77 protein-coding genes, 1 pseudogene and 1 riboswitch are annotated in these 99,109 nt (G+C 30.8%); of the genes and pseudogenes, 13 read left to right on the plus strand and 65 right to left on the minus strand.

Annotated elements, in window-relative coordinates; genetic code table 11:
• Window positions 1–165: 165 nt before the first annotated feature.
• The 19 genes from QMG30_RS20465 to QMG30_RS20555 form a co-directional block, all read right to left on the minus strand.
• On the minus strand, window positions 166–585 hold the full coding sequence (locus tag QMG30_RS20465; RefSeq protein WP_281818722.1) for a hypothetical protein: 420 nt from the start codon (window positions 583–585) through the stop codon (window positions 166–168).
• A 287-nt stretch (window positions 586–872) separates the two neighbouring features.
• Window positions 873–1,505, minus strand: a complete 633-nt coding sequence (locus QMG30_RS20470) for a carbohydrate-binding family 9-like protein (RefSeq protein WP_281818723.1) — start codon at window positions 1,503–1,505, stop codon at window positions 873–875.
• A gap of 15 nt (window positions 1,506–1,520) precedes the next feature.
• Window positions 1,521–2,258 carry a glucosamine-6-phosphate deaminase gene (gene nagB / locus QMG30_RS20475; RefSeq protein WP_281818865.1) on the minus strand — a complete coding sequence of 246 codons (738 nt, stop codon included), beginning with the start codon at window positions 2,256–2,258 and terminating at the stop codon, window positions 1,521–1,523.
• Window positions 2,259–2,262: 4 nt separating this feature from the next.
• Window positions 2,263–3,411, minus strand: a complete 1,149-nt coding sequence (nagA, locus tag QMG30_RS20480) for an N-acetylglucosamine-6-phosphate deacetylase (protein ID WP_281818724.1) — start codon at window positions 3,409–3,411, stop codon at window positions 2,263–2,265.
• Between the two features lie 111 nt (window positions 3,412–3,522).
• Window positions 3,523–4,695: an ROK family transcriptional regulator gene (locus QMG30_RS20485; RefSeq protein WP_281818726.1), complete on the minus strand. Its 1,173-nt coding sequence runs from the start codon at window positions 4,693–4,695 to the stop codon at window positions 3,523–3,525.
• A 283-nt stretch (window positions 4,696–4,978) separates the two neighbouring features.
• Window positions 4,979–7,105 carry a neutral/alkaline ceramidase gene (locus QMG30_RS20490; RefSeq protein ID WP_281818727.1) on the minus strand — a complete coding sequence of 709 codons (2,127 nt, stop codon included), beginning with the start codon at window positions 7,103–7,105 and terminating at the stop codon, window positions 4,979–4,981.
• Window positions 7,106–7,381: 276 nt separating this feature from the next.
• Window positions 7,382–8,773 (minus strand): sensor histidine kinase, encoded by a 1,392-nt coding sequence (locus QMG30_RS20495; protein ID WP_281818728.1) that lies wholly within the window; start codon window positions 8,771–8,773, stop codon window positions 7,382–7,384.
• The gene (locus tag QMG30_RS20500; protein WP_281818729.1) at window positions 8,764–9,423 is read right to left on the minus strand and encodes a response regulator transcription factor; all 660 of its coding nucleotides are present in this window, start codon (window positions 9,421–9,423) and stop codon (window positions 8,764–8,766) included. The genes QMG30_RS20495 and QMG30_RS20500 overlap by 10 nt, the downstream gene beginning before the upstream one ends.
• A gap of 73 nt (window positions 9,424–9,496) precedes the next feature.
• Window positions 9,497–10,243, minus strand: coding sequence for a lantibiotic immunity ABC transporter MutG family permease subunit (locus QMG30_RS20505; protein WP_281818730.1), 747 nt, complete (start codon window positions 10,241–10,243; stop codon window positions 9,497–9,499).
• Entirely contained in the window at window positions 10,244–10,972 is a 729-nt protein-coding gene (locus QMG30_RS20510) for a lantibiotic immunity ABC transporter MutE/EpiE family permease subunit (protein ID WP_281818732.1), read from the minus strand.
• Window position 10,973: 1 nt separating this feature from the next.
• A complete protein-coding gene (locus QMG30_RS20515; RefSeq protein WP_281818734.1) occupies window positions 10,974–11,681 on the minus strand; it encodes a lantibiotic protection ABC transporter ATP-binding protein in 708 nt (235 codons plus the stop codon).
• A 318-nt stretch (window positions 11,682–11,999) separates the two neighbouring features.
• On the minus strand, window positions 12,000–13,529 hold the full coding sequence (locus QMG30_RS20520; RefSeq protein WP_281818735.1) for a xanthine/uracil/vitamin C permease: 1,530 nt from the start codon (window positions 13,527–13,529) through the stop codon (window positions 12,000–12,002).
• 67 nt (window positions 13,530–13,596) lie between these two features.
• The gene (locus tag QMG30_RS20525; RefSeq protein WP_281818737.1) at window positions 13,597–14,964 is read right to left on the minus strand and encodes a monomethylamine:corrinoid methyltransferase; all 1,368 of its coding nucleotides are present in this window, start codon (window positions 14,962–14,964) and stop codon (window positions 13,597–13,599) included.
• A gap of 34 nt (window positions 14,965–14,998) precedes the next feature.
• Window positions 14,999–16,738: an adenine deaminase gene (gene ade, locus QMG30_RS20530; protein WP_281818738.1), complete on the minus strand. Its 1,740-nt coding sequence runs from the start codon at window positions 16,736–16,738 to the stop codon at window positions 14,999–15,001.
• Between the two features lie 217 nt (window positions 16,739–16,955).
• Window positions 16,956–17,057, minus strand: a riboswitch (purine riboswitch).
• A 246-nt stretch (window positions 17,058–17,303) separates the two neighbouring features.
• Window positions 17,304–17,840, minus strand: coding sequence for a 2-oxoacid:ferredoxin oxidoreductase subunit gamma family protein (locus QMG30_RS20535; protein ID WP_330680808.1), 537 nt, complete (start codon window positions 17,838–17,840; stop codon window positions 17,304–17,306).
• 2 nt (window positions 17,841–17,842) lie between these two features.
• A complete protein-coding gene (locus tag QMG30_RS20540; protein ID WP_281818739.1) occupies window positions 17,843–18,580 on the minus strand; it encodes a thiamine pyrophosphate-dependent enzyme in 738 nt (245 codons plus the stop codon).
• A complete protein-coding gene (locus tag QMG30_RS20545; RefSeq protein ID WP_330680809.1) occupies window positions 18,581–19,648 on the minus strand; it encodes a 3-methyl-2-oxobutanoate dehydrogenase subunit VorB in 1,068 nt (355 codons plus the stop codon).
• Window positions 19,649–19,709: 61 nt separating this feature from the next.
• Window positions 19,710–19,916 carry a 4Fe-4S dicluster domain-containing protein gene (locus QMG30_RS20550; RefSeq protein ID WP_281818741.1) on the minus strand — a complete coding sequence of 69 codons (207 nt, stop codon included), beginning with the start codon at window positions 19,914–19,916 and terminating at the stop codon, window positions 19,710–19,712.
• Window positions 19,917–20,104: 188 nt separating this feature from the next.
• Window positions 20,105–20,773: a hypothetical protein gene (locus QMG30_RS20555; RefSeq protein WP_281818742.1), complete on the minus strand. Its 669-nt coding sequence runs from the start codon at window positions 20,771–20,773 to the stop codon at window positions 20,105–20,107.
• Between the two features lie 770 nt (window positions 20,774–21,543).
• On the opposite strand from QMG30_RS20555, the gene QMG30_RS20560 reads away from it, so the two are divergent.
• Window positions 21,544–25,236, plus strand: a complete 3,693-nt coding sequence (locus tag QMG30_RS20560; RefSeq protein ID WP_281818743.1) for a discoidin domain-containing protein — start codon at window positions 21,544–21,546, stop codon at window positions 25,234–25,236.
• A gap of 409 nt (window positions 25,237–25,645) precedes the next feature.
• On the opposite strand, the gene QMG30_RS20565 is transcribed toward QMG30_RS20560, so the two are convergent.
• From QMG30_RS20565 to QMG30_RS20590, 6 genes are all read right to left on the minus strand, one after another.
• Window positions 25,646–26,488 carry a carbohydrate ABC transporter permease gene (locus QMG30_RS20565; protein WP_281818744.1) on the minus strand — a complete coding sequence of 281 codons (843 nt, stop codon included), beginning with the start codon at window positions 26,486–26,488 and terminating at the stop codon, window positions 25,646–25,648.
• On the minus strand, window positions 26,485–27,390 hold the full coding sequence (locus tag QMG30_RS20570) for a carbohydrate ABC transporter permease (protein WP_281818745.1): 906 nt from the start codon (window positions 27,388–27,390) through the stop codon (window positions 26,485–26,487). Before QMG30_RS20570 ends, QMG30_RS20565 begins: the two co-directional genes overlap by 4 nt.
• 87 nt (window positions 27,391–27,477) lie before the next feature.
• Complete coding sequence (locus tag QMG30_RS20575; RefSeq protein ID WP_281818747.1) at window positions 27,478–28,791, minus strand: ABC transporter substrate-binding protein; 1,314 nt, start codon at window positions 28,789–28,791, stop codon at window positions 27,478–27,480.
• Window positions 28,792–28,914: 123 nt separating this feature from the next.
• A complete protein-coding gene (locus QMG30_RS20580) occupies window positions 28,915–30,516 on the minus strand; it encodes a response regulator transcription factor (RefSeq protein ID WP_281818748.1) in 1,602 nt (533 codons plus the stop codon).
• Between the two features lie 14 nt (window positions 30,517–30,530).
• On the minus strand, window positions 30,531–32,306 hold the full coding sequence (locus QMG30_RS20585; RefSeq protein ID WP_281818749.1) for a cache domain-containing sensor histidine kinase: 1,776 nt from the start codon (window positions 32,304–32,306) through the stop codon (window positions 30,531–30,533).
• Window positions 32,307–32,643: 337 nt separating this feature from the next.
• Window positions 32,644–33,711, minus strand: coding sequence for a branched-chain amino acid aminotransferase (locus QMG30_RS20590; RefSeq protein ID WP_281818751.1), 1,068 nt, complete (start codon window positions 33,709–33,711; stop codon window positions 32,644–32,646).
• 424 nt (window positions 33,712–34,135) lie between these two features.
• Between QMG30_RS20590 and QMG30_RS20595 the strand changes: the two genes are divergently transcribed.
• Complete coding sequence (locus QMG30_RS20595) at window positions 34,136–35,332, plus strand: DNA polymerase IV (protein ID WP_281818752.1); 1,197 nt, start codon at window positions 34,136–34,138, stop codon at window positions 35,330–35,332.
• 508 nt (window positions 35,333–35,840) lie between these two features.
• Here QMG30_RS20595 and QMG30_RS20600 read toward each other — a convergent pair.
• The 5 genes from QMG30_RS20600 to QMG30_RS20620 all read right to left on the minus strand — a co-directional run bounded on the left by QMG30_RS20600 (window position 35,841) and on the right by QMG30_RS20620 (window position 41,646).
• Window positions 35,841–36,485, minus strand: coding sequence for a hypothetical protein (locus QMG30_RS20600; protein WP_281818753.1), 645 nt, complete (start codon window positions 36,483–36,485; stop codon window positions 35,841–35,843).
• A gap of 279 nt (window positions 36,486–36,764) precedes the next feature.
• The gene (locus tag QMG30_RS20605) at window positions 36,765–38,471 is read right to left on the minus strand and encodes a glycoside hydrolase family 66 protein (protein ID WP_281818754.1); all 1,707 of its coding nucleotides are present in this window, start codon (window positions 38,469–38,471) and stop codon (window positions 36,765–36,767) included.
• An 18-nt stretch (window positions 38,472–38,489) separates the two neighbouring features.
• Window positions 38,490–39,320 carry a carbohydrate ABC transporter permease gene (locus QMG30_RS20610; protein ID WP_281818756.1) on the minus strand — a complete coding sequence of 277 codons (831 nt, stop codon included), beginning with the start codon at window positions 39,318–39,320 and terminating at the stop codon, window positions 38,490–38,492.
• Between the two features lie 15 nt (window positions 39,321–39,335).
• Window positions 39,336–40,262 (minus strand): carbohydrate ABC transporter permease, encoded by a 927-nt coding sequence (locus QMG30_RS20615; RefSeq protein WP_281818758.1) that lies wholly within the window; start codon window positions 40,260–40,262, stop codon window positions 39,336–39,338.
• Window positions 40,263–40,344: 82 nt separating this feature from the next.
• Window positions 40,345–41,646, minus strand: coding sequence for an extracellular solute-binding protein (locus tag QMG30_RS20620; RefSeq protein WP_281818759.1), 1,302 nt, complete (start codon window positions 41,644–41,646; stop codon window positions 40,345–40,347).
• Window positions 41,647–41,878: 232 nt separating this feature from the next.
• Here QMG30_RS20620 and QMG30_RS20625 point away from each other — a divergent pair, with 232 nt between their 5' ends.
• Complete coding sequence (locus tag QMG30_RS20625) at window positions 41,879–42,787, plus strand: AraC family transcriptional regulator (RefSeq protein ID WP_281818761.1); 909 nt, start codon at window positions 41,879–41,881, stop codon at window positions 42,785–42,787.
• Here the strand turns inward: QMG30_RS20625 and QMG30_RS20630 are convergent.
• On the minus strand, window positions 42,771–43,487 hold the full coding sequence (locus QMG30_RS20630) for a DUF2161 domain-containing phosphodiesterase (protein WP_281818764.1): 717 nt from the start codon (window positions 43,485–43,487) through the stop codon (window positions 42,771–42,773). The genes QMG30_RS20625 and QMG30_RS20630 overlap by 17 nt on opposite strands.
• 388 nt (window positions 43,488–43,875) lie before the next feature.
• Here QMG30_RS20630 and QMG30_RS20635 point away from each other — a divergent pair, with 388 nt between their 5' ends.
• Window positions 43,876–44,091 (plus strand): hypothetical protein, encoded by a 216-nt coding sequence (locus QMG30_RS20635; RefSeq protein ID WP_281818765.1) that lies wholly within the window; start codon window positions 43,876–43,878, stop codon window positions 44,089–44,091.
• A gap of 56 nt (window positions 44,092–44,147) precedes the next feature.
• On the opposite strand, the gene QMG30_RS20640 is transcribed toward QMG30_RS20635, so the two are convergent.
• The 4 genes from QMG30_RS20640 to QMG30_RS20655 form a co-directional block, all read right to left on the minus strand.
• Window positions 44,148–45,281: a TMEM165/GDT1 family protein gene (locus QMG30_RS20640; protein ID WP_281818766.1), complete on the minus strand. Its 1,134-nt coding sequence runs from the start codon at window positions 45,279–45,281 to the stop codon at window positions 44,148–44,150.
• A gap of 560 nt (window positions 45,282–45,841) precedes the next feature.
• Complete coding sequence (locus QMG30_RS20645) at window positions 45,842–47,440, minus strand: MutS-related protein (RefSeq protein WP_281818767.1); 1,599 nt, start codon at window positions 47,438–47,440, stop codon at window positions 45,842–45,844.
• A complete protein-coding gene (locus QMG30_RS20650) occupies window positions 47,434–49,026 on the minus strand; it encodes a MutS-related protein (RefSeq protein WP_281818770.1) in 1,593 nt (530 codons plus the stop codon). The genes QMG30_RS20645 and QMG30_RS20650 overlap by 7 nt, the downstream gene beginning before the upstream one ends.
• Before the next feature lie 192 nt (window positions 49,027–49,218).
• Window positions 49,219–50,571 carry an FAD-dependent oxidoreductase gene (locus QMG30_RS20655; protein ID WP_281818772.1) on the minus strand — a complete coding sequence of 451 codons (1,353 nt, stop codon included), beginning with the start codon at window positions 50,569–50,571 and terminating at the stop codon, window positions 49,219–49,221.
• Window positions 50,572–50,923: 352 nt separating this feature from the next.
• On the opposite strand from QMG30_RS20655, the gene QMG30_RS20660 reads away from it, so the two are divergent.
• The gene (locus QMG30_RS20660; protein WP_281818774.1) at window positions 50,924–51,343 is read left to right on the plus strand and encodes a DivIVA domain-containing protein; all 420 of its coding nucleotides are present in this window, start codon (window positions 50,924–50,926) and stop codon (window positions 51,341–51,343) included.
• Window positions 51,344–51,465: 122 nt separating this feature from the next.
• Here the strand turns inward: QMG30_RS20660 and QMG30_RS20665 are convergent, their stop codons facing one another.
• Both QMG30_RS20665 and QMG30_RS20670 read right to left on the minus strand, forming a co-directional pair.
• Entirely contained in the window at window positions 51,466–52,557 is a 1,092-nt protein-coding gene (locus QMG30_RS20665; protein WP_281818775.1) for a GntR family transcriptional regulator, read from the minus strand.
• A 9-nt stretch (window positions 52,558–52,566) separates the two neighbouring features.
• A complete protein-coding gene (locus tag QMG30_RS20670; RefSeq protein WP_281818778.1) occupies window positions 52,567–54,024 on the minus strand; it encodes a rhamnulokinase in 1,458 nt (485 codons plus the stop codon).
• Window positions 54,025–54,503: 479 nt separating this feature from the next.
• Here QMG30_RS20670 and QMG30_RS20675 point away from each other — a divergent pair, with 479 nt between their 5' ends.
• From QMG30_RS20675 to QMG30_RS20690, 4 genes are read left to right on the plus strand one after another with little or no spacing between them, the layout of a single operon-like run.
• A complete protein-coding gene (locus tag QMG30_RS20675; protein WP_281818779.1) occupies window positions 54,504–54,989 on the plus strand; it encodes an NADH-quinone oxidoreductase subunit NuoE family protein in 486 nt (161 codons plus the stop codon).
• A gap of 13 nt (window positions 54,990–55,002) precedes the next feature.
• A complete protein-coding gene (locus tag QMG30_RS20680) occupies window positions 55,003–56,721 on the plus strand; it encodes a NuoF family protein (RefSeq protein ID WP_281818780.1) in 1,719 nt (572 codons plus the stop codon).
• Between the two features lie 27 nt (window positions 56,722–56,748).
• Complete coding sequence (locus tag QMG30_RS20685; protein ID WP_281818781.1) at window positions 56,749–57,246, plus strand: hypothetical protein; 498 nt, start codon at window positions 56,749–56,751, stop codon at window positions 57,244–57,246.
• Between the two features lie 20 nt (window positions 57,247–57,266).
• Window positions 57,267–58,484, plus strand: coding sequence for a 2Fe-2S iron-sulfur cluster-binding protein (locus QMG30_RS20690; RefSeq protein WP_281818782.1), 1,218 nt, complete (start codon window positions 57,267–57,269; stop codon window positions 58,482–58,484).
• A 150-nt stretch (window positions 58,485–58,634) separates the two neighbouring features.
• Here QMG30_RS20690 and QMG30_RS20695 read toward each other — a convergent pair whose 3' ends face one another.
• The 10 genes from QMG30_RS20695 to QMG30_RS20740 form a co-directional block, all read right to left on the minus strand.
• Window positions 58,635–59,396 carry an amino acid ABC transporter ATP-binding protein gene (locus QMG30_RS20695; protein WP_281818784.1) on the minus strand — a complete coding sequence of 254 codons (762 nt, stop codon included), beginning with the start codon at window positions 59,394–59,396 and terminating at the stop codon, window positions 58,635–58,637.
• Between the two features lie 13 nt (window positions 59,397–59,409).
• On the minus strand, window positions 59,410–60,060 hold the full coding sequence (locus tag QMG30_RS20700) for an amino acid ABC transporter permease (protein WP_281818786.1): 651 nt from the start codon (window positions 60,058–60,060) through the stop codon (window positions 59,410–59,412).
• A 39-nt stretch (window positions 60,061–60,099) separates the two neighbouring features.
• Window positions 60,100–60,900, minus strand: coding sequence for an amino acid ABC transporter substrate-binding protein (locus QMG30_RS20705; protein WP_281818789.1), 801 nt, complete (start codon window positions 60,898–60,900; stop codon window positions 60,100–60,102).
• A gap of 208 nt (window positions 60,901–61,108) precedes the next feature.
• Complete coding sequence (locus QMG30_RS20710) at window positions 61,109–61,300, minus strand: ferredoxin (protein ID WP_281818790.1); 192 nt, start codon at window positions 61,298–61,300, stop codon at window positions 61,109–61,111.
• A gap of 235 nt (window positions 61,301–61,535) precedes the next feature.
• Window positions 61,536–62,450, minus strand: coding sequence for an aldo/keto reductase (locus QMG30_RS20715; RefSeq protein WP_281818792.1), 915 nt, complete (start codon window positions 62,448–62,450; stop codon window positions 61,536–61,538).
• 81 nt (window positions 62,451–62,531) lie between these two features.
• Window positions 62,532–62,918: a hypothetical protein gene (locus tag QMG30_RS20720; RefSeq protein WP_281818794.1), complete on the minus strand. Its 387-nt coding sequence runs from the start codon at window positions 62,916–62,918 to the stop codon at window positions 62,532–62,534.
• 166 nt (window positions 62,919–63,084) lie between these two features.
• Window positions 63,085–64,863, minus strand: a complete 1,779-nt coding sequence (locus tag QMG30_RS20725) for an ABC transporter ATP-binding protein (RefSeq protein ID WP_281818796.1) — start codon at window positions 64,861–64,863, stop codon at window positions 63,085–63,087.
• 350 nt (window positions 64,864–65,213) lie between these two features.
• On the minus strand, window positions 65,214–65,912 hold the full coding sequence (locus QMG30_RS20730) for a L,D-transpeptidase family protein (RefSeq protein ID WP_281818797.1): 699 nt from the start codon (window positions 65,910–65,912) through the stop codon (window positions 65,214–65,216).
• 139 nt (window positions 65,913–66,051) lie between these two features.
• The gene (locus QMG30_RS20735; RefSeq protein WP_281818798.1) at window positions 66,052–66,891 is read right to left on the minus strand and encodes an AraC family transcriptional regulator; all 840 of its coding nucleotides are present in this window, start codon (window positions 66,889–66,891) and stop codon (window positions 66,052–66,054) included.
• 131 nt (window positions 66,892–67,022) lie between these two features.
• The gene (locus tag QMG30_RS20740; RefSeq protein ID WP_281818801.1) at window positions 67,023–67,685 is read right to left on the minus strand and encodes a class I SAM-dependent methyltransferase; all 663 of its coding nucleotides are present in this window, start codon (window positions 67,683–67,685) and stop codon (window positions 67,023–67,025) included.
• Window positions 67,686–67,881: 196 nt separating this feature from the next.
• On the opposite strand from QMG30_RS20740, the gene QMG30_RS20745 reads away from it, so the two are divergent.
• Window positions 67,882–69,060: an MFS transporter gene (locus QMG30_RS20745; RefSeq protein WP_281818802.1), complete on the plus strand. Its 1,179-nt coding sequence runs from the start codon at window positions 67,882–67,884 to the stop codon at window positions 69,058–69,060.
• A gap of 28 nt (window positions 69,061–69,088) precedes the next feature.
• Here QMG30_RS20745 and QMG30_RS20750 read toward each other — a convergent pair.
• Window positions 69,089–69,330, minus strand: a pseudogene (locus QMG30_RS20750) (L-serine ammonia-lyase, iron-sulfur-dependent, subunit alpha); the annotation flags it as partial.
• Window positions 69,331–69,445: 115 nt separating this feature from the next.
• On the opposite strand from QMG30_RS20750, the gene QMG30_RS20755 reads away from it, so the two are divergent.
• Window positions 69,446–69,973 (plus strand): hypothetical protein, encoded by a 528-nt coding sequence (locus QMG30_RS20755; RefSeq protein WP_281818804.1) that lies wholly within the window; start codon window positions 69,446–69,448, stop codon window positions 69,971–69,973.
• An 84-nt stretch (window positions 69,974–70,057) separates the two neighbouring features.
• Here the strand turns inward: QMG30_RS20755 and QMG30_RS20760 are convergent, their stop codons facing one another.
• Window positions 70,058–72,244 (minus strand): alpha-galactosidase, encoded by a 2,187-nt coding sequence (locus tag QMG30_RS20760; protein WP_281818805.1) that lies wholly within the window; start codon window positions 72,242–72,244, stop codon window positions 70,058–70,060.
• A gap of 142 nt (window positions 72,245–72,386) precedes the next feature.
• On the opposite strand from QMG30_RS20760, the gene QMG30_RS20765 reads away from it, so the two are divergent.
• Window positions 72,387–74,360: an elongation factor G gene (locus QMG30_RS20765; protein WP_281818807.1), complete on the plus strand. Its 1,974-nt coding sequence runs from the start codon at window positions 72,387–72,389 to the stop codon at window positions 74,358–74,360.
• A 109-nt stretch (window positions 74,361–74,469) separates the two neighbouring features.
• On the opposite strand, the gene QMG30_RS20770 is transcribed toward QMG30_RS20765, so the two are convergent.
• On the minus strand, window positions 74,470–75,570 hold the full coding sequence (locus QMG30_RS20770; RefSeq protein ID WP_281818809.1) for a DUF3810 domain-containing protein: 1,101 nt from the start codon (window positions 75,568–75,570) through the stop codon (window positions 74,470–74,472).
• A gap of 817 nt (window positions 75,571–76,387) precedes the next feature.
• Between QMG30_RS20770 and QMG30_RS20775 the strand changes: the two genes are divergently transcribed.
• Window positions 76,388–77,359 carry an alpha/beta hydrolase gene (locus tag QMG30_RS20775; RefSeq protein WP_281818810.1) on the plus strand — a complete coding sequence of 324 codons (972 nt, stop codon included), beginning with the start codon at window positions 76,388–76,390 and terminating at the stop codon, window positions 77,357–77,359.
• Between the two features lie 788 nt (window positions 77,360–78,147).
• Here the strand turns inward: QMG30_RS20775 and QMG30_RS20780 are convergent.
• The 15 genes from QMG30_RS20780 to QMG30_RS20850 form a co-directional block, all read right to left on the minus strand.
• Window positions 78,148–79,485, minus strand: coding sequence for a lanthionine synthetase C family protein (locus tag QMG30_RS20780; protein ID WP_281818812.1), 1,338 nt, complete (start codon window positions 79,483–79,485; stop codon window positions 78,148–78,150).
• Window positions 79,460–81,313, minus strand: a complete 1,854-nt coding sequence (locus QMG30_RS20785) for an ABC transporter ATP-binding protein (protein ID WP_281818870.1) — start codon at window positions 81,311–81,313, stop codon at window positions 79,460–79,462. Before QMG30_RS20785 ends, QMG30_RS20780 begins: the two co-directional genes overlap by 26 nt.
• An 11-nt stretch (window positions 81,314–81,324) precedes the next feature.
• Entirely contained in the window at window positions 81,325–84,474 is a 3,150-nt protein-coding gene (locus tag QMG30_RS20790) for a lantibiotic dehydratase (RefSeq protein WP_281818814.1), read from the minus strand.
• A gap of 152 nt (window positions 84,475–84,626) precedes the next feature.
• A complete protein-coding gene (locus QMG30_RS20795; protein ID WP_281818817.1) occupies window positions 84,627–84,818 on the minus strand; it encodes an elgicin/penisin family lantibiotic in 192 nt (63 codons plus the stop codon).
• Between the two features lie 427 nt (window positions 84,819–85,245).
• Window positions 85,246–85,971, minus strand: coding sequence for an MgtC/SapB family protein (locus tag QMG30_RS20800; protein ID WP_281818820.1), 726 nt, complete (start codon window positions 85,969–85,971; stop codon window positions 85,246–85,248).
• 168 nt (window positions 85,972–86,139) lie between these two features.
• The gene (locus QMG30_RS20805; protein ID WP_281818821.1) at window positions 86,140–87,537 is read right to left on the minus strand and encodes a HAMP domain-containing sensor histidine kinase; all 1,398 of its coding nucleotides are present in this window, start codon (window positions 87,535–87,537) and stop codon (window positions 86,140–86,142) included.
• Window positions 87,527–88,198, minus strand: a complete 672-nt coding sequence (locus QMG30_RS20810; protein ID WP_281818823.1) for a response regulator transcription factor — start codon at window positions 88,196–88,198, stop codon at window positions 87,527–87,529. The genes QMG30_RS20805 and QMG30_RS20810 overlap by 11 nt, the downstream gene beginning before the upstream one ends.
• Window positions 88,199–88,418: 220 nt before the next feature.
• Window positions 88,419–89,168, minus strand: coding sequence for a hypothetical protein (locus QMG30_RS20815; RefSeq protein ID WP_281818846.1), 750 nt, complete (start codon window positions 89,166–89,168; stop codon window positions 88,419–88,421).
• Between the two features lie 148 nt (window positions 89,169–89,316).
• Complete coding sequence (locus QMG30_RS20820; protein ID WP_281818848.1) at window positions 89,317–90,423, minus strand: class II fructose-bisphosphate aldolase; 1,107 nt, start codon at window positions 90,421–90,423, stop codon at window positions 89,317–89,319.
• Between the two features lie 18 nt (window positions 90,424–90,441).
• Window positions 90,442–91,866: a hypothetical protein gene (locus QMG30_RS20825; protein ID WP_281818850.1), complete on the minus strand. Its 1,425-nt coding sequence runs from the start codon at window positions 91,864–91,866 to the stop codon at window positions 90,442–90,444.
• A 170-nt stretch (window positions 91,867–92,036) separates the two neighbouring features.
• Window positions 92,037–93,245: an ROK family transcriptional regulator gene (locus QMG30_RS20830; protein ID WP_281818852.1), complete on the minus strand. Its 1,209-nt coding sequence runs from the start codon at window positions 93,243–93,245 to the stop codon at window positions 92,037–92,039.
• 232 nt (window positions 93,246–93,477) lie between these two features.
• On the minus strand, window positions 93,478–95,337 hold the full coding sequence (locus QMG30_RS20835; protein ID WP_281818855.1) for an ABC transporter ATP-binding protein: 1,860 nt from the start codon (window positions 95,335–95,337) through the stop codon (window positions 93,478–93,480).
• Window positions 95,334–97,061 carry an ABC transporter ATP-binding protein gene (locus tag QMG30_RS20840; protein WP_281818858.1) on the minus strand — a complete coding sequence of 576 codons (1,728 nt, stop codon included), beginning with the start codon at window positions 97,059–97,061 and terminating at the stop codon, window positions 95,334–95,336. Before QMG30_RS20840 ends, QMG30_RS20835 begins: the two co-directional genes overlap by 4 nt.
• A gap of 23 nt (window positions 97,062–97,084) precedes the next feature.
• Entirely contained in the window at window positions 97,085–97,504 is a 420-nt protein-coding gene (locus QMG30_RS20845) for a MarR family winged helix-turn-helix transcriptional regulator (RefSeq protein WP_281818860.1), read from the minus strand.
• A gap of 264 nt (window positions 97,505–97,768) precedes the next feature.
• Window positions 97,769–99,109: ATP-dependent DNA helicase RecQ (locus tag QMG30_RS20850; protein WP_281818863.1), on the minus strand; the 1,341-nt coding region annotated here is incomplete at its 5' end.

The following is a 99,109-nucleotide window of genomic DNA, read 5'->3' on the forward strand; positions in this document are numbered from 1 at the left end:
TAGAAGTTATTGCATTTTAACAACTGGAGAAGCAACAATAGAAATGATTGAGAAATATATTCGCTCTCAAGCAGGAGTTAAAGATTAAAAACCGTTCCGATTCATCTCCCTCCTAGTTAGAGGAGGGGGTTTTCTCGAAACATCTAGATAAAATATCTAAATTAATTAATAAGAGTAAATAATTGTAGCATGGCCATGAGTACTAGGAATACTTGAATGAATATCAACTGTTACTTTGGTTTTATGCCAAAAGCTTGTTGAAATATTACAAATAACTGCTTGTCCAATGGTTATATTATCCCAATGGCCGCCACCACCATCACTGGAGTTAACAGTGGCACTAAATATTGCATCAGGACTGTTTATAGTACAAGAGATGTTAATAGTAACACCAGCCCCATATTGCTCAATCTCATAATGATAATTACCATTTGCATCTAAATCAAAATCAATTTCCTGAGTTCCAGAACTTTTTAATGAAACTGGTTTCGTAGAATCATTGATTGTATTTGATTTATAAGCCTGTAGAGTTGATTGTAAATCATTGCGAACGCCTTCAAAAATAGACTTAAAGACTTTATCCATATGTACACCTCCAAAATGACATTTAATGCGCAAGTACTTAAAATCATAATAACACAACGTTCATTAATGTGCAAGTATTTAAAAAATAACATTAAAAAACAAATTCATCATAATAGAATGAAAATATAGCAAATTGCTTCACAGTAATACAAAAAAACAACCTTGAGATAAATATATAGACCTCAAGGTTGTTTTCTCATTAATTTTGACTTGACTCTTCGGTTCACAAACTGTCTTTATGGCTGGTTATTTAGTCTTTTAGAAAAACATGTTAATCGGGTTTGGTATTAACTGGTTACTAATTTCCCAAATTGTTTAGGCAAATGAAAATTAGGATACTCGAATTCTATATTGTTCCAAGTAGCATATTGTGGTTCTGTTTTACCACCACATCTATAGAAATTACCGTACCAAGTCTCATTCTCATACTGAATTCGTTTACCACTCATCTCTTCTAGTACCTCTATAGGTATCGCTATTAACAATTCCCAGTACCTATCATCTTCTGCTTCATTTTTTGTTTCTGTTTGTATGGAGGAAGTTATGTTTATCCTATTTGCTTGCTTTTCATTACAAAATACTCTATTACCTTCTTCATCTTTATAACTCATATGTAATACTCCACAGCAGTTTATTTCAATATTGAAATATCCTCCACCTAGATTATCTTCAGGTGTAACAAAAAATTCGAAACAACTATCTAAATAAACATCACCATTTAATTTGGTTTCCTTACTATAACTATGAATATCTTCACAATACGCTTTTATTTTAATATAATTTTCATGTATTAAAGTTTTCACGTGGGTAGTCTGTTTCAGTCCTTTTTCATACCAAGGATAGTTATCAATAGTCAATCCTTCAATGTTGTCCCAATTAATGTTCTTTTCTTTAACCATCTTAACATTGTATTGATTCATAGCTTCTCCTTTTTATCATATTTTATCTTGTATATACTCAGCTGCTTCTTTATCAAGTATCAGTATGACATGTGGATGTAATTGTAAAATAGAAGCAGGTACATTAGGTGAAATTTCTCCAAATAACATTTTGTCTATTATCTTGGCTTTAGCTTCTCCATTGGCTAAAAGTACTATTTTCTTTGACTGCATTATTGTTTTCATTCCCATACTTATTGCTTCTTTTGGTACTTCATCTATTGAATCAAAGAATCTTGAATTAGCTTTTATGGTTTCTTCATCAAGCTTTACTTTATGAGTTCCTGATTCAAATGTTAAATCAGGTTCATTAAAACCAATATGTCCATTTGTACCAATACCTAACACCTGTAGATCTATGCCTCCAGAATTATATATTTTATGGTCATACTCATAACACTCTTTTTCTATATCTTCAGCTCTTCCGTTAGGTATATTGATATTATCCTCACTAATATTAATATGATTGAATAGATTATTCTTCATATAATAATAATAACTTTGATCATTAGTTCTATCTATAGGATAATATTCATCTAGATTGAAAGATTTCACTTCACTGAAATCCACTTCATCATCTTCATACATTTTTACTAACTCTTGGTACATTCCTACTGGAGTTCCACCAGTAGCTAATCCCAAAATGCTATTGGGCTTTAGATTCACTTGTGAAGCTACAATCGTTGCTGCTTTCTTACTCATCTCTTCATATGTGTTTGCTACAATTATCCTCATACCTCTAATTTGATTTTTCATATAATGTCTTTCCTTTCCCAATAGTATAATATATGTTTAATTCATCATCGATAACTGCAATATCTGCATCTTTACCAATTTCTAAAGAACCTTTTCTATCATCTACACCTATATATTTAGCTTGATTGATAGTAACTAAATCAATAACTTTTTCTAATTCGTATTCAGTGTATTTTGTAAAATTATATACTGCTCGGTTCAATTTCAATGAACTACCTGCTATAGTTCCATTAGATAACATGCACTTACCATTTTTTAATGTTACATCTTGTCCTCCAAGCTGATATTCTCCATCACTGAGTCCAGCTCCCATAATAGCATCTGTAATCAATAATATTTTATCAACACCTTTTATTCTTGCTATCAAACTAAATAAAACAGGATCAACATGAATAGTATCTGCTATTAATTCACATCTTATATCAGAATTCATTACAGCCCCAACTACACCAGGTTTTCTGTGATGAAGTCCTGTCATAGCATTAAATAAATGTGTTGATGAACAAATTCCTTTTTCGATTCCTTTAATTGCTTCATCATATGTAGCTGCTGAATGCCCCATAGAAAATTTTATATCATATTCTTTTGTATATTTATCTATGAATTCAAGAGCTCCTTTTACCTCAGGTGCGATAGTAATAATTTTTATTATATCTTCATAACCTTCTATTACACTTGAATGTGGTTCAATAATAAATTCTTCTGACTGTGCTCCTTTGAATTTCTCACTTATGAAAGGTCCTTCTAAGTGAGTACCTAACACTTCTGCTCCATAACTTTTGTCTTCTATAATTTCTTTAATTGTCTGGAGTGATTTCCTTATAATTGGTACATCCATTGTCATGGTTGTTGGTAAAAATGATGTTACTCCATTTTCTGCAATCAATCTACTTATGGTCCTTAATCCATTGATATCTCCTTCCATAGTATCATGCCCTTTATATCCATGGATATGTACATCAATAAAACCAGGCACCACATAATTGCCTTTTGCATCAATTATTTCTAGTTCAGTATAATCATCTATCTGATTGCTATCAATAATTTCGCTGATTGTCTCATTGAAAATAATTGCTTTGTTTTCTATGAACCTACCATCAATTAAAATTTTTCCGTTTTTAATACATTTCATGTAATCACCCTTTCAAAGTATTATTTAATGCATATATAATTAATGATTATCATTTTAATATATATTTATTATTGTTTCTTCTTTCGTTACCTTCATTTACGATAGATATAATCAGTCGAGTATATCATTGATTGTTATTTCTATAGCAATATTGACAGCTCCTATCAAACTAGATTCTTTCCCTCTGGCAATATTGACAGATGTGTGAAATGGAACTAATTGAGATACTACTTCATTAATTTTATTAATTACTGATTCATGTAGATTAGGTATATCTCCGCTAATGATAACATTTTCAATATCTAGTAAAGACGTTATATTAGCAATAGTTATGCCTAAGTACATGGATACTTTCTCTATCAGTTGTTGACAATAAGTATCACCTTGTTTTAATGCTATTGCAAAATTACGCATTGATATGTTATCAATATTGCCATTACACAATTTGTACAATATACTTTGATTTATTTTGTTGAAATCTTTTTTTATGATTTTGATTATACCTGTCTTAGATGCTACTTCTTCAATATTTACATAATTACCATCAGCTTGAATATTGGGTATAGTGAAACCTATTTCCCCTGCACCCTTTCTATCACCTTCATATAATTTACCGTTAATTATCAATCCTGCTCCAATACCTACATCTACACTTATATATAAAAGATTATCTATGTCCAACAATCCTGTAATTATTCGTTCCCCGATTACAGCTAAATTTATATCATTCTTAATTATGGTCTTAGCATCAAATGCTTTCTCTATAGCATTAGTCAGTTTCTTTAATTTTATCTGGTTAACTTTCTCTGAAAGAATATTGGGAAACGTTCCATTACTTATAATTCCTGGATAAGATATGCCTATACAATAAATATCTGATTTCACGATATTGTTGTTGTGTAAAAAATCTTCTATGAAAGCTAAACAATCTATGTCATCTGGATGATTATATTCAATATCCAATGTATATTTCACATTACACAATAAGTCGCCAAGAGTTATTTTAAATCGTCTCTTGGAAATATCTATTCCCAACACGTATTTGAAATCTTTATTAAAGTTGACCAGAATGGATTTCTTACCTAATTCGTTATCACCTTTACCCTCTTCAATCAAAATATTCTCTTCTATTAATTCGTTAGTGTTTTTTGATATGGTTGGCTTACTAACTTCAAGTATCTTAGCTAAATCAGCTCTTGACGTTGCACCATTATGCATCAGATATTTTACTATAGCTTTTTGATTATTCTTTTTTACCATTGATTGGTTTCCAGCATGAGTCATAAAAAATACTCCTTGATATATAGTTAGTAAAGTTTATTTACTTATTATTATAATACTAACTTTTCATACCATTGTCAACATTATAAGTCAAAAATATACCAATTTTTAATTACCACTATTAATTTTTTTATAAATAAATAGAAAAAGGTTATTCCTAATAATTTCAATAATAAAAGAAGACGATTCAATCCTCTTGGATAACAATCGTCTTTTATAATATTATTTATTTAATTATAATAAACTCAATCTCTATATATTCACTAGATTAACAACCATACCTATATCAATTAACTTGAAATTCATTGGATACTCCATCAAAATCACAAATTTTTCCTGTCCATCCATTTTTATATGCCCCATGATGAACTATTCTATAAATTCCATCAAGTGTATCTTCTGGAATTGTCCATTTGATTTTTGCAAGAGAACTTCCCCATACTGGATCTTTTCTTATCCATTTGTATTTCGTTTCAAAATCCCAATCGTTAGCGATAGTTATCCATTCACCATCAACCTTATGTTGAACTTCCAAGTAAGTTGATTGTATCTTCAAATCATTCTTAGGATGTCCAGTCCAAAAACTAACAGTAACAGTTTCACCAGTATTGTAAGAAGAGTCTACTTGTTGTTCAACATCACCGAATTCTTTTCCTATTGGAACATTGTCTAGTACTACTCCTGTTTGGAAACACATCTGCTCATCAATCAGATTACGAGGTGTAGGACCAGAATCTGTTACTGCACCACTTTTCATATCATTAGCTAACCCATGAAACTCTTGAATATATGCTGGTAATGTCCACTTTCCAAAATGGGTTGATGCCCCTTCATAATGCTGTACATCATATTCTTCAGGTGTCGCTACATAACCACTATATGCATTAGATAACCCTGCTATAACAACCGTATGATCTATATCTGAACCACTATCCATTGTTTTTTTAATAATCGACTTAAGTCTTCTTCCAGACATTGATGTGAATTCAGCTGGAACAGCTACTAATACTAATTGTCCAATCTGTACAATCTGTACTGGTAGTATCTCTGGCGTCCATGGATATGGTTCTCCTTTACCAGTAGCGAAAAGTATTGGTTTTGGATAATGTTCATCCCAGAGTTCAGGGTATTTCAAACCATTTACAGTATTGATTTCAGGTATTATATTGAGGAATTGTTGAGCGGTCTTTACTAAGTTGCACCCCTCCTCTATAGGATATTCATCTGCTTTCATTCCTTCATGAAACATGTCTATATTACTTGGTCCATCTTCTGCACCGCATGCAAAAGAATATCCAATAGCCGCATCATAAGTTGCCATCATATCATCTTCTGATATTTCTGTAGGTACTTCACTATATGATTTATAGTTGATATATTCAGGTGCAATATCTATATCAGAAAAATCTATATATTTATGCCTATAATCAATACTTCCATCTATAAGTGTATAAGCTCCATCACTAAGTTCACAACATTTCTCATATTGTTGTTCTCCTGCATACTTGGTGCTTTCAAAGTCATTGTCTCCATATCCTTGTTCACCACCATAAATATTAGGTGAAGAATCTCCACAATCACTTTGCGCAAAAGCTGCTATAAAAGTTTTCTCCGCCATATATTCTGTACCCATATCATTTTCAAATAAATAAGAAGCATAACCTTTATTATCGCTGGATATCAAGTGGTTATCATTACCCATTGATGTTGGATGAATAGGGAACCAATTAATTATACCTAATAATTCATCATCACTATTCTTCAAATTAAGCATCACCATATCTCTATCAACATCATCTTCAAACATATCTCTCTCAGCCTCTTCATTATTATTGTAAGCTTCTATAGACCTGTTGATACTTGTCCCTTGAAGTGTTGAAGAATTAATCTCAATATAGCCTGGTTCCAAGTTATTATGAGCTCTTACTATAGATTGGTATATACCATCTACTATGCACTCATAATTTTGTTCAATATACCCATAAGCCGATATATTGTATAACGCATAATGCGAATGACCAGCTGGTCCACTATGTGTATGAGTAGCGCTTAATAATACGTTCTCATCTCTATATAAGTCACCATAAGTTTTGTGTAATTTCCTCATTACTCCTTGTTTTACACCTTGAAATATTTGTCCCAGATCTGCGCTGACAAATACAACTCTTTTATCTTCATTCGTTATTACAAATGCTCTTGAACGAAGCCTCATATGTATTCCACCAGTCGTTTGATCACTACTGGCATACCCCATCATAACAACTTCTGCCGCAGGTCCTGTTATGTCATATATTCCTGTACCTATATTGAAATTACTTGTGTTTTCATTAGCATATGAAGCATGAGATGTAGATATAACTAGTAACATTATGGAGCATAAAATTACAACAGATTTCTTAATAAACATTAACATACATAACCCCTCCTTGTCCTAATGATATAATATATTCTTGTATACTACTATTTATGAATGTACTAAATGGGACAGGGTATAGATAGTAATTGATTCTTTTGTTTTAGATTATAAAAGATATTTATGGTGAGTACTTACTTAATATTAGTTTGTTTTGGAGGGGAATGTTTTTGTTTTTTTAGGGAGCGAGAATTTAGGTAGTATAAATATAAAATTATAATTAGTTTTTATTAGGGGGCTAACGGATATGTACGTAAATCCTATCCCCATAAACACTTACGACCAATTAACAGGCAATTCAATCATCACCTTCCCCCCACCAGTTTTTGCTGAATTATCTATAGAAAGAATCCCCCCATGCTGCTCAGCAATAGATTTTGCTATAAACAACCCCATACCATAATGATTTTTTGCGGTTCTACTCTTATCAGCCATATAAAACTGCTGAGTAGCATTTTTAAGTGCATCAGAAGAAAACCCTTGTCCATAATCAACAACGCAAAACCGAATACTATCTCCCATGCCTTCAACCTTAAAAATAACCTCCCCATTTTCAGGTGAAAAATCCACAGAATTGGAAACAATATTCATAATAGCCCTTTGAAGCAAATCATAATCTACATTTATATACTTCAGAAGATTATGCACTTGAAAATCCAAAGTCAACTTTTTAAAGGTAACTAAAGCATTAATTTGACTATGCATACTATCAATAAAACATTTGCTGTCAACAGGTGTCTTTCTGAGAGAATACCCCACTTCCGCTTTTGAAATCTCTATAAGCGTTTTTATATATTGTTCCATTTGGTTGGTGCTATCTTTAATAAAGGCAGTATATTCCTCTTGCTCTTGTGTTTGTTCGGTTTTCAATAATAAATCCACATTTCCACGTACAACCGTAAGAGGAGTTTTTATATCATGTGCGAGAGCTGATATCTGTTTTCTGCGTTCTTTTTCCATTCTCCATTGTTTTTTTAGTGAGGTTTTCAGCGTTTCTTTCATCTTATCCAAAGACCAGAGCACATTGTCAATTTCTACTATCCCACTGGATTCAACGGTAAATTCTAAGTCTTGATTCTGTATTTTCTCCGTTGCATTTTGCATACCGCTCATTTTTCGAACCAATTTTTTCCCAAATAGCGAAGCGAAGAAAAAAGATTCTAGTAAAAATCCTATTCCGAATAGAATAAAAAAGAGAATTTCAGGATAAGGTAGTAAACGTCTAAGCAATGAGGAGCTAAATTGTGCCCTGTAAGTATATCGCACTATACAGATCTCATCTTTTCTTGGAATTGATAAATAATGATAATTTAAATATATCTTACTACCTTTTACTTGCGTAAAATTCCATACCTGAGTCGCTTCATTTCCAGGAAAATTACCTGAAATATATTTACCCTCTAGTGTAAAAACGGCATATCTACAATTTTCTGGAATCAAATCTACTGTAACCGCTTCACTGCTTGCAATTCTATCTTTCATCTCAAAAAGCTGTCTTTCACTAAAATAACCGGGCAGAATTGTACCATTTGATGACAATATTTGGAAAGCAACAACTAAAAATGTCGCCAGTAAGAATGTAGTCATACAAAATATAAGTAAATATTCAATAAAAATAGTACGAAATTTTTTTGATTTTCTCCCATGCAAAAGTTTTTTTAACACCATTTATACCCAATCCCCCAAATAGTTTCTATAGGTAAAACCTGAAATTTACTAAATTTTGCTCGAATATTTTTTATATGTACAACAATTGTACAGCTATCACTTTCACCATCATATCCAAAAACTGATTCGTAGATTTCTTCTTTTGAAAAAATCTGTCCTCGATTTTTTGCTAGTAATTCACAGATTTCATATTCTGCTTTTGTAAATGGAATCGTTTCATTATGAATTGAAATTTCTTTACCAGATAGATTGAAATGAATGTTCCCTACGCAAAGTACATTACGATGTTGTCGCTTCTCCCTACGAAGATGTGCATTAATACGTGCTTGCAATTCACCGGCACCAAATGGTTTTAAGATGTAATCGTCAGCGCCTTCGGATAGCCCAACCATAATGTCATTCTCCATCGTTTTTGCCGTAAGGAAGATAATAGGACAATCTACTTTATCGCGTATCTGACCACAAAGGGTAAAACCATCTACATTGGGCATCATTACATCTAGAAGAATCAAATCAAAATTTCCCAACTGCAAATCAAATATTTTCTCAGGATCACTGAGGGCAGTGACAATATGATGATCCATTTGCAGGATATTTTTTATCAGTGTTAGAACTGCTTTTTCGTCGTCAATTGCTAATATACTTGCCATGACCCAGTATTCCTCCTTGTTATCAATAACTTTTTTCTGATCTATATTCTACAAAGCATTAAATTTTTTTATTTTACTCCTCGGTTTTCTTCCCTTCCCAACGTGTAAACCATATAATTACAAAAGCGAATATAAGAACCGTTTCAATACAACATAAAGTAATTGCTGCGTTTATTTCTGGGTTTATGGGTATTACTCCACCTAATTGAAAAAATGGCTTAAGTAGGCGCAATGCCCAACTACAGGGAATAAAAATCCACCATTCATCTCCTAGTCCTGTTAACAACAAAAGAGATATCAAGCTTTCTACAATTCCAACTCCAATAGAAACATTTTTATTAAATCTAAGGCTCAAAAAAAGATGAAAGAAGTATATAAAAAGGTTACCTGCATATATCAGTATAGCACTATGAAGATAAAAATTCACCCCAAATGGTACTTCATGTAAAAATATCGCTAATCCTGCCTTAAAACCAAATGAGGCAAGCAGTGAAGAACCAAAGCCAAGTAGCAAAAGCATAACAGTCATACTGAAAAATGGAAGCAACTTGGACGGACCGGTAAGCAATCCTTGAAAATTTCCTGCATCAGATTCCTGTTCAGCAGTCATAGAACAGACCAAACCGATAGCTATTGGGAATGCAGAAGCCATTGCTCCCAGAAAAGATTCAACCATGGAACCAGCTGCTTGCTCTTTAATGACATAAGAAAAAAGAAACAGTACAATACCTGCAATTGGAACAAGGATATGCACCCACAAAACAGAACTCCTCTTTATTTTCATAAAATCAGATTGCAAATAACGTAAAAATGTCTTCATTTATTTCGCCTCCAATTTTCTGTATGGCAATTCTGTAAGCAATGATAAAACAACAAACATGATCAAAGTTATCAAAATACCAGGCAAAATTACACTAGTAGAAAGCAACGGATCATTTGGAGGAACCGAAAGACCATTGGGCATAACTTTGATAATAGGACACATCAAACGTGACGGAATTGCATAAGGTATCCACCAACTGGATTCTGTTGAAATAAATATTGTACTAATCATATTGGCTGCGATATTTATGCCAACAGTCAGAAATAGTCCCAATCTTTCCGAAAGAAACATACACAAGGGAATTTGCCATAAAAAAGTAATAAAAAGCACCATGCTTCCTGCGGCGCTTCTAAGGAGAGAAATAGAACTGCCAAACACCACTCCTCCTATTGTTACGCCTAAGAAAAAAATACTGCAAGTGATGAAATGCAAAAAAACACCTGTGCCTATTTTCCCTAACCAAACTGTTTCAGGACTAATTGGAAGACTAAGGATACTACGATAATTCAGTTTCCTCTTATCCTTTTTGGCGATACTTACACAAATTAGAGTAATCGTACCTGGTAATATCATTAAACACCACCAGTTATAGCTGCCTTGCTGACTCAATCTTCCTAATCCCAGCAAAATAGAAATCAACAAAGTAAAAGTTGGTGCAAGCCAAATTAACTTTTTGGTAAACGTACGCTTGTACTTCTGATATTCCGCAAAAACTAATTCTTTCACACTATTCACCCCCTCTTCTATTCATAGAAACTACCTGCATAAACAATTTTTCAAGATCCTGTTCACATGAAGTAGCGTCCTGATAACCCAGTATACCATTAGAGATGATTCCGATATGATCTACAATCTGCTCCACCTCAGATAAAATATGACTTGAAAGAATAACCGTAATTCCTTGCTCCGGAAAAGACTTGATGAGTTCACGCAGCTCTTGAATTCCAATAGGATCCAAACCATTAGTAGGTTCATCCAGAATTAATATCTTCGGATGGTTAAGAAGTGCTATGGCAATACCAAGTCGCTGTTTCATCCCCATGGAAAATTGTCCTGCACGCTTACTTCCCGTATCTGTCAAGTCTACAGTCTTAAGTACTTCATCAATACGCGAAGAAGAAAGCCCAAGCACAGTTGTTCTCACCTTCAAATTTTCTCTAGCCGTCAAATTCTCATATAAAGGAGGAGACTCAATCAATGCCCCAATATCCCTAAGATCTTTCCTCTGCCACGGATGCCCATCAAACAAAATCTCTCCTGATGTTGGACGAAGCATTCCAGTAAGCATCTTAAGAATAGTTGACTTACCTGCACCATTTGGACCAAGAAGTCCATACAACGAATTTTCCTCAATAACAAGCGAAACGTTGTTTACCGCTTTTTGCTTCTTAAATGTTTTGCATAAATCTCTAGTCTGTAAAATAATATTTCCCATATTTTTTCATCCTCTCATTTGTTTAAAGTAATAATAAATGAAAAATATAAAGAATCTCTAAAGATTTGAATTTCTTAATAATCAACTTGCCATTTTCCCAAACACTAACAAACTAATTACTCTACACTGCAACTTAACATGATAAATAATTAGTTTTACGCAGTCCGATCCTTCATGGAGTAAGGCGCAGTAAAACTAATTATTTATCACCTACGTACACTCCCGTTAGTCCACACCCCCAAAACTAAACAAAAAAAAGACCCAGGATATCCCTAAGCCTTTTATATAAAAATATTTAATTCCTATGTACATCAATTTTTATACATAATCATAATCATCCGGCACCGTAAAACTCTTCTTAAACACACCAAGTATAATACAAATACCACCCATTATCAAATACCCATAAAAATACTGATTAAAACCTATTCCTAAAGAAGGAGAATGAATGAATCCAAAAATCGCCAAGACCGCAGCTACTAAACTGATATAACCAGCTTTATCTAACCTCTTATCAATAATGAAAGCCGTCATAGAAGCCCATATCATACCCGTCAATATTGCTCCATACTTCAGTTCCGTTACCCCAGCCCACATAACTCCTTCATTAGTCAATGCCGATGCTATGTCAGGTGTAACTTCATATATTCCTTGTGAAGATAATGCCAACGTTACTTCATTATACACATAATCAGCAATATGAGGTATAAAAGCTATTACCACTGCCGCTCCATGTCTGAAAGGTCTTGCTTCTCTGAATGCTTGAACAATTATAGTTATTGAACACCATATAAATGTAATAGCCGCAATTACTGGAGGCATCAATGAATTAATGAATGCATATGCACCGAAAATTCCAGCTGCACCTAATATGAGTCCAGAAATCCATGAATAACCTGAACCCGCTTTACCTTTTTTCAGACTTGCATGTCCAAGCCAAACTGTGTTAGGTATAACACCACCGAATAAAGCTGATAACATAGTCATTGAACCATCTGCAATCTGAGCTTCACGTACATTATACTTATCACCTGCAGCAATAGCAGATTCTACATTATCCATTGTTTCTATGAAATTATATATCTGAATAGGTATAATAACAGCAAGATATGGACCTATAAGTTTCAACCCTTCTACGATTGCATTAACTCCATCAACAGGATTAGTTAATTTGAACCCGAATCCGCTCATATCTGGTTTAACTCTGCCTAGACAGATGGCATATAATATACCTCCCAATACAGCTACTAATAATGCCGGCACTTTCTTAGGAAATACATATCCTCCTATTAATCCGATAATAGCAATAATCAACACAGGCATACCTAATATTGGATCTGCATATACATCATAGAATCCTTTGTTAATCATCCAAACCAAAGCGATTCCACCAACTGTACCAAGTAAAGCTGCACGTGGCAAGAATTTTCTTAAGAATGGTCCAACAAAACTTCCAAGTGCTTCTATTACACCACCTAAAAATGTAGCTGCAACTGCTACCATCCACACTTTTTCAGGATCTCCTATAGCAGCATTCAATGGTGCAATTACTCCCCATAGATAAACGAACATTGCTGGAGTACTAACACCAGATGGAAGAGCTGTTACATCTGAACGTCCTTCTTTTTTAGCAAGTCTATTTGCCATCCATGCATAATATATCCCTGAACCCATGAGTCCAACTGACATACCAGGAATAACTCGTCCAAAAACTAAATACTCAGGCCATTCAAATACGTAAAGCAAAACTCCGATAATGATAATATAGTTTACTATATTACCTGCTAAAGCATAGGCTATACCACCTATATCACCACTTCTGAATAAAGGCAATTTTTTCTCTTTCACTTTTCAGTCTCCTTTTTAGTTTTTGTGTCATTTTACTGTCTTGAATCAGAAATCAATCTTATTCTTATTAAAAGATCAATCCCATTTCATTTAATTCTTTCTTTACTTCTTTATACATATCAAGCCACTCTTCTATAGGTTCAATAGTATCTACGTTATATGCTTCATTAAATGGCTTACCATAATTGCCACCTTCCATTTCAAACACATGCTCATACTTATCTAATAATTTTAATACTATTTCGTTAGCCTGCTCACGAGTAAACTTGTTATCAACAACAGCTCGTCCTACTTCACCCATCAATCTAACTTCAAGTCCAGTACCATGAGGAACCAATCCGTCAGCAGCTCCAACACCTTCTAGATGTCCCCCAGAAACAGTTGCTGTTATGGCATTAGCTGATACTTCATATAATAATTCTTTTGTCAATGCACCACTTTTTGGATATACATCACAGAAAATGATATTTGGAGCATTGTTAGCAAAAGCTTGACAAGCCATACTATGAACATACATACTGCCGCGTGTAGACGTCGCAACATGTCTTAGATCAATTGGATGACATAAATGATAATCCGCTCTGCACATAATATTTGCAGCCATGATAGATGCAATCATCAATAAAGCTGATCCTGCTGCATCTCCACCTAATCCGCCAACCATTGTACATGTAAGTCCTGCATTTCTCATTCCATAATCTATACTACTTGCTGTACGAACCATATTATCTCTATCAATAACCAATTCATTAAGCATTACAGTTAAATGACTATCACAAGATCTTAATCTATCAGCTCCAACTGCTGCTAAGTCTCCTATTTCAGAAACAGCACTTTCTGCTGCTAACATTCCCATTCCAGGACGACCAACTTCTCTTGTTGCTTCACGTAATAGATCAAGCTCTCTTCTGACTGCCAATAATTCAGAAGCTTCTTGTTTCCTTACAGGATATCCATCAACTGTTGTTAATGATCCACATGTTATCAAATCAACAACTTCTTCTTTTGCCCAGCTTTTTACGGTCGGTTTAAAAATCTCTTCAGGTGTAGGACAACCTGGATTTCCAGCCCATACTAATGGATATCTTGTATCTTCAGGCTTTCTAGCGTATAGAGTTACAGCATCTTTACCTTCACCCATTAAAATCTCTTGTTTTGCATTTTTCAATGCTTCATTTATTTCTTCTTCTGTAAGATATATTCTTCTTCCTTCTGTTATGTAATACACTCCAATATCAGAGATTAATTCTTTAGCAGCTTTAAATGTATTTTCTATAAGTGTAGCATCTGTTGGGATAATAGTGTCATTATCAAATTTCAAGTTATATTTGCTAATTAATTCCATTGTCTTGATTACGATATATTCAAGATCCCAATCTTGTTTGTCAATCTTTTCTCCATTATGTGCTCTTTCTAGTAATTCTAAATAATGCATACATTTTACTCCTTTTTATTTTAGTTTGTTTAAATTAATTCTCAACATATATATTGATAAAATCAAATATAGAAAAATCGAATAATCCTTTGGTACATAATTTTATTTCTGGTATTACAACAAGGGACATAAATGATAATGTCAATAAAGGATTTATCTCTACTTTTGGCGCTATAACTCTAATCATCTTATTCAATTTAGCTAAATCATCTATTACCACGTCTGATTCTCTAGTAGTGATAAGCCCACCGATTTCAAGATTCAGTTTAGCAATGACCTTATTGTCATTAACTACTACAATACCACCTTGCATATCTTTAATCGCTTCAATCGCTTTTAGGATATCATCATCGTTAGTTCCAACGACTATAAGGTTATGTGAGTCATGGGATATTGTAGTTGCAATTGCTCCTGACTCTAATTTTAGACCTTTCAATATACCTTTGCCAATACTTCCTGTATTTTTATGTCTTTCAACAACAATAACTTTCTGCTGGTCCTTTTCTATGTCTACTTCAAAATATCCTTGTTCATCAACTGATACTTCTTCAATAGTCTTTTTTGTAACTACACCATCATTTATAACTTCTATAATATTAGCTTTATGGTAACCTTTCATGTCAATCTTCAAATCATGTTTTTTTATGATAGGAATATTAATAGAAGAAACTAGCTCTTGAGGTGTTTTACATAAATCTGTTGATATTTTTTCAATTAGCTTTTTATCTTTTACTACCAATTCACCATTTTTATATACATCTATAATATTAAGTTCACGTTCATTATCCACTATAGAAAAATCAGCAACGTATCCTGGTGCAATAGCTCCCTTTTCATTTAGATTATAACATCTACATGTATTATAAGTCGCCATTGAAACCGCTACGATTGGATCTAATCCTGATTCTATTGCAACTTTCACATTATAGTTGACACCACCAATAGTTACAAGCTCATCAAGATGTTTATCATCAGTTGCAAAACTTAATAATCTATAGTTTCGCTCATTGATGCCATGTAAAATATTAGGAAGATCTTTACATACTGTTCCATATCTTACTAAAGTATGAATGCCCCTCCTACTTCTTTCAATCATATCCTTAACACTAGTTGCTTCATGGTCTGTTCTAATACCTGCTGCTGCATAAGCATTCAGCTTATCAATATCAAATCCAGAACAATGGCCATCAATCGTGCATTTCTCATCTTTTGCATCTTGTAATTTCTGTAACATATCTTCATTACAAGATACTACCGCTGGAAAATCCATAACTTCTGCTAGACCAATTACATTTTCATCTTCATATAAAGGTTTTAGATCTTTAGAAAAAAGTGAAGCACCGTTACATTCAAAACTAGTAGCAGGTACACAAGAAGGAAGCATTATATGTACATCCAATGGTACTAGTTTAGCCGCATCAATCATATATTTGATACCATTTATTCCACTTACATTAGCAATTTCATGAGGATCTGCAATAACAGTAGTTACTCCAAAAGGTAATATAGCATTGGAATACTGGATAGGTGTTACCATAGAAGACTCTATATGAACATGTCCATCAACATATCCAGGAATAATTGTTTTACCTGTTCCGTCAACCTCTAATTCCCCTTGCCCTTTGTAATCACCGATTCCGACAAAATAGCCATCTTTTATAGCTATGTCTGATATATATGTGTCTAGATTAAACACATCCACTATTTTGATATTACTTATTACCAAATCTGCCTTCAGTTCCTTAGAAGCCGCTTTAATTCTATTACTTAACATCATGAAAAACTCCTTATGTCTATTGTATTCATAACCAACATTGAAACTTCTTTTTATATGCTTAGAAATAAAAACTTCCTGCAACACAAAAAAAGACTTTCATCCATAGAAAGTCCCACAATTCATAGCAGAATAATTTATATTATTTTTTATATGATAACCAAGAATCAATAATTTATATTGAACACCAACTCTCGAAACATCAATAATTGAAATAATATAATACTATAAATTTCGTAGTCCTGTATTTTACGGTTACAGGGTAGAGACTTTCTCTCCATATTAGAGAATTTATACGAAGCAATTCTATTATAATTATAAAAAATAAGCATTATACCATTAATACAACATATAAGCTTATATGTGATAATAAAATTCTTATATAGGTTTAAAATATTGTATCATATTATCATATTTTGTCAAGTTACTTATATTGTTTTATATTATTTACTTATATTGTTTTATATTATTTATTATTAACTCCATCCAAGTTATTCCATATATGTACGCAATAATAAAAGCCAACCTGTCATAACAACAAGTCAGCTTTCATTGTTACCCCTATTTACTTAACACACTCAGCTCCACGTTCCATAGCCTTGATATTAATAGGAATAAGATGTTCTTTTGATTTACCTAATACTTTCTTAAGTGCTTCTGTAACTGAATCTATGCTAACTACTTTAGTAAGCTCCAAATAAGCTCCTAACATTACCATATTAGCAATCTTAGTATTACCAAGTTCAACTGCTATTTCATTAGCCTTAATATAATACACATTAATATCATCTCTTGTTGCCTTAACATCTATTAACGAACTATTTATTAATAAATTTCCACCTGATTTAATACATTTCTCAAATTTGAATAATGAAGGTTTATTTAATATTATGCCTGCTGTAGCTTTTGTTACTATAGGTGAAGCAACTGGTTTATCAGATACTATTACATTACAGTTAGCAGTTCCCCCACGCATTTCAGGACCATATGATGGCAACCATGATACTTCTTTCTTCTCAGTCATTCCTGCATATGTTAATATCTGTCCTATGGACATAACACCCTGACCACCAAAACCTGCCATAATTATTTGTTCAGTCATTATTATTTCCCCTCCTTCTTAACACCCAAAGGATAAACTGGTATCATGTTATCTTTTACCCAATCAAGTGACTCAGAAGGTGACATTCCCCAGTTAGTAGGGCAAGTTGATAACACCTCTATTAATGAAAATCCTTTGTTATTAACTTGATTTTCAAATGCTTTCTTTATAGCTTTCTTAGCTTGTTTTATGTGTTTAACATCATGTACCGATACTCTTTCTACGTAATATGCTCCATCCAATGTAGCTAACATCTCTGATATCTTAATTGGATAACCTGCAAGTTTTGGATCTCTACCATAAGGCGAAGTTGTTGTAACTTGACCAATTAAAGTTGTTGGTGCCATTTGGCCCCCTGTCATACCATATATCGCATTGTTGACAAAAATTACTGTTATGTTTTCATTTCTTGCTGCTGCATGAACGATTTCAGCTGCTCCAATAGATGCTAAATCTCCATCACCCTGATATGTAAATACTATATTATCCGGTAATACCCTTTTAATACCTGTTGCAACAGCGGGTGCACGGCCGTGAGCTGCTTCATGCATATCACAAGCAAAATAATTATATGCGAATACTGAACATCCTACTGGAGCTACCCCTATAGCTTTATCTTGTATATTAAGATCATCAATAGCTTCAGCTACTAAACGATGGATTATTCCATGAGTACATCCAGGGCAATAATGAAAAGGAACTTCACTTAGAGCCTTTGGTTTTTCAAATACTACAGTCATTTATTGTACCCCCTTCATTATATTTCTAATCTCTGCCAAAATATCATCAGGAGTTGGTACCATACCACCTGTTCTACCGTAGAAATATACGTCTTTTTTACCATTAACTCCAAGTTTGACATCTTCAATCATTTGACCTTTGCTCATTTCTACACTTAAAAATACTTTTACATGATCTTTATCAGCATATTTGCTAATTGGTTCATATGGGAATGGCCATAATGTTATAGGTCTGATTAACCCTACATTAATTCCTTCTTCTTTAGCCATTTCTATAACACTCTTAACTATTCTTGATGTTGTTCCATAAGCAGTTACGATTATATCTGCATTTTCACAATTATATTCTTCATAACTGACTTCTTGTTCTTTGATTAGTTCATATTTTTTATATAATTCTTCTACTTTTTTCTCTAATTCTGCTGGGTCGATATATAATGAATTAATGATATTAGTTTCTCTGGTTCCGTCACATCCAGTTGTAGCCCATTCTTTTTTAGGTAATTCTCTTGCTGGTGGTTTGATGAATTCAACTGGTTCCATCATTTGACCTAACATACCGTCTCCAAGAATCATAACTGGATTTCTATACAAATCAGCTACATCAAATGCACCCATTGTAAGGCTTACCATTTCTTGTAGAGTTGATGGAGCATATACTATCAAGTGATAATCCCCATGACCTCCACCTTTTACAGCTTGAAAATAGTCTGATTGAGCTGGTTGGATTCCTCCAAGACCTGGGCCTCCTCTAACTATGTTTACAATAACACAAGGTAATTCTGCTCCTGCTATATATGAAATACCTTCTTGTTTCAAACTTATTCCTGGACTTGATGATGATGTCATAACTCTAGCTCCTGCTCCTGCTGCTCCATAAACCATATTTATGGCTGATACTTCGGATTCCGCTTGTAAAAAAGTACCTCCGATTTTAGGTAATTTTTTAGCCATATATGCTGGAATTTCATTCTGTGGTGTTATAGGATAACCAAAAAAATATCTGCATCCAGCTTGTATCGCAGCTTCTGCAATGGCTTCATTACCCTTCATTAAAACCTTTTCCATTATTACTCCTCCATTCTATACTTTTAGGAACATTCCTAAACAATTAAATATTGATAAATAATTATTTTTCTACTGTTATGACCACATCTGGACATATAGTAGCACAAAATGCACAACCAATACATTGGTCCATATCAGTAACTGTAGCAGGATGGTATCCCTTTGAATTAATCTTATCTTTTGATAATACAACTATCTTTTTGGGACATACTGTGGTACATAGCCCACATCCCTTGCATAACTCCTCGTTAAAAGTTACCTTTGCCATATGTAATCTCCTTTCATCTAGGAAACACTTAAATATTAATTCATCTTATAAACTTCATAAGAGTACTCAGTCCAATGGATAAAGATATATTTAAATGCACCTATAATTATTATTATTTTATCTTATAGCTTTTGTTTTATTAGCAAAACAACTTAGGACAGTTAAATAGACACACTAATTAACACATCCTAAAATTTGGGTTGCATAAATAAATCCATATAAAATAATTTTCCTTTATGTTTTTCTGGTAATTCTACGGATATATCTTTTTTAGCATTTATGTAAGTTATAGGTATATTGGTTATATCCGATACACTGTCTACTATTTTCTGACCTTGCAATATTATATCTTCAGTTGTTTCGTAGGACAGATTAGTGTTATTGACTAAATCAGTTATTTTTAATCTTGATCTTAGTTCAACCTGTTTCATAAGTTCAATAATATCCTTTGAAGTTCTAGTAAAAGGTCTTTTAATATTAATTACAAAGAACATCCTATAATTACTTGAATCAAAATAACTTTTGAATTGTCCTAGACTCGTTGCCCCATCTTCATCTCCTCCTACATCAAAGAAAACGTTAGTGTCATCCATATTGAAAACACTATAAATAGATGCTGGTAATGAAGGAATATCCAAATTCGTTGTTGCGAAATTAGGAGTTATCACCATAATACCTTTCTTTTCTAAAAAAGGTTTAACTTCAGCAGAACGAAAAAAAGGATTAACCACATCAACATCTACAAGTACAGTTTTCTTTCCTCGCTTGGCAGATTTTAGAGCTGCATTAATTGCCATTTCAGTCTTTCCACTACCAAAATTCCCTGTAAAGATAGAAATATTTAATCCCTTCGCCATATTACACTCCTTTACTTTAATTTAATTGTAATGTCTTTACCAGAAATACATCCATAAATAAATACGACTATATGTTTTTAATAAATAGTACTCATTAATAACTATTTATACTACTATAATAACATATTAAATATAATTTTCCAATAAAAAAGTACAATTAGCTCGTAAATACATGACAATTTTTTGGCTCACTTTTTGTTAATTGTAACCAAATATAAAAAAGATTACATCAGTCCACCACTCAAATACATTAATGTGGTAAATCAAGAAATATTCCATATATTAGTACTACTTCCAATAATAATAACATTAATAAATATAACAGACAAGATTTCTCAGAAAATATATTCTATGAATTTTGTTAATAAAGAGATTCATAATAAAACATATATTAAATAAGTTTATAATATGTATTCTTTTAACAATATTTACTATTAAAATCAATGAGGTAATACTCTATTTTCACATTCCACCTTTATAATTAATTATTAATATCAAAAATATATCCTACAATATATGTTCTAATCACTAATTAAAGCTATAATTAACAGTAATTTACAAAAATTAGATAATGTACAGTTATAAATAGTAATATCGTCTCTTTATTTATTATTATATATTTTATATAATCAGCTTAAACGCAACCAAAAATTGACATAATGTTATAAATTCATTCTTAAGGATTAAGGAGAAGTATAACCCTTGGTAACTATAGTAGGCGAAAGCCTACTTTTACTTACAAAAAATAAATATATAAGGAGAGTGTTTTTATGAGAAATCTTAAAAGTTTCAAAAGCATACTATCATATATGCTAATATTTACGATGATAGTATGTACAGTATTGGTATTTAATCAACCTATTCAAATCCAAGCATCATCAGATACCAATATAGCCCTAAATAGAGCTGCTTATGCATCTAGCACCGCAAATTTTGACGATACGGCTCATCTTACTACAGATGGTTTCGAATCAACGAAATGGCTAAGTGACTCCAGTAGAAAACAATGGATATATGTTGACCTAGGAGAGATATGTGAAGTAAATAGTGTCATTATTCATTGGACGGATTCATATGCCAAATCATATAAGATACAAGCAACAAATGATGTTGGCTCTAATAATGATTGGACTGATTTGTACTCAACTACAAAAGGTGACGGAGATGTAGATGAAATCAGTTTCACTTCTACAGATGCAAGATACATAAGAATGTATGCAACGAATGCATCATCTAACAAAGGTTATTCTATTTCCGAATTCGAGATCTATGGTTCAAAAAATACTTATCCAACTCCAAAACCAGCTCCAGAACCAGAATCAGATGAAACATTATATCTAACAGGAGGAAATTGGAAAGTTCAAAATGCATCATTTGTTTCTGAGGACGGTAATGATATATCTACCTCAAACTATGATGATGACTCATGGATTATAGCAACTGTTCCTGGTACTGTTTTAACTAGTTATCTTAATGTTGGAGCCATACCTGACCCATATTACAGCAATCAGCAGTTACAGATTTCAGAATCATTCTTTACATACAATAACTTCTGGTATAGGAATTCATTTGAAGTACCATCAAGTTATGATGGACAAAAAGTTTGGCTGAACTTTGACGGTATAAACTGGAAAGCAGATATATACGTTAATGGAACACAGGTGGGAAATATTAATGGAGCTTATACAAGAGCTAAATTTGATGTAACCGATTATGTCAATGCAGGTGAAACGAACTATCTAGCAGTATTAATACATAAAGTAGACCATCCCAATCCTGTAAAAGTCAAAAAGTATAACCAAAATTGTTTCAATGGGGGAAAATTAACAGCCGATTCACCAACAGTATTATGTTCTCTAGGTTGGGACTGGATACCTACCATAAGAGGTAGAAACATAGGTATTTACAACAATGTATATTTAAGCAAATCTGGAGATGTATCTATTATAGATCCATTCGTAAAAACAGATTTACCTCTTCCTTCTACATCAGAAGCAGATATTGCAGTAAGTACAGAATTACAAAATAATTCAGGCCAAAATATCAGCGGTGTATTAAAAGGAACTATTGGAGATGTTACATTCAATTACGATGTGACCTTAGCTGCCTTCGAGAAAAAACAAATTGATATTGATAAAGAAATATTTTCTCAATTAACAATTGATAATCCTGAACTTTGGTGGCCTAATACATATGGACCACAGAATCTATATACTCTCAAACTTGAATTTGAATCCGACGACATGGTAACTGATACCAAAAACGTTACATTCGGTATAAGAGAATATACTTATGATGACAACGACAATATTCTAAAAATATCATGTAATGGAGTTAGAATTTTTGTTAGAGGTGGAAATTGGGGATTAAGTGAAGCCATGTTAAGAGAAACAGATGAATCTCTTGATACCAAAGTCCGTTTACACAAAGAAATGAACATGAATATGATACGTAACTGGGTAGGACAAACTGATTTTGAAGGATTCTATGAAGCATGTGATAAATACGGTATCATGATATGGGATGACTTCTGGCTAGCTAATCCATATGACGGCCCAAATCCTGATGATAACGATATGTTCCTTGATAATGCTAATGATAAAATCAAAAAAGTTAGGAATCATCCTTCTGTTGTAATCTATTGTGGCAGAAATGAAGGTTATCCACCTGCTGTACTTGATACAGGACTTAGAAATGCTATAAACCAATTGGATGGAACAAGATATTATTCGCCAGCTTCTTCCAAAGGTGTTGTAACAGGCGAAGGACCTTATAATGTACAAGACCCCAAAAGAATGTTCGCGACTAGAGGAACTACATTCCATACAGAACTTGGTATGCATAGCACAATCAACATTGAAAGTTATAAAAAATTCATTCCTGATGAATATCTATGGCCAATGAACGATATGTGGGGTATACATGATTACTTTGACCATAATCCACTTGAATATGGTACAACAACTGGTGACAGATATGGTGAAATACAAGGAATTGAAGATTTCTGTAGAAAAGGTCAACTACTTAATATGGAAACACATAAATGTAGTTTCGAAACATGGGCAAGTAAAGGAGGTCCTGGTCTATTAGGATGGATGAGTATGCCTGCTTGGCCTTCATTAATATGGCAGACCTTTGATTACTACTTTGACCCAACAGCTTCATTCTTCGGTATAAAAAATGCTTGTGAACCTACTCACATCCTATGGGACTGCAATACTGATAAAATCAAAGTAACTAATAATACAACCTCCAACTATAACGATTTAAAAGCTGAAGCTTGGATATACAATATGGACGGAACTGAAAAATCTTATCAGTCAGAATCTATTGATATTGATGCAATAGGAATAAGCAACTGTTTTACACTAACATTCCCAAATGATTTATCAGATGTACATTTCATCAAGTTGAAACTTACTGATGACAATAATGATGTTATCTCTGAAAATTTCTATTGGAGAGGTACTACATGGCTAGATTATACTGACCTTAATAACATGGCACCTGTTAATCTTGAACCAACAGTTTCTGAATCTACAGACGGATCTACATGTACATTAACAGCTACAATAGATAATACTACTGATCAAATTGCATTAATGGCAAGACTTAAATTAGTAACAGATGAATCTGAGGAACAAGTTCTCCCAGTATATTATGAAGATAACTATTTCTCTTTATTGCCTGGTGAAATAAAAGTTGTAGATATAAGTTTTGATACAGAAAACCTAAATGGCGAAGAACCTAAATTAGTACTAGAAGGTTGGAATATAAATAGAGAACTAGCTGTTCCCACTGGACTTGAAGCAACACCAATTAATGATTCCAAGATAAAGGTTCTGTGGAACGATATATTTGGAGCTACAGGTTATGATCTTCTAGTAGATGGAGATTTAGTTGAAGATGTTGAAAATCCTTATATACATAATGGACTTGATAAAAACTCAACACATACTTACGAAGTAAGAGCTAAAAATGATTATGAGACATCAAGCTACAGTTCAGAAGTCACTGCAACTACAATGGGAGATATATCATATAACTTAGCTCTTAATGCAACAGTAACAGCAAACTCCTCTGTTGCAAATGAAACACCTGAGAATGCAGTTGATGGAATAACTTCGAACAACAGTAAATGGTGTTCAAATACTGACATAGGCGAACAATGGCTAATGATCGATCTAGGTGAGAATTATGATATAAACAGATGGGTAGTTAAACATGCAGGAGCAGGCGACGAAGGCAGTGAATATAACACTAAAGATTTCAAACTACAACAAAGTGATGATGGTGTGAATTTTACAGATGTAGATTCCATAACTGGAAACACAGAAGACATAACAGATAGAGCTATCGACTCTATAAATACAAGATATCTAAGATTATATATTACCAATCCTCAATCTTCTTCACAATATATAGCTACTAGAATTTACGAATTCGAAGTGTATGGAGACTAGAACAGATGTTAATCTAGAATCCCTTAAGGAAAGCCAAAGTGCTTTCCTTATTTTATATTTCAACTGAATATATTAGTTATAATATCAACTGAGCATCATCCGTATTTCATACTAGATGCAACATTTCTTATTGAGTCATTAGCATTTATATTTATAATCAATCTTCAACTACTTCAATCAAAGATATACTTGTCATAACACACATAAGTTAAACTAGAAATATTAATAGGGCTATCTTAATACACACATTATATATAAGCTAAAGCACAATCTATGTGCTTAAATAGCTTATAACCATACGGAGTGTATTATGAGCAGCCCCTTAATTATTATATATACCTCTATTATTTCAATTGTAATTATTTCTAATTGGTTCCTTTATTGATTAGCTGATATGTTCTGATTCTACCTATCCTTTTACAGCACCGCTTGCTATTCCCTTAATAATGTATTTCTGCATAAACACATAGAATATAACAAGAGGAGCAACTCCCAATACCATCATTGGGAAGAAACTAGTCCAATCAATTGAAAATTGTCCTATATTTCTATATACTTCCTGTAAAATTACATCTTTTTCTCTTGATTGCAAAAATAGTAATGGAGTCAAAAAATCATTCCAAATATTTAATGAATTAAGTATAATAACCGTCGCAATTACCGGTTTAAGCAATGGGAAAGTCACTCTCCAAAACACTTTAAATATTCCACATCCATCTATAGATGCAGCCTCTTCTAATTCTATTGGTATGGTACTTATAAAACCTCTAAACAAAAATACTGCAAATGGAACATTGATAAATATATCTATTAATATGACACCAGCAAGTTTATTCATCAATTTTAATGAAATCATAAGTTTGTATATAGGAATGACAGCCATTTGATATGGAACCATTATACCTGTTAGAAATATGAAAAACACTATCTTATTAAGTTTATGTCTTCTTCTTGCTATGGGATATGCTGCCATTGCAGATAACATTACTACGCCAAATACAGCTGTCCCTGTTATTATTAAATTGTTTTTGAATACTCTAGGATATTCCATAAGCTTCCATGCATCTACATAAGCTTTAAAATTAATAGATGTAGGCAAACCCATGGGATTAGCAGTTGCTTGTTCGGGAGTCTTGAATGTTGTAACAACTAGATAATATATTGGCACTAACATAAATATCGTTAAAATTACTAATACAATTTCTAGTATAATACGCTTCCCATCCTTTTTATTCTTAATGGTATGTTTCATATTAATTTCTCCTCCCTCTTAAGCAGGAATTTCAGCAATATCAGTGATACAAAAGCAATAATAATAAATAATACTACTCCTATTGCTGAAGCATATCCATAAAGTCCTTCAGTGAAACCTCGTTGTATTAATGTTGTTATAATAGTTTCTGTTGCATGTCCAGGTCCACCCTGAGTCATTGAAAAAATAATATCAAATACTTTTAATCCACCAATCATACTAAGTAATATATTTACTGTCATTGAAGGAGCAAGCATAGGTATTGTTATAACCTTAAATTTCTGCCAACCACTAGCACCATCAATGTCAGCAGCTTCGTAATAATCCTTTGGAATACTTTGCAGATTAGCTAAATAAATTATCATAGTCCATCCTGTCCACTGCCATATCTGAGTGAATAAAACAGAATAAAGTGCAAGATTAGAATCACCTAACCAGTTTACATTACTACCTCCAAAAAACTGTATAACTCTATTTATAAGACCATAATCTGTTGGAGCCATGATATAATTCCATAAATATCCTACTATGAGGCTACTCAATACTGCTGGTGCAAAAAAAACTGAACGAAAAAAGTTTTTACCCTTTATTTTAGAATCAAGAGCCACAGCAAGAGGTATCGCTAAGAAATTATGGAAAAATGTTACTAATAGTGCCCACTTAAAAGAATTGATTATTCCTATAAATGCTTCATCGTCACCAAAAATCCTTTTGAAATTCTCTAACCCTATGAAGCTGAAACTTTCATTATTGTATAAACTCCAATCCGTTGTACTGTAATAAAAACTGCTTAATACTGGATAGATAAAAAATATAGCAAAACCAACCAATGCAGGAAGAAGAAACAATTCATATTTAATTTCTTTCTTTAATACTAGATTGTTCTTAAATTGTTTTCTCACTGTTATTATCACCTTTTTCATCTTATAGTTAGTTGACTGTAGCAATCAAAAATAAAATCACTACAGTCAATTAGATTTAGAAATAAATTATTTTCTGTTTTTTCTAACTTCTTCCGCTTTCTTATCAATAGCTTTAACTACTTCATCTATACTCTTCTGTCCTGCTATAAATTCTTGTTGTGCTTTACCCATTTCCATTATTATTGATTGTGCACCGAACCAATTATTCCATGGACAATATACGTTACCTGCTTTGAATGCTTCGGCACAAGTATCATACACAGATCCTAATTCAACTTCAACACCCTTTACGAAGCTACTACCTGATTGTTCTTTTGCCCAAGCAATCTGAATTTCTGGTTTTGATATGTAATCTAAGAATTTCAATGCAGCTTCTTTATGTTTAGTATCTTTGTTAATACAGAAAGCTCCGCCAGGACCGCCGACTAACCAGCCTGTTCCTTCTTCATATCCAGGGAATGGGAACATACCATAATCTAAATCTGGATTTTTCTCTTTCAATGCTACATCTGACCATGGACCTGAATCCCACATAGCTGCTTTTTCAAGTGAAAATTCTTCAAGTGCTTGATCGTAATCAAGTCCTAACATTTCTTTAGTTACATAACCTCTTTCAACCAATAATCCCCATTTTTCTAAAACATCATTCCAATTACCATCTACAGTCTTTTCGCCACTGTCGAATTCTGCATCAAAATTCTCATTTTTAGAATAGAATTCATTTAATAGAAGACCCATAGATTGTTTCATCATAGGTTCCCAAGATTTAGCTCCCATTATCTGTGGTTTGATTCCTGCTTCTTTTAGCTTTTCATGTATATCTAACCATTCATCATATGTTTTAGGTATTTCTATATTATTTTCTGCAAATATTTTTTTGTTATAGAATACACCTTCAAACCATGATATTTTTGGAATTCCATAATATTTTCCATCAAAACTGAAAGCTGATAAACCTGTTTCCATATATTTGCTTGCTATTTCCTCATTAGTTAAATCTAATAAATATCCTGCTGCAGCTAAATTTTTAGTTTGTGCTCCTGCAATAATAATATCTGGTCCTTCCTTAGCTGCTAACTGAGCATTTAATACATTATCAAATTGTTTGTTATCGACAAATTGATATTCTATCTTAATATTTGGATTATCTTTTTCAAAAGGCTCTAGATAAACTTTTTGTTGACTCTCATTATCCCACCCCATAATCTTAAGAGTAACAACTTCTTCCTTTTCTTCTTTATTGGTTACAGCTGCTGTTTCATTATCTTTTCCCTCTTGTTTATCTTGTACATCTTTTTTGTCTTGTTTCTTTTGACACCCTACTAAAACCAACGACAAACAGATAGTTATAGTCATAATTATTGATAAAAACCTCTTCATAATTACCTCCTATTTATTTATGATTATTTAAAGGATCCTCTATACTTTAATTATACTTAATTAAGATTTAATTTAAAGAAACTATGTTACTATTTACAACTCTATATTATTGAATCATTTTATTTACCTATAATTCTTACCTTTAAATTCCTGAGGTGTCATTCCCGTTAACTTTCTAAATGTTTTTGTAAAATAACTAGGATTTTCATAACCTATAGAATAGGATATCTCATAATTTTTCATATCAGTATCTTTCAACAATTCTTTGGCCTTTTCAATCCTGTAATAAGTAAGATAGTTCCATATGCTACTACCCATTTCTCTTTTGAACATATAACAAAAATAACTTTTACTTACTGAAACATATTCACATATATCATCTAGAGTTATTGCTGAATTATAATTCATACTTATGTACTCTTTTGCTTTCTGTATAAGCCTGCTGCTTTCTTTTTCTTCAATAGTAATAAGATGGTTGATTATATTCTTGAACAGACTTATCATATAGTCTTTCAGATCTATTAATGTTTTATATGTTTTTAATTTTTCTATTGTGATGTCTTCAACTAGAAATAGTACTTTACTATTGATTTTTCCAGAACAGAATTTATGTCTAATCAAAACAATTAGCTCATAACAAAAATCATATATTTTATCAGGTTCTAAAGCCCCATTATTATTAATGTCTTGAAATATCTCTGTCAATAAACAAATTGCTCCTTTTTCATCCTGCGTATTCAAATATTCCAGAAGTTTTTTTTGTTGATCTATCAATCTTAGTTCTTTCAAATTAAGCTTCATATGAGTAGCATTATTACTTAAAACAGCTTTATCACCTAGGTAAAACCTATATTTAATTAAATCAAGCGTTTCATAATAAGCCTTATAGATTTCATTAACTTTCGTATGAGGCATACTAATACTCGCATAGCATTTTATTCCTATTTTCATAGAAAAATTCTGTATCAATTGTTCTGTTATTCTTTCATATCTGATTATGTCATTATCATTACCCATATCATCAGTAAATCCCATAATTACCATCCATTCTCCAAAATATCCTTCAGTAACTATGCTATTAATATTTTCTTCTGATTTTCTTAGACTCATTTCTATAAAATCAGTTATATCATCTATTTCTTTATCTTTCAATTCGCTGAATTTAATGAAATCATCATAAGAAAGGTTATCTACATTGATATTTATTAATCTGTATTCTCTATCGCTTATTTTTGATTCTATATTAGAGATATGATTGATTTCAGTAATATCACATGGATACAATAATTGTTTGAATATTTTTCTGGACTCGATTTTTTTTATACTAGACAGGCTGATTTGTTCTTTTAACTCTTCTTCTATCTCCCTTTTCAGTCTTTTAACAAGGTCGTATAGTTTGTCTTCATCGATAGGTTTTAATAGATACTCTACAACTCCGCTTTCCAAAGCTCTCTGTGCATACTCAAATTCCCCATATGCACTTAGTATTATTACTTTTATCTTACTATCAAAACTCTTTGTCCACTTTATTAACTCTAGTCCATCCATCTTAGGCATTCTAATGTCTGTAATAAGTATTTGTGGAGAATATTTCCTAATAATATCCTGAGCCTCAATACCATTTTGTGCTACCCCAGCTATAGTAATATCTAAACTCTCCCAATCAATAATCTTCTGTAATAATTGCAAAGTAAGAACTTCATCATCAGCAATTACAACTTTCATATTAGTCCACCCTCTCAAGAATTTATTTTTGGAATTATTATAGTAACACTAGTACCAATATCTGACTTAGAAGCTATACTTAGCCCATATCGGTCCCCATATTTCAACTTAATTCTTTCATTAACATTCTTTAAACCAATACTTTTACTCTGATCTTTTTGATTTTTATCATTAATGTGCATTTTAATCTTCTCTAGTTCCTCTAGAGTCATTCCTTTACCATTGTCATTGATCTCAAAATATATATCATTATCTTTCGCAAAGACATTGATAGCTATTATCCCTTTTATATTTTCTTGCAGGCCATGAATAATACTATTTTCTACGATTGGTTGTAAAATAAGTTTCAAAGTCTGTAAATTGGATAATTCAATTTCACTGTCAATCCTATAATCGAACTTATCCGAATATCTATAATTTTGTATTCTAATATAATCACTAACATGTTTTATCTCACTATTGATAGGAACTAATTTATCTAAGTCATAGATAGAGTATCTAAGCATATTACCAATCAACGTAACCATTTTACTTATATCTTTTGTTTTATTCAATAAGGCCAAAGCTTTGACAGATTGTAATGTATTATATAGGAAATGTGGGTTTATCTGACTTTGCAACATTTTTACTTCTGCTTCTTTACTTTTCATCTTATAAGAATATATGTCTTCATTTAGCTTGTTGATGCTCTCTATCATTACGTCTATATTACTACTCAACATTTCCATCTCTATAGTACTATTATCGTATAATTTGATATCAAAATTACCCTGTCCTATATTCTCCATCTTTTTCATTAATCCTGATATGGGTTTAGTTATACTTCTAGAAATGAATATGGACACTATTATAACAATAAACACACAAATGATGATTAAAAAGAATGTGAATATTTTTATATTATCTAAGTGACTCAGTATCTCTTTCATAGGTATGATTGAAATTATTTTCCACCCAGTGATTGTTGAAGTTTTATATACGACAAGAACATTTTCTTTATCATGTTTTGAAACAAATTGTCCACTCTGCTGACTTAAATTGGTTATGATGTTTTTTTTGAAATCATTATCAAATTGATAGCTGGTCGGATTATAAACTAATTCATTATTATTATCTAGTATTAAAAAGAAACCTGTTTTACCTAATTGAGCATCTTGTGTAATGTCTGCAATATCACTGATGTTCAAATTACATAAAAGCATTGCATAGAATTCTCTATTAGGATCTGTATAATCCATGATAGGAATGACTGTTGAAACTACATTCCCAAGATTATTATCTAGCACATAATAATCTTGAGAATGAATACCTGTGAAACAAACTTTTGCATATTTTTCCTCATACTTCGGGAACCAATCCTGTTCATAAAAATTATAGTCTTTTCTTACACATGAATTTGAATAATTATAACAAGTACCATCTTTTTTTATGATTATCAAATCTTTTATTTTTCTATTGAACTTTTTAGTTTCTTGTAGTACATCTGAAATCTTCCTATTATTATATAGGAAACTTGAACCTATAGACAATTCATCTTCTTTGATGGCATTAATTATCTCCTCATTTCCAGCTGTAATTTGAGTTAGATTTTTTATTTGCCCGAAATAAAGATCTATGCTAGAACTGGTCTGAGCTATTATTTTTTCTGTATAACTTAATATTTCATTAGTTAAAACTTGTGAAAAGAACCTATACCCTACTAAACCTATAATACAGAGAACAATAATAAAAATAACTGAAAAATAAATCATGATATTGCTTTTTAAAGATTTTATATGAAAAAATCTCAACAATATCCCCCCCTATATTTATTTAATCAATACCTTAAAATATAAATAAACACATTAATAAATCTATATATAATTAAGTCATATCCTATTGCAACTTATAATTATATATATCCGTAACAATAACAATAATAATATCATATTAATTATTAAATAACAACTTAATATGGCGTTTGTAATTCCATATGTAGAATTTCATTTATTCATATACAAATTATTCTTAACAACAATTATCTTAATTAATAAAAGCAAAAAAAATGACTCCTAAATATAATAGGAATCATCTTATATAGTTAACTATATTTAATTTATCTATAACAAATCTACTACTTCGTACTGATTATTTTACTTCAACTGCCCATCCATTTGGATCTTCTACATGACCAGTTTGAATACCAGTGATAGTATCATAGATTCTTTGTGATACTTCTCCGATATTTCCATCATTTATACTAATAACTCTTCCATCATAATTAAGTTCACCAATAGGTGATATTACAGCAGCTGTTCCAGTTCCGAATGCTTCTTCTAGTGTTCCTTTTTCAGCTGCATCATAGATTTCTTCAACAGATAGTTTTCTTTCAGAAACAGGTATATTCCAAGTCTTTAATAATTCTATAACAGAATCTCTAGTAACTCCTGCTAATATACTACCCTCAAGTGATGGTGTAATAACTTCTCCGTTGATTTTGAAGAATACGTTCATAGTACCTACTTCTTCAACATATTTTCTTTCTACTCCATCTAACCATAATACTTGAGAATATCCTCTTTCTTTAGCTTTCATTTGAGCTTTAATACTAGCTGCATAATTACCACCAGTTTTAGCAAATCCGATTCCACCTTTTACAGCACGAACATATTCAGTTTCAACCCATATTTTAACAGGATTGATTCCTTCTTTATAATAAGCACCAACTGGACATAATATAACCATAAATTTGTATGAATTAGAAGCTCTTACACCTAAGAAAGGATCTGTTGCAATAATGAATGGTCTAATGTAAAGAGAAGTTCCTTTTGGAGTTGGAATCCAATCTTTTTCTACTTTGATTAAATCATTGATTGCTTGGAACATATCATCTTCATCAATTTGTGGTATACATAATCTATCATTAGTCACATTTGTTCTATGTATGTTTTTATCAGGTCTGAATAGAAGAACTCTTCCGTCTTCTGTCTTATACGCTTTCATTCCTTCAAACATTTCTTGTCCATAATGGAAAACCATAGCGGAAGGATCCAAACAAATAGGTTGATAAGGTACGATTCTAGGATCATGCCAGCCTTGACCATCATTATAATCCATAATAAACATATGATCAGTAAATTTAGTTCCGAATCCAAGATTATTGAAATCAGGTTTTTCTTTTAGATCTTTAGTCAATTCATATTTAATATTTAGCATTAAAAATGCCCCCTTCTTAATTTTTAAGGGAATTATTATTCCCTGTTATTTCATACTTAAGTTTCATACTTATTATAACTGCTCAATTTACATAATATCATAAAACAGAAAAAAATGTTCTTACATAATTGTTTTTTTAATATACAAATGTGTTTTATCTATAACACTTAACATAACTAAGTAAAAGCTTAAGTAACTCATATTTTGAAAATTATTTAAGGTATATTATATACTCATTAATTGCTAAATGCAATATAATATGCTCAAAATTTCTATTTACTAAATTGTTCAAACAAAATATCTATATCCCGTAATTTATTTGATATTTCAAAAACAAAATTTTGTATAGATTATAGTCATAGATTATGGTATGATTATATTAGAACATATATTCGGTATTCTACCAATTAATAGAGTGATTACGATGAGAACTATTTTCCATATTGATATGAATTCTTTTTTTGCTTCTTGTGAGCAAGCTTTGAATCCTAAATTAAAAGAGAAACCTTTAATAGTAGGGGGAGACCCTAAGAAAAGGCGAGGTATCGTACTAGCTGCCAGTTATGATGCAAAGGCTTATGGTGTGAAGACCACTATGCCCATCTGGCAAGCTGTTAAGCTATGCCCAGAAGCTGTCATCATCAGACCTACTCACAACTTATATAGTAATATCTCCAAGAAAATAATGAATATTTTTGATGAGTATACACCTTTAAAACAACAGTTATCCATTGATGAAGCTTTTCTAGACATGACTGGAACTGAAAATCTATTTGGTTCTACACTAGAAGCAGCCTCTATAATACAGAATAGGTTACTTGATGAATTGGATATTCCATGTTCTGTAGGTATATCTTCTAATAAATTATTGGCAAAAATGGCTTCTGATTATAAAAAACCACTTGGAATAACAGAGATCTACCCCAAAGACATAGAAAATAAATTATGGCATCTACCTGTGGGAGAACTTTATGGTGTGGGTAAAAAAACAACTATTGCACTTAACAAGATCAATGTAAAAACTATAGGTGATTTAGCTAAATGCCCAGTTGATACACTTGCAACTATAATTGGTAACAAATATGCAAATGAAATCCATGATTCAGCTAATGGTATTGGTGAAAGTATTATCGACCCTAATGTTAGAAATGAGACCAAAAGCATAAGTAACGAAATTACTTTCTCATCAGATATAGATGATCTGGACAAACTAAAAAAAGAAGCTCTACTATTAGCAGATTCGGTAAGCTGGCGACTAAGGAAACATATGTTAAAAGGCAAAACCATATCTATTAAAATCAAATATAGTAATTTCAAGACAATAACAAGAAGTATTACTATCAATAATCCAACGGATGTTACCGATATTATATATAATAAAACTTGTAATTTATTGGATAATCTAGAATTGGGACAATCTGTTAGATTACTTGGTGTTGGAATAGGAAATTTTGATAATAGCGAGTATCAACAACTGTCTTTGTTTGAAAAGGAAGAAAACGTCCCTCATAAAAAAGAACAAGTGGATAGGTTAGTAGATGAACTTAGAGAACGTTTCGGTTATGATTCAGTGAAAAGAGCTTCATTGATAGATAATAGTTACAATCCTAAGCAAAAATAAATAGCATGGGAAGGATGATATAATGCCATTCATATATTTTTTGATATTATTTATATTTATATGCTTGCTGACATTACTAATATTGAACCATATTTTATCAAAAGGTATCGACACTCCATTACATAATATCTTAATTATATTAACACAGATAATCATTTTACTTGCAATAATCATTATGAAAACACACTCAGAAACATTAAGCTTATTATGTGGTTTCATCATTTCGTTTATAATATTTATTGGAATAGTACTGACGAAAGGTATTAATCAGAATAATAAATATTGAGTAACTGTTCTTAACGAATTACTATAGCAAATTACTATACATGGATATAAATCCACATATATTATAAATAACATAAATCTCCAATACAATTTTACTATTGGAGATTTTATTTTTAACATATTTACCTGATTTACTTATTTAAATACAACTTTAACGTTCATGTGATGCATTAATCGACTTGCTTTAATTTGTAATGTTTTTAAATTAATTTATAAGTTAGTATTATTGTTTATCGTCATGATTAATTAATTCAGTATCTATTGTTTTAATTATTTTTTCTCCCTTATTATTATCATAATAATCATAGATGATATTACCATTCTCATCTAAATCCAATACTGGAGAGTATTCTTTATTGGTAATATTGATTTCTCCTACTTCATCATAATATCCTATCTTGAAATCACTTGTTATGTAATACATATTATATATATTAAAATTACTTGAACCATATTGTCCTACTAGAAATTCATAGTTACCATCATTATTATAATCTTCAATAGTTATATCAAATTTATTTTTCACTGATAGCTGCTCATTGAATTCATTGCTAGAATATGAGTCTATAATATAGTTTTTATCAGTATCTATAATACATAATTTACAGTTTCCAACCCAATTAGCACCATATTCTGGTCCAGGATTATAGTCTTCATAATACTTACCATCATATAATCTAAGAGCAATTATATAATTATCCTTACCCATCATACTTAAGTCGCTTTCTCCTAGAGTTACATCTGTCATTACTTTAATATCTACATCTTTCTCATCATTATTACTATAACTTTCTTGGTCTATACTTTTACAGCTACTACATACAATCATCACAATTAAAATTATATTAATCAAATGACTCTTTCTCATATTTTCATATACACCTCTTTTCATCAGATAATTTTAGATTTATTGGCTATATTGTATATTATAACTCACATTATTTTAAAATCAAATCGCCTAAATTATTAAATATGTTATAATATTCTATTTTGGTTACATAATCATCAATAGCATTGAAAAGAAAGATACAACGAATCAATGATTACTACAAATAAAGTCATCTTCATTTATTTGCAATAAGATTACTCTTATATATGAAGATAACTTTCCATAATACCAACAGAATACCATTGATATTTCTGTCTATTACTTGACTTTTATGTAAACCATTCCCCAGAATTCAAGTTTAGGTACTTCAAAACAAATATAATTACCTCTTTCCAAAGATTCAGTTGTATATTCCACCTCTACACTGCTTATGCTTTCATTATCAGGTGAGGCATAATAAACACCCATCACCTGTTCATCAATAAGAGCTTTTATTTGTATACCCTCTATTTCTTTAGGTTTATTATTTTTCTCTTCATTCCATACATCATTATCTATACCTACCATGTTTATGAGATGTATGACTTTATACTCATTCACTTCTCTTATTTGTGTCCATATTGAATGTTCTGTAGGATAAGAGGAAAAATCACTTCCTGAAAATAGGTATTCTGTATTGATTCCATTTGCATGAGTCATAGATATATCTACTGCATCCATATCATATAGAATATCTCCATATCTGACTATGAAATCATAATAACTCCTGACCTTTTCCCCTTGTCCATCTGTCAACTTACCATAATTAACATAATACGGGTCGCATAAAACACCATTTTCTTCACCTAGAACCAGTTGAAATCCTCCACTAGCTGTTATAACAGCAGTTGTAAGCAAAAGACTATTCAAACAACTTTCTGGTGAGTAATCGTACTTTTTATCAAAACACTTCATGTAAGCTGCAAGAATAACTTGTTTACCACTTAATTCTTTTGCCCTATGAATCAATTCAAATAAATGCCTGTATTTAGATTGTGGGTCCCATACTTCTATATAGCAGGCAGCTTGTTTACTAGGTGCTACTGCTTCTATCGCCCAGTTACCGACTGCATTGAAGATTAAGCCAATATCTGGCTTGATACTACTTAATTTATTATAGGTCTTATTGATAAATGGTAAGAACTGCTCGTTAAGTCTCACTAATTTTTTATCATTATCAAGAATGGAATAAGCTGTTTTTGGGAACCCGTACGTATCAAGGTGAATACCATCAAAATCCAATTCATGTATGGCTAATTCATATTGATTGATTATATGCTTGGTCCAAGGAGACGATTCATCAATATTCATTATATAAAACCATTCCCCTAGATTCTGTGGTTTATCATCGTTAGTATATAAGCCCCACTCTTTATGTTTTTCATAAAAATCTTTTGAAGATGCATAGATACATCCATATCCTATAGCTGCCATATTGTAAGTATGACAACTGTTTATTTTATCTATTATGGCTTCTCTGGATAGTTTTCTATCAAGTAAATCCATGAAATACGGTTTTTTTGGTATTAGATCTTCATGTCTATACATCCAATCGTAAAATTGAACCACATTGATATGATATTTCAACATCTGCAGAACATCTTTTTCATCTTTTTCATCCTCTTTGTAGAAATCACTTAAGAATCCATATCTAGGCCTAACCTTCCAATGTTCCAACACATCAAAAGAAGTCTCTCTGTAACTGCCCTGAATACTTACATGAACCCCATATCCTCTGTTTTTTACATTAGGAGGCATGTATTCTAATTTTACTTTATTGATTCCTTCATTGAGTACATGTATTTCTTTTCTATTACATATTATTTTATTTAAATGAGATATTTTATAATTGATATAATAAGGTTTTTTGTCTTTATCTCTATTATTTATATGTATATTAATTTTTACTTTTTCATTCGGTTTATATACTGCTTTATCTGGAAATATATCTATTATTTCGATTCTTGCGTCATTCATGTTTTCCATTCTTTTCACCTCTAAGCTCTATTCTTTTATTGCGCCCTCACCGATACCTCCAACTACAAAGAATTTTTGATTTATAGTATAGACTATCATAACTGGAATCAATGTTATTATTGATGCAGCAAAAACCAAACCATATTTAGTAGCATGCTGTCCATTGATCCTGTGGATGACGATTGGTAATGTCAATAGATTCTCTTTCGCACCTAATATAATCTTTGCTGTCAAGAAATCGTCCCATGTTCCCAATAGAACGAGAATCGCCAATGTTCCAATAGCCGGTCTAGCTAAAGGCATTACAATCTTCTTAAATATCGTAAAATGTGAACCTCCATCAACCACAACAGATTCAATTAATTCATTGGGAATAGCTTCAAAAAATCCTCTTAGGAAAAAGGTATTACCGCATATTCCTGTACCGATATATAGTAATATAAGTCCTCTTCTTGTTCCTATCATACCTAATTGATTAATCAACATAAACTGAGGTATTATATTCAATACGCCTGGTATCATAAGCGTAAATAAATATAACTTGAATAATAATTCTTTACCCCTAAATGGAATTTTAGCAAAAGCATATGCTGATAATGCGGAAATAAATATAACGATTATGGTTGTTACAAAAGTAATAAATGCACTATTACCAAAATAGTCAAATATATGATAAACATTTACTATTTCTTTAAAGTTATCAAAAGTAAATTCTTTTGGTAACAATCTAGGTGGATTAGGTAAAGAAAATGTGAATGTCTCAAATGAATTACCTATCATTATAATAAATGGAAGCATGAAAATTACAGCACCCAAAATGAGTAATGCCCATTTAAGTATTTTTCTAATGTTTTTCAATATGATTCATCTCCTTTAATAATCCACTTTCATTTTTTTATTCAATATAAGAGTTACAATCAATATGCTAATGGCTGTTATCAATCCTATAGCCGCGCCTTCTCCAAATTTATACAATTTGAATGTACGTGTATATAATAAATATTGAAGTACACTTGTTTTTCCTCTAGGATCTCCTCCTGTTAGAACGAGAACTTGTAAAAATACGTTGAATGATCCTATCAATAATTGTATAGTTAGAAAAAAAGTAGTTGGTTTTATTAAAGGTATAGTAACATTTTTTAATTTCTGGAATCCAGTTGCACCTTCAATAGCTGCCACTTCATAATAACTCTTGTTGATACCTTGTATTGCCGCTAAATACAACAACATAGCATATCCAATATTTTTCCATATTCCAAGTATCCATATGGATATATTTCCACCCCATTCTGTTTTCAGCCAGTTTATGGGGGTAGATGTTATATGTAGAACATTAACCAATAAATAATTTATTGGTCCTTGGATACCAGGATTAAATAAATACTTGAACACTAATCCCGCAATAATCCATGAAGTGATAACTGGTAGATAATAGATCACTTTAAAGGTTGTAGAAAATTTCTTAATAGAATTAATGGCTACTGCTATAATAAGTCCTAGAAATAATGTTATAGGTGTTACAACGACAGCATATAAAATATTATTTCTATAAGCAGTAAAAAACCTTTGTTGAGATTCTGTGAATAATGCTTTGAAATTATCAAGTCCTGTAAAAGTCAATTTACCTGAAATAATGTCATAATCTGAAAAACTGATTTGAATGTTTTTCAACATTGGATAAAATATGAATGCAACAGCTAATATTAATCCAGGTAGTATAAAGATAATCGCCTGCCAAGATTTATTATATATCTTGTTAGATTCATTGTGTGTCTTTTTTCTGACCTTACTAGTCCTCATGTGTCAACCCTCCAATGAAGTTAATAATAGGTCTATCCTAGAATACATACTTTTCTAAGATAGCCCTATGTATTAATTATAATTAGTTATTGCTAAGAACCCCATCTATCAACTCGGCTGCATTTGTCAACCCCTCTTCAGTTGTTACTGCCTCAGTTAGAATACTATCAAAAGCGTCTTTTAGATGTTCTTCTATTGTAGCCTTTTCAGGTGATGGAATACGTGTGTTAGCATTGTTCAACTGTTCAAGATAAACAGACCATACTTCATCACTTGTCAACTCTTCATTTTTTGCTGCTGATTTTAATACTGGCATCTGTCCCATTTCTTTTCCCATCAACACTTGTACTTCTTCGGAAAGTAAGAATTGGACAAATTGGAAAGCTTCTTTTTTATGTTCACAACTGTTGAATATACCTATGCTCTCACCACCTACTATTGAACTTGACTGGTTATCATAAGTTGGAATAAGTGCTGGTTTCAGTCCTGAATCTTCCCAATCTTCTGTGAAGGCAAAGAACCATGGACCTTCAAGGAACATTGCATATTCTCCAGATTTTATACCATCCCAAGCATCTGTACTTCCATCGATTTCTTTGATTGTGAACATTCCTTTATCATGAAGTCCTTTTAATTTATTGACTGCATTAATGCTTTGTTCACTATCAAGATATCCTGTTGCTTTTGTAAAATCTTCATTAGTTATAACACCACCAAATGACCAGAAATAAGGTAGGAAGTCCCAATCTCCCGCACTTGAAACATTCATTGTATATTCCCCTTTTTCAAGGCTTGCATCAATGAATTCTTCCATAGTCTTTGGAACATCATCAAATCCTAATTCTTTTAATTTATTCATATTGAATATTGCCGCTTTACAGCTACTATCAAGTGGCAAACCATAATACTTACCATTATAATAATTGGTAGCCATAGGTCCATCAAATAAATTAGATTTCAATTCATCAAAACCTTCCATATCATCTAATGGTGCTAATGCTCCCATTTTAGCTAATCCGGAAACATCTGTTAAATCAAGTCTAGCAATATCTGGTGTAGTATTAGTACCTGCACTAATGACTATCTGCTCAGCATATTGATCATTACCTTGTGCTACCACCTCAATTTCAATGTTAGGATATTTTTCATTGAACATTGGAATAATGGTATCTTGGAAAAATGGTGTTTCCTTATCTGCACCATAGTTATGCCAAAATGTCAGTTTTACTTTTTCACCCGAAGCTTCTTCTTGGTTGAAATCCTCTTCTTTTGTTTGACCGTCAATATCATTTACACTATCTTTCGCATCATCACTTTTAGTACAACCAGTAAACATAAGTGTCAATGCTAACACTATAATCATTGTATTTCTTATAATCTTCATTGTATTTCCCCCTAAGATATAAATTTTGTATATGTATAATTATAGTTAAATATGAAAAAATTCAAATAACTAAATCTGACTTTCTTTATACAAAACCTACTTTTTTTATATTTTCAGTTGAAAAATATGAATGGGATATTATAATTAAGAAAGGTAAAGTGTTGAAATGATATGTAATGTGGTTGTAATCGTTATTTGAGATAGGAACATAATATAAGGAAGTGTGTAGAGAATGATTTTTCATATGAAAACGGATGTTTTACCTATGGTTAGATTTATTGGACAGATATATTATCATCAGCCTTGGAAACATTTCGAGCGAAAGGCAAACGAGTTTATAGTATATGTCATAAAAAGGGGAAATATGTTTATTGAAGAAGATGGGATTAGATATCATTTACATAAAAAAGATATATTCATCTTTGAACCCAATAAAAATCATAAAGGGTATAAATCTGCATCTTGTGAGTATTTCCATATACATTTTTCAAATTTAGGATTATGTGAAACTGATTTTAAAGATATCATTACTTTAGCTAATGAATTACGAAAAAGACGTTATTGTGCAACAACAAGCAATTGTCTATCTAGCGAACTCCCTAATGATTCAAAATGTTTTTTACCTAAACAGTACTCTTTGGAACATATTGATTATTATTCTAATAAATTAAAAGAATGTATTAATAATTACGAAATAAGAATTGAAAATTATAAAGAAATAATTTCAACAGAACTTCTGAATCTTTTTATAAGAATTTCAAGAGAATTCGCTTCAAATATTATTGAATCCTCTTCTAATCAAATAAGTAAGCCACAGCACAAAGCTACAGAAGTCTTGAATTATATAAACAGTGAATATACCAATAAATTGACTGGCTATGTCATAGCTGAACATTTTGACTCTAATTATGACTATCTCAACAGATGTTTCAAACAGCTTACAGGACACACGATAATAAATTATATCAATATGTTAAGAATCAACAAAGCTAAAGAACTGATATTGACAACCAACATGAAATTTACTGAAATAGCTTATCTCGTTGGCATAGACAATCCATATTATTTCAGCAAATTATTCAAAAAATATGCTGGGTGTACAGCAACTGACTATTACAATAATACTATGCTTCTTCCTTAGATAATAATTCATAATAGTAATCAGCTAAATCATTATACTTATTGATAGCGTCTATTCCTTTATCACTGATACCATATATACCTCTATCTATTTTAGTAAACCATTCATGAAAATTATTGTAAAGAATAGATGTTGTCTTGTTACCTGTTCCTAGTTGTCTTAATTCTTTTGGTGATAATTCTCCATATTTTTTCAAACAGCAAGCAATATGTAAAGAATTTTCTTTATACGCTGTCATTAGTTTCGTCTTACTGCTACCTCCTACATTAAAATCACCATATCGTCCTTCAATCTCTGATATGACATTATTTTTCTTTTTTTTAGATAGCTTCATACTTTGTTTTCTATTAAAAGGTTTGGGATGATATACAATTTGTACTAATGGTTCTTTACCTGTAAAAGATACATAAATAAGACCAAGTTCTAATCTTCTGATTAAATATAGCTTATCTTTCCACTGCTTTGAAAATGTTCCCTTAGGGCGTTCTATGGCAAGATAGACTTTATCAGTCAATCTCTGTCCTTTAGTTCCTTGAATCAACAACTTCATGTTAAGACTCTTCTTAAGTTCAATCAAGATCAATTCATCATCTTTGATTGCTGTAACATCTATAGATTTCACTTCACCATTAACTTGGTAACCTAACTGTGTAAAATAATCATGAATAGGTTTATATAAATCCGTTTCTTTTATATTCATTGGGTTTCTCCATTAAAATTTATAGTAACATTATATACCAATTTCTCTTTTTAGTCGATATATGAAAATTAGATAAGATATTACTTCAGGAAAAAATCCAATCTGGAACTAGAACAATCTTGTTGGTTGTTCCATTATTGTTCATTCTACTAAGTTATATGGGAATTGAAGGTGTATTAGCTGGCAGTTCCAGTACCAGAAACTATGTCAGCGATTATTTGTATTATTATGATTCATGACTTCAAGAAAAGAATTTATCATCAATATCCAAGTTTTAGGTAATATTACAATTATTCTCCATTATTTTATAAATTTAGGTATAATTTATAAAAAATTATAAATACTAATATTGTTAAATTATTTACTAAGACTACAGGAGGAAAAATATATGCATAATCAAATGAATGGACAACAAGGAAAAAATGCTATTCAACACGTACATGATGTACAATCTCAACTTCAAAGTGCAAAAAGTTGCTTAAATCAAGCTATAAGCACAGTTGAAAAACCAGAAAACAAGAAGAGAATACAAGATACTCTTAATGCAGTAGATAATGCGTTAAATACTTGCAACACCACTATTACTAATTATCAAGAATCATAATAACACAACACTTGATAACCCTGTCATATTCGTTATGACAGGGTTATAATAATTAATCAATTGTTATTTTCTATATATTTTTCTATCTTTGCACTTATCTTATTATCTAATTCTCTTAATGCATCAATATATTTGTTAAAGCTATGGAACTCTTCAATACTCATATGGAATAATATCTTTTCCAGATTCTTTCTTATTACGTTTAGCCTAATCCTATCTTTATCTTCTATTCCATTGACATTCAATATTTTTATAGTAGTTATCAATGCCTCTATAACATCATCTCTTCTATCATTATTGATTTTATTTAAAAGCTCTTCGTCATTTTTTATATTTTCACATTTCAATATATCCTCACTATGGGATTCAACTTGGTTTATCAATGATCTGGTATATCCTACTATACATCTGTCCTCATTACATTCACCACAATAATTCTTTCCTGGACATAGCTGTTCTATATCATCATTCAGTTTTTTATAATAATCATATAATGTCTTCGATACCTTCATATACTTGGATTTTTCTTGGGATCTTATCCTGAATATGGTCTTGATTCGTATGAAAGATATTATACCTACCACCAAAAAGAATATTATCACATATACAGGATTAAGGTATTCACTTGGAACTGTAGCAAATAACTTGGTCACACCAAAAATCATGAAAATTGATGCTGCCAATAATTTTATTGCGAATTCTGGTATCCTGTTCCCTAATTTTCTACCAACAAAAATTCCTAATCCTCCCGTAACAATCATTGCAGATACTGACCCCATTAATATCAGTAGGGGATAACTTGCCTCAGCAGATAGAGTAATGGCTGTTAGTTGGGTCTTGTCTCCTAATTCTCCAATAAAAAATGCCATAGCAACTGTTAACACTGGACCAAAAGACATTCTTTTCTTTTCTTCTTCCTCATCATCCTCTTCAATCTTCAAAGTCCATAATGCAAATCCTACAAAAGCAAAACCTGCAATCATCTGAAGTGTTTCAACTGGAATGAATCTACATAAATAACTGCCTAATAAAACAGCCAAACCATGATTTAATAATGCTCCAAAAAAAATACCCATCAAGACAGACTTGACTTTATAACGTGTAGCAAATGCCATAGCCAATATCTGTGTTTTATCACCCATCTCGGCAATAAAAATAAGTCCAAAGGCTTTAATAAAATCAGCAAACATTAATTTACCCTCCATATAGTTGATTTGTTAAGATATCATTAGTATTATTCTTACATAATAATGAATATATATCATAAGAAACTCATTATCCGTAGATAATGAAATAAATCTTATATCTCAATAATGAACTAACCTCCTCGTATCAAAAATTTATAATTATAAGAAGTATCCTATAACATAAAAAGTATATAAGTTGAATTTCCATTAAATTAAGACTTAGCTTTATAAAATTTTCAAGGAAAACCTATAAAATAAAAAAAGAAGTAAGATTTAGATTGATATATTAGCATATAACTAATATACCAATCTAAAAGTCTCACTTCTTTAAATTCTATTTAAAGCGAATAAAACCAGGATTTCTCCATTATGTTGATTTTATTCATGACTATTCGTCACAGTTACTCCCTTTTAGAAACATCTAAGATTTTATCATATAAACAGTAAAAAGTAAATATAAAATTAGCAAATAATAATTATTATCACTTATATTTGAATCATTATATATCCAAATAATTTCTGGATATAGAAAATATTATAATAAAGAAATATTCAAGTAATTCTTATATAGGTTTAGCTGGGGAGCTTGTAATTAATTGTTCATAACTTACTCCGTACTTTATAGCAATATCTTTAGCATAACTCTGACCTAGAGGTATACCTTCCTTAACCTTGAAAGATTGAACATCATTAATAGATCCGCTTACTAGATTAACAAATAAAGGTACCCTATTATTATTCAATTCATTTATTTTTTCTCCTAATTCATGTAGATGTGTATTAAAAACAACTGTTGCCCCCAATAGTTGAAGTGCTTTCAAAATATCTGTAGCTATTATCAAGCTTTCTAAATGGCTTGTACCATCAAATGATTCATTCATCAACAAAAGACTTTTATTAGTCATTTCAGAGAATATTTCTGAGAATCTCTGACATTCTTCACCTAATCTACCATAATTAATGGTTGCTATTTCTTCTGCTGGAAAATGCAAATACAACTTATCAATTAATTTAATGGTGGCTTCTTTAGCAGGTATATAAAATCCAAGTTGTGCAAACCAGTATATTTGTCCAATAGATTGTGTAAATGTTGTTTTTCCACCTCTATTAGCACCCGTTAGAATAAATATATTCCCCTTTGAATCAATATTAAAATCATTATAGACCATTTCATCATTCTTGCCCTTATCAGCCATATCATATGCTAAATTAATATTATAGAGTCCTTGTATCATGGTTTCATCCTCATTGACTATTTTAGGTTTACATAGGGAATATCCATTATTAATCATCTTATCATATATTTTGAGTGCAATTTCATAAAAAGTGATTTCTGTGGTTAACGGTACATATATAGAAAGCAAACTACTGTTGAATTGATCGCAAAAAGCAATTAATTGTTTCATAGCTGGAGCGATGATTTTTTCAATATTATTAAGTGCTTCTGGCATAGCTAAACTTTCAGGTGCAAAAAGTTTTCTTGGTATAGCTTTTAGTTCTCCCAAACCATAGCTAACTACCTTAGATATTTTTTTCAATTTTCTACTGTATTTAAAAGGTTTATCTTCAAGTGATAAAACTATAGCTTCAACAGGTTTTAGGTTATTATCAAAATTGATACCTACTTTCAGACCATGAACTCCTTCATCCATATCTTTTATATGATATATATCTTGTTTGAAATTCTGATATACATCACTATCTATAGTTGATTCTATAAACCCTTGTAGTTCTAATAAACCTTTAGATTTTATATTAGAATTTTTTAATATACTGCAAATGTTTTCAGATAAATTCATTACGTCAGCCACTTCATCAATTCTTTTTAATAAATTATAAAGGGTTGCTTCACTTTCGAAAGCGAATTTTATCATGTTTTTGATTTCACTACATCTATCAAAAGTGTTTTTTAAGGTATCCAGAAGCATATTATTATTAATGAAATCAGTCAATATGTCTTGCCTATATTCAATAGTGGTAACTGAGACAGGTATTTTTTCCATTAGTTTGATTAAGTTGCCTTTTATGTTTTTTTTCAAATCATTCATTAATAAAGATATGTTAATGTCTTCAATAGTCTTATCATCTAATTCGAAGTATTCATCAGAGTCATTATCCAACCACAGCAAACTAAAACTATACTTTTCACTAATATTCAACATTTTGCCTCCAATCTGTCTTTCAACTGGCTATATGTTACATTATATTTTTCAGCTATTTCTTTTGCATGACTACTCCCAAGAGGTTGTCCTCTATATACTTTATAAGTATTTTCCCCATTGGTAAAACCAGTTACCATACTTATTACTAGCGTATCATTTTCTAATTCTTCATTTAACTGAGAAGTCTTTAATCCCAACTCATGTAAATGAGTATTAAATATCATTCTGATTCTTTTATATTTCACTGCTTTCAATACTTCTTCAGCTATCTTCAAGCTCTCCAAATGACTCGTCCCTGAAAAAGATTCATTAAGTAGAATCAAGCTTTTTTCTGTAGCTTGTCTATATAATTTACTAAACGCATCACATTCTTTTCCGAATTTACCTAGATTGACTGTTTCTTTTTCTAATGTAGGAAAATGTGTGAAAACACCATCCGTCAGACTTATTTCCGCTTTACTTGCAGGGACCAACAAACCTAATTGAGCAAATATCTGAATTTGACCTACAGCTTGTGTTATAGTAGTTTTACCTCCTCTGTTAGCTCCTGTCAATATTATGATTCTGCCTTCATCACCTATTTCAAAATCATTATATATGATTTTTTGATTAATATGATTATTATCATCTGATGATTTTTCATAAGCTAAAGCTGCATTATAACAATCTTTTAGAACCATACTCCTATTATCTGGAGATAAAAGCTTAGGTTTACAAATAGGTAATTCATTATTTTTCATAAGTAATAACAAATCACAACTGGATTTATAAAATGTAATTTCCCTAAGTAATGAAACAAATGGTTTCGTATCTATCTTAGTATATTTTTGAGTAAAAGATTTTAAAACACTTTTATGAGCTTTTAATCCATATTCAATTTCATCCATTAGATTCCAGTCAATTTTATTAATAGAAAATACAGGTGCATAGTTCTTGATATGAGTACCTAAAAACTTTTCATTAACTTCAATAGCAGTCGAAACTTTTCTAAAAGCTTTGGGATATTTATATTTATATTCACTAACTTTTGTCACCTGAGCTTCAAACGGTCTCATAACTGGAGACATATTAATCGATAACTCTATACCTTTTATTTTGCTAAAAATATATCTAATTTCTTTTAAATCTTTTTTCATCTGAATATAATTACTATCGCTAATTATTCTATCTATATTTTTCCGTAGATTAATTAATCCTTGAGCTGATGGATCATAATATAATAATGTTTGATTAAGAGACTCTATACAATGAATTGATGTTTCCACTGTTATCATAAGATCAATTAAAGAATATAAATTGGACCGCTTGTCCTTTAATTTCCTGTTCTTCGACTTTAATTCATAAAAACCCTTTAGATCATTTTCTAAGTCTATTATGAAATCAGGTTTATTAATAAAATCTGCTAATATGTCTTGTCTGTACTTGATAGTAGGTTCATCCATACAAATATTATATATTATGGATTCATTTTCTTCACTTATTTCAATAAGCTTTTTATATATGATATTAAGATTCAGATCCTTAATTACCTTTTTATCAATGCTTCTGGTTTTTGAGCCTTCCAGCCATAATAAACTATCAAACAATTGTTACATCTCCTTACCCTTTAGCATGTATTATTGTTATCTATATTCTACCATAATTAAGAAAAAATGTTACTTGGTGAAGCAAAAGATTTTTATACATAAGCAAATACAAAAAAAGACAGCCTCAATTTAGTTATTTCATCAACTAAAACGAATCTGTCTTGGTTACTATTTTTTAATATCTACTACTAATCATAATATGACTTTTTCAACCATACTCCTATAATTATATCCTTGGTTATATCCATTTATCAGGTGAGAAGTCTTGGAAATATCTCCAATCAATATACCACCAACAAATTTATCATTAACAAAATAGAGTTTTCTATAAATACACTTATCAATATCTTGGTACATAACAGATTTATATGATAACTGTTCATCAACTCCTAGATTACCTATAGAGAAAACTGTCATATCCATACCATTAAATATATTACTAGGTACTATATTTTTATAAACCATTATATCTCCAACTGCATTAGCTCCTGCTACTTCTCCTTGTTTAACTGCCTGAGCCCATATCAAATAATTTATTCCATGAAATTCAGCAACATCACCACAGGCATAGATATTCTTTTCACTCGTTTCCATATTCTCATTAACCAAGATACCCTTATCAATATCTATATCTATATCTTTCGCTAATTGTATATTAGGTCTTACTCCACTAGATACAATTACCATTTCTGCTTCTATCATCGTTTCATTATCCAACTTCACACCTGTCACGGCATCACTACCTAATATAGATTCTGCTGTTACCCCTTTATAGATACTGATACCTGTTTTATCAATACCTTTTTCAAATACTTTTGCACCTTCTTGGTCTAATTGTTTTGGTAATATTCTAGGTGCCATTTCGATAATTGATACATCAAGTCCTAGTTTTTTCAATTCCCATCCTGCTTCAAGTCCAAGTAATCCTGCTCCTATTATAATTACTTTTTTACACTTGCTGGCATATTCCTTAACATTATCTGCATCAGCTAAAGTTTTAATAGTAAAAACTCCCTTTTTACTAATTCCTTCTATCGGTGGAATAAAATTATGACTACCAGTTGCTAATATCAATTTATCATAACTGATTTTTTCTCCTTTTTCTAATACGATTTTTTTATTGATCTTATCTATCTTAGTTACTGCAATACCAAGTTTCAAAGTAATATTGTTTTCATCATACCATTTGCCATTATGCAAATAAAAATAATCTTCATCATGGCTATTACTTATATAATCTGAAAGGCTAGGTCTATAATATGCATAGTTGGGATCTTTATCTACTATAACTATATTGACATTTTCGTTTCTTTTTCTAATAGATTCCGCAGCAGATATACCTGCTGCATTATTTCCTATGATTACAATAGATTCTCTAGTCCCAGATGTATATTCTACCTTTTCTTCCTCATACAATTCGAATTCTTCTCTACCAACTCCACATGTTGGACAAATCTCAGGAGGTTCTGTCCCTTCAAAAATTTCACCACATATAATACATCTCCATAGCTTTGTATTGTCATCTTTTTTTTGTAATGTATTCATTATAATTCCTCCTAATGTTTGCTATATTTGAATTTTATTATTATTAGATTGTATTTCATCTCTAATACTATTGTATCGTTATTAATAATTATTGTCAAGTAATTTATATAACTAATTAATAATAATAATCTTTTGTATGCATTATATTTTTTATATCATCAATACTTAATAATGTACATTAGAATTTCCAATTATGTCTAGCAATTACAAAAAAAGTAAATATATTTATAAAAAAATTATTGATAACCAACATAGTATTTATAATCTATTGCTTTATTTACCAATTAATGCTAAAATTATATCAGATTAAACTTTATTTTAAGAAAAATACAAATTTTAGTGGGGGTTCATTATGTCAAATACATTCTCTATTATAAAAAAAGGATATTCACCAGAAGAAGTTGATGACTACCTTGTTCAACTAGAAGAAACTATTGATAATTATAAATTAGAAGAGCAATATATTTCACAAGCTTTGGTAGAATCTCATATTACTGCTAAAAAAATTATAGAAGAAGCTGAAATTACCGCATTTGAAATTGAAAAAGATGCTCTTATTCAACTTGAACACCTTAAACATGAACTTGAAAATACTAAAAAAAAGCTTGAAAGTTTTAAAAATGATTATGATATTTTCTTAGAACGGTTTAAAGATTCTTTTACTACTAATGAATTGCAAAGTGTTGTAGACACTATTAACCAATTAGATGAAATTGTTAGTTTGCCTAAAAAAAAGAAAGCTAAGAAAAAAACTAAGAAAAAAGCTGTTTAGATTTTTTATGTATATTACTTATAAAATGCAAAAAAGGTCAAGTCTCTTATGACTTACCTTTTTTTATTAGAAGAAGAGCTATACCTTTACAGGTTATTAGCCTATGTTTTAATCTATAAAGATCAACATGATTTTCTTCTTACTAATTCGTATTTGATCTTTACTATTTTTCTTCTGTCATCTTTATTTATTAATCTATTTATAATAATCTTAGCAGCTTCTTCTCCCATTTTGTCTACATGCTGATTAAAAGATGTTAATCCCACTTCAAAAATGGAATCGATATAAAAATTACCGAAGCTTATCAACTCAATATCTTCTGGAATTCTTATACCTAATCTTGCAGCTTCTTTATAGAATAACAAAGCTGTTATATCGTTAAAAACCAATATTCCCTGTAAATCTTTATTATTAAGTAGATAATTGTGTATATTGTTGCTTATTGCATTATAATCATAGACATTTTCTTTTTTGGTATTAGTATGACTTATTACCAGATTCTCATTTATGACAATATCATTATCTTTCATTGATTGAAGAAGTCCATTCAATCTACCTTTTGTCACAGATGATTCAATAGAGTAGGGATAATAGTAACCTATATTATTGCATCCATGTTCAATAAACGTTTTTCCGGCTTCATATCCTGCATCAAAATCTTCACCGATGACAGCATCAAAAGGCAAAGTTTCAAAATACCTGTCAATACACACTATAGGAATAGGGCAGTTGACGAATTCTTTTAATTTAGTATTTTTTTCTTCTTCAAGACACCCACATAGAATAATTGCTTTTGCACCTTCATTGATTGCGTTATTTATTTTATCATATTGACTATCAGCATTATTCATGGAGTAGTACGTAGCTATATTCAAACCAGCTTGGCTTAATACTTTTTCTACACCTAATATGATATTAGAATTGAATTCCGAAAACAAAAAGTTGTTATCATGAAAAATCAAATCTACTCTATTAGTTGTATCTTGTTTATGATAAGAAAAATCTTGAACGAATGTACCTACCCCTTGAACTCTGTATAAATAATTTTCATGTACTAGTTCATCTATAGCTTTTCTAACTGTAACTCTACTAGTATCAAATAGTTTACACAGCTCGTTTTCACTGGGAATAGTTTCTTTTGTTTTATATGTTCCATCCTGAATATGTTTCAATACATAATTCTTCAGAGTTTTATACTTGGGTTGAACATCCATATTTTCACCTTATTTTATTAATTCTATATATTTATTATATTTTGTTCTTAGATCATCAGCATTTTCTGGTACAAATCTAGAGATTTCAATGGAATTTCTCACAATTTGTCTACCTTGCTTAATATCTTCTATTTCTCCTAATCCAATTCCTTGAAGTAATATATTACCCATGGACGTAGCTTCTTTCGGTCCTGTTATCACTTCTTTTTCAGTTGCATCAGCTACTAACTGACATAATAATCTGTCTTGGATTCCTCCTCCAAACATATGTATTGTATTATATCTTTTATGAGTTGCTTTTTCAATACCCTCTATAGTATATTTTATTGTCAAAGCAAGACTTTCCTCAATTACACGAACTATCTCGCCAATGGTTTCTGATACTTTTTGTCCTGTTTCTTCACAGTATTTTTTAATTTTATTAGGCATATCCGAAGGAGAATAGAATAATTTGTCATCAGGATTAATGATTGATGATGTTTCTGCTTTCAATCCTTCTTCAACCATTTCACCAAAACCTATATTGATACCGTCTTTATTCCACTGTCTCTTGGATTCTTGAATCAGCCATAGTCCCATTATATTCTTGAGTAGATTGACTTTTCCACCTATTCCACCTTCATTGCTAAGACCGTACTTCTTGGTTGTTTCATTAACAAGTATGTCATCATTTTCAACACCAACCATTACCCAAGTACCTGTAGCAATAAAAATGAAATCGTCATCAAGTGCAGGAATTGCGGCAATCGCAGAAGAAGTATCATGACTTCCTACACTTACTACTTTACAATCATTTATATCCAGTTCTTTTTTAATACTGTCCGTTAATTCTCCTATTTCCTTACCTGGTTGGATTATTTCAGGAAATATATTTTTTGCCAGACCAATCTTCTCTATCAAGTCATAATTCCAATCCCCATTACGGTAATCATACAACTGTGTAGTTGTTGCGATGGTGTATTCAGCTTTTTTGACTCCAGTCAATATATAATTGAATAAATCAGGCATGAGAAGCATTGATACAGCATTCTCAAGTCGGTATGCATCTTCTTTCTCAGCTAATAATTGATATATTGTATTATACTGATTACAATCAATACCGCTTACGTATAGCAGTTCATCTTTACTAATGTATTCGAAACATTTTTCAATCATATCATCTGTTCTGTTATCTCTATAATGGAAAGGATTATTGATAAGTTCACCTTTTTCATCTATCAAACCATAATCAACGCCCCATGTGTCTATACCTATACTTTTTATATCTTCTTTATTGTTTTTGCAAATCAAAAGGCATTTCTTGATTTCATGTACCAATCTCAAAAAATCCCATTGTAAATGATTCTTGAGTTTCACAGGTTCATTGTCAAATCTATGTACTTCCTTCAAAATGATTTTATTATCTTTTAACTCTCCTATAATACCTCTTCCGCTACTTGCTCCAAAGTCGAAAGCCAACATTTTCATATATAATCACCCCATATTATATTATTGTTTCACTTGTAGTTACTTGTAATTACAAGCACAATTATAATATACTTGATTAATTAATCTTTGTCAATTGAAAATGTCACCAAGCTTTGAATAAAAAGATTAGTGACATCATTAATTAATATATCATAATAGGTAATTCAAAAAAATGATATTTAAATTACTTAAAAAATTTGAAACTTATGCATACACAAATATTTGAGCTAAATTTTATAAATATTAACTAAATATATAATATTTTTTAGTTATAATTTATTATAAAATACTTTAGTTAATTAAAATAAACTAGATTTTTACATACAAATTTGACATAATACATAAGTAGGGATATAATGACAATTAATGACAAATATATATACTTTTTTAGTGAAATGAGGTGAATACAGTTAACATATTGTTAATTTTTTAACAATCTTTTTGTAGGTTAAAGTATTAATTAAAAGGAGTTTAGAGATATGAATAATAGTTCAAGTATAGTATTATCGGAGAATCAATGGTATGAAATTGATAAAATAATTAAAGATACTGGTAATGATCAACATAGATTAATTCCTATGCTGGAAAAAATTCAAAATTATCTAGGTTACATACCAGTATGTGTTCAAGAGAAAATATCTAAAAAGACAGGTATTCCAGAAGCTGAGATTTATGGTGTTGTATCTTTCTACTCTTATTTTACGATGGAACCTAGAGCAAGACATAGAGTACAAGTATGCCTAGGAACAGCTTGTTATGTAAAAGGTGGAAAAGAGATAGCTGATAGAATTAAAACTCTATATAATGTAGAAGCTGGACAATCTACTACTGATGGTCGTTTCACTTATGAAGAAGCTAGATGTTTTGGAACTTGTGGATTAGCACCTGTCATAGTTGTAGATGGTGAAGTTTATGGCAAAGTAAAAGTGGAAGACATTGAACAAATATTAGGACAATATAAATAAAGGGGGAATAAAGTTGATAGTTAACAAAATATCAGATTTAGAATCAATAAAAAACAAGACACTAGAAATGACTAAATTAGATTCCGTCAAAAAAACTGCAAGAATCACTGTTCATATGGGAACTTGTGGAATAGCTTCAGGCGCAAAAGATGTTTTAAACAGCTTGAAGAACAAATTAAAAGACGAACATATTAAGAATATAGAAATTAAAACAACAGGATGTATTGGTATATGTTCCAAAGAACCATTAATTACGGTTGAAAGATTTGGTGAAGAACCTATCATATATGAATATGTTAATGTAGAAAAACTTAATGAAATATATGATTCACATATAAAAAAAGGAAATGTAATAGCAAAATATGCTCTAGCTAGAGGTAAAGAAGTAGAACTCGAAGAAAGAGTTGACAATAATGGTCATATAGAATCTCAAAAAATAGTAGATTCATCTATCAAGGGCATAGAAGAAATACCTTTCTTCCGCAAACAAAAAAGAATCGTCATGAGAAACAGAGGAGCAATAGATCCTTATAAAATCACTGACTATATATCAAGAGATGGATATATGGCAGCATATAAAGCAGTTACAGAACTTGATAGTCAAAAAATAATCGAGGAAGTTCTTGATTCTGGTCTAAGAGGTAGAGGTGGAGCTGGCTTCCCTACAGGATTAAAATGGAAATTTGCTTCCAAAGCAGATAGTAAAGAAAAATACATAATATGTAATGCTGACGAAGGTGACCCAGGTGCATTTATGGATAGAAGTGTCTTGGAAAGTGACCCTCATTCAATCATAGAAGGTATGATAATAGCTGCAAAAGCAGTAGGTGCTACAAAGGGATTTATATATTGCCGTGCCGAATATCCTCTTGCTGTAGAAATATTAAACAAAGCATTATCACAAGCAAGAGCTTATGGCATATTAGGTAAAAATATATTTGATAGCAATTTCGATTTAGATATAGAAGTATATGAAGGTGCTGGAGCTTTCGTATGTGGTGAAGAAACTGCATTGATACACTCTATTGAAGGAAAAAGAGGAAATCCACGATTAAAAATACCTTATCCAGCCCAAAAAGGTGTATTCTCTAAACCAACCGTTATTAATAATGTAGAGACTTTAGCTAATATTTCGCCTATCATTTTAAATGGAAGTGACTGGTTCAGACAAATAGGTAGTGAAAAAAGTAAAGGAACAAAAGTTTTTTCAATAACAGGAGATATCAACAATGTAGGTTGTGTTGAAATACCAATTGGAACCTCAATAAAAACAGTGCTTGATGACATTGCAGACGGTACTCAACAAGGAAGCACAATAAAAGCAGTACAATTAGGTGGCCCATCGGGAGGATGTCTACCAGCCAACTATTTTGATACACAATTAGATTATGAACCATTACAAGAACTAGGTGTAATTATGGGTTCAGGCGGTATGATTGCGATAAATGATAAGAAATCTGCTGTAGATATCGCTCGTTTCTTCATGAATTTCTGTGCAGATGAATCTTGTGGAAAATGTTTACCTGGCAGAGAGGGCACACGTCAGATGCTTAATATTCTAAACAAAATATGTGACGGTAAAGGTAATAAAGAAGATGTTGCCAAATTAGAAGATCTAGCACAAGTAGTTAAAAAAACAGCCCTATGCGGTTTAGGTAAGACAGCTCCGAATCCTATACTAAGTACATTGAAATATTTTAAAAACGAGTATGAAGAAGCAGTTAAAGAATGATAAATAAATTTTGAAAGGAGTGGTATTGTGATATTTAGTAATTCATTAGAATATGAAAAGATAACTAGTAATTTAGATAAAAAAAATGACATTATAACAATAATAGGATGTAATACATGTATTAGGGTTTCTGGTGCAGGTGGTCCTGATAAGATGAAAGAACTAGCGATGAAATTAAAGCATGACGGTTATAACGTTAAGGATGGTTTCATGTTGCCAATAACATGTATGGAACCTTACTTATTTACCGTGAAATTGAAACCAGAAGTCAATACTATCGTTTCACTGGCATGTACAGCTGGAACTTCAAATATAAAGAGAAATTTCCCAGACTATAAAATCGTAGAAACAGTTGATAATATCGGATTAATAATAGCTGATACCAATAAGGGTGTTTTAAAAATAGCTATGCCTTATAAAAAACATGAAAGTAAACTAGGAGCTGAATATCCTTTGGGTTCAGACGGAAAGAATCGTATGTCAAAAGAACAGATACCAGTAAAAGTAGAATTAAAAACATTATAAAATTACGGAGGTGAAATAATATGATAATTTCATTAAGAGATATAAGTTATGAAGACTTAAAAAATAAATTAAATAAAGATGACAAGATTGTATTATGGAGTTGTAATACATGTATAAAATTCTGTGGTATCGGCGGATATGACAATATGGTTTTGTTAGAAAATATGCTTAGAGCAGATGGTTATAATATTATTGGTAAAGAATTGATAAGTATAGCATGTATGTATTCTTTAGCTGAACAACATAAGAAATCAATAGATAAAAAGAATATGTTTCAAGAAGCTACAGCAATCATTTGCTTAACATGTGAAGATGGATTCGAAACAGCAGAATCAGTATTTAATGATAAAAAAGTCATTAAGGTTGTCAAAACTATTGGCGTAGGTAATTTCACTATGGATAGAGGTCCAATATTAACTGCACCATTCGAGTGGACAGGATTAGAACAAAACAATCAAGGATATTCTTTCCCTGAATTAGCTGAAAAATTACATCTGTATCCAACATTTTTTGATAGAAAAGAAGCTGCTGAAGATAATACAGATGAAAACATTTCCTTAACTATAAATAATAAAAAATGTACTGCAAGAATAGGTATGACTATAATGCAAGCTTGTGAAGCTAACTCAATTAAAGTTCCTCATCTATGTTATGAAGCTGATCTGACACCAGACGCTAATTGTCGCTTGTGCTTGTGTAAAGTAAAAGGTGAAAAAGAACTTGTTCCTTCTTGTGCTACTCCTGTTAGAGAAAACATGGAGATAATTACTCAAGATGATGAACTTGAACATGCAAGGAAAATATTACTTGAACTTGCATTAGCATCTCATGAACATAATTGCTTGACATGTTCAAAAGGTAATCCATGTATAGCTGGTAATTGTGAATTACAGAGTTTGGTACGTGATTATGATATTAAAGAAACCAGATTCCAACAAAACAAAGAAAAATTACCTGTAGATACTTCAAGTCCAGTATTGGTTTATGATCCGAACAAGTGTGTATCATGTGGAAGATGTGTAAGAGCTTGTAAAGAAGTCGCCTGTCAAAATAATCTAAGTTTTGTCAACAGAGGTTCCAAAACATGCGTTGCCGCAGGAGCTAACAAATTATTTAATCAAAGTGCTTGTGTTACATGTCTTGCTTGTGTCTTTGCATGTCCTACAGGAGCTATTACAGAAAAAATCAGTCACTTTGAAGGTGACGATTGGTTAGAGACTAATGTTTATCAATCTTAGATATTAGTTGTGGATATTGTTTTATTACAATTCAAGATTTATAATTTATAATTGAAATATACTCTGTTTAGTAAATAATAATCATATAGCATACCCTATAAACCCCTTCGAACATGCACATATTTGATTAAAACTAAACAGAGTTATTTATTAAATGTTTACCCTTTGAATAAAAGCTTTTGTTCTTTCGTTCTTAGTATTATTGAATACTTCTTCAGGAGTTCCCTGCTCGACAATAACACCACCATCCATAAAAATGACATGGTCTGCAACTTCTTTTGCAAAACTCATTTCATGAGTGACTATTACCATAGTCATATGTTCTTTAGCTAAATCCTTAATTACCTTCAACACTTCTCCCGTAAGTTCAGGATCAAGAGCAGAAGTTGGTTCATCGAAGAACAGTACTTTTGGATTAAGAGCAAGTGCTCTTGCTATAGATACACGTTGTTTCTGTCCACCGGACAATTGACATGGATACGCTTTTTCTTTATCAGCTATACCCATCTTTTTTAATAATTCCCTACCTATTCCATAAGCATCTTTTTTGCTTTTCTTCTGTACATGGATAAGTGCATCAGTTACATTTCTTATAACTGAGAAATGAGGGAATAGATTGAAATTCTGAAATACCAATCCAAAGTATCCATATATCTTTTTCATATCGTCTTTTAGAGCATATTTGACATTTCCATCATCATCAGTTCTTACAGCACAATCCCCATTATAGAATATTTCACCGGAATCTATAGTCTCCAGCATAGTTGCACATCTTAATAAAGTTGATTTTCCTGAACCTGACGGACCTATGATGGCTACTACTTTACCTTGCTCTATATTTAGTGATATATTTTTTATTACCTCAAGGTCATCAAAGCTTTTCTTAATATTATTCATTTCTAACAGTTTCATTGATAATGACCTCCTATTTATAGTAATCTAATTTTTTTTCTACTTTTTCCATAACTGTAGCTACTATAAGGTTAAATATATAATAGAATATCCCTGCTGCAACAAAAGGTATCATATCCGATCTTGCAGCAGCGATAGCTTTGGCTTGTTTAAACATCTCCGAAAAGGAAATAACATATGCCAGCGAGGTGTCTTTTACAAGAGTTATTACTTCATTGGTTACAGAAGGTAGAATACGCTTGATGACCTGTGGTAGAATAATTCTTACAAATGTTTGAATTCTATTATATCCAAGCAATTTAGCAGCTTCATACTGCCCTATGTCCATTGACTCTATTCCACCTCTGTATATCTCTGCAAAATATGCAGCGTAATTAAGTGAAAATCCTATTATAACTGCTACGAAACGATAACTTCTAGGCATATGTATACCGAAAATATAATACGGTCCAAAATATACTACCATCAATTGAAGCATAAGAGGAGTTCCTCGCATAATAGATATATATAACTTTATGAAATTTCTTAGTAAAAAGTTCTTGGACATTCTTCCCATAGAAACAATTAATCCAAGAGGTAAAGATATTATTAAGGTCAGAACAAATATCTCTACGGTTTTTAACATACCTTCACTTAATTTTGATAATAAAACTAATAAATCCAAGATTATCCCCCTTATTTTTTGATAAGCGTTATTTATGCCTTACTTTTTATTGATTGTAGTTATATCTTTTCCAAACCACTCAGTTGAAATCTTCTCTAAAGTACCATCTTCAGCCATTTCCTCTAATGTTGATTGAACCTTATCTCTTAACCCCGTATTACCGAGTAAGAATCCAACTCCATATCCTTCAGAAGATAAACTTTCATCTAGGACACTGAATTTACCATCTTTTTTCTCAATATGGTAGTTTGCAACTATTGAGTCCATAGCAACTGCATCAACTGCGCCTGATTGTAAATCCATTAGAGCCATATTATAATCAGCAGCTGTAAGATAATCACCAAATGTATCAACTAAGTCTTGATTTTCTTTAAGAGCAGCCTCAGCACTAGAATCCGCCTGTACTACAACAGTTTTACCAGCTAAATCTTCTTTTTTTTCAATTTCTGAATCCTCTTTTACAACAAAAACTTGATCATTAGCCATATATGCATCTGTCCAAGTATAATTTTCTTCACGGCCAGTAATCGTGAACCCATTCCATATACAATCTATATTACCTGACTCAAGTTCCATATCTTTTGCATCCCATGATATGGGCTGTAATATAAGCTCTAAGTCTAGACGTTCAGCAACTTCCTTAGCAAGGTTAAGGTCGAATCCAGTAAACTCTCCATCTTCACCAATAAAGCCCATAGGTGGAAAATCTTGATCAAATCCTACAGCAAAAGTTGTTTTTTCATCATCTGTATAAGTGTCATCCGTAGTTTTCTTGCTTGTACAAGCGGTAATGCTTATCAGTAAAATCATTAGTGTAATTAATAAGTATCTTTTTTTCATCGTTGTTCTCCTAACATAGTATATTTTTTGAAGCAATAGCTTCTTTTATTATAAAGTAATTTCACCTTGCTATGTTATCACATTATCATAATAAAGTAAAGTTCATTTGTTTTTTTGTTGAATATTGGTATATATTGCACACTGAAAAGGAAGATAATCTTGATTTGATATATCTTCCTACTTTCTACATACTGTAAATTTAAAAATATTACTTGATATCTATAGCCTCCACAGGACATTGTTCCTCTGCTTCTTTGGCACTTCCTATTAGATCTTCAGATATTTCTTTATCTTTGGCAACAGCCTTTCCTGTTTCGCTATCCATCTTAAATATTTCTGGACATATGCTTGGACATAAACCACAACCTATACATAATTCTTCGTCTACTAATCCTTTCAAGATATTGCTCCTTTTAGGTATTTAGGTTAATATAGGTAACCTATAATCCTTTTTATTAATATCAACAATAAAACTTTACAGGTTTAGTATTCTCTAAAAAAAACATATTATTAATAGGATAACTCCAAATTTAATTATATCGTACAATATGTAGATTATAATAATAGATTGAATCCGACATAATTGCGCTATAGAAATCTGTGCAAGGTAATTATACAATTATCTTAAGTAGATATTAAGGTATTTTATTTCCTGCTGCTCTATATATCTCATACCATTCCTGCCTTGTAAGATCAACATCAGAAGCTTTACATATATCTTTCAGTCTATTAGAATTGGTTGTACCTACTATAGGTTGAATTCTAGCTGGATGTCTTAGAATCCATGCTGTCGCTATAGCTGAATTCGTTACATTTTTCTTTTCTGCTATTTCATCTATTTTTTTATTCAACTCTGGGAATTTATCGTTATCTAAGAATACTCCTTTACAGAATCCATATTGGAAAGGTGACCAAGCTTGAATGGTAATATCATTCAAACGACAATAATCAAGCACACTATCATCTCTGTTGATTGATGGGTCAATCTCCATATTTACATTCAATCCTGAATCTATCATTCCTGTATTAGTTATACTAAGCTGTAATTGGTTTATTATTATTTTGTTTTTCAGATATCTGTTCAATAATTCAATCTGCATAGGATTATGATTGCTTACACCAAAATATTTCACTTTACCACTATCATGTAATTTGGAAAAAGCTTCTGCCACAACTTCTGGTTCCATAAGTGCATCTGGTCTATGAAGTAATAATACATCTATATAATCTGTTTTTAATCTCTTAAGGCTTCCTTCTACTGATTTCATTATATGATCATAAGAAAAATCATAGTATCCATTTCTTATACCACATTTTGTTTGAATTATAATCTTTTCTCTTATGCTTGAATTCATACCTATGGCGTCTGCAAATATCTCTTCTGATTTACCGTCTGCATAAACGTCGGCATTATCAAAGAAGTTGATTCCTTCTTCTAATGCAGTATTTACATGTAACTTCGCCTGTTCTTTTGATAAAATATTCATTCTCATACATCCTAATGATATTTCTGATGCAGTTATTTCATTAGCAATTTTTATTGATTTCATAATTATTACATTCCCTTCATGTTAGTGTTTAGAATTATAGAAAAAAGCCAAGATTGATAATCTAGGCTTTCATATAATCTTTTATGCCTTTAATATTCTGTCCCATTCTTTTAATTCTTCACTATTGGTCCCAACATTTTTTATTGTAACATTAGGATAATGGGCTAATCTTTCTTTTACCTTTTTAGCCATTTTCAATACTTCTTTATTCTTAGTTGATGAAGTACCATTTACTTGCTCGTATACAGCTCCATCATTAATTCTTATTTCTATATCTTTATCACTAAATTTATTTAGTTTTTTTAATAATGACAATATCCCATAGTGAGTAACAACTGCTGGTTTTTTGTACTCTCGCCAAATTGATTCTTTACATATAAGCTCTTTATCATCATATATACAATATCTAAATTCAATATCTTCATTTTCTTGGTAAGTAGAAATTCCTACCAAATAAGCTGTAATCATAGTTACCTCCATTTAGTTTTATAGTTTATATTAGTTTAACACTTGTATAGTTCATATTCAATAATAATTACCCAAATATTTATCAGATACAATTTTTCAAGAATATTTTTTTAATATTCCTATGCTTAGTATTATTTCTTGTTTTATATTAAAGCTTTATATTTTTCTATGATTGTAATTTTTTCATTTTGTAAAATTCACCCTTTAATGCCATTAGCTCATCATAAGTCCCATACTCTGTGCAAATACCATTGTTAAGAACACAAATTTTATCTGCTTGGCGAATAGTTGATAGACGGTGAGCAACAATAAAGGTTGTCCTTCCATTTGTTAAATTATTCATAGAATCTAGTATTAACGATTCAGAAACACTATCAAGTGCTGATGTTGCTTCATCAAATATGATAACTTTCGGATCTCTTATAATAGCTCTAGCAATAGCTATACGTTGTCGCTGACCACCTGATAATTTATTACCCTGTTCACCTACCCTTGTATCTAATCCCTCAGGTAAATTGTTTATTAATTCAGTAAGATTCGCAGCTTCTATAGCTTCATTCAGCTGTTCTTTAGTAACAGAAGGCAAACCGTATGTAATATTCTCTAGGATGGAACCTGAAAACAAAATGGTATTCTGGGGAACCATTGCAATATGTTTCCTATATGTCCTTAGATTAATATCCTTAATATTGTTGCCATCTATAGTCAATTCTCCTGCACTTGGGAAATTAAAACCGATAAGCAGATTAATGGTTGTTGATTTACCAGCACCTGAACCACCTACAAAAGCCACTGTCTCTCCGGGCTTAACTTTAATGCTTAAATCTTCTATCACATAGTCTCCCTTAGTATCTGGATATGCAAACTTGACATTTTTAAATTCATATCGTCCTTCAATACCTTCTAATATTAATTTACCATCATTATCTTCTACATCATAATCATTTAGTACTTCTCCTATACTAGAAATAGATTCCATACCCTTAGCAATAGTAGGTATCAACATTATTAAAGCGGATACTTGGGCTACTATATTGGTAAAATAGCTTTGATACAGCACTATATCTCCTGCCTGAATCTGCTTATCTAACACAAGCCATGCGGTAAATCCTAAACATCCTAACTGAAATAGCTGAAAAACAGCCCAACTGACAGAACCGAAATTGGCCTGAATTATATCTAAACGGTATCCTTCTTTGGATGTATTTTGAATAAGGTCATCCATTCTTCTTACTTCTATATCCTCTAAAGCATGAGCTCTTGTAAGTGATATCATCTGCTCCATATCTATTACTCTTGCCGAAGTGCTTTCTATCTTCTTACGGAATTTATGGTTTTGGCGCTTAATACGAGCACGAAAAAACACAATAGCTATAGAAGCAACAGGAATTGTCAATAGGAAAAATATAAAAATAAATCTATTGTTTGCAGCTGTAATAGACAAAGCAACTGTAATATTAATGGCAATATTCAAAAGTCCAATAAACAATTGTGATGACAGATTTTGAACAGCTTCAACATCACGAATTACTTTTGATTGAATACGACCTGATTGAAAATCTTTATGAAAATTCATTGAAAGTTGTTGAAGCTTTCTAATTAATGAACTTCTCAACCCTGCTTCTACTGTTCTGATAGCACCACTACTAAAACGGATGTGTAGATAATTCATTGGTACATTCAATACTACTAAAAATACTAAAACACCTACATTCAACCCGATAATGTTCCAAGGGTTCTTTTCATCATACATAACCGCGTTCACTATGTTTGCGATGACTATTGGCATCAGCCAAACTGGACTATGTTTTATGAGATAAAAGAATGCAGATAATAGAAATTTATGATAATTTCCTCTATATATTGCCAATAAAATCTTTAAAGGTTTTCTTTTATATTTATTATAACTTTCCAGAATTATATCTTCTACTTTATTAGTATTCATTTGTTTCTCCTTATTTCTTAAGATCATCAAAATAATTATTGCATCATGAAGTCACTTTGAACCATTATTATCGTTGTCTACAATTTATTAACATAACTATCTATCTTACTTAAATTCCTCCTTACAAAATATAATGTCACGTCTTAGTTGTCACAATAATAAATTCAGTCAAATAAATTGTAGCTATACAATATTATCATCATTATAAATATATATCAAGATACATAATTTAAAAATCCTCTCCAAAAAACAACAAAAAAACAAGCCTATCTTCTGTTCATCAAACAGAAAACAGACTTACTCTCTTATCCAGTTCACATGTTAGTCTCTATAAATCTAGTATTTTACATTTATTCGAATGGAATGAATCCCAGACTTTCATATAGTGTCTCAGTTATATAATAACTTCTCGGCAACCCTTTATCATTTTCATATTTGAATATTGCGGATTTCAATCCATCACCATATTTTCCATCACAATAGCCTTTATAATAACCAAGCTCTTTTAATCTTTCTTGTACAGCGAATACATCTGATCCAGTATCACCTGGAGTCAATGTCCTAAGACCATCCCCAAATGGACCATATGGGCCTTTTATTATAGTAACTTTTGTTCCATAGGGAATATACTTCTTAAGGTCCTTTGCATCGTCGTTATACATTCTAATGCAGCCTTTAGACAGTCCACTTCCTATGCTCCATGGTTCATCTGTACCGTGTATACCATATTTTCCCCATGGTACATTAAATCCCATCCAAGTACCACCAAATCCTTCTCCCCAATTAGCCTTACTTACAATATTCCAAGTACCCAGTGGCGACGGTGTACTATATTTCCCTCCTGATACAGGATATTCTTTATACATTTCATTATCCTTGAACACATACATAATATAAGTATCAAGATCTACAAGAATGTAATAAGGATTATTATTTTGACTAAAAAACACCTCCAACAAATTTTCATTAGTCCTTTTTAAGCATATTAGATTAGCTACACAAATAATCAAAATAATAGTTAACACAATTTTTATGTACATATATTTCATACTACTACTCCTTACAAGTATGTACTTATAAAAATACAAACTTCTTGCATCATAATAATAATATGAAAGATAAACTGTCCAATATAACAAAAAAATTATGAATACATTAAAAAAAGTTCACCTAAGTGAACTTTATATACTATTTCTTTTTAACAGGTATCCATATCTCACTGACATAGTCTTTGCTTTTGTTGTCTCCATCAGTATACAATTCTATATCGTAATCTGGTATTAATTCATATTCTGATTGTGGGAGCCACTCACTATAGATTCTTTTCCATACGTTTTGAATAGTGTCAGGCATTGGTCCTACGCATTTAAATACAGCCCATGTATATTCTGGTATCGTCAACTTTTCAAATCCATTTGGAATATCAGCATCATCACTACATTCACAGCCAATACCATAACGATATTCTTTACATCCGCACTTCTCTTGTTCACAAATTCCAAGCATACCGCATACAATCTCATTTGATCCTTCTGAATAATAATCAGACCAGAATTTAGGTATTTCCACTGTACTATTTTCTGATGTAAAATATCTTGTTTTAGCAAGAATTTTATATTCCTCTCTTTTAACAATCTTATAATCCATAATATTTCCACCTTCCAATTGAATTTTTATGATAAGACGATTAAATGATTTTAGATTAGAACCTTCACTCTTAGCTTGTTTTGGCGTTATTCCATGAAATCTGCTGAATGCTTTTGAAAAACTTTCTGGTGTATTATATCCATACTTAAGAGCAATATCAATCACCTTGGAACTTGACATTGTTAATTCCTGTCCAGCCATAGAAAGTCTCCTATTTCTTATATACTCTCCCACTGTAATTCCAGTCAATAAACTGAACACCCTTTGAAAATGAAAACTTGATGAATAGATATGTTCAGAAATATCTTTACAGCTTATATCAGAGAATATGTTTTCTTCAATATAATCAATAGCACTATTTAAGCTCTTTATCCACTCCATTTAATCACCCCTTTCATGGATATATAATATCAACTTTTCTAGTGGTTTTCCTGTCACACAATGCTTATATCTGTCTTATAATACTATAATAATATTATAAATCATATCATTTCAATATAACATGAGATATATTATTTTTTTCTTACCATCACATTAAAATGTCTAGAATAATATTTAGAATTCTCCATGCTATACTCTGTTTGTTCAATAGGAACATCAATAAAATCGAAATCAACAAAATATTTTTTTATATCTTCAATATCTACATAGAAATGTGGTACATCCTTCTCTGTTTCATGTTCATCTCTTAAGATGGTATTGTCATCAATCCTTTTATATCTATCTGCATGTTGGTATGACCAAGTATTCTTAGAAATAAGTGTTATAAATAATTCTCCTTTACTTTTTAATACTCTTTTTATTTCATCTAGCGTCTTAATGAATCCTTCTGTATCCGTATGATAAATAACATTATATGCAATTATACAATCAAATGTATCTTTTTCGAATGGTAGAGCAAGCATATCACAAACTTGAGTTTCAATATGTAATTGTTCTTTTTGAGCCCAACTATTAAGATGATTGATTCCATATTCGGACAAATCAACTGAATTAACTCTAAAACCATTTTCTGCAAAGAATATGGAATGTCTTCCCAATCCACAACCTAAATCAAGAACTCTATCAAACCCTTTAGATACCCACGAATTAGCCAAATAACATGATTCAATTGATGGGATTAACCAGGAGTTATCTTCATTTTTACTCCAATCCCAAGCTTTTGATTTTACCATAATTCTACCCCTTTCTAATTAACAATAAATCTATATTAACATTACTTATTATATACTACAAATGATATATTCTCTACTTACTTATAGATTTTTTTTAATTTTAATGAAATGATACTTGACAATATTAAGTAATGGAATTAATATAAAATAATCATTATATGTTTAACGATAAACTTATCATTATAAGGAGACAATTATGATTACAATAACATTACTTATCATTATATACTTAGCATTTATTAGTTTAGGTCTACCTGATAGCTTACTTGGAGTAACATGGCCAGCTATGCGAATCGAATGGGGTATGTCACTAGATGCGGCAGGACTTGTTACAATTTTAACTACTGGAAGTACCGTTTTATCAAGCTTTGCAAATGGTCATGTAATAAAACGATTTGGAACTGGTAAAGTAACTTTTATCAGTTGCGTAATAACTGGAATTGCACTGCTAGGAATTTCATTTTCCCCATCCTATCTTTGGTTATTGGTATTAGCAATTCCATTAGGACTTGGTGCTGGTTCAGTAGATACAGCACTCAATAACTATGTAGCACTCCATTTCAAATCCCACCATATGAGTTGGCTTCACTGTTTTTGGGGTGTTGGTGCTACTGTAGGTCCAATCATCATGGCTCAGTGTATGTTATTAACAGATTCTTGGCGTTTTGGCTATCGTACAATTGGTATCATCCAACTTGTTCTAGCTCTTATACTATTTATGAGTTTACCTTTATGGATAAAACATAGAAAATTATCAGCCAGTAACATAGTTGAAGAAAAACAGATAAATACAGAAGAACCAATTAAAAAAAATGTATTTAGGTTAAGAGGTGTAAAATATGCATTATCAACATTTTTCTTTTATTGTGCTGTTGAATTTTCAGTAGGTTTATGGGGAAGTAGTTTTCTTATACATGTTAAAAATATATCTGTAGAAACTGCTGCATCTTGGGTAGCTATGTATTATGGGGGTATTACCGTTGGAAGGTTCATATCAGGTTTTGTTACTTTTAGAATAAGTAATAGACAAATGATTCGTATAGGTCAAATAATTGCTATGAGTGGATCCATATTGCTAATGATCCCATTACCACACTATGCTTTAATGGGATCATTAGTTTTGATTGGATTAGGTCTTGCTCCTATTTTTCCTTGCATGATTCATGAAACACCAACTAGATTTGGTAAAAATAATTCACAAGTCATTATTGGTTATCAAATGGCCTTTGCTTATATAGGTGGAGCTTTCATTCCTCCATTATTTGGATTATTAGCAAGAAAAATAAGTTTAACTTTATTTCCTTATTATTTAATACTTTGTATTATGATTATGTTTCTTAGCTCTGAAACACTTACTGTACATACTAAAAACTAATAATTTTTACTATTTCATTTTAATAAGTTGCTCCACTACCACAAGCGGCACTTACAACCCCACAATATGCTGACACTCTCCCTATTTTTGTTTTTGATGTATCGCAATTAGGTTACTAAATATTAATCCCCTTATTAAATGCTCTTCATCCACTTTTAAATATTTAGCATATTCAATTACAGGTATTGACACCGTAATACCTTGATTACCACTTCCTGAATTTATAATAACAGGTAAAATACATCCACTCATACGTGCATCTGAACCTGCCACAGTAGCTTGCAAAAAACAGCATTAAATCACCTAACAATTGTACCTTGGCAAAAAATATTTTCTCTGTTACACTTAAATTATAATTAATACTATAATTTCAAGGAGGTAAAAAATGTTAAATCGTACTATGATTAAAAATATTTTTAATGTTAAGAAATCACCTTTCTGGATATTTACAATTGGTATAGTAATCATAGTTATAATTTCAATCGGAATACATAATAATTCAATAAATAAAACAAAAAACGATATAACTATTAATTCATCTTCCAATAATAATTCACATCAAATAGATTTTAATATAATGACAGTTGATGATGCACCTATAGGTTGTGAATATGGAATTTGTAGCTATGAAGAATCAGATAATAAAAAAGTGCTTAAAAAACTTGATGATTTGAAAGGATTCATTTTCAAAGAGGATTTTGTACCAGAATATGTTGAATTCCAGTTCAGTGAAAAAACCCCTAAAAAATTATCTTTGCAATACTTTACTGATGATAATGATACTAAAGAATATACCATTGATGACTCTTACCAGCTAAAAGTACCAAATGAAATAGGTGTTCACAATTTTTTTGCTACTATAGAATGGGAAAACAAAACAGAATATGTTTTTTTTAGAATTACCGTTAACTAATTAAGGTTAATAAAAGGGCTGTTTATAATACATATCACCTATAATATGCAAAAAACAGCCCCTCTAATATATTTATATTAATTCTTAATTATTGACTTGTCTAATTTTATATCTTACACTCTCAAAATCCTTTAATTCAGGTATAGTCAACCCTAGATTCATCAGTTCATCTCCACCAAACACACCCTCTATTCCATCAATCTCATAATTATACTCCTCATCAAGCCCTTTACATCTTATTTGTTGGTCTAGTGGATTTGGCACTGCTAATATTGTAGTATAGAACAATACCGCTTCTGTTTTATCCTCAGAAACAAACATCCATGCTCCATTATTTTTTTCATATGGATCCATTAGCCTGTAGAAATCTCCAAATTGAATGATCTGCCTATTTTCTTTATAAAAATCAATTTGTTCTTTAACCATATTAATCTGCTCTTCACTATATTGACTAATATCAAGTTCATATCCGAAATTACCTGACATAGCTATATTTCCTCTTGTATTAAGTGGTGTTACTCTTCCTACTTGATGATTAGGAGTAACAGATACGTGACTTCCCATAGAAATAGGAGGATATACTATGCTGGTTGAATATTGAATTTTCAATCTCTCAATAGCATCTGAATCATCACTGGTCCATATCTGAGGCATATAATATAAAATTCCTGGATCAAACCTTCCGCCACCTCCAGAGCAACCTTCAAATAGAACATCTTTATGTCTTGTCACAATTTCTTCCATAACATAGTAAAGTCCTAACATATATCTATGAGCAGTTTCCATTTGTCTATCACTAGGTAATTCCACAGACATTACATCCGTAAGATATCTATTCATATCCCATTTAACATAACTTATAGGAGCATTGGAAAGCACTTCTGATACAGAACCTATTATATAATCACATACTTCCTTTCGCGATAAATCCAGAACTAATTGAAATCTTGTCATGACTCTTTCTCTATTTCTCACATGTAAACACCAATCACTATGATTTCTATATAAATCACTATCAGGAGATATCATTTCAGGTTCAAACCATAATCCGAAAGACATATTCATGTCATTAACATTATTTGCTAGCTTTTCCAGACCACCTTCAATTTTATCTGTGTTAACTTTCCAATCCCCTAACGAACAAGTATCATCGTTTCTTTTGCCAAACCATCCATCATCTAGTACAAACAATTCAAGACCAATATCACTAGCTTTTTTAACTATTTTTTCTAGACTTTCTCTTGTAAAATCAAAATAAGTTGCTTCCCAGTTATTAATTAAAATCGGTCTTTGCTTATTCTTCCATTGTCCTCTCATAAGATTTTCTCTATAGAGACTATGATATTCTCTTGACATCTCTCCTAATCCGTTACTGGAATATACCATTACTACTTCAGGAGTCTGAAACATTTCTTCTGGTTTTAATTGCCAAGAAAAATTCAACGGATTAATCCCCATCAGAACCCTAGGTCTACCTGTTTCACTAACAGAAACTTCTCCCAAAAAATTACCGCTATATACGAAATTAAATCCAAATACCTCTCCATTTTCCTCTGTTGCATCTTTTGACATCAATGCTAGAAAGGGATTATGTACATGACTACTGGTTCCTCTTACACTACCTATGGACCTATTTCCTTGAACCAGAGGTGTTTTTACAATATGTCGTTCCCTTGCCCAAGCTCCTGACAGATGCAACATATCATAATTAGAATCTCTAAAATCCATACAACAACTTTGTGCATTAAGAACTTTCAATATTTCATTTCCTTTATTAATGATCTGAACTGATTTAGTTATTACATTCCTATTGTTAAAAACTGTATAACTTAAAACTACATGTAGATCAATCAATTTATCAACCAATGTCACCTCTATAGTTTCTGCTTCCTTATCATCTGCATATGTTGCAGGAAGTCCCTTCAATGATTTCTTACCTTTTATAATTCTATATGAATCATATTTCAAATCTAATATTCGTGAACCATTTTCTTGTTCGACATTCATTGCTCCACTTCTAAAATCCACATGACCAAATGTTGGATATTCCAGTAAAGCAGAATCAAGCGCATATTCAATATCATCTTTTTCAGGTATAATGCCCCAACATATAGCTTTAGTTGTATTAATTATACTATCATTTATTTTTCTTATCTTCTTCCCATAATATAATTGAATCAGATTATCGTGTTTATCAGCTTTAAAAATATAACTTACATTTCTTCCTTGAATATGGAAGAGTCTTTTACTTTCTATACATTCTATTCCCATAATCATTCTCCTTACATTACTATTTATTAAAAGTTTACCTTATTTGATAGTATATTAACATGGTATTTTGTATAGAAAATATGGTATAATGTTGGCTAAGAATTATAACTTGATGAATCAAATTAAGAAAGGACGTACATTAATGTATAAAACAATTGGAATGGTAGCTCATGTGGATGCAGGTAAAACAACAATACTTGAACAAATCTTATTTCATACGAATTCCATTAAAAAAGCTGGTAGAGTTGATAATAAAAATACAGTCCTTGATTATCATAATATAGAGAAGCAAAGAGGAATCACAATATTTTCTGACCAAGCTATAGCCACATATAAGGATAGTACATATCAGTTGGTAGATACACCAGGTCATGTTGATTTTTCAACTGAAATGGAAAGAGCCATTAGAATACTGGACTATGCAATAATAATCATATCCGCTGTTGAAGGAATAGAGGGACATACCGAAACTGTCTGGCAGCTTTTAAGAAAATATAATATACCTACAATATTCTTCATCAATAAATTAGATAGAATAGGTGCAAATTTTCAAAATGTCATAGAAGAAATCAGTAATAATTTTACTAAGAATATAATGATTCTATCAAAGCCTACTAACGATAACAATATATCTTATATTCTAGATGATATTTCAACTGAAACGATAGAATTCGTAGCTGATTATGATGATACAATACTAAATAAATATTTGGATGGTATAGAAATCCGAACTCCTGAATTAATTGATACTATTAGAGATTTGTTTAACAATAACACCATATATCCATGTTTATCAGGAATTGCTTTAAAAGGTATTGGAATTGATGAGCTTTTAAGAACTATAGATCTATTGGTAGAACCGAAATATGAAAGTAACAATGAACTTCCTTTAGCTGGAACAGTTTATAAAATCAAATACGATGATGACGGTAATAAACTTACTTTCATAAAATTATATACTGGAACCCTAGAAGTCAAGAACACTATTACCCATAAATTATCTGGCAAAGAAATAATCGAAAAGATAAATGAAATCAGAATATACAATGGAACCAAATACAATAATAGTGATATTGCATATCCCGGACAGCTTATTGCTGTAACAGGTCTTAACTTATCTTATGTAGGTGAAGGAATAGGTGATATGAACGATTTTAATAGTTATATGTTAATACCAACTTTAAAATCAAAAGTCATATATTCTATTGAAGAGAATCCAAAAGATATCCTTAAAATATTTGAGATATTAACAGAAGAAAATCCGTCGCTAGATGTTGTATGGATAGAAGAATTAAAAGAAATCCACATAAAAGTTATGGGAACTATCCAGCTTGAAGTTCTAATTCATGTAGTAATGGAACGATTCGGTAAAACAATTGAATTCGGTACTCCTGAAATATTATACAAAGAAACTATATCTAGTAAAACTCATGGTTTCGGACATTTCGAGCCACTTAAACATTATGCAGAAGTAGAATATGATATCAAACCCGTTAATAGAGGTTCTGGAATATCTTACGATTCAATATGCAGTGTAGATATATTACATAAAAGATGGCAGAGACTAAGTGAAAAAAATATACCTGATGCCTGTAAAAAAGGAATTCTTACTGGTTCTCCTTTAACAGATATACATCTTACTCTTACTACAGGAAAATCACATGTCAAACATACTAGTGGAGGGGATTTCCGTCAAGCGACTTTTCGTGCTGTAAGACAGGGGATAGAAAAAACTGATAACATATTATTAGAACCCTATTACCATTTTAAAATTAAGGTTGAAAAACATTTATCCGGTAGAGTAATAACAGATATCAACAAAATGCATGGTACAGTAGAGAACCCAATTAATAAAGGTGAACACATAATTCTTATAGGAAAAGTACCAGTATCAACAGCAATGGATTATCCTTCACAACTTGCTTCTTTCTCATCTGGAAAAGGTAGTATTTCCTTTGTTTTTGATGGCTATAATACTTGTCATAATACGGATGAAGTAATAAAAAGAATCGGGTATAACAAAAGTGCTGATAAAGATTATACTTCTTCATCAATATTTTGTTCTCACGGGAAAGCTTATACCGTTAAAGGGTGTGATATAGAAAATAATAACTAGCATATCGTTTTCTATTAATCTCAGTATTATATCTTGTCATTAAAGTAATAGAGGTTATGTATCAAATAGGCTGTAGAATAATTGTATCATTCTACAGCCATTATATTTTTCAATTATTATTTTGTCTATATTCTGCTATTAACAGATCTACCATTCTTCCATAACTATGAACACCATCACGCTGTTTATTTAATTTTAGAAAAGTATTATTTATTTTAGTCGAAGCTTTATCAATAGGACCTGAATACTTAGCCCAGTAATTATTATTATCAAGTAGATCCCTCAAGATACCATCACTATACATACTTTTCAACTTATAGTATTCTAGTTTATCATATTCATATAATTCGTTCATTGAATGTATAAGCGCAAGCATAGTCCCTGAATACTTGAAATCAGCATCTGGGTGAGAAGTACAAGTCAGATATGCAATATAATTAGCTTCATCTTCTCTAGCAAATCCTCTTTGATGTGCCATTTCATGACAAACTGTTGCTGGAAGCAAGATATCTGTCCTATCCTTATTGACATTAGCTTCACCTGTATAAGGGAAATACATGCCAGTTATACCTGTATAAGACATGAAATTTGAAAAAAAGACTCCTTTAGGTGTCCCGTATTCACCACCTAATTCTTCATAGGTATCAGCTATAATTATAAATCCTTCATGTGCACGACTAAATACATCATTGTACCCATCAGGTATATACATAATACCCTCTTTATTTTCAATTACATTTTTCCTTAGCTCATTAGCCTTTAAAATCAAATTTTCACAAAGACCACTTAATTCCTCAACTGTTGTTTCTTTTACATTGATTTCAGCTATATCCGCGAAAGGTAAGCGATAATAGTTAAGTCCCCATACTATAACAAATACAAAGTAACCCACACTAATAAATATTAATAATTTTCTGATGGAATCAATCAAAACATATCTTTTTCTATTATTTGATTTTATAAGTGATCTAATAACTTTTACAAATTTATATAAGAAAAAAACAATAAGAAATATTATAATAATCTCTGCCACTGAAATTGGAATAACTCCAGTAATTCTACTTAGGAATCTACCAATATATGAATAAATACCATTTGAATAATATTTTTCTATAAAATCAGGAAACGATTCAACAACATTAGTCAATAATATACCAATAGGCAATAATAGTATAAGGCTCCATTTATAAACATGATTTGATTTTTTCATAGCTAATACCAACTTTCTAATTAATATTAAGTACTTAAAATGTCAACCTTTCAATATTATCTCTTTATATGCCAACGGAAACGTCCCTAGTGTCAGCAATAATATTTACTTACTGTTAAATTATAGCCTATCAATTGTCAAATTACTGGTTTTATGGAATATAACAAATCATACCCCCTATATATGTGTATTTTTAATTATATCAACATATCAAAATAAGTATATTTATAAAGTAAATATATTATATCATAATTTTCTACAAAAACATACTAATTATTACAATAATAATTGTTAAATATTTCATTGTGAAACACTTTTTCAATCTTCCTAATAACAAACTCATTTAACCTAAATCATATCAAAACCTTAGTTATCTTTATTAATTATAAAATAATAAGGACACTAGATATCAATTTTAATACCTATGGCCCTCTACCTATGGATTAATTAAAATCTATTAAATATATAAATGTCACGGGGACGTTTCTAATGTCAGTGTATCGTAATATGACACAGGGACAGTTCTTATGCGCCATATATTCATATATTTTATGACACTTTAGTTATCCTCCTAATTAATATATTATATGTTCTATTTTAATATGTTATGTTGATTATTATATTTTTTATACTAATTATTTCAAAATATAATTTACATGGCAATCGAAACGTCCCCAAGACACATAAAATATTAGAACTTTTCATAAAAATTTCATCTCTGTTTACCTAGTATCACATTATTTGACACTAAATTACCTATTTGTTAAGATATGAATATGAAGCAAATTAATATTAATATAATATTAGGGGGATGGAAATGAAGAAAAAACGTATTCTTATCGTTATCTTAATAATTTTAATTATATTTGTTGGTATAATCATATACGGTAGTAACTATTTTTATAATATTGCCATCGCTAGAAACAAAAAAACTTTTTTAGCTAGTAATCCTGACCTTAAGAAAAAAGAATCAGACAAGAAAGACACCCAACCTACCCCTATACCTAAAAAATCAGTTCCTTGGGTAGAAGAGCAAAATTACCAAACAATAGAAATAACATCTGATGATAATCTAAAATTAAAAGCTTATTATCTTAAAGCAACTGAACCAAGTAACAAATTAGTAATTTTAGCACATGGTTATACATCAAAAGGAAAAGATATGGGCTTTCTAGGAAAATTCTATAATGAAGATTTAGGATACAATATTCTTATGCCTGATGATAGAGGCCACGGTGATAGTGAAGGAGATTATATTGGCTTTGGATGGCCTGATAGAAAAGATTATGTTAAATGGATAGAATTGATGATAGAAAAACTTGGTGAAAATTGCGAAATCGTTCTCCATGGTATTTCCATGGGTGGTGCAACTGTTATGATGGTGAGCGGCGAAAAACTACCGGAACAGGTTAAAGCCATTGTAGAAGATTGTGGTTATACTTCGGTTTTTGACCAATTATCTTATCAGTTCAGCCGTATGTATCATTTACCTGAATTTCCTTTATTACATACTACAAGCCTATTGACTAAAGTTAAGGCAGGATATAACTTCTGGGAAGCTTCGTCCATTAAACAAGTTGAGAAATCCAAAACACCGATTTTATTTATTCATGGTACAGAAGATACATTTGTTCCTTATGAAATGGTTAATGAATTATATGAAAGTTGTAATAGTGAAAAGGATTTATTTATAGTGGAAGGTGCAGGACATGGGGCTTGTTATTCTACAGATAAGGAAGGATATGAGAATAAGGTTAGAGAGTTTTTAAGAAAATTCATTGAATATTAATTGCTATCCTCTATTAATTTTCTATTATACTTAATTTAATATTTATCATTTTAATGTATGTATAAAGATATATTATTATTTTGACAATGATTTTAGACAACTAGATTTTTAGGCAACTAAATATTGAAGAAATACTCAATGAACCTTGATTAAAAATATATGAAGTTGGGTCAACAATACTTAATTCTTCTGGAATATATTATGACATTACATCATTAAAGGATTCTATTTTTGATATGTTTAACGATAACACTATGGAAATTCCTGTGAATTAAAAAAAGTTAAAGGGTGAGAATATGAAAACTACTAATGATGATTATAGGATATTTTATAATAAGAACTTTTGGATTATTATTACCTCAATATCGTTTTTCATACAACTAATTTTTATAGTAATGAACATGATACTGGGTAATGACATACTTATTTTGCAAACATTATATATGTTTTTTTGTTTGATATTTGGTATTTTAGTTGTTACATTTATTATTTGTTGTATTCGTTTTTTAATACACGATTTCAAAGACTCAAATATAAAAAACAAATTATTTATTATTATTCTACTAATTCTATTTTCTTTAAAGGCTTTGATGGAAATATCAAGATAAATATTATTAATTTTTTTAACCTAGAGTCAACAAACTATATAATAAACATTTTAGTAGAGGGGGTTAATTGCGACTAATCTCCCCCTCTTAACGTACATACAGTTACTTTTTATGCGCAAAATTAAAATTTTATTATTTGGTTTAAAAAAATTACTACTAATTTCAAATTGAAATTAGCTATTATCTTATCAAAAATACTAAATCCCAGTCAGACTCCTGCTCCTCTATTAATCCAATCAACACTGTAAAAACTCCTGCCACACCATCAAGTAATCCTGCAATATCTTGCTTATCCGATTTTTCCCCTTCTTGATAACCATAGAGTTCATTTGGCTTCCATAGCTCTATTACTCGTTCAGCCAGATTATTACGTAGATCTCCAAGAAGTTCATCTCCACTTTCTGAATACATTCTCTGTACCATCTGAAGTAATCCTGCATACCCATGACAGAAAGTATCCGATTCTATATTCCATTTATCCATTGGTCGAAGAGCTGTTCCTCTAAAAGTATCTAGTGCTACCTCTTTCCATTCTTCATTATTAACTGCCATTCCACTTAACCATAGAGCCCTTGCAACACCAGGGCTTCCATAACACCATGCTTCACGTACTGCAGTATTTTTTGATCTTCCTTCTATATTTTCTTCCCATGAAACCCTAGCAGGCCATATTGGTCCGAACTTATCTGATGTTTTCCACCTCATCATCCAATCAACAATCTTATGTATAGCTTCACGTTGCCCAGTCACTTCTACTTTGTTAATCATAGCAATAGACATCAAAGCAAGAACCCCTACAATACCATGAGACATTCCACAGTTAAAATGACCATTGGGATATTCTTTTCTTCCATATCCCCTATACTTGTCATATGAAACGAACCAGCCTGGCACCATTATCCCATTGATTTTTTTATATTCACATAGCTTAACTAAGTATAAAAGAATCTGCTCTAAGGCATTTCTCATCTCAAGTTCTTTTCTAAAACATAAAGTATAACGTCCTATACCACTCATCCCTTGAATTACATCAAAATCATCTAGAGAAACACCTTCATCTGACTTTGACTGGATAAATTCCATCATACTAGGAAATGATCTAAGGAAAACTGAATTAAGTTCTCCAATGAAGTTCTCATATCTCTCTCCACCTCGTGATAGAGCTCTAGCTGCTATTATTACACCAGCTAATCCTGTCCATAAACCGAATCCTTTTATTCCTTCTTTCATTATTTCTTTCTGTATTTCTTGTAAATAGGAATAACCTATCTTATCCCAACCTTTTTCTGGTTCAATCCTATCTAAAGCACCAAACATGACACACAAGCCACTGTATCCTCTAGCTAAATCAGTAGCAGACCATGGCATATAATCCAGTCCCTTTTTTTTGCGAGTCTCTATTGATTCAAGCATCTTTTTTTTAATCTGTTCAGCGTTAACTAATCTCTGCACTCCATCATTCACGACTTTCAATACTTCACTTCTTATTCTTTCATCTATTACCTGAGACCATTCCATACACTTCATCCTCCTTATCATTACTGCTGTATGCAGCCAACTGCATATTATATAGATAAGAGTACATCCCATTATTCTTCATTAACTCATTATGTTTACCATGCTCAATAACTTTTCCTTCATCCAATAACAAAATATGATCTGCATATTTTATTGATGTGTATCTATGTGAAATAAATATTCCTATGTTCTTGTTAATTAATTCTCTGAATTTCTCAAATACCTGTAATTCCGACTCTGGGTCTAACATAGAACTAGGTTCATCAAGTATATATACATCTGCTTTTCTCATGAAAGCTCGAGCTATTGCAACACGTTGCCACTGCCCCCCTGACAGCTGACAACCATGTTCAAATAATCTTCCAATCTGGGTATCTAATCCTTTGGGTAACTCTTCAACAAGAGAATCTATTCCCGCACTTCGTACTGCATCAAGCAATTCGTCACTATGATAGATTCTGTTTACATTTCCGAACCCAATATTAAGTCTCATACTTAATTCATACTGGACAAAATCCTGAAATACTACTGCCATATGATTACGTAAATCCTCTTGATCAAATGAGCGAATGGAAACACCATTTATAAATATATCTCCTTCAAAATCATCATATAATTGAGTCAATAATTTCATTAGAGTAGTCTTTCCAGACCCATTTCGTCCAACTATAGCCATAGTTTCTCCACTTTTTATTTTAAAACTTACATTATGAAGAGCATATTTAGAATTATCAGGATACTTGAAAGATACATTTTTAAACTCTATAGTCTCAATTCTAGTAATATCACGATTGACCTTATGACACTTATTAACCTTCAAGTCTAGGAAAATAAATAATTGCTTTAAAAAAAGGTTATGCTGACATAATGAAAGAATACCTGATATAAGAGACTGAGAATTACTTTGTGTCATTGTTATAGCTTGAGTAAATGCGACTACAGTACCTATTTCAATTTCACGAACAAACGCTGCTCTAATAACAACCAACATCATGGTAACATTGACTACCATGTTAATAAGTTGAAATACGATACCTGCTTTTAATCTTTTCTTAGCAATACTACGATCTTCTTTATAAAATCCTCTAAACAGATTGTTATAGCATTTAACTAAGTATTTACCCAATTGGTAGAGCTTGACTTCTTTGAAATTCTTATCATTGGTCATCAAGAATGAATAATACCATGCTTTTCTCATCTTAGGTATTCTATTATATTGAATCAAAAAATCTAGCTGCCCTATTCTAAGAAATGAGTAAAAAGATGTAAATGGTATGATAAGTAATATGAACGCCATCCACCATCGGAATATAATTAACATGGATGCCGCGGAAATAAGCGTAACAATACCACTTATCAAAGACATCATCTGTTGCATAATCTGATATGGACGATGTCCTGCTTCATTTTGTGCGAGTTTCAATGCATCTTGTACATCAGAATTCTCAAAATCCTTAAGTGACAAGGAAACTGATTTTTCCATAATAAGTCTATTTATTCTATTAGTCAATAGCACTTTGAATAAGCTTTCTATATAACTTAGAGCCAAACCAATAAGCTGACTGATGATTGTAAATACAGCTAATAATATAAATGCTCTTAGAATTACATTGAAACCCTTTGTCCAAGAATAAGTAATTGAATTTATTAAATCCTTGGTCAGGATTAAAATTATAACTGGGGAAATACCTTGAAGCAAATTCAAACTCATGATAGCAATCAATTTCTTCCAATCAGTATTCCATAATAAACGTATTATACGAGGCCAATAGCGAAATGACTTTATAATATTATCCATTGATATTATTCTTAGATCCTCTTCATTCATAGCCACTATAATCACCTCCTACGAACATATGCTAAACTATGTAGTGTATGACGGGTCAAAGTTAAAACTCTTCTTTCATCATCCCTATCAATACCATAAAACCGATTGATATGAAGATGTATCATACTGTACATTGCATTGAGTCGTGTAACATAATAATCTTTATTACGTTCTAGTTCCAATAATCCTTCTCCGTATTCTCTTAATATATCGCTTCTCCTTTGAAATGCTGGTATAAGTAATTGTCCTGCTTGATGGTTTTTCAACTGCTCGAAACCATTTCTTGCATCTCCCAAATTAACATAGTACGCTTTCTTTGCCCTGAAAAGATCTAAATGATCTTTATAATTTACTATCCCATCTAAGAAATTATATTGTTCCTCAAAAGTAATACCCATCTGTTCCATAATGTCTATGATACTAATCACTGTCAATAAATCCTTATCTATACATAGACTTCCTTGTTCATTTAATCTTATCCACTCCATTACGATTTGACTATCTATACAGAAGAACTTCTCTGCCATATTAATTAAATCTGGACCTCCGTAGCGTTCGATTTCTGGATCGTATGTATCTATTACCATTTTTGTAAGTATACCTTCTTGTAAACATTGACTAGAAAAATCATTAAGCTGTGGTAACAGTTCCCTTTGCAACTTTATTGGTTCACCCAAAAAACGAATCCTTATATGTTTATCAGGATCAGCATATCTCATGAAAAAACAAGATTCAATCCATTTATTTTGTTTTGCCATAAGACAAAAGTCTCTCAATTTTCCTCCTAAGAATTCTTCTATACGATTACCAAATCCATACCACTTAACAAACATCCATTCACTTCCTGGAAATTTCAAACGATTTCTATAACTAATTGTTTTACATTGATTTTTAGTTACAGCTTGTCTACTATTTCCTATAGGATTTTTTATAATAGGAAACACGAATTCAGTATAGTATGGACCTTTATTAGTCATAGGAAGTTCTTCTAATTTATGTCCTACCTCTGTTAACACAACCCCTTGATAAGAATCTACTTTCCTAAATTCACGACGTATTTCATTAATATGTTCACTCTCTTCTAAATCCAACAATAATCTATTATCTGCCTGTGTTAAATAGATATATCTAGGTAGTTTCCATTTTCTTCTGTACACATTGAATTTATCTATCCATTCTTCCCTCTCCATCTCTCCTGTATAAGGAAATGTTTGTTTATTGAGAATCCATCTAGCAGGTGACAAAATACAATGTCTATATTTAACACGTGGTAGGAAAGGTAGTGAATTAAGTTCTCCCCATTGAAAGATTTCTATATTTTTTTGACGTTCTTGAGTCAGTTCTCTAATAAATCTATAAATATTAGGGGAATTTGATGTATTCAACATATGATTAGTAACAGCTATCACTTCTTTTCCAAGCTTCATGGAACGTAAGTAGAATCCTTTTTCATCTATGCCTACTACTAAATCAGATAGGGAAATAATCTTTTCTGTTTCCTTGGATGAAGTAGTTCCCATATTAATTTCATATTCCCGATTATTGTAAGTTAATGATACATCTGCAGCCCTGCCTTCTATAGGTAAATAGACTAACTCAGCTAATATCATATCAGAACACAATTCTTGTTCTATCTTTCCTATATACTTAAGATTATTATGTAACTTAGAACCCATAATATCTGCAAAACGCCCAATTGATTTGCCTGCTCCATATGATAGCGGAGTTGCTCCACTTATAAGTGTGAAATCACACTCTTCCATAGATTCTACCGAATTTGATATTATAGTAAAAAACATTTCAAATGAACGAGGAGCATAACAACTATCTGTTTCTTTACCTTCTAGAGCTGCTATCTTGTCATCACCTAAATTAAGTTCCTGTTCTCCATTTAATAAAACAGTCATCAACCATTGGGATAATAAGTACTTTTTGCGTTTACCATATTCTGTCTCATCATTTGATAGTCTACGTTTTGATAGTGGATATTCATATGTAGCCGGTGCCCCTAAGCCGATTTCCTCATCTAATAGCTCTAGCACAGGAATTTCTCTTGACATTCCATATTTCTTAATAAAATCCGCCTTATACCCAATCATATGAACTAACCCTAGTTCGCTACTACTAATTCGCCATAAAGCTTCTGCGGACTTTTCAACTTCTTCCTTAACACACAATGGCAAAGTAACTCCATTTGTTTCAACTTTCATATCAACCTGTAGATAATTTTTACTTTCAATGACTTGTTTCATTTTTCTAACTATTTCTCTATATGATTTTTCCCCATCACCTATTGGTACTTTATTATATTCATCTATTAGTGAAGAAATATTTTGCAATGTGGATTTTAATTGCTCCATTCCTTTTATAGATTCCATACTCTTTAATAGATGTTTAAATGGTTCTATATCCAGTAATGGTGGTCTTAGATTAGATATAAGCAATTCTTGTTTCAATAATTCATTTACAAATTGGTTTATTTGCTCGTATGACGTATCTGGATATTCACAACTGATTTTTGATACTAATTCTTCTAATGCTATAGGTGTCTTCGCTAAGTGAAGTGCTTGTTCAACTGCACTTGTAGTACTTATTGATGTACGCTCAATCTCAAAATTAGCACCATTTTTTCTAATATTATCTAATCTGTTTAGGTATGGAAGATATGTCCTGTTTCCTACTTCATAAGCCATTGTATTCGTCTTCACTAAAAGCTGATTTCTTATACTAGAATCATTTTCTAATTTTGCTATTATTCTATATAACCATTCCATATCAGGACGAGTACGTTTCTTAAAATGTTCTGCTTTTTTCAAATCAATTCTATAATGTTCACCATACTCTCCATACGCCACTCCAGAAAACAAACCAAAAGGTGTCGGTCTAGTAGACATCCTTATTAGATAACGTAACAACGATTTAGCTACCTGTTCTCTTTTACGCTCAGGACTATCCGGTGAAAGGTAGGTCAAAGCATCTAAAAGTGATATACTTGAAACTGCAATAGCTTCTCTTATCAGTGGTTCTTGTACTATTTCCCATAATCCATTTAAAATAGGTTCTTTCAAAGATTTTAAATGATTATTAAATACATCTGTAGATAGAATAGGCATTCTTAATATAAAAAAATCAAGACATTTAAATATATTCTGTTTAGACATCATTTTCTCCTTTCGCTGTATCTTTTTAATAATTGTTTTCTACTAGTTAGTAATATATATCAAATTAATGATAATTAGGCAAATTCATATCATAGAACATCAAAAAACATCAATAAGATGTTTTTTGATGTAGACTATATGTACTTGAAACATTAACAACTTGTAGTATAAGTATAACCACACATCTGTTGACCAGTGTAACAAGTAGACGTATAACAAGTACTAGTATAACAAGTAGATGTATAACAACTAGATGTATAGCAAGTAGATGTATAAAGACCGTCTAATTGAGCTCCATTGATTTTGTCAACTTTTACTTCTAGATCAAATGGATTTTTTGCCACTTCTTCACCCTCCCCTCTCACTTATTTAGTGTCCTTATATAAGAACACTAAATGAGATTATGTACTTACCTGGTAAATTATTCCTTAATGCATGCAAACATATTATACAGATTTTTATATTAAATGTCAATTGGTAATCTTTTTTATTTTCTATTTATTTAGATTTGATTGTTAATTTATTGTTTTTATTATAATTTTATGTTTTCATGTAATTTTCTGTAAATTTCAACCTAATTATACAAAAATTATCATATGATAAATTTCATGTAGTTATATGTAGAAAATCCAATTTTATAACTAATGACTTTTATTTCCAATTTGACAAAAAAATAGCTATAACAGCTATTTTAAAAATACAAGGCATTTAGTTTTCATTATTTTATTGTTTGATTCATTATATTATAATATGTATAAGAACATTGTACTATCAGTAGATTTTCACCTGCTTTATATTCTTTTTTCTACAAAGATCTTGAACAATCTTAGAAGTTTTAAGATACTTAGGAACATCAAGATTATAAATTGAACGTTTACTTATATTTTCTTCATCCGTGACAGCTGTTTCATCTAAATTTTCTATTTCATTAATGAATTTAATATTGTTGACTTTAATATTTTTAGTTGTGAAATATTTTTGAATCCCTTTCATGAAATCCTTATCACCTATATATTCGATATCCATATCAATAGTAACAACTTTATCAATAAATTTATCTTCTACTTTTTTAAGTATGACTAATGAAACGAATACACCTATGGTCGATACAGCAGTAATCACATACATTCCCAATCCTATTGCTAAACCTATACATGCCACTACCCATATTGAAGCTGCTGTCGTCAATCCTTTGACTAATCCTTTTTCACGAATGATTGTACCCGCTCCGAGGAAACCTACTCCTGTTATGACTTGAGCTCCCATTCTACCAATATCTGCTTTTAGAGAATTAGCTAAAGATGGATCTTCATGAATTAATGCTATAGTCCTTTCAACTGATTCTATTTGAATAAGTGATACTACAGCAGCACCAACACATACTAATATATGAGTTCTAAAACCCGCAGGTCTATTAGTTATCTGCCTTTCATACCCTATCAGTCCCCCTACTATAATTGCTATCACTATCCTTATTATTACTTCATATTCTTCCATATATACAACCTCCTAGATTCAAGTATATAAAATATATATTAGTATAATTATATGTTATAAAATTTAAAAGCTTCCTTCAAATCCAGAAAGAAGCTTATATTAATCAATAATATCTTATATTATAAACGATTGTATATTATTTTCAAGTTCAAATACAAATTACATCATTTATTTCCATTCTATTTTAAAAGTTACACCTTTACTTCGATTGTATGCACTAATAGTTCCCCCATTTATATCTAGTAATCTTTTAACAATATACAAACCTAAACCACTTTGCCCTTTTTTACCTTTTTTGAACATCATGAATAAGTCATTAACATCTGCTATATGTTCTCCATCATTATAGAATTCTAAAAATGATGATTCTCCATTGTATTCTAATGTTATCCTGATAGCCTTATCAGCATACCTTATTTGATTGCTAAGAAGATTCTCTATTACAATTCTCATTTGATTATAATCCGCTCTAACGAATACATCTTCCAGGTTGGTCTCCAAATTAAAATTATCTAGCTTCATCTGCATGTTGCAAACAACATCTTTGACAACTTCTTTTATATTGATTTTCTCTTGATTCTTTATTTCGCTTTCAAAATAATCTAGCCTCTGTATATATAATAAATTATAGACTAATTTCTGGAGTCTATTACTTTCTTCTTCAATAATCTCTAAAGAAGCCTCTTGTGTTCCTTTTGGATACAAACCTTTTTTTAATGCATCTACATAACTTTGAATCACCATTATAGGAGTTTTTAGTTCATGAGAAATGGAATGAAGTTGTAGTTTTTGCTCCTTATCATATTTAAGAAGTTCTCTTCTCATTTCCTCGACAGTATTTGCTAAAACCCCTATTTCATCATTTCTATTTATATCTATTGGTGTTTCGAACTTTCGTTTTGATATCTGCTTAACAGATTTACTTAAATCAATTAAAGGCTTGGTAAGATGTCTAGACAGAAAAAAGAAAACAATCAATATGGCTACAATTGTCAAAAATAATCCTAAAGCCATTTTGCTAAATAGCTGTTTCTGAAGTATATCATTAGCTGGTTCCCACCTAAGAGTAACTCTATATAATGTATTATATGCTACAGTAATCTTAGGCCTATTGAATAGTTTTGGAACAACGTATAATTTATTTGAATTACTTAATCTATATTGAGTGATAACATAAAATAATTTTCTTCCATTAACATCAAAACTATATCTCTTTGATTCTTCTGTCTGGTTTTTTATATCATCTTCAATTACTTTTATTACGTCATCTGTCAATTCACTGGTAATTATATCATTTCTTCTAACATCTTTTCTTGTAAGTTTTCCATTTATTTTTACCCAAAAAAGCTGTTCAATGCTTCTATTGTCGTCACTATCATTTATAAATTCATCAATATCCGTAAATTTTTCATTTGAATGAGTATTATCTTCAAGAACCCTATAGATATCTTCATGATAATAGTTATTGAACGCACTTACCAATAAAGTATAAGTTATAACTCCAAAAAAGATAATGACACCAAAAAAAGCCATCATCAGCTTTAGATTAATCGATTTAATCTTCAATATCACACCACCTATAGCCATAACCATATATAGTCTCTATTCTTATATCAGGTAATTTCTTTCTTACTCTTCTTACAAGATCATCAACTACTCTATCGCTTCCATAATAATCTTCTCCCCATATATTATTGAGAAGGTAATCTCTTGATAAAGCATTATTTCTATTTCTTATGATAGTACATATGAAATCAAATTCTCTTGAGGTTAATTCTATAAGTCTTTCTCCTTGATATACCAATCTTTTGTTAATATCTATTTTATATTTATCATTTATAATGATATTATTGTTTTCTTCTTGTTTATAAACTCTTTTTAACAATTTTCTTGTTCTTATTACTAGTTCCATTGGTAGGAATGGTTTAGATATATAATCATCGCTACCCATTTGAAGACCTGTTATGATATCCAAATCTTTATCCCTTGCTGATATAAATATCACTGGAATATTTTCGTTATGTTTCTTTATTCTTTTTATGAGCTCATAACCATCAAGATCAGGTAGCATTATGTCAAGGATCCATAGATGCATATCTTCCTTAATACATTTTTCTGCCTCTAATCCACTAGTGAAACTCTTAACCTCATAACCTTCATTTCTTAAATAAAACCCTAAGATATCATTTAAATTTCGTTCATCTTCTACTAAATATATTTTATACACACCTAATTCTCCCTTACTTCAAAAAAAATTAATTAAAGAGACTGTTTGAAAATACATTCATCTTAAATAGTTTGAATAAAATATACTATATTAAGATAATTATGTCAACTGAAACATGTATTATTCAACAGCCTCTTTAACGTACTATATATTAATTATATAAAAAATAAAGGGATACTTAAACATTAGCCTAAGCAGTAATTACTTTTATTCAATAAGATTATTCGTTACTATTCTCATTGTCTTGGATATTATTGATTCTTTGTTCAATTCTTTCTTTAATATCATCATATCTATCTTGGCTAATATTACCTTCTTCTAATTTACCTTTTAATTCTTCAAGTAAATTAGTCAGCTTTTCTATCTTTTCTTCATTTGATAATCCTTTGAAATCTTCTCTCATGTTCTTGAATTTTCTACAACCTCTGAAATTGATCTTTTCACCGTTATTTACTTTTTCGATATTCTCTTCAATCATTGCTTTTATATTATTGTATTGTTCTTCTGTAATATCTCCATTATCGAATTTCTCTTTTACTTTATCTAGTTTATCATTCAATAGTTCTATCATATCTTCTTTGTCTAGAGGCTGTTTCTGCTTTTTGAAACGTTCCTTAAAATTTTTATCTGGTACTTCACCATTTTTTATGGCTTCCATAAATTTTGTACATTGTTCTTTTAATTGATTGTATTTTTCTTCATCGATTTTTCCATCAGCATATTCTTGATCTAATCTATCCAATTTTTCCTGTATCCTAGCTAAATGCTCCTCATCTGTTAAAGGTTTAGCTTCTTTGTCAAATTCTAAATTTCTAATTTTTTTACAATTATCAAATTTATCTTTTTGAACATCTTTAGAAGCTTGTACTGGAGGATTTTCATCTTGTGCTGCTTCCATTGCCATAGTCGGTACCATTAAATTTGCTGATAATACAATTCCTAGTCCTAAGGTTAATATCTTCTTTAACATGTTTATGACCTCCTAATAGTTTTTGCCTAAATTAATCGATCGAATAAATTTTAGGTTTATAGTTAATAATTATTTAACTATGCAATTAGTATAACCATAAAATGTAGAAGAATTATCATTAAAATATGTGAAATTGTGTGAAAAATTTTTAAAACAGGTCAACTGATCCTACTTGACCATATTTAACAATAAGCTGTCCCACAATCTCTTTAACTCCTTTTTCAACACATTGTAGTATATCATTTTCTATAGGAGTCATGCCAGTTCCTGCTATTACACTTTCATACATAGGATATAAATAGACTCTTTCATCTATTAAGTCTGGTCTTTCATCTATTATTTTTTTAACTTCACCTACTGATGAATTTTCATCAATGTTTTTATTTTTATTAAAGTACTCTCTCACATTTCTAGTTATAGCAAGTCTTATATCAGTTCCCACATTTATTTTAGCTATACCGTATGGAATTACTTCAAGTACTTGTTCGATTGGTATTCCATGTGCATTATTAAGATTTCCCCCTAAGCTATTGATTCCCTCAACTAAATATTGAGGAACAGTTGAAGAACCATGAGAAACTAAAGCACCTTTAATTTTATTGAATTTCATATTTTCATAGGAAGCAATTGCTATCTCTTTGCTTATTACAACATCCTTACCTTTAGCTGCACCATGGCTGGTTCCATAAGAAATAGCTAGACAATCTACACTTGTTTTCTTGAAAAATTCACATACCTTATTAGGGTCTGTATATAATGAACCACTGTGATTAGCGTTATCTTCTCTACCAGCCAACACACCAAGTTCTCCTTCTACTGTGACTCCTTTTTCATGTGCATAGTCAACGATTTCCTTAGTGAGTGCGATATTCTCTTCAAATGGTAGATATGAACCATCTATCATTACAGATGTGAAACCTTCATCAATACAAGCTTTTACTAATTCTTTATCATGACCATGATCCAAATGTAGAACAACTGGGATATCTGTCTTATCTGCCTCTTCTTTTATGATTTTACTTATAATCTTGATACCTTCTATCTTTTCCTCTAATGTAGCTTTTAGAAAATCTTTTCTTCCTGCTATGAAACCAGTAGCGAATTCTATTACCTGTAATATAACTGGTGATCTAAATGTTTCATGAATTTCTATTGCTGCTTTTACCTCGTTTGTTGTATGTACATTAAATGCTCCATAAGCGAATTTTCCTTCTATAGCTTTATCAAGTAATAATTTCATAGGTATTAATGGCATATTTTTATCCTCCTTATATTATCTTTGTAAATAATGTTTGTAAGCAACTTTCTTCATTGGTTTAATATTCAACCATGCGGCTACCTCCATCATTTCTGCACCTAAGTCATTAAATGCTAAGGCATAATGATGTGGTTGATATCTTACCATTATTGTTTCTACTAGATCTCTAACTTTTATAGGATTTTCATTTAGTTTAAGATTTGACATCCATCCTCTTGAACCATCAAAACTTGGTTTCTCAGGTTGATTGAAGTCACCAGTAAGTAAAAACATTTCCTCTCCATCTTTAGTAAATCTTGCAACTGTCCCTTTTTGTTTTGCGAAAATCATATCAGCTACAGGTGCATTTTCTTTCAATCCTTTACCTGACCAAGGACCTGGATTACAATGAGAAGCTAATTTGACTTCCCCATTATAAGCGACATTATTACAACCAAGTCCACAATGCCAAAAAAGTACACTTTCATCTTTCTCGTCAAAATCAGATAAGTCCATCAATAATGATGGTTTATCATTCATATATCTCATCATCATCATAGTAATAAGCCCATAGACATCACCTTCACAAGCTGTTGTAAAATATAGCTGATTCAATCTCCCAATAGCAGCACATGAAACCATATCCAGTTCGATTCTAAATTTTGGCCAACAACTTAAAGCAATACCATCATATCCATTGTCCTCTTTAAAATCTACTACTGCTTTTATTAATCTTGCGTTCTTATTAAGTTTTTCTTTTGCTAAAGAATTGCAACTACAACTATCTTGTAATATTTCTTCCATCAAATCTTTTACATCTTTATCTTCATAAGATAACATTCTATTTTTTATTTCCGAGAATTCATGATTCCTATAAAGTTTGACTCCGAATTTCTTTTGCAATTTTCTTTCATCAAAATATTGATTGTCGAATCCATTAGCAATACCTCCAACAAGAGCGATTTTAGCTTCTTTTACATTCTTGATAGCTGTCAAAGCTTTAACTGTTATCTTGAATCTTTCAATAAATAACTCATCATCCGTATAACCAAAGAACCATTTGAATGGTAAATCATATTCATTTAAATACTGTCCGATGATACTTGCATTCATATTCATTGCACAGAATGAATTAATTGGTAGAGGTCCAGATTTAGTAGGTTCTTTAACTGCCCATAACCCTATAGGTATATTTAACTTTGCTAATATTGGAATAATTGTTCCTGAATTAAAGGCACTACTTTGAATCATGATAAAATCAATTTTTTCTTCTTTTAAATAACTATATGCTGATTCAGCTTCTTGATCATTGTAGATACCTTCTTCAACACAAACTATATCAAAATCCATTTTTTTACCGAGTTCAATCATTTCTTCTTTGGAACGATTGTAAATCCCCACTTTATCTCCTGTAAAATTCTTATGCATCAATCCTACAAGCCCAATTCTAAGTTTTTTCATGACAATACCTTCCTTCCGGTAAAATTTCAGACTGAAATTATATGGAAATAATAAGATTGAAAATATTATAATATCCCCAATTAAATTTCAGACTGAAATTATTATACTTTTATTTTATATCCTTACTAAAAATTTGTCAAGATTATGTAATGAAATTATATTACTAAAAACTATACATTCTTAAAATAAGATTTATATACTAAAGCACCCGCTCCAATTTCATATACATAATCCATCTGTTCTCTTTTTTTAAATTCAATATTGCCAATTGATTTTGTAAAAACATTCTTTTTAGTTCTTGCTACAACTTGCTCAAAAACAAAATTATTTTCAAATAGTTCACCAGACAGAATAATTATTTCTGAATTGAGAATCCCCATAAGATTAGACAACCCTATACTAAGAATTTCTACTGCTTGGTCTATTACCTTTTTACAAAAGATATCTTTTTCATAGAATTCGCATATTAAACTATAGGATAACACTTCATCGTTTTCTTTACAATAATCCATAATAGGTGATTTATCGACTTTTATTAAATCTTCCATTAAGATTTTTTCTATTTGCTCTGTTGAACAATAAGCCTCTACACATCCTTTTCTACCACAATTACACTGTCTTCCATTAACAGCTACTGTCATATGTCCAAATTCACCAGTAATATTATTTTTCCCTCTTAGAATATTTCCATCAGCAATAATACCACTTCCGATACCTTCGCCACATACTATGTATGCTATATTTCTATGTCCTTTACCATAACCATACCAATATTCACCTAGAGCTCTGGTATTAGGGTTATTATCTACAAAAGTTGGTATATCTAATTCTCCTTCCAAAAAATCTTTCAGATGTATATTTCTAATGTTGAGGTAAGGATTAAAATTAAGTAAAATACCTTTATCATAATCAACTACACCTGATGAACCGATTCCTATCCCAATTACATGATTAATTAATATATTGGATTCATCTATCAATTTATATATCATCCTTAATATACATTCTAGAAATTCCTCTTCTGATTGAACATCACTTATAGAATCTTTCCTACTAATTAATATATTTTTATCTAAATCAATAATAGAAGCTGTAATACTATTCCTGTATATATTCATGCCTAAGCAACATAATGCAGATTTTCTTAATTTTAGATATATAGGTTTACGTCCAGCATGAGTTTCAACTATACCACTTTCTTCAACGATTTTTTCTTCTACCAACTGTTTAACTATCCTTGTTATGGTAGGTCTTGAAATCTTGGTACCATTAAAGATATCTATACGTGTTACAGGTGCATTCTTTCTTATATAGTCAATAATCTGTATCCTATTTTTTTGTCTAAGAGCTGATGTTCCTTTTACATTGTTGTTATTCATTAAATCAATCCCTTACTTTTTATTAAGTTTAGCTCTTATTTCACTCTGAAATTAATTTTACATATACATATTTGTTTTGTCAAATGATTATTTTTCAAGATAACTGAACCCATCCTCCATCATCCCTATACCAAGAAACTCTGTACAGATATCTATAGCCACAAACCCAAGCCACATAAACATATATCCAAACAGAGCCTCTATAAGTTCTTTTATTAATTAATCTTTTTTATTATACTGCGTCCTCTTCATTCCCCACAAACTGACTATTATAAAGATCCGCATAAAATCCATTCATACTAAGTAATTGTTCATGATTACCTTTTTCAATTATATCTCCGTTATTCATTACTAGTATCATATCCGCATCCTTAATGGTAGACAAACGATGGGCGATAACGAAACTCGTTCTATCTTTCATCAATGTTTCCATTGCCTTCTGAATATATATCTCCGTTCTTGTATCAACACTACTAGTTGCTTCATCAAGAATAAGAATAGAAGGATTAGCTAATATAGCTCTTGCAATTGTAAGCAACTGTTTCTGCCCTTGTGATATATTATTAGCTTCCTCATTAAGTACTGTATCATACCCATCGGGTAAAGTCCTTATGAAATGGTCCGCATGAGCTGCCTTTGTGGCTCTAACGATTTCCTCTTCACTTGCTCCTTCTTTTCCGTAAGCGATATTATCCCTTATAGTTCCATTAAACAACCATGTATCCTGAAGAACCATACCGAATATATTTCTAAGGTCACTTCTTCTTAAATCATTAATGTTAACACCATCAATAGTAATCTTACCTGATTTCAATTCATAGAAACGCATAAGCAGATTTACAAGAGTTGTCTTACCTGCTCCTGTAGGACCAACTATAGCAACTGTTTGACCTTTCTTAACATCTATATTCATATTATTAATAAGGGTAACATCTTCTTTATATCCAAAGTCAACATGATCAAATTTAACTTCACCTTTTAGATCTTTAACTATGGCAGGAACTTTTTTATCAGGAATTTCTTCTTTTTCATCTAATACTTCAAAAACACGTTCAGCTGATGCAATTGTTGATTGAATAATATTAGCAATGTTAGCTGTCTGAATTATAGGTTGGCTAAATGACCTTGAATATTGTATAAAAGCTTGAATATCTCCTACTTTAATGGAATTTCTTATAGTAAGTATTCCTCCTGCGATACACACGAAAACATAACCAAGGTTATTAACAAAATTCATTAGAGGCATAATTACTCCTGAAATAAATTGTGCTTTCCAACCAACTTCATACAATCTATTATTCATTTCTTTAAACTCGCCTATTGATTTTTTCTCATGTCCATAAGACTTAACTATTTTATGACCAGTATACATCTCTTCAACATGACCATTAAGTTCACCTATTATCTCTTGTTGTTTCTTAAAATACTTTTGTGATTTCTTCGCTATGTTTTTTGTTATGATAACGCACAATGGCAATGTTAATAATGTAATCAGTGTCATTAAAGGACTTATAGTAAGCATCATTACCAATACACCTATCATTGTTATCAATGCGGTTATAAGCTGTACAATACTCTGCTGCAATGTATTACTTATATTATCAATATCATTAGTAACACGACTTAAGATTTCCCCATGAGTACGAGAATCATAATATTTTAATGGTAATTTAGTTAACTTACTGCTAACATCTTTACGCATATCAAATACTGTTTTTTGAACAACACTAGCCATTGTATATTGCATGATGAAATTAAATAAAGAACTAGCAGCATACAATATTCCAAGTATCAATAAGATATTAAAAATAAAGTCGAAATCAATTGATGCATTAGGTACACCATTAATTATTTCCATAAAATTCTCAAATAGTTTTGTTGTTGCTTCTCCCATCTTTTTAGGAGCTACTATTGAAAATATTGTACTTAAAACAGCCATAATGACAACAAATATAAGACTTATTCGTCTAGGTTTCAGATACCCTAAAAGTCTTTTTAGAGTACCTTTAAAATCTTTTGCTTTCTCAACAGGCATACTCATTGCATGACCTCTGCCTGGTCCTCTTCCTACTCTGCCTTTATTCATACTCATGCTAATTCCTCCTCTGAAAGCTGTGAAGATACTATTTGTTTGTATACATCACTTGAGCTTAGCAATTCTTTATGAGTTCCCATTCCTACTATACGTCCTTCATCAAGAACAATAATTCTATCTGCATTCATAACAGTAGTAACACGTTGTGCAACTATAATAATAGTATCGTCAACTATCTCTTTATTAAGAGCTTGGCGTAATTTAGCATCAGTTTTGAAATCCAAAGCAGAGAAACTATCATCAAAAAGATAAATTTCAGGTTTTCTAACTAAAGCTCTCGCTATAGATAAACGCTGTTTTTGTCCTCCAGAAACGTTAGTACCACCTTGAGATATAACTGAATCATATTTGTCTTTCATATCATTAATAAATTCTGTTGCCTGTGCTATTTCACACGCTTTTACAATTTCATCTCTACTAGCATCTTCTTTACCATACTTAATATTATCAATTATAGTTCCACTAAATAAGACTGCCTTTTGAGGAACTAATCCTATTTTTTTTCTTAAATATCCTTGAGACATTTCTCTTATATCTACACCATCAATCAATATCTTGCCTTTAGTTACATCATAGAATCTGGAAATCAGATTAACTAAAGTAGATTTTCCAGAACCTGTTCCTCCTATGATAGCTGTTACTTCTCCAGGATTAGCATTAAATGATATATCTTCCAATGCTCTTCCCTCAGCATTATTATATCTGAATGAAACATTCTGAAACTCAACATATCCTCTTTTTGAACCTGTCTCTATAGGTTTTGTAGGATCATTTATTTCAGGCACTACCTCTAGTACTTCATTTATTCTTATTGCTGATGCTGATGCTCTAGGTATTAAAATAAATATCATAGTCAACATAATCAATGAGAACATTATCTGTGATACATATTGAATGAATGCCATTAAATCTCCTACTTGCATAGCACCGTTATTTATTTTGAATGAACCAAACCATATAATGAATATAGTAGTAAAATTAAATAAAAGCATTAATATAGGAGTTAGACATGCCATTAATTTATTAACCTTTATAGCTGTATTGGTTAAATCCTTATTAGCATCGTTAAATCTATTATTTTCATGATTCACTTTATTAAATGCTCTAATAACTCTAATACCAGTTAATCTTTCTCTAAGAACTAAGTTCAATTTATCTATCTTGACCTGCATTGATTTGAACATAGGTATACTTTTGCTAGCTACCAATCCAATAATTATACCCAATACGATAACTACTACAATAATAATCAAAGATAAATTAGGATTCTTGTTAATAGCCATAATAATTCCACCTATAGCCATTAACGGAGCTCTGATGAACATTCTAAGTAACATGACTACTAAGTTCTGTACCTGAGTTATATCATTAGTTGTTCTTGTTATTAATGAAGCAGTTCCTTTTTCATCAAATTCCTTCAATGAATAGTTTTCAACTTTTTCAAAAACTTTATTTCTCAAATCTCTTGCAAATGCACTTCCAGTCTTAGCTGATAACATGCTTGTTAATATGGAACATAGTGCTCCTAGACCAGCAATCAGTAACATAATCGCTCCGACTTTAGCTATATATCCTATATCTTGCTCAACTATACCAGTGTCAACAATATCTGACATTAATGTAGGTAAGAATAATTCAGTAATTGTTCTAATAAAAGTAAAAGTAAATATTATAACTATTGATAAAGTAAAAGGTTTTAAACCCTTTAATAATTTAACCATAATTTCTCTCCCTTCTTGATGTTCTATAACTTGTTCAGTATCGTTTCAATCTCTTCCAGATTCTTAGATAATTTCATAATATCATCATCATTCAATTTTTCTAATTTCTTCTTGACATTTGATTGAACTATTTTCTTATGCTCTTTCAGATATTCTTCACCCTTTTCAGTAATAAACAGATTAATAACACGCCTATCGTTTTCATTGGTTTTCCTTTCAATAAGTTCATCTTCTATTAATCTGTTGACTATCTTCGACAAATGGGATTTTGGTATCATTAATTTATCACAGAAATATTTCATAGGTCTACCATTATTCCTATAGATAAGAAATACTAATTGCATCTGATGAATTGAATTTTTGTGACGAAAATCCTTGAATAATTTTCTATTTATCAATGGCATAATTCTAAGAATATTCTCGATTAATACATCTCTTGACATTTATAACTTCCTTTCAGCTTCTAGACCTCCATATTTATTATACTTATAAGGAATTTTACAATTATGAATTGCAAATTCCAATACATAATATCAGTTGTACCAATATAATAGTTGCAAAGTATAATAGTTATATTGTTTAACTATTTTATAATAAAAATTTCTAATTGTCAATTATTTTTTTATTTATTGATCTTATCAATAAATAAACCCGCTCTTATTATATACAATTAGCGGGTTTTTATATTAAGAATTATTAGTAATTAATTAATTATAATATTTTGCTATAACTGCTTTTATGGCATTATAACTGATATTATCAGGAAGTGACTCTTTAATAGGTTTCAATCGCTCTAAACCTACATTATCTATAGCATCTCTTATTATTTCTTCTGTTCCTTCTGGAATGAATTTATCTATGTCGACTTCTACTCCTTTGGAGTATGCTTCAAAGATATGATTCTCGATAGTTCTTATTTTAAGTCCTCTTTCTTTTGCCACTTTTTTGATATCTTGTAATTCATTGTATAATTTTACTGTAGTGACACAAGAAGGTTCCTTGTTTTTCTTAATTTTTTTATTACTTGACTCATAATAATCTATATCATTAATCTCAATATCATTCTCTACAACATATTCTTTTATGACTTCTATAAAGAGTTCACCATACTGTTCATATTTTTTCTCCCCGACACCTTTAATATTAAGCATTGCATATTTTGTAGTTGGATATTTTGTACTTAACTCTTTTAGTGTATCATCGTTGAATATAACATAAGGTGGTAAATTCTCTTCTGTAGCTATTCTACGCCTTAACCTTCTTAGCTTTTCAAAAAGCTCTTGTTTTACTTGAACCTTTTCTGTTTTCATTACATTCCTATACACTTTTTCGTTGTTTTTAAGTACAGGAAAAGCTCTTTTTTCTACTTTTATGATAGGAAATTCATCTGTCGTCATTCTGAGATAACCTTCAGCCGTCAATAGATTAATCATATCTTTTATTTTATCAATCGTATATTCTGACATAATTCCATACGTAGAGAGTTTATCAAAACCCATGCTAAGGACTCTTTTGTTTCTTGACCCTTTTAATACTTCTGCAATCAGTTTGCCTCCGAATCTTTCTTTCATTCTTATGGCACACGATAATATTTTCTGTGCTTCAATAGTCATATCTTCTTTAATAATGTCTCCGTTGCAATTGCTACAATTGCCACATGAGTCTTTTATGTTTTCATCTCCAAAATAATCTAGAATATATTTTCTAAGGCACGTGGTTATATGACAATACTGTGTCATCTTATGTAACTTTTCATATCTATATCTTTTTAAGGTATCATCTAGCCCCTCTGACTTATCAATAAGAAATTTCCTAAGTTGTACATCTCCTGCACTAAAAAGCAAAATGCACTTAGACTGTAATGAATCTCTTCCTGCACGTCCTGCTTCCTGATAATATGCCTCAATATTCTCAGGCATGCTATAGTGTATAACGTACCTGACATTAGATTTATCTATTCCCATTCCAAATGCATTAGTTGCTACCATAACATCAATATCATCATATAGAAATCTGTCTTGGTTTTCTTTTCTCTCATTGGCAGTCAT

The sequence above is a fragment of the Vallitalea longa genome, from assembly GCF_027923465.1.
Taxonomy (GTDB): domain Bacteria; phylum Bacillota; class Clostridia; order Lachnospirales; family Vallitaleaceae; genus Vallitalea; species Vallitalea longa.

Coding starts and splice junctions, on each gene's coding strand:
- QMG30_RS20575 (WP_281818747.1), bottom strand. CDS start 28,791: ATGAAGAGGTTTTTATCAATAATTATGACTATAACTATCTGTTTGTCG.
- QMG30_RS20500 (WP_281818729.1), bottom strand. CDS start 9,423: ATGGCAAGTATATTAGCAATTGACGACGAAAAAGCAGTTCTAACACTG.
- QMG30_RS20495 (WP_281818728.1), bottom strand. CDS start 8,773: ATGGTGTTAAAAAAACTTTTGCATGGGAGAAAATCAAAAAAATTTCGT.
- QMG30_RS20800 (WP_281818820.1), bottom strand. CDS start 85,971: ATGGAAGAATATGAAGTAATAATAAGGATAGTGATAGCAATTATAGTA.
- QMG30_RS20620 (WP_281818759.1), bottom strand. CDS start 41,646: ATGAAGATTATAAGAAATACAATGATTATAGTGTTAGCATTGACACTT.
- QMG30_RS20715 (WP_281818792.1), bottom strand. CDS start 62,450: ATGAAATCAATAAAAATTGCTAATGAAATAACTGCATCAGAAATATCA.
- QMG30_RS20515 (WP_281818734.1), bottom strand. CDS start 11,681: ATGGGAAATATTATTTTACAGACTAGAGATTTATGCAAAACATTTAAG.
- nagB (WP_281818865.1), bottom strand. CDS start 2,258: ATGAGGATAATTGTAGCAAACACATATGAAGAGATGAGTAAGAAAGCA.
- QMG30_RS20545 (WP_330680809.1), bottom strand. CDS start 19,648: ATGGAAAAGGTTTTAATGAAGGGTAATGAAGCCATTGCAGAAGCTGCG.
- QMG30_RS20780 (WP_281818812.1), bottom strand. CDS start 79,485: ATGGAATGGTCTCAGGTAATAGATGAAAGAATAAGAAGTGAAGTATTG.
- QMG30_RS20695 (WP_281818784.1), bottom strand. CDS start 59,396: ATGAAACTGTTAGAAATGAATAATATTAAGAAAAGCTTTGATGACCTT.
- QMG30_RS20625 (WP_281818761.1), top strand. CDS start 41,879: ATGATTTTTCATATGAAAACGGATGTTTTACCTATGGTTAGATTTATT.
- QMG30_RS20560 (WP_281818743.1), top strand. CDS start 21,544: ATGAGAAATCTTAAAAGTTTCAAAAGCATACTATCATATATGCTAATA.
- QMG30_RS20605 (WP_281818754.1), bottom strand. CDS start 38,471: ATGGAAAACATGAATGACGCAAGAATCGAAATAATAGATATATTTCCA.
- QMG30_RS20640 (WP_281818766.1), bottom strand. CDS start 45,281: ATGTTTGCTGATTTTATTAAAGCCTTTGGACTTATTTTTATTGCCGAG.
- QMG30_RS20745 (WP_281818802.1), top strand. CDS start 67,882: ATGATTACAATAACATTACTTATCATTATATACTTAGCATTTATTAGT.
- QMG30_RS20770 (WP_281818809.1), bottom strand. CDS start 75,570: ATGAAAAAATCAAATCATGTTTATAAATGGAGCCTTATACTATTATTG.
- QMG30_RS20660 (WP_281818774.1), top strand. CDS start 50,924: ATGTCAAATACATTCTCTATTATAAAAAAAGGATATTCACCAGAAGAA.
- QMG30_RS20490 (WP_281818727.1), bottom strand. CDS start 7,105: ATGTTAATGTTTATTAAGAAATCTGTTGTAATTTTATGCTCCATAATG.
- QMG30_RS20825 (WP_281818850.1), bottom strand. CDS start 91,866: ATGAAAAAACTTAGAATTGGGCTTGTAGGATTGATGCATAAGAATTTT.
- QMG30_RS20555 (WP_281818742.1), bottom strand. CDS start 20,773: ATGGCGAAGGGATTAAATATTTCTATCTTTACAGGGAATTTTGGTAGT.
- QMG30_RS20720 (WP_281818794.1), bottom strand. CDS start 62,918: ATGATTACAGCTTATTTGGTAGGAATTTCTACTTACCAAGAAAATGAA.
- QMG30_RS20790 (WP_281818814.1), bottom strand. CDS start 84,474: ATGTCTAAACAGAATATATTTAAATGTCTTGATTTTTTTATATTAAGA.
- QMG30_RS20775 (WP_281818810.1), top strand. CDS start 76,388: ATGAAGAAAAAACGTATTCTTATCGTTATCTTAATAATTTTAATTATA.
- QMG30_RS20815 (WP_281818846.1), bottom strand. CDS start 89,168: ATGTTAAAGAAGATATTAACCTTAGGACTAGGAATTGTATTATCAGCA.
- QMG30_RS20725 (WP_281818796.1), bottom strand. CDS start 64,863: ATGAATACTAATAAAGTAGAAGATATAATTCTGGAAAGTTATAATAAA.
- QMG30_RS20505 (WP_281818730.1), bottom strand. CDS start 10,243: ATGAAGACATTTTTACGTTATTTGCAATCTGATTTTATGAAAATAAAG.
- QMG30_RS20590 (WP_281818751.1), bottom strand. CDS start 33,711: ATGCTAAATATTAAATATGAATTGACTAAAGATCTAAAAGAAAAACCT.
- QMG30_RS20470 (WP_281818723.1), bottom strand. CDS start 1,505: ATGAATCAATACAATGTTAAGATGGTTAAAGAAAAGAACATTAATTGG.
- QMG30_RS20600 (WP_281818753.1), bottom strand. CDS start 36,485: ATGAGAAAGAGTCATTTGATTAATATAATTTTAATTGTGATGATTGTA.
- QMG30_RS20635 (WP_281818765.1), top strand. CDS start 43,876: ATGCATAATCAAATGAATGGACAACAAGGAAAAAATGCTATTCAACAC.
- ade (WP_281818738.1), bottom strand. CDS start 16,738: ATGTTAAGTAATAGAATTAAAGCGGCTTCTAAGGAACTGAAGGCAGAT.
- QMG30_RS20615 (WP_281818758.1), bottom strand. CDS start 40,262: ATGAGGACTAGTAAGGTCAGAAAAAAGACACACAATGAATCTAACAAG.
- QMG30_RS20670 (WP_281818778.1), bottom strand. CDS start 54,024: ATGAAAATGTTGGCTTTCGACTTTGGAGCAAGTAGCGGAAGAGGTATT.
- QMG30_RS20740 (WP_281818801.1), bottom strand. CDS start 67,685: ATGGTAAAATCAAAAGCTTGGGATTGGAGTAAAAATGAAGATAACTCC.
- QMG30_RS20540 (WP_281818739.1), bottom strand. CDS start 18,580: ATGACTGTAGTATTTGAAAAACCAAAGGCTCTAAGTGAAGTTCCTTTT.
- QMG30_RS20690 (WP_281818782.1), top strand. CDS start 57,267: ATGATAATTTCATTAAGAGATATAAGTTATGAAGACTTAAAAAATAAA.
- QMG30_RS20755 (WP_281818804.1), top strand. CDS start 69,446: ATGTTAAATCGTACTATGATTAAAAATATTTTTAATGTTAAGAAATCA.
- QMG30_RS20645 (WP_281818767.1), bottom strand. CDS start 47,440: ATGTTGAATATTAGTGAAAAGTATAGTTTTAGTTTGCTGTGGTTGGAT.
- QMG30_RS20565 (WP_281818744.1), bottom strand. CDS start 26,488: ATGAAACATACCATTAAGAATAAAAAGGATGGGAAGCGTATTATACTA.
- QMG30_RS20485 (WP_281818726.1), bottom strand. CDS start 4,695: ATGACTCATGCTGGAAACCAATCAATGGTAAAAAAGAATAATCAAAAA.
- QMG30_RS20835 (WP_281818855.1), bottom strand. CDS start 95,337: ATGAGTATGAATAAAGGCAGAGTAGGAAGAGGACCAGGCAGAGGTCAT.
- nagA (WP_281818724.1), bottom strand. CDS start 3,411: ATGAAATGTATTAAAAACGGAAAAATTTTAATTGATGGTAGGTTCATA.
- QMG30_RS20820 (WP_281818848.1), bottom strand. CDS start 90,423: ATGCCATTAATACCTATGAAATTATTACTTGATAAAGCTATAGAAGGA.
- QMG30_RS20580 (WP_281818748.1), bottom strand. CDS start 30,516: ATGAAAGTTGTAATTGCTGATGATGAAGTTCTTACTTTGCAATTATTA.
- QMG30_RS20730 (WP_281818797.1), bottom strand. CDS start 65,912: ATGAAATATATGTACATAAAAATTGTGTTAACTATTATTTTGATTATT.
- QMG30_RS20735 (WP_281818798.1), bottom strand. CDS start 66,891: ATGGAGTGGATAAAGAGCTTAAATAGTGCTATTGATTATATTGAAGAA.
- QMG30_RS20785 (WP_281818870.1), bottom strand. CDS start 81,313: ATGAATGAAGAGGATCTAAGAATAATATCAATGGATAATATTATAAAG.
- QMG30_RS20840 (WP_281818858.1), bottom strand. CDS start 97,061: ATGGTTAAATTATTAAAGGGTTTAAAACCTTTTACTTTATCAATAGTT.
- QMG30_RS20665 (WP_281818775.1), bottom strand. CDS start 52,557: ATGGATGTTCAACCCAAGTATAAAACTCTGAAGAATTATGTATTGAAA.
- QMG30_RS20550 (WP_281818741.1), bottom strand. CDS start 19,916: ATGGCAAAGGTAACTTTTAACGAGGAGTTATGCAAGGGATGTGGGCTA.
- QMG30_RS20525 (WP_281818737.1), bottom strand. CDS start 14,964: ATGCATTATTTAGAATTACTAGAAAGAGCACATAATGGAGAAAAGATT.
- QMG30_RS20760 (WP_281818805.1), bottom strand. CDS start 72,244: ATGGGAATAGAATGTATAGAAAGTAAAAGACTCTTCCATATTCAAGGA.
- QMG30_RS20845 (WP_281818860.1), bottom strand. CDS start 97,504: ATGTCAAGAGATGTATTAATCGAGAATATTCTTAGAATTATGCCATTG.
- QMG30_RS20465 (WP_281818722.1), bottom strand. CDS start 585: ATGGATAAAGTCTTTAAGTCTATTTTTGAAGGCGTTCGCAATGATTTA.
- QMG30_RS20705 (WP_281818789.1), bottom strand. CDS start 60,900: ATGAAAAAAAGATACTTATTAATTACACTAATGATTTTACTGATAAGC.
- QMG30_RS20765 (WP_281818807.1), top strand. CDS start 72,387: ATGTATAAAACAATTGGAATGGTAGCTCATGTGGATGCAGGTAAAACA.
- QMG30_RS20675 (WP_281818779.1), top strand. CDS start 54,504: ATGAATAATAGTTCAAGTATAGTATTATCGGAGAATCAATGGTATGAA.
- QMG30_RS20655 (WP_281818772.1), bottom strand. CDS start 50,571: ATGAATACATTACAAAAAAAAGATGACAATACAAAGCTATGGAGATGT.
- QMG30_RS20830 (WP_281818852.1), bottom strand. CDS start 93,245: ATGAATAACAACAATGTAAAAGGAACATCAGCTCTTAGACAAAAAAAT.
- QMG30_RS20535 (WP_330680808.1), bottom strand. CDS start 17,840: ATGACTGAACAAATAATTATGGCAGGTTTTGGTGGTCAGGGTGTTATG.
- QMG30_RS20630 (WP_281818764.1), bottom strand. CDS start 43,487: ATGAATATAAAAGAAACGGATTTATATAAACCTATTCATGATTATTTT.
- QMG30_RS20595 (WP_281818752.1), top strand. CDS start 34,136: ATGAGAACTATTTTCCATATTGATATGAATTCTTTTTTTGCTTCTTGT.